Below are 115,343 nucleotides of genomic sequence, written 5' to 3' on the forward strand. Positions count from 1 at the left end.
CCCTGACTTTCACAGCCGGCGTGTTGTGGGGAAATCGGCGCAAATTGCCAGCAATAGCAGCGGATTCTGGAAACAATGCCGGAAACAATAGTTTTTCCGGCTCTGCATTGGCGTTGGACAATGAACTGCTGTTACACAATGACAACCATCACGTTAAGAATCAAGAGGCAGAAGTCAATAGTTTGAAGTAAACAATTGCGTGAAAATAGCAATTTAGTTTGCATAAGTATGTATTTATTAAATCCCAAATAATAAAATGTTCAGCACTATTCTTAGATGGGTAATAAACCGCCGCTGGCTAGTTGTTATCGCTACCATTATTGTTAGTCTTTGGACATTTTCTATCATCCCCCAAATGTCGCTTGATGTCTTCCCTCCTTTTGCACCCCCGCAAGTCGAAATTCAGACCGAAGCACCGGGGCTCGCGCCGGAAGAAATCGAGTCTTTGGTAACACTGCCGATCGAAAGTGCAATTAACGGAACTCCTGGGGTAACAGCAGTGCGATCGTCTTCGGCTGTCGGCCTTTCTGCGGTTAAGGTAATCTTTGATTGGGGAACTGAAATTTATCAAGCGCGCCAATTGATAACAGAACGGTTGCAGCAAGCGCAAAGCAAACTCCCTGCTGGGGTAGAAACACCGCAAATTTCTCCGACCACTTCTCCTGTGGGAACTGTTATTACTTATGCTTTTACATCAGAAACTACTCCTTTGATGGAAGTGCGCCGTCTGGTAGACTGGCAAGTCACAAATCGGCTTTTGGCAGTGACAGGCGTTGCTCAAGTCGTGGCTTACGGCGGCGAAGAAAGGCAGTATCAAGTATTAGTAAAACCTGCCAAGTTGAAAGCATTTAATGTATCTTTGCAGCAAGTAGCTGAAGCGGCTGCGGCTGCGAATGTTAACGCGCCGGGGGGGTATTTAATTACGCCGGATCGAGAAACTTTAATCCGGGGGGTGGGGCGGATTGAGTCTCTGGAAGATTTGCAGCAATCGGCGATCGACTCTCGCCACGGAACAGTCGTCAGAATTGCTGATGTCGCTGATGTCAAGGTTGGTGCTGCAATCAAGCGGGGCGACGGCAGTTTTAACGGCAAAAAAGCTGTGATTGTGATGGTAAATAGACAGCCAGTTGCTGATACTCCGACGGTAACAAAAGCGGTTGAGGCAGCAATGGCTGAGGTGCAGGAAGCTCTGCCAAAAGATATTAAAGTTACTGTGACTTTTCGACAGGAAGAATATATCAATTCCTCGGTAGAGAATGTGCGATCGGCTTTAGTTGAAGGCAGTATTATCGTCACCCTTATTCTCATCCCGTTTTTGATGAATTGGCGCACTCTGGCGGTTGTTTTGCTGGATTTCTTTCTGACTTGGCTGTTGGCGTTGCTGGCGATGTATTGGCTGGGGCTGGGGCTGAATACGATGACTTTGGGGGGTTTGTCGGTGGCAATCGGCACTGCGATCGACGATGCGATCGTCTATGCCGAAAATACCTACCGCAACTTGAGAGAAAATACGTCTTCGCTTCATCCTCGCCCGGTGATGGATGTGATTTTTGACGGCAGTCAGGAGGTGCGCGATTCGTTAATTGGAGCGACTGTTATTGGCATTGTGGTGTTTTCGCCAATTTTTACTTTGCCCGGTGTAGAAGGTCGAATTTTTACGCCGATGGGGATTACTTATCTGGTAGTTGTTGTGATTTCTAGTCTGGAATCGCTGTTAATATCTCCGGCCCTTTGCGCTATCTTGTTGCCTACCAAACGTATGAGTGCTGCGGAACCTTGGCTGCCGAGATTTTGCAAGCGCCTCTATCATTTTTTTATACAATTGTCAATGCGATTTTCGGGGATTATTTTAGCTTTAGCTGCTGCTAGCATGGTGGCTGCATTAATTATTTTGCCTTCCTTTGGACGGGTGTTTTTGCCGGAGTTTCAGGAGCAAACTTTGGTGAATACTATTATGCTCTATCCGGGGGTGTCTTTGGAGACAACAGATAGCGCGGCTTTTGCGATCGAAGATGCACTTAAGAGTGATACCAGGTTTGAATACGTACAAGTGCGATCGGGCAGAGCTCCGGGAGATGCTGATGCTGCGGGAGTCAATTTAGCTCACATTGATATCGGTTTGAGCGAGGCAGGGATGAAAAATCGGCCGAAAACTTTGGAGTCGCTGCGGCAGGAATTTGCTAGATTGCCGGGAGTTGCACCAAATATCGGCGGTTTTATTTCTCACCGGATGGATGAGGTTTTATCTGGTGTCAGAAGTCAGATTGCTGTCAAAATATTTGGCCCGGATTTGGATCAACTTCGCAGCATCGGTGCCAAAGTAGAAGAGCAAATGAAAACAGTTGAAGGTATTGTAGATTTGCAACTCGAACCGCAGGTGCCTGTGCAACAAATTCAAATTAAGTTTAACCGTCAAGCGGCGGGTAGATACGGTTTGAAAATCGGAGAGCTTTCTGAAATAATTGAGACAGCTTTGAACGGCAAAGTTGTTTCTCAAGTTTTGGAGGTGCAGCAAACTTTTGATTTAGTTGTGTGGTTGCAGCCTGAAGCTAGAAATAACTTAGAAACTATTCAGAATTTGTTGGTTGATACTCCAAGCGGCAACAAGATTCCCCTCGCCCAAGTTGCTACTGTCAAATACGGTACGGGCCCAAATACGATTAACCGCGAGAATGTTTCTCGCTTGATTGTGGCGGCGGCGAATGCTAAAGGTAGGGATTTGCGATCGGTTGTGAATGAAATTCAAGCTAAAGTTAAACGAGAGGTGGAGTTGCCTTTTGGCTATTTTATCCAGTACGGCGGTCAATTTGAAGCTGAGCAAAGAGCTTCGCAAAATATTATGATATTTAGTGCGATCGCCTTTTTGGTAATTACAGTATTGATGTACTTGTCCGTCAAGTCCCTTCCTTCAACTGCTATGATTATGATTAATTTGCCGATCGGATTAGTGGGAGGAGTAATTGCCGTAGCTTTGACGGGCGGCATCATCTCTGTAGCTTCTTTAGTTGGCTTTGTGACTTTATTTGGCGTTGCCACCCGCAACGGCTTGTTATTAGTAGACAACTACAACACTAAATTTGCCGATGGAATGCCTTTTAAGGAAGCAATTATTAAAGGCTCGATGGAACGGCTCAACGCCATCCTGATGACCGCTTTAACCTCAGCTTTGGGTTTAGCACCTTTAGTCTTAGAAGGCGGGGCGGGCAAGGAAATTTTGCAACCGCTTTCCGTAGTAGTTTTAGGCGGATTATTTACTTCTACTGCCTTGACTCTGTTAGTTTTGCCAGCTTTGTATGCTCAATTTGGTAATTTTTTACGACCTCAAAAACCTCAGCCCCCTGTTGAAGACGCTAAGGTAGTTAATGTGTGATAATTTATAATTATTGTCAGCAAGGAGCCAAACAAGTGAAATCGCTCAAGTCTAATTTAATTATTTTAGGCAGCGTCGGATTGTTATTTTTGGGAGCCTGTAATAAAGGCGACCAAGCAAGCGATCCAAATAGCACTCCAGCCTCCCCTCCTGTCGCCTCTCAACCTGCGTCTTCTACTCCCGCCACTGCTCCTGCAACAGCAACTAAAGGGGGGAAAGTTGTAAAGTCGGGAGCTTACTATTTAGAGTTTGTACCTGAAAAAGAAGCTACCGGAACTCATTTAGATGTTTTTTTGCAAAAAGGGGAGAAAAAGGAACCAGTTCCTAATGCCAAAGTGACGGCTCAAGTGCAGTTGCCGAATGGAAAGCAGCAAACCCTAGCTCTCAAGTATGATGCTGAGGGCAAACATTACGCTGTGGTGTTTCCCGGCAAAGATGCAGGAAGTTATCCCGTGAAAGTTACTGCGGATATTAACGGAGAAAAAGTTGACGGTCGTTTTACATTCAATCAATAGATAGCTGATTTCCTAATGCGCTCTAACTTAGGGGCGCATTAGTTATTAGCCACAAACAACTGCCTCCTGCATTTCGACTACAAAGCCGATCGCGTTTCGATCGCACTTTATTTCCTATTTACTTGCCTGGGTTTTTTTAAACGGGAAAAACACTCGACCTGCCAAACTTTGAAAATAAATCCCACCGACGGTAATTAAAAAGACTAAATAAGCGATCGCCTGCACGACATAGAGCTTATCCGTGTAGCCAAACAGCGCACTCAAAAACAAACCTGGAAACTTGTCTTCGGGAAGCAGTTGCGAGGTATTCCAGACCATCGGCCCGAGAATGCAAGAGTGGATTTTAGTAAATCTTTCGTAATAGAAACACAGTGCTGCTGATTCGCGGTTTGTTTGCGATAAAATATTCATCGCGCTGTCAAAAAGTCCCAAAGTAGATACCACTAAACCCGCTACAATGAAGAGCAATAAAATGCCCATATATTTGAAAAATAGGCGGATATTAATTTTGACTCCCCATTTAAACAGCAGGACACCAAGTCCGGTGGCTGAGAGAATGCCGCCTAAAGCGCCGAGGGCTGGAATAATGCCTTGTTGAAACTTGGCGACGACAAACAAAACAGTTTCAAACCCTTCGCGCAAAACAGCAATAAAAACTAAACTAAATACGCCCCAACCGGCATGAGAGTTTTGCGTTAAAGCAGCACTTACAGCGCCTTCAACTTCGGCTTTCATAAATCGCGCTTGCTTGGTCATCCAAATCAGCATCCAGCTCAGCATTGCGATCGCTATCAGCCCAAAGATTGCTTCTAGCAGCAATTCCATAATCGGTGCAAAAGGCTGATTGGATGCCGACAAAATTTGCATCGTCCAGACCAACAGTACACCTATCAAAGCACTGGCAATAAGTCCAACCCCAACACCCCCAAAAACCCAAGGGCTTAAATAGCTTTGTCCCGACTTTTTGAGGCAAGCGAGAACGATTCCGACAACTAAGGCGGCTTCGACTCCTTCGCGGAGGGTAATTACAAATGTGGGCAATGCTTCGCCAAAATTCATTTTTTTATGGTGGGAATGAGAGTGGTTAATGAGCGAGGTAATTGGCAGATTCTTTACCAATTACCGCTCTTGATGAGAGTGATGTTTTTAGGATGCTGGTTTGAGAACTTTTTGGCTGTCGCTTTCGATCGTTTTAACTAACTGGTTGACTTGTTCGGTGGTTTTTACGGGGGCGGGGGGTGCGATCGCCGTTGGCCAATTTGTTTTCAGTTCAGCCATGTTGGCAACAATTGCTTTGTCAATTTCAGGGCTGGTTTTAGCCACTTGTTCGGCGATATCTTTGTACAGCATTTCCGCGTACATCACAAAACCTCGCGAATCTTGATATTCAATAATTGCGGAAATTTTGCCGTTAGCAACTGCCGCTCCGTATTCGGAATTAGCTGTATCCAACAAGCCGTTAATCACTTGCAGCACGAATTTCGGATCTTTTCGCTGCGTTTCGGGAAGGGCGGCAATTGCTCCATCAACTGCTTGCATTGATGTGTCAAATTCTGCTTTCACTTGAGCCGGATCTTTTGCACCCGCTTTAACTAAATCCTGCAATTTAATTAAAGTAGCCTTAAATTCAGGAATTTTACGCTCGTTTAGCTGATCTTCCACATCGGCATAAATTTCTTCGACTGGATGCCCGATGTGCGGTTCTGCCTGGTCTGGTTTGCCTTGATCCAAGAGTTCTTGGGCTACGAAAAGATGCCCTTTCATCAAGCCAAGTTTAGTCATGTAGTCTACATCTTTGGGTTCGCCTGTCAGCACCACATTTTCAATAGTTACCAAGTCTTTGATTTGGTCGAATTGGGCTTGAGTAATGACATTTTTTGAGACCAATTCTTCGACTTTCCCGTAAGGGCGGCTGGCTTGAATTTTGTTAGAAAGTGCCGGTACTCCTAACTTGGCTTCGAGTTTATCTAACTCTGAAAGAATGGCAGTATTGATGTTGATGCCACCCTTGCCGCCGTGATTCCCGCTGTGACCGCTTGTGGATGCGGGACTGGCTGTAGCAGCGGGTGAGGGTGTGCTGTCAGTGTTGCTAGCTGTGGGGGTGGAAACGCAACCAGCCAGAGCAACGAGGATGGCTGTAGCGGTGGCGGTCGGTAATAAGCGAAAGGATGGTAACATGGCAGTTGCTAATTTTTACTTTATGTGGATTTGGACTCACAAGTTATTAAGAATAATTCTCAATTTGTGAGCTATTCATTCTACCTATTTGCGATCGAGCTTGTCAAATAATTTCATACTTTATTTGAATCGGCGCACCCTGGTAGCAGGATTGGGTTTAAGTGATGACTTCAAATACACCCATGCAGCCAGCTTCGGCGATCGCATCTTGATGGGGATGAAACATATATTTTCCAGGGTAGCCGTAGGTAAATTCTAATATATGTCTTTCAGCTACTCCCATGGTGATGACATCAGTTCTTTCACTGGGATTTAAAGTCATTCCCGTGCGATATACGTCAAAAAAGTTGGCGTGCAAGTGGAATGTTACTGCTGCTTCGTACTCGATCATGTTGAGTACGTAGAGCCGGATTAACTGATTTTTGTAAATAGGGATCGGGTTATTCATATAATAATTAGGCAACCCGTTAAAAGCGTATAGTTCGTTTTTTTCGTCCTCGTTTACGTCATATCCCCCCATGATTAACAATATTTCATCGGCGGGAGGGCGGGGTTTTGGCGGATCGATGATGAACATTCCATATAGTCCTTTACCTATATGGCGAGTTACGGGATCAATATGGCAGTGATATAGATGCAATCCGTAAGGATTGGCATCGAATTCATAAATAAATACCGAACCGTTTTTCACTGGTTTAACGCCATCCATTTCGCTGGTATGAACGCCGTGAAAGTGCAGCGAATGAGAATGTCCGGCTTTGTTATAAAAAATGACGCGGATACGATCGCCCTCAGTTGCCCTCAATGTCGGTCCCGGCACTCGATTGTTGACGTTCCAGGTGTTGAAAGTGACGGCGCTGTTAAGTTGGACGATCGAAGTATTAGCTTCCAGGCGAAATTCCCGAACCGTGCGCCCGTTTTCGCGCGTCACCGTGCCGTAATCAAAATCTCGCGCAATTTGCATCGGGTTGATATTGCTGACGGTGAGTGCATCTGCGGGGATGGGCGGTATTCTCGCGACTGATGTCGGTTTGCGAGTCAAGTTTTGAAGTGCGATCGCGCCGCCCGCTACCCCAGCCCCAGCAATTCCTAGCTGTAGCAGTTGGCGGCGACTCCAGCGCCCAGCCTTTTTAATGGCGGGACGATCGGATAAATCTGTCATACTTATTGAAAAATTTTCTCAAAAATTCACTCGTGGTTGATTATAAGACATTACTAGCTTGTTGTCAATTATTATCAACTGTTATCTTTTTCTGCCAATTCAGAAAATTTCATGCTGATTTCATCTTAGTATGTGAGCTTAAATGTTGGGGTAGATGCTGCCGCTCGCTAACAATGTATAAGGATTTACCGCTATAAATTAGAGTTATGAGAGTTTTGCTAGTTGAAGATGAGCCAGATTTAGGGAAAGCGATCGATCGCACTTTAAAGCAGGAAAAATATATAGTTGATTGGGCTTTGGATGGCAGTGAAGCTTGGGAATATTTAAACAGCCACTGGATGCAATATAACCTGGCTATTTTTGACTGGTTGCTACCAGGATTGTCAGGATTAGAATTGCTGCGGAGATTGCGTGCTAAAAATAGCGCCCTGCCCGTCTTGATGCTAACCGCCAAAGACCGAATGGAAGATAAAGTTGCGGGACTAGACGCCGGGGCTGACGATTATTTAGTTAAACCGTTTGGCATGGCGGAACTGTTAGCAAGATTGCGGGCTTTGCAAAGGCGAGCGCCCCAAATTCAACCGCAACAGCTACAGATAGGAAATCTGGTTTTGGACTGCGGAAATCGAACTGTGTGCCATCTCGATCGAAGTGGCAAAAGCCAGATAATTCCTCTAACAAACAAAGAGTTTCAACTGCTACAATACTTTATGAAACATCCCAACCAAATTATCACTACTGACCAAATTCGGAATCAGCTATGGGAGGCGAGTGCAGATACCTTTAGCAATGTGGTAGCAGCTCAAGTGCGCTTGCTGCGGCGCAAACTTGAGTCTGTTGGTGGCACGAATTTAATTGAAACCGTTCACGGCGTCGGATACCGCATGAGAAATTAAAGCTGTAGGGGCAACAGCGGGCGGATTATATCTCATTTCCAGTATCTGGCTATAATATAGAAAACTCGATCGTAAAAATGACTGCTATGAAAGATTTAATCCAACAAGAGTTAGAAAAGCTCGATCTAGAACAACTCAAACAAGTATTTTAATTTATTGCCTTCCTAAAATTCCGTACCCGATTAGCTACTATTCCAGCAATCGATGAAACTAACTTAGCTGCACTCTACGGCGAATTTGCCGAAGAAGACCGACAACTTGCGGAACTCGGAATAAGCGAATATGCAGAACTCCTAAAACATGAGGATTTGGCATGAAAGCCAAATATAAAAAATGTATTATTATTACCTGGAAATTTTTATTTTAATAGGACTTAGACACGGGTGTCATAAACCTGATTATTTAAGAGCTTATTCTCTCTTTTCTCCTCCTCTGCGTTCTCTGCGTCCTCTGTGGTAGGTAAAAAAATATCATCTTCAACTAATTACCAATTACCAATTACTAGCAAGATATGAAAGGTGAATCAAAATAAACTATTTAATCGAACTCGCTGGCAATTAGCCATTTCCTATGCGGCTGTAATGGGTTTGATTTTAAGCTTGTTGGGATTTGGCGTATACAAGGCGATCGCCCACGCTCACTGGGTAGCCATAGACAGGGAATTAGAATCGGTAGCGGGGACGCTACACGACAGCCTAGAACTCAAATTGCAGCAGCCCGGACGCTTGGAGCCAATAGTAAACGAACTTTTGCCCAACCTCCGCCTAATTGGAGTTAAAGGCATTAAAGAACAGTTGCCAAGCCGCCATATTTTAAGCGCTATAAACCAAGGCTATTACTATATTCGTTTATTTGATTCTTCGGGTAAATTAATTGCTACAGCAGGCGCTTATCCCGAAGACTTACCACCAGAATTTAACTCCCTATACTGGCAAACAATAACTGACGCCAAAGGCAATGTTTACCACCAAATTTCTGTAGCGCTACACACCCAAACACAGCAAGATTGGGGATATTTTCAAGTTGGGCGGAGCCTGCAAGACTTTAATGATTATCTCAGTACAGTGAAATGGGTTTTGAAATTAGGATTGCCTACAGCATTGATTTTGATAGGCTTTGCTAGTTGGTTGTTGGCAGGATTGGCAATGAAACCGATTTATTCTTCCTACCGACAAATCCAACAGTTTACAGCGGATGCAGCCCACGAATTGCGGACGCCTTTAGCGGCTTCGCAGGCGACTGTAGAATCGGCGCTGTTGACGCCTCAATTAGATGAAAAAGAGGCGCGGGAAATTTTGCGGACGGTAGAGCGCCAAAATCGACGACTGACTCAGTTAGTTGCTGATTTGCTGCTGCTGGCTCGCATGGATAATCAGGCGATACGCGATCGCCCTCAATTGTGTTGTTTGAATGACTTGGTGAGCGATTTAGTCGAGGAATTGGCAGCAATGGCGATCGCTTCTAAGGTAGCGTTAACATCCTCCGTGCGAGTGCAGCAGCAATTAAATGTTGTCGGCAATTCCGACCAACTTTATCGCTTAGTTGCTAATTTAATTGTTAATGCGATTCAATACACTCCGGCGGGCGGGAAAGTAACAGTTATTTTAGATTGCAGCCACCAAGAGGCGATCGTTCAGGTTCAAGATACCGGTATTGGGATAGCGGCGGCAGATTTAGAGCGAATATTCGATCGATTCTACCGAGTCAACAGCGATCGATCGCGCCATACCGGCGGTTCGGGACTGGGATTGGCGATCGCCCAAACCATAGCCCGGGCACACCGCGGCAGCCTCAGCGCCCGCAGCGAATTGGGTTCCGGCAGCACCTTTCTCCTGCAGTTGCCTTTGTGAGCTACTATGTGAGGGCAACTGACATCTTGCACCATGTTCGCTTAACAGGCTTTTCGGCCTGTTCCACAAAAATTGAAATATCTTGTGGGGAGTAGGGGTTGGACAGGAGAACCCGCCAGTGAAAGGCTAATTGAGAATTGTGCAAGATGTGGGGAAAACCGAATCATCTTTTTGTGGTAATCCCTTTTGCACAAGAGAGCACGATCGCCGAAAATCATTAAATAGCTATTTCTCAGCAATTAGCAGTCATCACAGAGAAAAATTATGACAGTTTTAGAACAGGGAACAATCTCAATCCATACCGAAAATATTTTCCCGATTATCAAGAAGTCGCTATACACTGACCACGAAGTCTTCTTGCGGGAACTAATTTCTAACGGCGTCGATGCCATTGCCAAACTCAAAATGGTTTCCCGTTCCGGCGAATACGGCGGTGACATGGGCGAACCGCAAATCAACATAGCGATCGACAAAGATAACAAAACCCTCTCAATTTCCGATAACGGCATCGGCATGACCGCCGATGAGGTAAAAAAATACATCAACCAAGTCGCTTTCTCCAGCGCAGAAGAATTTATTGAAAAATACCAAGGCAGCGGCGAGGACGCAATTATCGGTCACTTCGGTCTGGGTTTCTACTCTTCTTTCATGGTGGCGAAGAAAGTAGACATTGATACTCTTTCTTACCAGGAAGGCTCCCAAGCCGTACACTGGTCTTGCGACGGTTCCCCCGCTTTTGAACTATCAGAATCTTCCCGTACGGAACGCGGCACTACTATTACTCTTACCCTCCAAGATGAAGAACAAGAATATGTAGAACCCAGTCGCATTAAGCAGTTAATCAAAACTTACTGCGATTTCATGCCAGTTCCCATCAAATTTGAGGGAGAGGAACTCAACAAGCACAAAGCAATTTGGCGGGAATCAGCCAGCAATTTGCAAAAAGAAGATTACTTAGAACTGTACCGCTACCTTTATCCGTTCCAAGACGAGCCGCTGCTGTGGGTACACCTGAATACAGATTATCCTTTTATTGTCAACGGGATTCTTTACTTTCCAAAACTGCGCCCGGATGTCGATGTTACCCAAGGCAATATCAAGCTATTCTGCAACCAGGTTTTTGTCAGCGACCACTGCGAAGAAATTATCCCGAAATTCTTGATGCCGCTGCGGGGAGTCATTGACAGTACCGACATTCCCCTGAACGTTTCTCGCAGTTCTTTGCAAAGCAATCGCACGGTGCGGAGAATTGCTGATTATATTGCGAAAAAAGTGGGCGATCGCCTGAAAGAACTCTACCGCGACGACCGCAACGAATACATCCGCTGCTGGCAAGATATCGGCACTTTTGTCAAGTTCGGAACTCTCAACGATGACAAGTTCAAAAAGCAAGTCGAAGATATTTTAATCTACCGCAGCACCTACGAACCAACAGCGGACAAGCCAGAAACTGTAACGCCAGAAGTTCAGGTGCAAACTGAGGAAGGAGATTTGTGGCAAGATGTCACTCCGAAGTCGGAAAATTCTACTTCCACGCAGCCTTACACGACTCTAAAAGAGTATTTGGAACGCAATCAAAAACGCCAGGAAAATCGTGTGTTTTATTGTACCGATCCGGCGTCTCAAGCAACTTACGTGGCAATGCACAAAAGCCAAGGTTTAGAAGTGCTGTTTATGGATTCTTTCATCGACACGCACTTTATCAGCTTCTTGGAAAGAGAATACTCAGATGTCAAATTCTCGCGGGTTGATTCCGACATCGACGAAACGCTAATTGACAAAGAGAAAGAAGCGGAAATCGTCGATCCGGCGACGAATAAAACTCGCAGCGAACAAGTTAAAGAAATGTTCCAAAAAGCTCTCAATAAGCCGAAAGTGAACATTCGCACAGAAGCTTTGAAGTCGGACTCTGCGGAGGCGACGCCACCTGCGATCGTACTTTTGCCGGAAGCTTTGCGCCGGATGCGCGATATGACGGCGCTTTTGCAGCAGCAAGCCGCCGAATTCCCCGAAGAACACGTTTTGCTGGTGAATACCTCTCACCCGCTGATTCAAAATCTGGCGAGTTTGAGTCAGGGTGCGATTATTCAAGGCGGCGGGGAGTCTCCGTCAAGTCAGTTGGCGAGTATGATTTGTCACCACGTTTACGACTTGGCTTTGATGGCCCAGAAGGGTTTCGATGCTGAAGGGATGAAGGATTTTGTCGAGCGATCGAATCAAGTCTTGACAAAATTGACTGAACGTGCAATGTAATTAACCCCCCCAACCCCCCCTTGCTAAGGGGGGGAGTAAGAGTCTATTTCTATTGGTAAAGGGATAAGTCAAGCCTTCTTCCTTCTTCCTTCTTCCTTCGGGTATAATGAAATGCTGCACGCAAAAAACGGTAATCTGGAGGGAAGTATGTCACGGAAATGTCAGCTAACGGGAAAGAAGGCTAATAACGGTTTTGCAGTTTCTCACTCGCACCACCGCACTCACAAATTGCAAGACGCCAATTTGCAGTGGAAGCGGGTTTGGTGGCCGCAGGAGAAGCGCTGGGTAAGATTGCACCTTTCTACAAAGGCCATTAAAACCTTGCAACACAAGGGTTTGGAAATCATGGCGAAGGAAGCTGGAATTAATCTTTACAAGCTTTAAAAAACTTGGCTAAATTAAAATGAGGGCGATCGCACTATTCAATGTGCGATCGCCCTTACTTTTAGAGAAAAACCTTTACTAAAGCTATTTTCGGCATTTTAGTAAATAAGTAGTCATCTCGCCTTTGCCTTTAACTTCGATCGCGCCGCGACTTTCAAAGGAATACTTTTCTCGCAACTGCTGATAAGTTGTCTCTGTTACCTGAATACACCCCGGCAAGCCGTGAGATTCCATGCGGGAAGCGGTGTTAACGGTGTCTCCCCACAAATCGTAAATAAATTTTTTAATACCGATGACTCCGGCGACAACCGGGCCGCTGTTGATGCCGATTCTGATGCTGAAATCTTGATTGTGGATATTGCTGAAGTCAGTAATTGCCTGCTGCATATCGATGGCCATTTGGGCAATCGCCTCTGCATGATCCCTGCGGGGCATTGGCAATCCTCCTACTACCATGTAAGCGTCGCCAATGGTCTTAATTTTTTCCAATCCGTGCTTTTCTGCTAGGAGATCGAATGTGGAAAAAATGTCGTTAAGCAAGGAAACTAATTCGGGGGGAGAAATTTGGGAACTAATTTGGGTAAAACCGACTATATCTGCAAACAATACTGTTACTTCGGCAAATGTATCGGCGATGATGCTTTGGTCTTGTTTTAATCTATCGGCGATTGGTTGCGGTAAAACGTTGAGTAGGAGACGGTCGGATTTTTCTTGTTCTAAGCGCAAAGCTGCCTCAGCTTGTTTGCGAGTTGTGATATCTTGAACAGTACCTTCATAATAAAGCAAATTTCCGTAGGAATCGCGCACGGTATAAGTATTTTCCGAAATCCAAATTATGCTGCCATCTCGGCGGTAAATTTGAGATTCAAAATCCGATACTTTTCCTTGTTCTTCTATGAAGCGGACAACTTCGGCGCGGCGATCGGGGTCAACATAAAGTTGTTGGCTAATATCAGTTAGTGTGCCCACCAATTCCTCGCGTGAACTGTAACCGTAAATGCGAAGCAAAGCAGGATTGGCGCTGAGATATTGCCCATCTGGGGTAGTTTGAAAAATGCCGACGATCGCATTTTCAAAAATGCTGCGGTATTTTTCTTCAGCTTGCCGCAGCGCTTCTTCAGCCCGCTGGCGTTCTCGCGCTTCCATTGCGAAAGTTACAGAGTCTGCTAGAGAAACAGCGAAACTTTGTTCTTCAATCGTCCAAAAGCGGGGCATTCCTACGTGTTCTAAACAGAGAACTCCTGCTGTTTCTCCGCCTATTTGAATCGGCGTATCTAGCATAGAAGTGATGCCCAAAGGAATTAGGTAAGATTCCGCAAATTCTTTAGTTCTAAAATCGTTTTGCGCGTCAAAGGCAGCAATTGCGCGTTCTTCTCGCAGTGTTTGAAAATAGACAGGATAGTCTGCTGCTGTTAATTTCAAACCGTGTGAGTGCTGGTTGAGAGTGCGATCGAACACATCCAGGCACTCCATCTTGGATTTAGTGCGATCGTACAGCCAGACGCTCGATCGGACAACTTCCAGAGTACGGCTAGCAGTTTGAGTTATTTGTTGAAGCGCTTTTGTGAAGTCGCCTTGATTCAGCGCTTTATTTTTGGCTAAATCAATTAATGCCGATTTCTGTTTCTGTAGCTGAAGTTCGCTTTGTTTCAGGGCATTTGTCCGCTCTTCAACTCGGATTTCCAGCTTTTCATTGAGCTTTTGCAACGCTATTTCAGCTTTGCGGCGATCGGTGATATCTGTCCCGATGCAGAGGATGCCCAAAAGTTTGCCCGCTGAATCAACCAGCGGTTTATTTGCCCAAGATACCCAAACGCGATCGCCACTGCGCCGGATATTTTCATTTTCATAGCTGGTAAAGCGATCGGGATGTTGTAAAATTTGACTATAAACCAACTCTAAATTATTTCCTTCAATGTCCGTCGGTGGAATAATGGTTCCCAAGGCATTTTTTCCCAGAATTTCTTCCTCCTTGTAACCAAAGAATTTTTCGGCAAATTCGTTAAAAAAAGTAATATTGCCGTCAGCGTCCAGTTTCAGAATAATACTGTTAGCATTTTCCACCAATTCTCGATATTTAATTTCGCTCTCCCGCAGAGAATACTCGGCTGATGTGCGTTCAGCTACTGTCGCTGCTAATAACAGCGAGGTAATCGTAATTACACCCATAAAAGCTTGCAAAAATAAGATAGCCTGATTAATATTGTCGGCTTTTGCTGTGAAGGGTCCCCCTCCATGAGAACTGCCCAAAATTGCGATGATTGAGACAATAAACGATGCTATAACAGCAGCTCGCTGACCGAATTGAAGCGCCGCCCACATGAGCAAAGGAAACGGTAAATATTCCAGGGGATAACGAGAAATCGAAGCTTCTTGTTTCGACTCAAAGACCAGCCAGCTCACCCCGATCAATAATATTAACCATACTCCTCGCTCAATTAAATAAGTTTTCTTGGTTTCTGTTTTTATTTTTAAACGATTTGCGGTTGCTTGAGGACGAATAAATATTAAAATTAATGGAGTTATAATTAAAACTCCCATTGTGTCTCCCAACCACCAATTCCATCGAGCAGACCAATATTCGCTCCACTCTATTTTGCCAGCTAAATATAGAGAAAACGCGCCAATAGTGCAACTAATTTGAGTAGCAATTAGACCGCCAAACAAAATTAAATTAATTACATCTTTCAATCGCTCGATAGAGGGACGAAACCGGAACCAGCTCAGGGCGGTTACTGCAAAAACCGCTTGCAGAATTGCCCCGGCGTTTCCTCCCAGCCAAAGTGCAAATATCTGTTCAGTTGGGTTAACCAAATTGAGCAAAAATGTGCCCAAAACTATGGCAGGCCAGACTTTACTCCCAAACAATAAAAGTCCGGCTTGGGCAATTCCTGCAGGTGGCCACACCGAGGCAGCAAAAGGATTGACACCTTGAATTGAAATTGCTAGCCTCGCCCCCACGGCGTAAGCGACAGCAACGACAGTTACTTGAACTAAGTACCGCCCAATTCGGGATTGAGGGAATCGAAGAAACTGATTTAGGTTCAGATTCATACCGAGTTTTAAGTTTTAGGGAATTTCACATTTGGTCTTTAAAGTTCACAGCAGAAAGAAGGAAGAGGGATCAAGCAAGAAAGAAGCTAATGTAGGGTGCGCAGTGCGTACCTTACCCTATACGTTGCGCGTTAATGTAGGGCGATGCACTCCGCACCTTACCAATTATAAAGGCTTAGTTGATGGCGGCTTCAATCCACTGTTTCAAGGTAGGATTTACTTCATCAATGAGAATTTCATGTGATTTGTGAGTTGCTCTTTCTACGACTTCAACTTTGCCTGCTTTCAGCGAACGACCCGGAACAATCCGATAGGGAATGCCGATTAAATCGGCATCTTTGAATTTAACTCCGGCCCGTTCATCGCGATCGTCGAGTAGGGTTTCAATGCCAGATTGGTTTAGTTCTGCGTAGAGTTTTTCGGCGACTTCTACTTGTTGGGCGTCGGAAATATTGGGGATGCTAATGATGGCGTGATACGGGGCGATCGCCACTGGCCAAATTATCCCGTCTTTGTCGTAGGATTGTTCTACGGCCGATTGAGCTAGCCGCGACACGCCGACGCCGTAGCAGCCCATCATAAAGGGCATTTCTTCGCCTTGTTCGCTGGTGTAGGTAGCGCCCATTGCTTGGGAGTATTTTGTGCCTAATTGGAAGATGTGGCCGACTTCGATGCCTCTGGCGCTTTGCAAGGTTTGTTCGGGGTTGTGCACTGCCCGATCGCCTTTTTTGGCAGTCCTGACACCCACAACCGTTGCTGGTAGCGGAAATTCTTTGTTCCAATTGGCCCCGACAACGTGGTATCCTGATTCGTTTGAACCGGTGACAAAGTTTGTCAGGTCAACTGCTGTGCGATCGACTAAACGCAAAAATTTAGAGTTTACCTGCTTGCTTCCAGCGATATAATCATCAGCAAGATCGGGAGCAATATAACCGAGAGGTAAAGATTTAGCAGCCCATTTCCGCTGAGCTTCTGCATCGGGAACAGTCAAAAATAAAACTGTTTTAGCTTGATAATTGCCCGCTAACTTCGTCAATTCATTCAGCAACTTTACCTGATTAACATCTTGGTCGCCGCGAATGCTTACCAATACCAAGACTGTGATACCATTGTCGTAAATAGCTTGGTAAAGCACATTTTTGACAATTTGCGTCGGAGAACATTTCAAAAACTTGCAAAGTTTATCAATTGTTTCAGTTCCCGGCGTTTCCCGCTTTTCAAAAGTGGCAAAGGGCGACGCTTCGGCATCAGCAGGCATCGAGACAGCCTTTTCCACATTAGCTGCATACTGACCGTCTTCAGTATAGAGAACTTCATCTTCTCCCGCTTCTGCCAACACCATAAACTCTTGAGAACCAGAGCCGCCAATTGCTCCAGAATCAGCATCGACTGCTCGGAATTGCAAGCCCGATCGGCGCAGCATATTGCTATAAGCTTGAGCCATATCCTGATAAGTTTTTTTCAGGCTTTCTTCGTTAGTGTGGAAAGAATAGCCATCTTTCATAATAAATTCGCGACCGCGCATCAACCCAAAACGCGGGCGAATTTCATCGCGAAACTTAGTTTGAATTTGATAGAGATGTACGGGCAATTGCCGATAGGAACGAATCATATCTTTAGCAATTGTAGTAATCACTTCTTCGTGCGTTGGGCCCAGTCCCAATTCTCGCTGCTGCCTGTCTGTCATGGAAAACATAATACCTTCCGCTTGAGTATAGGTATCCCAGCGGCCGGATTCTCGCCACAAATCTGCCGGTTGCAATTGCGGGAGGAGACATTCTTGAGCGCCGGTAGCGTCCATTTCTTCGCGCACAATTTGAGAGACTTTTTTGAGAACTCGCCACATCAAAGGGAGATAAGCGTAAAGGCCGCTACCGATGCGCCGGATATATCCGGCACGGAGTAATAGTTTGTGGCTGGGAATTTCTGCTTCTGCGGGGTCTTCGCGCAGGGTGACAAAAAGCATTTGAGAGAGTCGCATAGCTGATTTCCTTAAAATACCGAATGATTGTAATCTCAGATTAACTTCTGATATTATCAGACGTGAGGCGAATTTGATTAAATATATGAATAAAATTTGGCAAAACTACGAAAAAGGTATGGCAGTATTTGATAATTGTCACTCTCCTACTGTGCAATCTCAGTGGCTTGCTTTAAAAGATGAAATAGGAGAATTTGTTCGAGAACCTAATTTAAGCGAAATTTGGGATATTGTTCATGCTGCTGGTCGATTGCTTTACAAACTAACCGGAATTCCTTTCAATTTACTGGCCTATCCTACTGTTCGCAAACACAGTCAACGTTTTGAGGAGTACGGCTGTATTCGCAGCATTCCCAACTGTGAGGGTAAATGCTGCGGCAAAAATTCGTAGCCTAGGCTGCGACGCACCCGATATCATGTTTGTTGAATTGCCGGCAATTAGATATAGAAACCCTCGATCGCAACCGACTGCTTATGCAGATCCCTCCCTCGGAATTACTAGATAGCTTTGAGCCTAAAAATCAAACGAAATCCTCAACCAGGTAGCGTACTATACGATATGTAGAGTGCATTACATCGCACTTTACTACTATTGATAATTGGTGGGGATTGCCCCCGCCTCAAACTTGCCACTTTTATGCGATCTCTGCTGCTACCAATCCCTTAAAAAGTAATTTCTGACTTTAGACGGATTTATTTTTTAGCTTCCAGAGCCATAATAAGCAGTAAGGATGAGATCACTATAGAACTGAGTTACCACTCATCCCAATGTCACTAAGAAGGGCTTCCGTAAGATAAAGCCGAACCCAAACAGAACCTCATCTAAAGATTACAAACACCCCTAGAAAAAAGTTGGGGGCATTTTTCGCTATGCCGAGTTAGGCATAAAAATTAAGGAGGTAAATTATGTTTCAAAGCGAGTTATTAATGTCGCTGTACACTCCAAAACTCGATAGGGGCCAAATGCCAGTAGAAATGCCTGTACAAATGCCTGTACAAATGCCAGTAGAAATAGATGTGCCATTTGACCACCCAGATATCGGAGGGCTGATGTTGTTAAGCCCTCAGTTTTTCGTGGCATTAATTGCCGGAGTCATCATGGCTTTCGGCTTCCAATTCCTGTTAACAAATTTCTCGATCGCCGCCAAAATATCAAATTGGGACGAGGCTTTACCCGACGATGACGATGATGATGAGTCCGAAAGTATAGGCCGTAAAGTTCGCAAAATCGAAGGTTTAGTCGGGGGTTGGATTTTAGTCACCGTTAACCTGGCTTTATTTTTGGCTTGTTTTCTGGCCGTCAAACTAACTTCAATTGCCTCAGTAGACGGAGCGGCAATTATTGGTGTGGTAATCTGGGCTGCGTACTTTTTAACCCTGGTGTGGCTCGGTTCTAGCGCCGTCGGTTCTATGATCGGTTCCTTGATAAAAACTGCTTTTTCAGGCGTTCAAGGCCTCATGGGTACTGCCGGTGCAGCGATCGGCGGCAAGATGGCTAGCGACCAAATGGTCAACACTGTAGAGGCCTCTGTGGCTGCTGTCCGCCGTGAATTGAGTTCGGCGGTAGACCCGGATAGCATTCGCGAAACACTGCAAGATTATGTGGGTTCTTTGCAGTTACCGAAATTAGATGTTAAGGAAATTCGCGGTCAATTTGAAAAGTTGCTGGGCGATGCAGATATCAAATCTCTTGCGGGAAGCGACGTTCTGAAGAATGTTAACCGCCAGACTTTTGTGGATTTAGTTAAGAGTCGCACAGACTTTTCTCAAGAGGAAATAACTCAAGTTGCTGACCAACTCGAAGGCGTTTGGAAGCAAACTTTTGGCAAGCAGCAAGAGCAGAAAGACCCGAATTTAGAGTTGGTTGATTTTCTCAAGTTTGCGGCTCCCGATTTGCTGAAGTCTGACGAACTCAACGCCAAGCTGTCTCAAATTCTGGAAAGTCGGGAAAACAAATCGGAATCCAGCAGCGGCATGAAGCGAGCGATGCAGTTGGGTGTCGAAGCTCTTGTGGGCACTGTTTTGTCGCGGACGGATTTGTCTGATTTGGATGTTGAAAAAATCTCTGGTCAGTTGCAGCAACTGACAGCCAAAGGGACGGAACAAGCTAAATCTTTGGCTTCTAAGGTGGGCGACAAAGTGCCTGCGCTGCCTTTCAATACAGGTAAGGCTGATGTGGAAAACTACTTGCTGAATACCCAACCTTGGCATCTCAACCGGGAGACAATCAAGCAGGAATTTAGGGATGTGATTTACGACCCGGAAGCTTCTCCGGGAGCCGTTTTGCGCCAGTTAGAGCAGTTTAATCCCGATTATTTTGTAGGGATTCTGGGCCGCCGCGAGGGGTTTGCTCCTGAACAGGTGACGGAAATTGCCGAACAGCTTGAAGGTGTCCGCCAAGAAGTGTTGGAAATCGTGCGAGATGCTGCTGGTGAAGAACAGTCTCAAGATTTACGCAGCCGGATTGAAAATTATTTGCGATCGACTGGCAAAGATGAGCTGAATCCTGAAGGTATCGAACGGGATTTCCAAGCGCTTTTGGAAGACCGGGATGCTGGTTTTGAGGCTTTGCGCGATCGCCTGTCGCAGTTTAACCGCGATACTTTGGTGCAGTTGCTGGGTCAGCGGGAAGATTTTAGTCCAGAGGAAGCCGATCAGTTAATCGGCCGACTGGAGAGTTCGCGCGATCGCGTGATTTCTAGAGCTCAAGAATTGCAAGAGCAAGCGCAATCGAAAGCCCAAGAATTGCGGCAAAAGGTAGAAGACTATCTCCGCAATACTAATAAGGAAGAACTCAATCCAGAAGCGATCGAACGCGAGTTTCAAACGCTGTTAAACGACCCGGAAGCGGGATTTAAAGCGCTGAGAGAACGCTTGTCTCAATTCGACCGCGATACGCTGGTGCAGTTGCTGTCACAGCGCCAAGACCTCAGCGAAGAACAGATCAATCAGGCGATCGACCGGATCGAATCTGTGCGCGACAACATTATCCACGCGCCGCAAATAGTGGCAGATAGAGCTAAGCAACAGTACGAGGAAGTTACTGCAAAAATTGGCGAGTACCTGCGGAATACAAACCTGGAAGAACTCGATCCAGAAGGCATCAGTCGGGATTTGACTAAATTGTTTGAAAATCCGAAAGAGGGTGCTTTGGCACTTCGGGAAAGACTTTCTCAGGTCGATCGCGAAACTTTAGTCAAGCTGCTGTCGCAGCGGGAAGATTTGAGCGAAGAACAGATCAATCGGACGATCGATCGCGTGCAAGATTCGATTCGCAGCATCGTGAAATCGCCGCGCCGCTTGGCCTCTCGCGCTCAAAAAACAGTCCGGGATTTCCAAGGCAGTTTGGAAAATTACTTGCGGAATACGGACAAGGAAGAACTCAATCCTGAAAGCATCAAACGCGATTTGCAGTTGCTGTTTAGCGAGCCGGGAATGGGGATGCAAAGTTTGGGCGATCGCCTGAAGCACTTCGATCGATCGACTCTGGTAGCATTGCTGTCGCAGCGGGAAGACATCTCGGAAGAGGAAGCTAACAGAATTGCCGACCAAATTGAATCTGTCCGCAACCAAATTGTCGAACAAGTTCAAATGGTTCAGGACAAGTTTCAGTCGGCAATGGACGGTATTTTCGGAAAAATCCGCGATTACCTCAATTCGCTCGATCGACCCGAACTCAACTACGAAGGCATCAAGCGGGACTTACGCAAAGTGTTTGACGACCCGCAGGCCGGATTTGACGCGATTAAAGAGCGTTTAGGTGAGTTCGATCGCGGTACTTTAGTTGCCCTGCTGAGTTCTCGTTCCGATATTTCCGAGACTGACGCGCACCGAATTGTTGACCAAATGGAAGGAGCCCGGGACAGCGTTTTATTGCGATCGGAACGCCTGCAATCTGAAGCCAAAAAACGCATCAAACAGCTCAAAAATAAGGCTAAGCAGCAAGCAGAAGATGCGCGCGAAGCCGCAGCAACTGCTGCTTGGTGGCTGTTCGGTACGGCTCTAACTTCTGTAGTTGTTTCTGCTTTGGCTGGAGCAATAGCAGTCGGTGGTATTTCTGGGTTGTTTAGCTAGATTTTCAACGAGTTTGAAATAAAATTCTCCTGATTCTAGGCTGGCTGTGTGCCAGCCTATTTTCTTTGGAATAATATCAGAGTCCTTTAGGATTCTATAGTTGGCGGAAACACTCTCGATAAATCGAGCGCCAAGTCGTGAAAATAAGGCAGATTAACAGAATCGTTGGGCAGAAAAATCAGCGTCCTGCGATAACCAAATTGACCAGGGGCATTCTGATACGGATCGCTGTAACATTCCAAGCAAGTTTGTGATAAATTAAATATCCAATAGTTAGAGATTCCGGCTTCAGCATAAAGGGGGAGCTTAACCTGTTTGTCGTAACTCAAAGAAGAATCTGCAATCTCAATCAGCAACAGTATATCCCCTGGACAGGGGTGAGAGGAGAGATAGTCGTCAGGGCGATTTTGTACGAGCGAAAAATCAGGTTCAGGTTCGCTGTTTGGCGGTAAAACGATGGGAGATTGACACTGTAAAGTTGCCCGCTCTGCTACTATGGCGCTTAATTCCCGCAATAATCTTCTCCGACAGGTTTCGTGAGCGGTACCTTTAGCTGCCATTTTCACAAGTTGTCCCTTGATTAACTCAACTCGATCGTCCTCAGCAAAAAATCCCAGTTCTGTCAAGCGGTGATATTCCGCTGTGGTGAAGCGTTTTGCAGTTGCGGACATAACAGCCACCTCAATACAGGTCTGTTGCGATTATAGGCGATCGTCGATCGGCTAAACCATGCTAATCATGAGCTCCGCTAACAACAATCTTGGCAAATTTCCCTCATCCTTTGGTTGCAATTTTTCCCAATTTTGGTAAATTTACTCCCCGAACTTATGTCCGGGATCATCTCTGTCTTAAGCAAGATTCTAGCATCACTATTTATTAGGTACTTTAACTTAAGTAGCAAACAAAAGTTTTCTCACAAATAAGAAAACTGAGCAATACATATTATTTTGGAGGCTTGAATGACCTTTACTACCAGTGCTTACGACCAAGGAAAAGCAGATATTAAGCAGTTGAGTGTAGACGACCAATTAGGTTTGCTGTGGTTTGTTTACACCCAAATGGGCAAGTCAATAACGCCAGCGGCTCCCGGTGCTTCCGGTTCCGACATCGCTCAGGGTTTGTTCGATCAAGTCAAGCCTCTGCCCCACGAAGAACAACTACAAGTAATGCGCGACATTGCCTCAAAAGCCAATACTGAAATCAGCCGGATGTACGGCTCGATGAGTCCTGAAACCAAGCTGGCTTTTTGGTATTTCCTCGCGGTAGGAATGGACGAAGGAACTATTATTCCTGTGCCTCCAGACTATCAACTTCCCGACGCAGGAAAAGCTTTATTAGGAAAGATTGAGGGCATGGATTTCCAGCAGCAAATTGATTTCCTTCGCGGTACAATTTTAGACATGGGTGCTGAAGCCGCTCCGGGGGCTGGCATTTAAAAATAGGGCTTACGAAAAAAAACCCGGTTTGTAGGGGAATATGGGGTGCCCCAACGAGGCATCTAAGAAGAAACCCGGTTTTTAGCCTTTTGATGCGTAAGTCCTCAAAAAGATTAGTAAGTAGATCAAACTAATACCCCGCGCCAGAAACCCGGCTTCTTCAAGAAACCGGGTTTCTGGCTGTTCGGTTTTTTTAGGTTTACGGCGAATACCCGCACTTTACAGCTAATAATTGAATTCAAGGGATTTGTTCGCCACAACTTCCGGCGCAGCGACTGTTAAACGCATATCTTCGGAGCCAAAAGTTAGCAAGGGCTGGCCTAAGTTTAAACTGGCAAAAGGACTTTCTTCTGCCACTTCTAATTCGCCTTTAATCAAACCGATGCGAGACTGTAATCCTCCTTTAAACAACAGCAAGTTTCTGCGGTCAGCGCTGAAAACATTTCCGCTAAAAGGCAGCGGTAAGGCTAAAGTTTGCTTGCTGTAATTGAGGCTGCACAGTTGACGGTTTTCTTGGCTAACTGTGACTCGGTAGCCTAGCGGTGCTGCCTTTACCGACTCGCTGCCTTCCCAGGTAAATTGAGCTAATTCTTTAGGAAGTCCCCAAATTTCGCGCCCGCCGGCTACCGAGTTAGGATTGTCTACATAAATATGGGAAATCCAAGCACCCCATTTTCCTGTATAATTGGCGATCGCGCTAACTACAATTAACTCATTGTACTCCATCACCGAACCCAACCCGTAGGAGGATATATAAATGCCACCTAGGGTTTTTCCTGGCCATAAAGAGACAATTTCTAACTCAGAGGGAACCAAGGGGCGCACTCGTGCCACATCTACCAATTGTAAAGTCTGAACAGCATAACCTTGCAGATTCCAAGGTGCAGGTGGATATACCATTTTCAGTCATGAAATGTATGAGATTTTATATTTATTTTAGCTTGCCACTTCAAAAAGCAACAATTTTTGGTGTTTCTTCACAAGTTGTTAGTAATTTACTTTATTTAAACAAATTAATAGGTGACGATAAATTTGATGAATAATTGACGTGGGTTCTCGGTTGTATGGGGGCGGGTTTAGTAATATTGTTAGTAGGAATTAGATATTATTCGTAAAACCCGCCCCTACAGATATTATCAGCGTTTATCTGCGGTTAAAAACCTCCAAATCTACTTACTCGCATAACCCGTGCTCACCAAAAACTCCCGCAACTTCCTAAAGAATTGAGTGCGATCGCGCCCTTGATAAACTCTCTCCAACAACTGCCAACCTTCCGCTTCCTGGCCCATGACATACTTGTTCGCCATGAAGGCCGCCAAAACCCCTTTCACCTCCCCATTTTCACTCAGACGCTTGTTAGATTCCAGCCAAAGCTCAGCAGAATTTGTGTATACTTCCACCGGATACTGTTTGCTAACATCTTGCATTTTACCTTGGCGGTATTGCCAAATTTGCAGCGGAAAGCGAGAATCAGCGTAATTTGTAAAAGCCTCGGAAAATCGGCCGTCCTGACTCTTAAACTCTAGGATATCATTTTTGCCAAAATCGACTATTTCGTAACTCACATTGCCCCAGAAATGCTTGATGTGACTGTATTTGTTAGCCCCCGATTCGTAGCGGTAAATAAACGAATAATTGCAGCAGCGGACGCCGCTTTTGATTGATACTAAATCTGCGAGCACTTCCGGTTCCTTGTCCCCGTCCAAATCACGGATTCGCAGCGATAAAAAACGTCCTTCTGATATTTCTTCGCTGGCTCTTTTGTCGGGATTATCTACTAGAGAGCGAGTCGGAATCAGCACGGGTTCTTCTAATAAAGTTTTACCGTCGCGGATAATTCTGATGCGTAGATTTTTAGCATTTTCTGCTTCTTTTACGAAAGAAACTTCCGCCCGAACTTTCCCCGCTTCCGAGATTTCTGTTGTTCTCGGCGGGCCGATATTCGGCGGAACTTGGGCGATATATTGGGCAGGAACTAAGGCAGTTTGACCGGGTTTGGCGATCGCCTGACAGAAAAAAGTTGCGACTTCGGCGCGAGTAGCATTGCGAGTAGGTTCTAGCTGTTTAACAGCCGGATAATTCACCACAAGTTGTTTTTCTGTGGCGGCGGCGATCGCACTTCTGGCCAGTTCGGGAATATCCCGCGCATCTTCAAACGTCGCATCCAAAATCTCAGCCGCCGACCCCGTAGGTGTATATTTCAAGCCGCTGGTTAAAGCTACCAAAGCCTGCCAGCGGGTAATATTCAAAGTGGGGTTAAAGATACTGCCACTGTATCCAGACATAAAACCCGTCTGATAAGCTTCTCGAATTGCTTTAAAACCCCAGTAATTTGTAGGAATATCTGCAAAGTCGATCGGAGCGCGGACGGTTTTGGCATCGGGAAAAGCCATGCGAACCATCGCCGCAAACTCAGCGCGGCTGACGGGGCGATTCGGGCGAAAAGTGCCGTCTTCGTAGTAGCCACTGATGATTTTTTTCTGCGCTAACTCCTCTATGCAAGCTTGCGCCCAATGGTCGTTAACATCCTTAAATTTGGCTTGAGCAAATGCCGGCGCTACATTCAGACCCGGAAACATTAAATTCCCGATGATTATCCCCAGGGCTACCACTAAAGCGATGATAGCTTGCCATCTGTGCGATCGAATCATAGAACAGACTCCTCTACTTACAAATTGGCGATCGAAATTTTCGGAAACTTTATATAATATCAGGTATATTAACCCGATTTAATACCCTTTATTATAAAATTACCGGCGACTAAGGACACGGCACTGCCGTGTCTTTACTTTTTAGAGTTGGTATAATAAAGCTTACTTCGACTCTAAAGTCATCTCCATCGCCATTTTTGTTGTGATTGTAGATTCTTCTGAGCTGCCCGCATTTTTAGCACTCATTTCGCTATTTGAACTAATAGACACAGTAGAGCGAAAAGGAATTAATCTATCCAAGCGCCCTGTAACTTTTCCCCGACCCTGAGAACTAAAAGATTTTAGGGTTAAGGTAGTTCCAGCAGGCAGTAGGGGAGAGGTAATATTTTGGGGGTTTGCTTGCTGCTCTATACTTACATTCATAGAGACAACTCCCTCTTGCCAGCTATCCAATTCATAGGTAGCAATGTCATTCACATTCATGCCACTGAAATCAGAGGAAGAAGAAACGCGCCATTTGGCTCCTTTTCCGACTGCTTCGGCAGGCAGCGGCGAGGCTAGTTGTTCTAGAGATTTAGACATTTGTCCAACCATTTGTTTGAGGTTGTTGTCAGCTCCTTCGGGCAAAATAATGTCACCTCCTTTATGAAAACCGCGATTGTCCATGATGAAAGAGCCTTTCACTCCCACCATGCTTTTGAGTGCGGAACGCATGGCATCTCGGACGGCTGGTGGCATATTTCCAGTATCGCCGACGATATCTGAGTTAGTATAAGCAAACTCGTAGTGAATATCGCCGTTGGGATCAATTTTAGTGACTTTTGTCTCGAAAGTCATCACCGATACTGGAATTTTAGCCCCAGGCGAAGACCGACCGGATGCGGATATTTCCATATCTGTTTTTACGGTCATAACAGTTGTTTCTTTGACATCGATAGCTGGTTTTAAACGCAGTTCCTGTCGTGGTTCCACTCCCGGATTTAGCAGTTCCACTTGCGGGGTTTTCGAGTTGGGGGCAGGCGCGGATACGCCAGGGGCTGGCTGCTGCACTACAAGTGGAGTTTCCGCGCTTAGGGAAGCAGGAGAAAGCTCGATCGCCCATCCGGCACTCGCCAAACAAAGAGATGTAATAAACAGTGTTTTTTTCATTAACTTAATTTCCTGTTATTTGAATGTTTTCTTGTTGCCACAGTCGATCGACAGTCACGAATTTGTAACCTTTATACAAAAGCAAGGGAATTATTTTTTCAGCCGAAGCTGCAACATCTTCGCCACCGCAATAGCCGTCGTGCAGTACAATAATTGATCCGTTTTCAGTTTGCTGCACTACGCGACTAATAACTTTCCTAACCCCCGGCCGCACCCAATCTTCCGGGACGACACTCCACATTACGGGGCGATATTCCCACTGTTGCAATAACTCTAATGTTCGTGGCGTAAAAATGCCGTTGGGCGGCCGCACATCCCGGATCAATTCTGGGTCTAAATCGCAAGCTTTGGCAATTGCTTTTTGCGTGTCTTCTAAACTTTGTTTTAGTTCATGAGTTTTGAGTTTGGCAAACGATATATGCTGATAGCCGTGGAGGCCGATCCAGTGTCCGCGCTCGCACACTTCTTTAGCCGTTTCTGGATGCCTGTCCACGCAAAAGCCTAGCCAGAAAAAACTAGCTTTGATGTCGTATTTATCTAAAATTTTTAACAGTTGAGGTGTGTGCTGACGGTGCGGCCCGTCGTCAAATGTGAGGGCAATTTCTCGGCTGTTGATATCTCCCGTCCACAGACATCTGGGAAAAGCCGATTTGAGAATGGGATGAACGACAGGAAACAGGGGTGCTAATGGCATTGATTAACCTTGATAAATGCGATCGGGTAGAAATGAAGCTGCGTTACAATAGAATAAAGTTAACTCAATCTAGGTAAATATGACAACTACCGTTGATATTGGAACGCTAATTGTCAGCAGGCCGGGAACTTGCGGCAGCCACCAGCGCCTCGCCAAAACCCGAATTACCGTAAAAAATATTGCTATTGATTTTAATGCTGCGCTCACTCCAGAACAAATCATGGATGAAAAACCGCACTTGACTTTATCGCCAATACAAATTTATGGTTTACTAGCCTACTCTTAGGCGAATCAAGACAAATTTGACGCGGATATAGCAGCAGAAAAGGCTGATTGTGAGTCCGATCAATCTGAACAAACAATAAAAGTTAAACCGTTACAATAAAATATAATGAGAATATTTGTAAGGTTATATGAGAGCTAAATAACTATCTGTAATAGATGAGTAATCCCTCCTTGAAAAATCCCTTAACTCTTTTGATAGAGCCTCAAACTATCTCCCATTCATCTACCTCTATCTCACGGTCGATGCGATCGCCCTCCAGCGTTCTCCTATACTGAAAACCAGCATAACTAATCGATAAACGATCAAGGAGGAACAATGACCGAGGAATATTTAGCCGAACGAACAGTTTCAGCCGTATTTAAGGAAGAAGAACAATTAGACGGTGTAATTCGGCGGTTGCTCGATCGCGGAGTTTCCCGCGACCACATCTCAGTAATGGGAAAAAACTTTCAATCTAAAACTAAAATTGCCGGCTTTATTACTAAAAAAGATGTGATATTAGGCGGTCTGCGAAGCGGGGCGATTTTTGGTTCCTTATTCGGTTCTTTTTTGGGCTTGCTAACAGGCGTCGGCGTGCTGTTTATTCCCTTTGTCGGTGCAGTAGTATCGGCGGGCCCGCTGGGTGCGGTACTGTTGGGTGCAGCTAGCGGCGCGATCGCAGGTTCGGCCGGTGCGGGCCTAGTTTCCGCTTTGGTCGCTTTGGGAATGCCGGAAGAGAAAGCAACTATCTATCAAACCCGCGTAGAAGCAGGCGAATTTCTGGTGATGGCAGAAGTTCCCGCAGATAAATCGGGCGAATTTCAACTCTTGCTAGAAAGTGCAGGTGGCGAAGAAGTTTCAGTTAGCGAAATGACCCTGCCGCGCGCCGTTAAAGGTCGCTGCAATAGTCCGGCAGATTTGTCTCCAGAAGTGCGATCGCACCTGTCGGAAGCAGCTCAAAAAACCTTTATCGAATCCTACAACGCCGCATTTGATGAAAGCAACGACTCGATACAAGCCGAACACACCGCTTGGAACGCCATTCACCAGCAGTATGAAGAAGATGAAAACGGCGTTTGGACTAAGCCTTTAGCAAAAGTCTAGTCTTCCAATCGCAGCAAACTAATAAAAAATACAATCAAGCCTCTAGAACTGCGGTTCTCGAGGCTTTGACGATTTTAGATTTTAGATTTGAAGATGGTGCAAAATTTAATTCGTAAAGACTTGGGAATTATCGAAAGTCTCATTACTGTTTGAAAGTGGTATTGCATTAGGTTGCGTTGTCAAGTACAATCTATAGGCTTACAATATAAAGTTGAGTTAAGCAAATGCAAAAATACGTTTGTACAGTTTGCAATTACATCTACGATCCAGCAGAAGGCGACCCCGACGGGGGAATACCTGCCGGTACTGCCTTTGAAGATATCCCCGACGATTGGGTTTGTCCGACTTGCGGGGCGGTAAAATCCGATTTTGAACCAGAATAAGCGAGAAAAAATTTGTCCGATCGAATGCTCAAAATTACAGTCATCGGCGGCGGTGCTGCTGGTTTTTTTAGTGCAATTACCTGTGCCAAAACCTACCCGCAGGCCCGCGTCACTTTATTAGAAGCTGGCCGGCAACTCCTGGCAAAAGTTCGCATCTCTGGCGGCGGGCGCTGCAACGTTACTCACGCTTGTTTTGACCCTGGTGTTTTAGTGCAGAATTACCCCAGAGGTGGGAAAGCTCTGCGCGGTGCTTTTACTCGATTTCAACCGCGCGATACTGTAGAATGGTTTGCCGGTCATGGCGTGAAGTTGAAAACAGAAGAAGACGGGCGAATGTTTCCGATTACAGACGATTCGGGGACAATTGTTAACTGTTTGATCCGCGCTGCTGAGGATGCAGGCGTAAAAATTCGCACTGGCGATGCAGTAGTTTCTGTAAAGAAATTAATAGGGAATACCTCAGAGGGCGAACACGGCGACACCGCCCCTAGTTTTGAAATTGAGTTGAAGTCGGGGGAGAGACTTAAGTGCGATCGCATTCTTCTCGCTACAGGCAGCAATCCGTCGGGTTATAAGTGGGCAAAAGAGTTAGGTAATACTGTAGAACTACCCGTTCCTTCTCTATTTACTTTTAATATTTCCGACAGCCGAATCAAAGATTTAGCCGGAATTTCTGTTCCTAATGCTAAGGTGAAATTGCCGGGAGCTAAATTAGAACAAAGCGGGCCTTTGCTAATTACTCACTGGGGTTTGAGCGGGCCTGCTGTCCTCAAACTTTCGGCTTGGGGTGCGAGATTTTTGCACGATCGCCATTATAAAACATCTGTGCTGATTAATTGGCTTCCCCAGTACAATGCGGAAGTTTTGCGGCAGCAACTGCTAGCAGTTAAGTCGCAGTTGTCGCACCGATTGATTGTCTCTAGCTGTCCGTTTCCGGTACCACGCCGCCTCTGGGAACGCTTGACAAGTTCGATCGGCATTGATGAGCAAAAACGCTGGGCAGACTTATCTAACAAAACCCTCGATCGCCTCCTGCAAGAAATCGTTCAAGGCGAATATGAGATTGCAGGAAAAGGCGCATTTAAAGAAGAGTTCGTCACCTGTGGCGGTGTCAACCTCAAAGAAGTCGATTTTAAGACAATGGAAAGCCGCCGCTGTCCCGGACTTTTCTTTGCCGGCGAAATCTTGGATATCGACGGCGTGACGGGCGGTTTCAACTTCCAAAGTGCTTGGACTACAGCGTGGTTGGCCGGGAACGCGATCGGCAAACCATCCGATTTTAGATTTTAGATTTTAGATTGGGGAATATTTGCTCTGTAAAGGTTTGGGAGTTACGATCGTGCGATCGGCTTGCCTGTATTAAATTTTGTGTTATTTTTGAATAAAGGCGCACTAAATGTGCGTTAACTTCGGCTTGCAGACAAAATTCGCAGTTTTGCGGAGTTAACATCGGGGAAGACAGATGAAAAACTTGAATCTACAAACCCTAAAGTTCGATCGCAACCTTGACAGCCATCTTGACTCACCTTTCATCGAAAAAAATGGCTTGCTGGAATTCAACCCCAAATTTATCACTCCCGAATTTTTAACAGCCTGGACATTTGAAACACACCTGTACGGCGAACAAGTTGCGATCGACCACTTTGTCATCACATTTCCCACCCGCAGCGCACTCGAAAAATACGCCAAATCTTTTCGCCCCTTCGGCGCCAAAACAGTTGAAGGCCCCGACTTATTCCCGATCAACTTTTGTTCGGAAAACATTAACGTTCCCTCCGATTTGTGGCTGCATTTAATGACCTTATTAATGCCAGCGGGCGGCTTAGTAGTATTAGATGCGCCCCACGCAGCCGGCGACCAAAAAAACCGCTTTCAGCAAGAAAGAGGATTAGCAGCAGTTCACCACGTTGCGATTCGAGTCGACAACGTGCAGAATGCTGCTACAATATGGCAAAATAAAAACTTCAAACCCCTGTCCGATCGGCCCTTAGATTACGGCTCATTAACCCAGTGGTTTCTGCAAAACCCCGCCGGACAAATTATCGAATTAATCGAGCGCCACCCCGGGAACAACGCCACTTTCGACTGCCAAAATATATCAGGTTTGCGCCTCAGTGAAGTCGCCAGTCAGTAGGACAGGCAAGATGCCTGCCCCACAATTAACAATTACCCATTTCCCATGACAAAATAAAATATATGGTCGCATTAAAAATCCCCAAAGTCACCATTCAACCGCCAACATTCAACTCAGTTGAAGAAGAACGCCGCCACCGCAAACAGCGTTTAGCCGCCGCATTTCGATTATTTGCCCGCTTCGGATTCAGCGAAGGAATTGCCGGACACATCACCGTCCGCGACCCCGAACACCTAGACCATTTCTGGGTCAATTCTTTTGGAATGCACTTTGGTTTAATTCGAGTCAGCGACCTAATTTTAGTCAACCACAAAGGCGAAGTTGTTGAAGGAAATAAACCCGTAAACGAAGCAGCATTTGCCATTCATTCCCAAGTACACAGCGCCCGCCCCGACGTAATCGCAGCAGCCCACGCTCATTCTCCCTACGGCAAAAGTTGGTCGAGTTTGGGCCGCCGGCTTGACCCGCTGACGCAAGATGCTTGTTCTTTTTATGAAGACCAAGCTTTATTTGACGATTACACCGGAGTTGTTTTGGAAATCGAAGAAGCTAAACGCATCGCCAAAACTTTAGGTGAGAAAAAAGCTATTATTTTACAAAATCACGGACTGTTAACAGTAGGTCAAACAGTAGATGAAGCGGCTTGGTGGTTTATTTCAATGGAACGTTCTTGTCAAGCGCAGTTAATGGCCGAAGCAGCGGGAAAACCAATTCTCATCAAGCCAGAATGTGCGCGTTTGACACAGCAACAAGTAGGGTCTCACCGTATGGGATGGTTTAGCTTTCAACCGCTTTATGACATGATTGTGCGCCGGGAACCCGACCTATTAGATTAGAAACTCGGCGGTTGAAACCGCTACTAAACAAACACAGCCCGCCTGCGGCAAATAAAGAATGAAGGGGGTATTAAAGCCGGATTTAGTATCAGGAGTGCAAAAGTTATAAATTCATGCTGAAGGCGAGTCAAGCCAAGCTATCAAATCCTCTTGACTGGTAAAATCTAACAAGATTTCTCCTAAATCCTCCAAGAGTTGGGGAGATAGCTGCTGGATGCGAGTTTGAATTTCTGGTGGGATTTCACCAGTGCGCCGCACGAGTAGACGCAGGATTAATGCTGTTTGCCCCTCAATTATGCCTTCTTTACGACCTTCTTGCATCCCCTTAATAACAGCACCGCGTTGGTCTTCAAAAAACATTTCCCGCTTTTCCAATTCCTCTAATTCCTTAAGGGTTAAATTAGTTCTGCTGGCGATGGAAAAAGCTGTTTGAATTTCGGGAATTGTTGCAAACTTTTCCGGAATTTCATCGAAGAGGGGAGCATTTTTGATAAAATAAATCCAGCTTTGAATTAGGTTTTCGACTTGTTCCAGTTCTTTATTAAACTTGGGAAGTTCGACAAACACTAATTCTATTTCTCTGTTATAATACTCGAAGTTTTCTTCGAGTTCTTTAAATACAAAATGAGTGAGAAATTTTTCTGTATTTTCAAAGAGAATAAAATCAGTAATTGTTAAAGCAATCAAAGGATTTAATTTAGAGTATCCTTCCCTGGGTCGGAGTTGAGTTGCGTAGGTTTTGGCGGCATTGTACACTACCCGTTTAGTAAAAGCTTCTACATTTATTACCTGCATTTCGATAATCACAGTTTTGTTGCCTGTAATTTTGGCTTTAACATCCAGGTAAGTGTCTTTTAATCCAGTAACGCTCGGCGCGGCGTAAGGGTCAATAATTTCTAAGTCTTCAATGGTTGGCTGTGCGTCATAGAGCATAGCATTGAGGAAGCTAATCAAAATGTCTTTGCTCTGGGGCGAACCAAAGATTTTTTTGAAACCAAAATCTGTTTTAGCACTGATGAAAGGCATAATTAGTAATGGGTAATTAGTAATTGGGGCGTTTAAATCACAAAAGTCCTTCCATTTCTAAATCTTCAATAATCTGCAATCCGCGCGGGTCGCCGACTCGCAAGAGCGAAGATTTAGCATCTTCCCGCACGCCCATATCTTCATCTTCTTCTAAAGCTTCAATTAGACCATCGATCGCCCCAGCGTACACTATATTATTCGGCAATTCGCGTGCCAGTTGCCCGATCGCCCAAGCGCAGTTGCTCCGCACAGCAGACACAGCATCTCCCCGCAGCGCTTCAATCAACGGCGGAATCGCCGCAATCACCACATAGTAACCAACTTTTGCCATTTGACCCAGAGAACTCGCCGCCCACAAACGCACCGCAGAAATATCAGTTTTCAGAGCATCAATTAAAGATGGCAAAGCGCGGTGGTCGCTGCAATTTCCCAAGGCCCAAACTACCCCTTTGCGAACGTAACCGTTCCAGTCGCGGTTAAGTTGAAGAATCAGCGGTTCCACAGCATCGGGACTCGGATTTCGCCCCAAAGCATAAGCCGCGCTTACCCGCACCAAGGGGCAACCGTCTCTCAATAAATTAATTAAATGCGAAATTGCTCGATCGTCCTGCAGTTCGCAAAAAGCCCGCGCCGCAATCATCCGGTGCTGAGGTTCCGGGGATTCCAGCAAAGGCAGCATTTCCTCGGGATCTGGCAGCGGGGGTTCGGATTCGTCAAAATGATCCAAAGGGCTTTCCAGTTCCGTGTCAGTATCAAGGGCGTTGGAGTAGTCGTTATTGTTCATAAAAAAACTTTACCGCACAGAGGATGCTCCTAAGCAACTCAGTCAGCACTCAGCAGTCCGCAGTCAATAATTCTAGGGTGCGCGCGCAGTACCTTACTACAAACAAATACCTCTGCTGTCACCTAAGTTAATAGCGAGGACTTCAGTCCTCATAATTGCTGTCACCTAAGTTTGTAGTGAGGACTTCAGTCCTCATAATTTGGATGAATCCGGACTAAAATCCTTACTACAAAGGAATATCTCTGCTGTTACTTAAGTTGGTAGTGAGGACAGAAGTCCTCATAATTGGAATGAATCAGGACTTTAGCCCTGATTCCAAACCAGTAGAATTTATATTTCAAAGGGATTTGAGCATCGAGAGGGAATGACTTTGATAGCCTAATTTTTGATAGAGATTCACCGCAGGCTGATTGCTCAGAAATACTTGCAAACCAATTTGCTTATCGCCCCTTTCCCGCGCCCAATTTTCAGCATGAATAACTAAAGCTGCACCGACTCCTAGACGGCGATGTTCCGGTGCTACGTACAGCAAAAAAATGTGAGCGTAGCGTTCTCCGGTGGTTTGGTCGATCGCATTTCCCAACCACAAACATCCGACAACCGATGTCAGATTTTGGGCTTGAGATTGGGGATTGAGATACTGCAAGGGAAGCGCCGGCAAAATTTCTGCCTCTTCCTGGCTGTTTTTCTGGCACTCTACCCACCAAACCGGCGTCTGGTTAGAAAAATACTGCTCGACAGTTTGAGCCAAATGCCCCAATTCCCCGTCCGGGTAAAGCTCTTGGTAAGTCCGGTGCATAAACTTTACCAGTTTTGCTCGATCGAGTCCCGATCCTGAGCGCAGCCAGTAGCCCGGTATTAGTTGAGCAGACATCAGCTCACCGGACACGGAAAGCGGAATAATTTAGCCCCAAGAAAATTGGATTCAATAGTGCCGCTTGCTTTTGGGGGATCGCTTCCTCAATCGGTGCCGGGGCCGCCATGTCACCAGGCAAAAAGATGCGAGCACTGACTGCTACCAGAGCCGCGAAAAATACTAATACCGCTATTAATGGAGCAATGTATTGACGAATGATACCCATAACCGCAAAAACTTAATTCTTGAGTTGATATTATCAAGTGTACCATACAAATCTTGTCAGCTATAATGGTTGATTGGACACTTAGCTCAAGCTTGAGCGATCGCAAATACCAACTAACAGAAAATCTAATATTATGAGTGCCTCGCCTGCTGTTTATGAAGCTCTGGCTAAGTCAATTGTTTTTTTGAATCAAAAACCTAACGCGCCAAATGAAGTTTCCAGTTTCCTAGATACTAATGGCTACTATATCGATCGCATATTCGACGACCCAGAAACAAACTTTTATGCCATCGGGTTCGGTTCATCCAATCCCGAAAACCCGCCCGCCCTCGTATTTAAAGGTACAGACTTCATCGACGGCGACGCTATTTTTTCCGACTCGCGGGACATTGGTTTACCGGAATTTGAAAAGAACAAAGATAATATCAAAAACTGGCTCACAGAAATCGGTCAAAATACTGGTAAAAACCCCAACCAATTATTGCCCGATGTCATCGGGCACAGTTGGGGCGGAGCAGTCGCTCAAATTGTAGCAACCGAATACACATCTCTGACCGGCGATATCTTTACTTTCAACTCTCCGGGAGTTTCAGCGAGTACATTCACCAGTTTTCGGAGAAATCTCAGCAGGGCCGGCAACAAAAATGTCACTCACTACATTGTCAGCGGAGATGTAGTCAGCTTGTTTGGGGAAGCATTTATTCCGGGTAAAGTATTTATCCAAAGTTTTACAGATCCGAGTATTAATCCCTTAACTGTTTTGGCAAAACATCGAACTGAAAATTTGTTAACTACTCCGCCCGTGGGTTTTTTGCAGAGGCAAATTTCCGTAGAACAATTAAACAGTCCCGAATTTGCTTATAACAACGACTCAGATTTTAACGAGTTTATCGCTGCGATGAATTTCGCCCTGCCCAATGTGTCAGTCGCCATCAGAACCAGAGGCGGTGCAGAGAGTTTGAGAACAGCACCAGAATTTTCTTTTGTGCAGTTAATCAGACAAATGCAGTACGGTTTAGCTCCCTTACAACCGAATTATTTATCAGGGGACGCTCGGAACAATACTGCTACCGGGGGCCCCGGAGAGGATACAGTTATCGGCAACGGCGGTAACGATACTCTCAGAGGCAATCGAGGTAATGACAGCATCACCGGTGGTGATGGCGACGATTTCTTGTACGGCGGCAGAGATAACGATTATTTGGAGGGTGGCGACGGAAACGATTTGGTTTCCGGCGAGTTGGGCAACGATTTTTTAATTGGTGGTGCGGAGCGCGATCGCTTTGTATTGGAATCCGGCGGCGGAGCAGATGTGATTTTAGATTTTCAAGATAGTGAAGATTTAATTACACTGTCGAGGGGTCTAACTTTTCCTCAAGTTAGAGTAACCCAAGGTGTTGACGGAGCTTTAATTACTATCCCGATTACTGGCGAAATTCTTGCTACTCTCCGAGGCGTAGTGGCAAGCGATATTACGCGGGTAGATTTTGTATAGCTTTAGGGTACTCAAAATTTGTATTTTTGGGGGCGCAAAACCTGCCTTGGTTTTGTATCGAGAGTGTTTTTTTGTATTAAAAAATCTCTATCAATTTGCACCTAAAAAGCCCATAAAAATGACCAATTAATATGGTCAATAAAGGAAGTTTATAGTAAACTAAGTTAAGTAGCTTAAAAACTAATTCGCTCTCAAACGACAGGAAATAAAAAAATATGCCCTCCTCCCCCGCCGCTTACGAAACTATAGCCAAGCAACTTGCTTACATAGATGACGATCCCGCGTTTCAAACTTTAGTTCAAACAGGCTTGAGTGCTGCTGGCTATCAAATCGATCGCACCTTTGACGATCCCGGAACTGGATTTCACGCGATCGGCTTAATTTCCACCACCCCAGACAAACCGCCCGTTTTAGTATTCCGCGGCACCGACTCGCCCGTAGACGATATTGCCAACGCAGACCCGCGCGGCACAGGTTTCAACCAATTTGAAGCCAACAAACAAGCGTTAGGAAATTGGTTGACCCAAATCAGTCAAGATACAACCAAAAACCCCAGCCGCTTGCCACCAGACCTTCTAGGACACAGCTTGGGCGGCGCCATAACGCAACTAGCCGCGACCGAATTTACATCTACTATTGGAGATGTTGTCACCTTCAATTCTCCCGGAGTTGCTCAGAGTACAGTCAATACATTCAAGCAGAAAGTCGGCGCCGGAAAAAATGTAACTCACTACATAGTTAGCGGCGATTTTGTGAGTTTGGGAGGAGAAGCTTTTATCCCCGGGAAAGTAGTTCTTCAAAAATTTACTGACCCGATTATCAACCCGCTACTGGTCTTGGACAAGCACACGCAAAGCGGTTTGTTAACTGATCCTCCTCCCGGCTTGACTCAGACAGAAATTTCTGTAGACCAGTTGAGCAGCCCTAATTTCACTTTCACAGATTCCGATTATTTAGAGCTGTTAGCTGGCTTAGACTTTACACTGCCCGCCTTGGGAACATCGCTGGAATCCCGCAGCAGTTTAGAGAAATTAAGAACCACTCCGGGAGCCTCATTTTTAACAAACGTTGTGGCAATGCAAACTGCTCTGGATGTCTCCCAAATTAATAATTTAGTAGGCGACGATGCTAACAATACCGCATCAGGTTTCGCAGGGGACGATATTATCACTGGCAATGGGGGAGACGACACCCTCAGTGGCAACAAAGGCAACGATATTATCAGCGGTGGCAGCGCCAACGATCTGCTATTAGGTGGCAAAGGGGATGACAATTTGAGCGGGGGAGAAGGAAACGATACACTCATTGGTGCAGCGGGTGCGGATCTCTTAATCAGTGGCGCTGGACGCGACGTACTTGTGTTAGGAGTAGGTGCCGGTACAGATACACTTATAGACTTTCAAAAGGGTCAAGATGTAATCGGTTTGAGCGGAGGTTTGAGCTTCAACCAACTGAGAGTTACTCCAGGCGATTTTATAACGACGATCGAAATTGCCAGTAACGGCGAAGTTCTTGCCAGTATTCCCGGCCTTTCAAGTAGTCCCCTAACAGCTAGTGACTTTATTTCAATTTAGTTGGTGGCTGGTAATACAGATATTTGGTAGGGACACAACAATGTTGTGTCCTTATTTTATCTTATGAAGGCACGCACAATTTATACCAGTTAATGATTAAAAACATCCATATTCCTGTAGGGGCAGGTTCGGCGGAATATCGAAAAAGTAGTGCAGATATTGGTAAACCCACCCCCGCCCGAATCTTATAGTTATAGCGATCGGACTTGATATTAATCGAAATCGTCTAGTCCAGGTCTGGGCATGGATGCTAATTTTTTCTCATCTTCTAGGGGCAGAAAGAAAATCGTCAGCATACCGGGAATCACAGCCAGCGCGCTCATCAAAAAATAATTTTGATAGCCGAGATTCTCCTGCAAGTAGCCGCTATAAACGCCCGGAATCAGCACTCCTGCGGCCATAAAAGCCGTTGTAATTGCATAGTGAGATGCTTCGTATTCAGGGCGGACAGTCCGCATCAAGAACACTGTATAGGCAGCTACGCCAAGTCCGTAAGTAAATTGCTCGATCGAATTTACAGCATAAGCCCATTCAATCCCCGGTTGATTGATTGCCAACAGCCAATACAGCACGTTAGTTGAATTTTGCAGAATTGCCGTCGGCCACATCCATTTTTTCAATCCTTGTTTTGCAATTAAATAGCCGCCCAGCAACCCTCCAATTAACAGAAAAATTACTCCGATCGTACCCGATAACAGACCCATGTCCGATGTAGAAACTGCTAATCCTCCTTCCTCCACTTTATCCATTAAAAATGGCGGAGCCATTTTAAACGTCAAGGCATCGCCTAACCTAAAAATCAAGACATAAGTAACAATCCAACCAATTTTATCTTGCTGAAAATAAGTTTTAAAGGCTTCGATAAAGCTTGTTCTTTGTTGGGGGGTGTCGGATTCCAGATCGTAATTTCGAGGATAGGGAAGATACCACCGCTGAAACAGATAAATCAGCACAAACATAATCGCACAAATGCCAAAGGCTGTCGCCCATCCGTAGTTAAGCGCAGACACGCTAAAATCCGAACCGAAAAGTGACAGTGGAATGTTTTGATATATTTTGGTGTCGCCTGTATTTCCAGTGACTAAATGCTGTTCGGCCAGTTTCCCGGCTAAAAAAACCAATAAACCGCTACCGGCAATGACAGCACCTCTATAAGCCGTGTTGCGAACCCCGACAAACAAGGCTTGCTGGTCTTTATTGAGAGTGTTTAAATAAAATCCGTCAATGGCGATGTCGTGAGTAGCTGACACAAAGGCGATCGCCGTAAATATAACAAGCGATATAATAATCGGTGCCGGCGTCAATACACCAAAAGCTAGGAAAGCAAACAGAAAAGCACAAATGATCTCGGTTGTTAAAATCCATTTGCGTTTGGTGGAATGCAAATCAACAACTGGGCCCCACAAACCTTTTAATACCCAGGGAAAAGACAACAGACTTGTCAATCCGATGATCTTGTTGGTGGTTCCCAGATCTTTCAAAAAAATCACCGACATTAAATTAACGACGGTGTAAGGGAGACCTTGAGCGAAATACAATACTGATACCCACAATCCAGCGTTCTGCTTTTTTTCCATTGCAAAGATATTTTGGCGAGTTACTTATCTAATTTACTGAGTGCGAGCGACAATTCCGGTCAATTAAACCGCTTGCATCACAGTATATGTCATTCCGATGCCAGCGGCAGCCATATAAATAGTGTATTTTAGCATCCTTCTGACTCACAAATATTTCTATTTTTGGGATAACCGTGCAATAATTTTTCTCCCTTAAAATGAACGAGGTAAGCGCGAATATTATTGTCCCAATGATAAGTGCCATAGGTTCGCAGCAGTTCCAAAGCACTTTCTTCTATTTGGTAGGCCGTTTTTGGACTATTCGCCGGACGTTCGGGACTGTCAGGATTAACAACAATTAAACCTGCATCTAGAAACTGATGCACAGTCTGGCGGCGCACAGTTTCCCGCGTATTTGGCGCATATTTTTTACTGTACTCCTCCTCCATAAATTCCATAATTGGTGTTATTCCCCGAAGTGGAGATTTTGCCAATCCCCAAGCATCCTTTGGCTTGAGGTCAAGCAAAGCCAGAAGGGTTAAGGCGGAACGTTCGTTAAGCTGACCTTTTGGAAAACCCAGCGCTGCAAGTATTTCTAGAGATTCATCAATACGGTTCTTGATTGTTATCGGACTATTTTCTAACGGATTGGTCGCCTTCAGCAGTTGTGTCTCGACAAGTCGATCGATCTCCCGCTGTGTAGGAAATATTTCTCCTATTTGAGCGCCAAGTAAAAGTAATTGCTCTACATTAGGATACTTCAAATTGCGTAAATCCGTAGCATTAACTTGAGTGTGTCCGTTGAACAGTCGGAAAAACGCATCTACCAAACTCGAATTTAGATAAACGGCCAATCCCCGCGCCAGGGTGAGGTCTAATCCGCGTCCCTGTTGGTGAAAGTAATTCAAATGGTTCTCAAAACCCACGCTAGAACTATTAATTTTATTGGCATCCCAGACAACTGCAACAATTCGCTTTTTCTCTTCCTTTGAGGAGAAGCGCTTGCTCAAAACATAATGTTCGTTAGGTACGAGGAGTGCAGCAGTTTTTTCCGTGACTGCTAAAGCTTGATGCTTTCTCGTTGCTGTGGGATATTCAACACCGCCAGCCGAGAAGTGGGCCGGATAAATCAGCGGAACTGTACCGTTCTCAGGTTTTAGCCGCAAGTCAGAGCGAACACGAAAATCTACAACTTTTCCGGTGGAAACTGTTAAGCCTAATTCCTCTAGGGTGCAAGTAAATTGAGTTATTTGCTCGACTACTTTCTGGCTGACAGAATCCGGTAAAATCCGAATAAATTGCTCGGAGTCTTGGGGATTAATTAGGGCGGTATAGGGCAGTTGGTGAGACAAAACCAGGTCGTCGCCCGCGCTGCTGCTTGAGGTAATTAGTACAGTATCTGGCTGTTCTATTTGTTTGGTGGCGCGCACAATAATAGTTTCTTGCAGCACCGCATCATCGCGAAATGGCAACTGTCGGGATTCAAAGATGTGTACTTGGCGTAAAGCCATCATTTGAAGGAATACTTTGCGGAAGTCTCGAAAGTATAAACCGTTGCAAAAGCTGCGGGGAGTAATCGATACTAATTCACCGTTTGGTTTGAGCAGGTGAGCTGCAGCAACTGTAAAGCCGGCGTAGAGATTGCTGGTTTCTAGTCCTATAGAACGCAGCAAGGTTCGGGCTTGGGATTTAGCGTCTATCTTGGCATAGGGAGGATTGATAATTGCATGGGTAAATTCCCGTTTTGCTTGTTGTGTAAATAGATTGGGCTGCAACATATCGGCGCTGTCTTGAATAAAATCAATTTCGCGAACCTCACAGGTAAAAGATATCCCAAAATGCTGACATTCAATACTGCATAATTCTAAGGTTTGCTTGAGGTATTCAATCAAAATAAGGTCAATTTCATAAGCTGTAACGTGCAGGCTGTGCGGTTTTTTTGGGCGCTGGCAAAGTTCGCAAACAACGGCTGCTAACAGCGAACCAATTCCTGCACCGGCATCTAAAAGCGATATATCGGGACAGTTAAATTCAAACATTCCCGCCATCAAACTTGCGACTGAGGAAGGTGTTAAAAATTGTCCTTTTTCTCCTCTCTGGCTTGGCTGCAACTTTCGGGTTGCTTCTTGGCGCCAGCTATCTACTCGATCGAGTAAATTGCTTGCAGTTGAGTAGCTGTTACCCGGAAGGGCTAGGGTTTGAAAGTGCGGTAGTATCATTTGTTCAAAAAGTGCGATCGCCTGTTCACTGTATTTTCGCCTAAAATTGCACCGATGTGCAAAAATGTCAACCGCACTATAAAATATATAACTTATCCAAAAGTATGTTGACTGTTCATATAGCTAGATCGGGAGGTAGCTAACGATGACACAAACTGAAACCAAGCGTTATGATTTTACTTAAGTCTCTAGGTCTAAGTTATGACAACTGTCAACTGGAATGAAGTTTTAGATAGTATTTCACAGAATGCAGAAGAGTCAGAAGTCGAAGATCGATTTGTCAAACGCCTTCTAAATGCACTGGGATTCACATCTGATGAGTGGGTACAAGAGTTTAAAACAGGGAAGGGTTCTGCTGATTTTGCTGCTCGCAAGAATCACGATGAGGATAAATTTTCATTTTCTAAGATTAACCCATACTTAATCATTGAAGTTAAAGGGAGAGTATCAGGAAAGGCAATCAATAACTTAGCAGAAGGTACTCCCACGTACAAAAAAACTAAAGAACAGATAACACGTTATCTTCTTGATGCTAAGTGCCAAACATCTCAATGGGGTATAATCACTAACTCAACAGATATCCAGCTATTCCGTAAACATGGTAAAATCGTATTGCCTGCTACTGACTGCATGAGGATAACCAAAGATAATATTATTAAAATTATTACTAAAATTAAGAACTTGCTGGAAAACCCACCCACAGCTTTAACAATTTGCATCTATAATGATAAGGGAGGTGTGGGAAAAACTACAACTACAATCAACTTGGCGGCGATTCTTCGACAACAGCAGAAAAAAGTGCTTGTTGTTGACTTCGATCCACAACAAGGAGATTTAACAGATTCATTAGGCTTACAGGAGGGAAAAATCAAACTATCTGATTGCCTGATTAAGACAGCACTTAATGTTAAAGAAACTCTTCAAGCATTTAATGTGAAGAATAAAGCAGGTCTATTAGTTAAGGTGTTTGATGTCATCCCATCTGATTCAGGATTATCGAAGTTCATGACTCATGAGTATGAATCACAAATTGACAAAGGTTCAGCAAGGCTGCGAGATTTGCTTGATATTTTTGTTCGTGATTATGATTACATCTTAATTGATGCACCTACGAACTGGACTTTTTTTAGTAAAAGCTGTGTGATAGCTTCCGATGTAATCCTCATGCCAACAGAACACAATAACTTTTCATCTTTAAAAAATGCTGCTAAAGTGATTAAAGTATTCTTACCCGAAGTTAAGAAGCTTAGGCAGGACGGTGGCCCTATTGCGTTGCCGATATTTTTCAATAGATATAAAGCAACAGAGGCTTCAATCAAAAGAGCAACTGCAGAAATTAAAGCAATTCTTACAGTTAAGAAAGGAGACACTTATCCTCTAGATCCTAATTTGTTACCCTATTATTGGCCTAAATCTACAAAAACGGTGATTGACACAACTATATTCACTGTTCCAGAATATGAAGTTGTTTCAAGTGCAGCTTTTTCTCGAAAACCAGCGGTTTTTCAAAACAAAAAAGCCGCTGAAGATTATTTTAAATTAGCTAGGGAGTATTTCTTGTATGAATAATTCAGAAAACATCGGTAAGTTAATGCACTTGGAGTTAACTAAAATTGAATCAGCAGAATCCTGCTCTGAGTCAGAGTTTATTATTGCCGGAGCAGCCGAAGCCATCTTACAATCGGGTAATCGAAATTGGATTCCGATTATCGTCAAAGAAACAGGCGATTATCAGTATGAAGTTGTGAGCAATAACTTTGTCTATGCTGTTGCTAAAAAAGCTCAATTAGAGCGAGCCTGGTGTATTGTCATTGACCCAAAACCATCAAATATTGAACAAGCGAAGATTCTAGCGCGAGAAGCAAATCCCACAGTCAATCTGAGTACAGCATCAAAAGATACTATTATAGCTGTACTTAAATACTTAGTTAAAGAGCATAATTGGAAGAATCTAAAACCAGTTGAAACTGCCAATAAAATTGTAGATTCTAACCGCGAGCAATGGTCAGATTTCACCCCCCTGACTAAGTTACAATGTGGTTTGACCAAGGCGAGATTAGATTTTATTGCTAAAGTATTTTCTATATCACCGCCACCGCCGCCGCCGCCTCCTCCTCAAGCAGTCAGTGTGAAACGTGCCTCAAAAGATGAAATTTTTGACCGTCTCAACTATTTATCAACCAATAAAATAGGAGGCTTTGAAAATATAGATGCCGAAAAAACAGCCGATGCTATCTTCACCGCGAATAAAGGCAAGTGGAAAACCCTAACTCCAATTTCCAAACTTGAAGGCGGCCTTGATACAGCCCAAATGAAAATCATTAAAACCCTATTTACCCTCTAAAACTATGTTAAGTGGTGTAGCGGATTCAATTTACTGGCTCAACCGCTATATTGAAATATCGGAAAATATCGCCCATTTTGCCGAGGTCAATTTTAATCTCATCCTCGACTCTCCCAGCGGTATTACTCAACTATTTACCGATCTGCCCACTTAATCTACCATTGTGCGAAAATGTCAAGCGGACGCTCAAACCAAAAGTCCGTAAAGGACTGTTAAACGCTCTCTCACACATTTCTGATGCGAAATACCAAAACATTCTTTTTGTCAAGCTTGTTCCTGATTGGCTTAACAATTAGTTTTCTGCTGACTCCTGGTTGGTTCTCAAACTTCCCATCCCGCGCGATCGCAACTATGCCCCCGCAAACCCAAACCTCAGAATTTCGCGCCTTCTGGGTGGACGCCTTCAACCCCGGCTTCAAAACGCCTCAAGAAGTCACAAAATTGATCGCAGACGCGCAGCGGGCAAATGCCAATGCCATCGTCGCCCAAGTCCGCCGCCGTGGCGATGCCTTTTACACCAGTGCGATCGAACCCCGCACCCTCGACCCCAACGTTCCTGCCGGTTTCGATCCCCTGCAAGATTTGATTGACAAAGCCCACGCCGCAGGCATTGAAGTACACGCTTGGATGGTGACGCTGCCTGTGGTTTCGGGTACCAAACTTCCCGTCGGTCACGTTTGGCAACAACACGGGCCTTCGGCCCCAGGAAACGACAATTGGGCGATGCTGACTTACGGGGGGGAAGCCCAAGGCTATCTCGATCCCGGTCATCCAGACGCCGTAGATTATACTGTTTCCGTCTATTTGGACTTGCTGAAGCGCTACGATGTGGACGGCGTACAGTTGGATTATGTGCGCTACGGCGGGCCGACTTGGGGCTACAATCCGACTGCGATCGCCCGTTTCAATCAGCAAACAGGTCGATCGGGCAAACCCGCACCCACCGATCTTGCGTGGATGCAGTGGCGGCGCGATCAGGTAACAAATTTAGTCCGGAAGCTTTATGTAGAAAGCCTTGCGATTAAACCGCGCGTTAAAATTACCGCCGCCACGATCGCCTGGGGAGACGGCCCGAAAAACGATGCAGGGTGGTATCAAACGCAGCCTTACAAAGAAGTATTGCAGGATTGGCGCGCTTGGCTGGAAGAAGGGATTGTAGACATGGCGATGCCGATGACTTACCAGCGCGAGTACAAACGGCAGCAAAAACTCGCTTATGACAACTGGATCGAGTACGCCAAAGACCACCAGTACAACCGCCAAATCGCGATCGGCCCCGGCAATTACCTCAACTACATCGAAGACACTCTAGGCCAGATTCGTCGCGCCGAACAGCCGTCTGCGAAAGGAAATCACGTCGCAGGTACGGTGCTCTATTCCTACGCTAGCAGCAACGTGTACACGAATGTGGAACTGCGATCGGGCGGCAGCGGAGATTTGCCCCGCCAGCCTTGGAAATACGTTCCCCAAAGCAACGATTTGTTTTACACCGCGCTGTCGCAGCCGAGTCAATACGTTGATGCTGCGACGGGCAAAACCTATGAAACTCAGCCTGTGTGGGCGACAGCAGCAGCGGTTCCCGATATGCCTTGGAAGTCGCGGCCGACTACAGGTGCGATCGCCGGAAATTTGCAGCAGTGCGATCGAACTTGCGACGGTGCGAGCTTGACATTGCAGTCGATCGATGATCCTGGCGCGGTGCGTCAACTGCGCGCCGATGGTAAAGGATGGTTTGGGGCGATCGAGCTTTCTCCGGGAACTTATCAGTTGAAAGTTGACGGAAGTCAAATTCAACAAACAGTTAATGTTGTCGCCGGTGAAGTTGCAAAAATCAATTTCGGAGCATCTTAATCACTTTTTAGGGTGCGCCGTGGTGGGCTATTGCGATCGACTTACAGCGTATCCCGGGTTTATAGAACCCATGTAGGATCTTTTTGTTGTCTCACAAGCCTTTGAGGTATCTAGGTTTTATCTGGTTTGATGCCTGTTAGCTTAAAGTCCTGACTCTGGTATTAAATTCTCTAGTAAAACGATGCCCTCAAAACCATATAGTTCGCTCAAGAAGATACCAAATGGGTTCTATAAAGTTTCTAAGATTTCTGACTTAGGGAATCTTACTTTTGCGAGTGAAGCATACTTATCTGCTTCAGAGCGATAGCCAGCCGCACAAGCTACGACGGTAGTAAAGCCTTTTGCAGAAAGACCCAACAGGCGATCGTAATTGACAGGTTCAATTCCTTCCATTGGACAGGTGTCAACACCAAGCAATGCAGCACAGGTCATAAAGTTGCCCAGTGCAATATAAGTTTGGCGCGTTGACCATTGATTGATATTAAAACTGCGGGCACCATCCACCAAGTCACTGACGATTAGATTCCGATATCCTGCCATTGCCTCTACGGTCCCGCCCCGCAGCTCGACAGTGCGAGCCATAAAGCGATCGACATCCTCGGCAGTGAGATTCTTTTTAATCGCGAACACGACATAATGAGAGCAATCAGTAACCTGTGACTGATTCCAGGAGTGGGGCTTGAGCTGTTCTTTAAGTTCCGAGCTGGTAATAATCAGAAATTTCCAAGGTTGAAGCCCATAAGAAGATGGTGTTAACACTAACGCATCTTCTAAAGCTGTCCAGATTTCTGGAGCAATTGTTTTGGCTGGATCGAACTGTTTGGTGGCATATCGCCATTTGAGATTTTCGAGTAAGTCTGTCGTAGTGATGTGATTCATTTCTTTTACTTAAGAGATTGCAATTAATCATGGTTGAAACGGATAATTACAGGCTGGTTGCAAATAATCCTGGTTCAAATGAAATGATAACGGTAGCGGTCTGCAAAAAGTAGCGAGCAGGTCGATTTGCTCCCCCGACAGACTAATTTTTAGCTAATTCCTAATCGCTTTCCAGAATGCTTGCCAGCAAAGCTTGCTGCGCGTGCATCCGATTTTCTGCTTGATCCCAAACGCGCGATTGACTGCCCTCAATCACGTCATCCGTAATCTCTTCATCCCGGTGTGCGGGCAAACAGTGCAATACAATTGCATTCTTATCTGCTAACTTCAGCAATTGTTCATTTACCTGATATGGCTTAAACAAAGGAATCCTGATTTTTGCTTCCTCTTCCTGTCCCATACTCGCCCAAACATCAGTATAAATCACTTGAGCATTCTTCACAGCAGCTTCTGCGTCCGCCGTCACAGTAACTTCTGTTTTTCCATTAGCAATATTCTTAGCTTTTTCCACTATCTCAGCATTCGGCTGGAAATCTTGAGGGCAAGCAATTCTGACATTCATTCCCGTCATTGCACAGCCCAACATCAGCGAATTTGCCATATTATTGCCATCGCCCAAATAAGTCAAAGTCACCCCTTCCAACTTGCCAAAACATTCTTTTACTGTCATTAAATCTGCCAGCACTTGACATGGGTGTTCGTCATCTGTCAGCGCATTAATCACAGGAATTTTGGCATAATTGGCAAAAGTTGCTAAGTCCTTTTGCTCGAACGTCCGAATCGCCAAAATGTCTAAATATCTGTCTAAAACCCTGGCTGTATCTACCAAAGGTTCACCGCGGCTGACTTGTGTAACGTTGGGATTGAGGTCAATCACTTGCCCTCCCAATTTATACATTGCCACCGTAAAACTTACCCGCGTTCGCGTTGAAGCTTTGGAAAATAACAAGCCGAGAACTTTATTGCGTTTCAGCTTGACCATTCCCGATTTTAAACTGCCTGCTAGATCCAGCAAATAATTTAATTCATCTATGCTTAAATCTGCCAGACTTAATAAATCTCGCCCTTTTAATGAATCCATGCTTTCCCCCACACACAAATTTTTAACTGTGTCTTAAATCTTAGCCCGCAGAGGTGGGTTTTGTTTCTGTAATCCCTAGTTGACATCTGCGGGTAAGGTTTATGCGGGCAATTGCTCGATCGCGCGATCGATCGAATCGCAACCTTGTTCAACCGTTTCTACCACAGCCAACACGCCCCGCAATTCCCCAGCGCCGGGGAAACCCTTAGCATACCAGGTTAAGTGCTTGCGCGCTTGGCAGACACCGCTTTCACCTTTATATTCCCACAAAGCCCGCAAATGTTCTTTAGCACATTCGAGGCGTTCAATTGGTGTCGGAGCTATCTTTTCCACACCAGTTTTCAAGAAATAATCAACTTCTCCCACCAAAAAAGGATAGCCCAAAGTTCCCCGCGAACACATCACTCCATCTGCACCTGTTTCTTCCAGACATCGCATCGCTGCTTCCACTGAAAAAATATCCCCGTTAGCAATAACAGGAATCGATAAAACTTCTTTCACTCGGCGAATCCACTCCCATTTTGCCGGGCCGGTGTAACCTTGCGATCGAGTGCGGCCGTGCACGGTAATCATTTTTGCTCCCGCATCTTCCATCCGCTTCGCAAATTCCAAAATATTAATTTCTTTGTCAGTCCAACCAATCCTAGTTTTAACCGTGACAGGAACATCTACCGCTTCCACAACAGCCCGCACAATTGCCTCGGCCGTTTCCGGGTCTCGCAGCAGGGAAGAACCACCGCCGTTTTTAGTAATTTTGTTAACCGGACAGCCCATATTAATATCAACAGTATCCGCTCCTTCTGCCACTGCTTTCTGCGCCGCTTCTGCCAAGAAATCCGGCCGGCAGTCAAACAATTGAATGCTAATCGGGCGCTCGTTCGGGTCAACTTCCATAATTCTCGGCAGTTGCTTCACGTAGTGCAAACCAGTAGCGTTTACCATTTCCGTGTACATCATCGAATCCGGCGCGTAGCGGCGCACCAGGCGGCGAAATACCAAATCGGTAACGCCGGATAAGGGCGATTGCAGGACGCGGCTTTTAACTTCAAAATCGCCGATTTTGAGCGGAGTTGCTAACCTTTCTTTTAATTCTGGAGATAGAGCAAGCATAGTCGATCGCACTTCAATTATAATATCTGTATATTATACTACACTTCAGATAGTTGACAGTTGTTAATTATATTTTTAGCCGATTATTGAGTGACAGGTAAAAGTATATTTAACCTGACCGCAATGCCTATTTTACACATCCCGATCGCCCTAATTTGAATATTGTGAAACCAGGGCCCAAACGCCAACGCCGACCACAGTTAAATCTCTGTGCCGCTTCGATCTATCTATGGGGTGTGACCATTAATGAGGGATCTACCTACTAAGAGTGTTGCCCAAGTCATATTTTTATTGTTTAATTTTGCCGAATGCTCTGCCTGCCTTCGGCTCCGGCTATCTTCACACGACTAATGCTTAAATTTATTGGGATTGTGCAAAAGCCGTACATCAGATCGTTTTAAACTACAATTGGTGGATTCCTGACGACGCCGATCGAACATTAAAAAAATTGTAGAGAATTCCTATGGACGCCGCAGCACTCTGGCAACGCTATCAAGACTGGCTTTACTATCACGAGGGATTGGGACTTTACCTCGATATCAGCCGCATGGGATTCGACGACGCTTTCGCAGCAGCACTGAAACCCAAATTTGACAAAGCTTTCAAAGACATGGCAGCTTTGGAAGCAGGTGCGATCGCCAATCCCGACGAAAACCGGATGGTGGGCCACTACTGGCTGCGAAACCCCGATTTAGCTCCCACTCCAGAATTAAAACAAGAAATAGTCGAAGGCATAGCACAAGTCGAAGCATTTGTCAAAAAAATTCAAAACCGCGATATTAAACCGCCCTTTGCTCCGCAATTTACCGACATAATTTCGATCGGCATCGGCGGTTCGGCCCTCGGCCCCCAATTTGTCTCCGAAGCTTTATCCCCAGACATTCCGCCCCTAGCAATTCATTTTATCGACAACACAGATCCCGCTGGGATCGATCGCATCCTTAACAAAATCAAAGACAAACTCGTCAGCACCCTAGTAATTACTATCTCCAAATCCGGCGGCACCCCCGAACCCCGCAACGGCATGATTGAAGTTCAAAAAGCCTTCGCCGCCCAAAAACTCGACTTCGCCAAACAGGCAGTTGCCATCACTGGAACAGACAGCAAACTAGACAAATTAGCCAAATCCGAAGGCTGGATTGGCAGCTTCCCGATGGCCGACTGGGTGGGAGGACGCACTTCGGAACTCTCAGCAGTAGGACTTTTGCCAGCAGCTTTGCAAGGCATCGACATTCGGGCGATGCTCGACGGCGCTAAAGTCATGGACGAAGCTACCAGAATTCCCGAAATTAAAAACAATCCCGCCGCCCTTTTAGCCATGAGTTGGTATTTTGCCTGCAACGGACGTGGCGAAAAAGACATGGTAGTTTTGCCTTACAAAGATTCCCTGCTATTGTTCAGCCGCTACTTGCAGCAATTAGTCATGGAATCGATCGGCAAACAGCAAGATTTAGACGGCAACACAGTTCATCAAGGAATCGCAGTTTACGGCAACAAAGGCAGCACGGACCAACACGCCTACGTCCAGCAACTGCGAGACGGCGTGCCGAATTTCTTCCTAACATTTATCGAAGTTTTGGAAGACAGGCAAGGCATTTCCCCAGAAGTAGAAACCGGGGTCACTTCGGGAGATTATTTGTCTGGTTTGTTGCAGGGAACTCGACAAGCTTTGTACGAAAATCACCGAGATTCCATTACTGTCACAATTCCCCAAGTCAACCCTCGGACAGTAGGAGCATTAATCGCCCTCTACGAAAGAGCCGTAGGTTTTTACGGTTCCTTGGTGAATGTCAATGCTTATCACCAACCGGGCGTCGAAGCAGGCAAAAAAGCGGCCGCTGCTGTATTGGACTTGCAGCAGCGGGTACTGCAAGTGCTCAAAGACGCCCAAAAACCTCTGTCTGTCGCAGAAATAGCCAAAAAAGCAGGAAAGCCAGAGCAAATCGAGACAATTTACAAAACTCTGCGGCATTTGGCAGCCAACGGGCGCGGCGTAGCTTTGGAGGGAACATTAGCACAACCTGCTACTTTAACAGCAAGTTATAAACAGAATTAAACAGTAGAATTAAAAATTAAAAGTGAAATTAGTCACTTTTAATTTTTAAGGTTTAATTTTTAAATTCCCCTCATGCCCTTGACGATTCTGGTTGCTGACGACGATTTCGGGACTCGCTTGTCGATTACCGATTATCTGGAAATTACCTGCGGATACTCTGTAATCGCTGCTGAGAACGGCAAAGAAGCTTTAGGTTTGGTAGAGGAATTTCAGCCCCACTTGATTGTTACCGACATTACAATGCCCGAGATGGATGGCTACGAATTCGTGCGGCGAGTTCGGACTCGTCCCGCTTTCCGCTTGCTGCCGGTGATTTTTTTGACGGAACGCAAGACCACGCAGGAACGGATTCGCGGCTATCAGATGGGGTGTGACAATTATCTCGCTAAGCCTTTTGAACTCGAAGAATTGGGGGCGGTAATTCGCTCTTTGCTCGATCGCTACGCTCTAATCGCTCAGGCCCCCTCTCGTTCCCCGGAACCCGAACCGACGCCAACAGAGGCAACCAGCAGAGGCAATGACAAGCCAGAAGCAGATTTTTTAACTCCAAAGTCAAACACAGGCGATTCCCTACGGGATAGCTCCGCTTCACGGGCATCTCCCAGCCAAAATGCTCCGACTTTGACTCAGCGAGAGCGACAAGTGCTAGATTTGCTGACAGAAGGTCTTTCTAATATTCAAATAGGTTCCCGGCTCCACCTCAGCCCTCGAACTATCGAAAAGCACGTCAGCAGCTTGTTCAGAAAAACTGAAAGCAACAACCGAGCAGAACTCGTTCGCTTTGCAATGGAACACCATTTAGTCAGATAACCGCCAACGCGATCGGGCAAGAAAATTACCTGCACTTACTTACCACACTGAATAAATAGCATCATGGTCAACAATTACTTAAAAAATCAGAAAATTTTATATGCAGCAGCATTAGCAGCTTCCATAATTTTCTGTATTGCGATGACATCAATGGGAATCACCAAGTATTACAGCGTTTTACAGGGTGGAGAAAACTATAACGATTTCCCTTCCAGCGGTTTCAGTCTCATTCGACTTATAATTAACGGTTCCTACTTGGTAGCAACGGTTACATATATTATCTGGTTAAGTCAAAAAAAGCAGACAAGTTCCAGCTTTCTAGACATTTGTAAGTATGCAATCCCCTTTCTGGCAATTGCCCTCATAGCTTATCCCCAAAGCAATGACATTTATATGTACTTGCATTACGGAGCGATGAGCTTACAAAAAATTAATCCTTATCTGAATAATCCCGATACCTTAATTTCTAACGTATCTCCTTTCCTCCACTGGGGGCAAACTTCTACCTACGGTCCCGTTTCTTTATTCTTTTTTGCCCTATCAGCACTTGCTGTACCAATTAGCCCGTTAGTGGGAATTTATTTTTTTAAAATAATATGTTTATGCGTACATACACTCAATGCTTACTTGATTTGGCGATTACTCAAAAATTCCGAGAACCGTAGCCTGATCGCAATGGCATATCTACTCAATCCAATGCTCTTGAACGAGCAAATAGTTAATGCTCATCTTGACGTTTTGCTGGCTAATACATTGATTGTTTTTATAGGATGTATTTATTACCAACGTTATGTTTTGGCAATTTTAGCAATTTGGGTGGGTTTTCTAGTAAAAACATTACCTCTAATTTGGTTTCCCTTAGTTTTTGCTTTCCTCTGCAAGCAGCGTCGGTGGAGAGATTTAGCAGCAGTATCCCTACTTTCTTTATTAATAATTACAGTCATAACTTATACATTTTTACCAACAGTTGCAGCTTGGAAAAGTTTGTTAAATCCAGGAGTATCCTCGGTTACAGCTCGCTCGTTTCACCACCTGATAAATTTATGTCTCAACTTCTTCCCAAATATAACTTTTGAAACCCGCCAAAGTATCCTATCCTTCTTTAAAGTTTTTTCCTATTGTATCTGGATAATTTACTACCTAGTGACGTTACTTAAATCATACTTCCGCAGCAACTATTCTGAAATCAATTTGGTATCAGATATTGGATGGATAACTCTTAGTTTGTTTTTGTTTGCTACACCTTGGCTAATGCCTTGGTATCCCTCTATTCTGCTGCCAATTGCTGCTTTGAGTATCAATGCTCCCCATTTTGTCTTGACAAGCTTAACTTTTGCTCTGTTTCCCAGTATCCTTTTAGGGGGAGGGGGTGGAAATAATCCGATCTCTATACTTACAATTTTGATCACCGTTATTCCTCCTACAGCCTTACTCGTACTAAGGCGAAGATTTGTCAGAAGTATTTAAGTTATAGTTCCAAAGAAGAGAGAAAATATAGTTTCCGATCACACCGAGAGTTTAGAGTAGCTGTCGATCGCAATTTTCTAACTTTCCTTCTGCCCACCAACCCTTAAGCCTTCCTGACTGACAACATACTCCAACAAACCCTCGCAGGCATCTAACAGTAAATCAATTACTCGATCGAATCCATCGGGCCCACCATAATAAGGATCTGGCACTTCTTTCAGGTCATATTTCTGACAAAAATCGCACATCAGCCGCACTTTATCTTTATACTTTCCCGTAGTATCCAGGGCAAGAATATTGCGATAATTGTCCCGATCCATCGCCAGAATCAAATCAAAATTTTCAAAATCTTTCCTGGCAAATTGGCGGGCTTCGCCTAGCAATTCAATGTCTCGCTTCCTCGCCGCCAATGCCATCCGCCTGTCCGGGGGGCTGCCAATGTGATAGCTAGCAGTTCCGGCAGAATCGCAGGTGATACGATCGCTCAAACCAGCTTGTTCAATTAAGTGATTCATAATATTTTCTGCTGAGGGCGATCGGCAGATGTTGCCGAGGCAGACAAACAATAATTTATAAGACATTTAATTGATAATTAGTATTTAGTAATTTTTAATGGGAAAGAAGAAAGAAAATTTTTCCTTTCCCCTTTTTCCCAACGTTTCGTGCTTCAGATAAATCAATCAGTCATTAGCTATAGATTCCTTTTTAAACACAGATAGCTAACAACTAATGACTGATGACTCATGATTAACCGAAACCGGGGAGATTTAGTCCACCGGTGAGTTCTTCCATTTTCTCCCGCATCGTCATCGTAGACTTAGCGTAAGCATCCTGCATCGCCACCGTGACGAGTTCAGAAACCACATCAGCACCTTCACCGAGGGCATCCGGTGAGATTTCCACGCGGCGGGGTTCTTGGTTGCCGCTGAGAAAAACCTTGACCAAGCCACCGCCGGCTGTTCCCTCAATTTCCATTACATCCAACTCTTCTTGGAGCTTTTTAGCTCCTTCTTGAACCTGCTGAGCTTTTTTGAAAGCTTCAGTCAGTTCTTTCATTTTTCCCAGGCCGAAGCCAAATCCTTGTCCTGATTTTGTCATAACTACTTTGTGATGGTGTGTGGGCTGGCAGTCTGCCGTTTCCGTATTACTTCAATGATGCCTTAGAAGGGAAACTCTCCCAGTATTCTAACTTCTGGCTCCAACAACAGCGACCACCGCTGCTCGACTTGCTGTTGAACGTGGCGGATCACTTGAAAAATATCATTGGCCGTTGCCGACCCGCAGTTAAGAATAAAATTAGCATGGCGCTGAGCCACTTGTGCGCCTCCGATCTGATATCCCTTCAGTCCCGCTTGTTCGATGAACCAACCTGCCGTCTTGGGGCCGGGGTTACGGAAGACTGAGCCACAGCTCGGTAAGTGGTAAGGTTGAGTTGTCCGCCGCTGGCTGAAATGGTCATTAGTTTCTGCCATTACTTGCGATCGGTCAAATCCCGGCTGCAACTGGAAAGTCGCTTCAGTCACCAGGCGATCGCCCCCTTGCAGCACCGAAGTCCGGTAGCGGTACTCCAACTCTTGGGGAGTCAGAATTTCCACCTTACCACCAGGGGATAAGACGCGAGCGTTGACCAGAATATCAGCAGTACAGCCTCTGTGAGCGCCTGCATTCATCACCACAGCCCCTCCCACGGTACCCGGTATGCCGACTGCCCATTCTAGACCTTTCCAGCCCCGTTTAGCCGCCAACCAAGCCAGGCGGGGAATTGACTCCCCCGCCCCCGCTGTAACTTGACCTGTTTCTGGATTAAAATTCACCTGTTTGAGGTAGCGAGTGCCGACGACCAAACCGGACAAACCCCGATCGCTCACCAACAAATTAGAACCCGCCCCCAGCAGAGTCACCGGCACTCCTTCATCGTGTGCCCAGGCAAAACTCGCTTGCAGAGCCTCCATACTGCGGGGAGCAACGTACCACTCGGCGGGGCCACCGACTCGGAAGGAAGTCAGGCCCGCCAGCGAAACTTGGGAGTTAATCTTGCAATCAGTTCCCCGCAAAGAAATAGGAGAATACACTCGCCGATTTTCCTTAACAGAGGAGTCATTCGAGATAGTCACCATCTTGAAAATCCTTAAAAATACCTTCGCTCGAAGACGTGGTTGAAAATCCATTTAGCTAACTTATGTTGCCCCTTTGAGCGAGCCGCCCGACAGAAGTTTCGGCACAACGTGCAACGCCATAATGTCGATCGACTCTACTCAGTTCGCGAGCTAATCGGGGCGATCGGCTTGTTGATAAAAAGCCATAACCTCTGGAATAATCTGATTTAGATTACCAGCACCCAAAAACAGAGCCAAATCCCCAGGTTGCAGATTTTGGGTTAAAAACTTACTGACTGACTCCAGGGAAGGCGCAAACTCAACCTCTCGGCCTTCTTTAGCAATCAAATCAGCAACCTGCTGCCCGCTAATCTCTCCTAAATTCGGTTCCCCAGCACTATAAATATCGCAAGCCACAACCAAATCAGCATCCCCAAAAGATTGAGCAAATTCTGGCAAAAATGTCAGAGTCCGGCTGTAACGGTGAGGTTGAAAAATTGCAACTACTCTTCGGGATTTGGGATTTTTTTCGCTACCTTCGATCCGCAAGCGAGCCGCCGCCAAGGTGACACGAATTTCGCTAGGATGGTGGGCGTAGTCGTCCACAAACAGGATGTCATTGTGAAAACCCCGCACCTCAAAACGGCGGCGAGCTCCTTCAAAGCCAGCAATCGCTTTGGCAATCGCCGAAAACTCTAACCCCAACAATCGGCCCACTGCTACCGCAGCTAGTGCATTGCTGAGATTGTGTGTGCCCAGCAACTTCAACTCGATTTCCCCTAGGAAAATTCCTCGCTCCCAAATCCGTGCCTTGGTGCTTTCTGCTCCGTACTCCACGCCCGAAACCGTGTAGTCAGCACCGCTGTCCGGCTGCAAACTATAACTGACATGAGGCTGAAGGCAGTCTTTGACGATTTGGTCGTCAATGCAGCCCACCAAGGTTTGACAGTTTTGGGCAAACACCTTAAATGTGTCTATTACCTGGTCAAGGGTATCGTAATGGTCTGGATGATCCAGTTCCACATTCGTCACTATGCCAATTTTGGCAACCAGCTTGACGAGAGAACCGTCGGATTCATCAGCCTCGGCAACTAAGTAGGGGCCTTCTCCCAAACGGGCATTGCCTTCCCAAGCATTTACCTCGCCTCCTACCACGATTGTCGGGTCTAGACCCGCAGCCATCAGCATGAAGCCGATTAAGCTGCTAGTAGTAGTTTTGCCGTGAGTCCCCGCTACGGCTATGCTTTGGTAATCTTGAATTAACGCTGCCAACACATCCGATCGATGAAAAATCGGACAGCCCAAATCTAAAGCAGCTCTATATTCGGCATTTGCTGGGTGAATAGCCGTCGAACATACTACTTGAGGCAATCCCGGAATTGCTTGGGCGCTTGAACCGTTGCCGTTCAATTGGAGAGCTTTGGCTGTCGCGACAGAAGTCCCTACCGTACCCGCGACTGCCGAGGATACGGTCCTTTCCTGTTGCCCGCGGTCGGGACTGCTACCGTTGAGGGCCGTTTGAAATAGTTCAAAATTGCTGGCGTCTTGACTCCAAAAAATATGAGCTCCCATTCCTTGCAAGCGCTCGGTTATGTGACTCGATTTAATGTCGGAGCCGTACACAGGCAACTTGCGTTTAGCTAGAATGTAGGCTAGGGCTGACATCCCAATCCCACCAATGCCGATGAAATGAAATGGTCTACCGCTGAAATCAACAGAACTCGGCATCTTCGCTCCTCACACACCACACCACGCCAATAACACGCGATATCATATCAAGAATTGTTTTTTCAGGATACAGTTCGCTAGAGATTTTGTACAAAATTCTCTGCGCGTCCCTAGATTTGCGGGACTTGTAGAGATGTTTGTCTTGTATCCTATATGACTTAGTACCGAGTAGTTTTCCGGAACAGTCACAGCTCGAAAATAGCAGGTAACAGAAAACGGGGTCTGGGGTCTGGCCCAACAGACTAATTTTGGGTGCTTGCATACTCCTGCATTCTTTCTATTTCTATCCGCCTGCTGTGCTCGGATACGGCAGCAAAAGCCCCACAACCTTTCTACCAAGATTGAGGGTAAAACCCATAAGGATTTACAAACACTACCACGTATGACCAAATTTCGCTCTTTTTATAGTCATAAATCTACCTTTACGGTCATTTTCTCGCCCAAGTCAGAGATTGACACGATCGCAGCTATAGTATATATTATTACTTTATTGTATATATACAAGTTATGCAGTTAGTCGGAATAGTCGCAAAGCCATAGATCAAACCAAATCATTGGTGTTGATCGAGAAGCCGATCGACTCTCTTGGCAGCCATTAAAATTTTTACCACTGCGATAAATATATCTACCGTCAAAACTTTTTCGGTCGCCCACAAACGAATGCTCAGACAGTCGATCGCGCACTCAAAACAAGTTGGGATTAATATTGGCAAGGTTAATCATCCAGTCCCGCACCCACTCTGACGCTCAGAACCGGGTTTTTTAAGTCTTATTGAAGGTTGGAACGAATTAAGGGGGTTGAAAAAACCGGTTTTAGCGTCCGGGACGATCGTCGAAACTAGGGTCGTCCAGGGGTTTGTCCCCAATGAAAACCGAGGGTTTTCTAATAAACCAGCTTATGGTTAAAAGCGTAGAAACATAAAAGTGGCGCGATGTCTGTATTAATCCTGATTTGGGGGAAATATGGCGAAAATAGCGATTTTGGGGGGGACTTTTGATCCGGTTCACTGGGGTCACGTGTTGGTAGCCGAGACGGCTGCGAGTCAATTTGCTCTCGATCGAGTCATTTGGGTACCGGATCGCTCTCCTCCTCACAAAGAGCGCCCGGATTTGGCAAGTTTTGAGCAGCGGCGGGAAATGCTCGCTCTGGCGATCGCCGATCGCCCCGACTTCCTAATTTCGCCGCGGTCGGCAAATCCCTCCGACAGTTCTTTTGCGATCGACACCCTGCTGTATTTGCAAAAATTGTATCCAGGCGATCATCGCTGGTACTGGATTATTGGTAGTGACGCACTCCTTACTCTCCCCAAATGGCACCGGTGCGGCGAAATTGCCGGGTTGTGCGACTGGTTGGTAGCCCCACGTCCGAGTCAGGAAGATCGAGAAACAGCAGAAAGCGGGGAGATTGGGGGACTGTCCGAGTGGGGAGATTGTCCGAGTGGAAAACCCATCGATTCCGCGAGGGACAGGATGCAGGTTCAGGCAAATGCTGTGGGCCGACGAGTTGCCGAACAAATGGCTCTTTTGGACGTGGAAATTCGCTGGGAGGTGCTTTCCATGGCTGCGATCGAGATTTCGTCGAGCCACATCCGCCGCTGCTGCGCCGAAAGAATCAACCTCCGCTACTTAGTCCCGGAAGTTGTCGGGACTTATATTGCAGCCCATCAGCTTTACCAGTAACCAGCGACAGAAAGCCTAATGCCTTCGGCCTTGCAATTTCAGCCTTCTAGAAAAGTTCAAGCTTTTTTGATCGACACAAAAAGTTAGAAAGGATCGACCTTTGCGATATGATCTTGTCTCATAAGTCAATTCTTAAATTTTTCCAAAATTTAAGCCTGAGCTAGAGGCTGCCATCGTTAGGAGGTACTAAAGTGATTCGAGTCGCGATCAATGGTTTTGGACGTATCGGGCGCAGTTTTGCGCGCTGCTGGCTGGGCAGAGAAAACAGCCAGCTAGAGTTGGTAGCTATTAATGACACTTCCGATCCCAGAAGTAATGCTCACTTGCTCAGATACGATTCCATGATGGGAACGTTGAAGAATGTGGACATCAGTGCGGATGAAAATTCCATTACTCTCAACGGCAAGACAGTTAAATGCGTGAGCGATCGCAACCCGCTAAACTTGCCTTGGAAAGATTGGGGTATTGATCTGATTATTGAATCGACCGGCGTCTTCGTTGACCAAGCTGGTGCATCGAAGCATATCACTGCCGGCGCTAAAAAAGTGCTAATTACCGCTCCCGGCAAGGGTTCTGAAGTTGGCACTTATGTGATGGGAGTCAACCACCACAACTACAAGCACAGTGACTACACAGTCATCAGCAATGCTAGCTGTACTACCAACTGTCTGGCTCCTGTACTGAAAGTGCTGCACGAAAATTTTGGCATCGTCAAAGGCATGATGACCACTACCCACAGCTATACTGGCGACCAGCGCTTGCTGGATGCCAGCCACCGCGACTTGCGGCGGGCCCGGGCTGCTGCAATGAATATTGTGCCGACTTCTACCGGAGCAGCCCAAGCTGTGGCTTTGGTGATTCCGGAATTGAAAGGCAAGTTAAATGGTATTGCCATGCGGGTGCCGACTCCCAATGTGTCGGTAGTTGATTTTGTGGCTCAGGTAGAGAAAAAGACTTTTACCGAGCAAGTAAATCAAGTGTTCAAAGAAGCTGCCTCCGGTTCCATGAAAGGGATTTTGGAGTACAACGATTTGCCTTTAGTTTCATGCGACTATCGCGGAAGTGATGCTTCTTCGATTCTGGATTCCAGCTTGACGCTGGTGATGGATGGCGACATGGTGAAGCTGTTGGCTTGGTACGACAATGAGTGGGGCTACAGTCAGCGGGTGGTTGACTTGGCTGAATTGGTCGCCGAACGTTGGGAAGCCTAGTATCCGAAGGCAGAAGGCTTTAGTCATTCGGCAGAAGGTAAAAAAGGCTAATATTTTGTACTTTTGAGTCGATTTCTAGCTGACTGGTTATTTCTGTTTTCGAGCGGTAGAGACTTTTGCCAGTCGATAGTTGGCGAGTACAAAATGAAATATGGCGCAGGATACGGCAGTGTCCACAGGTGTCAACTTAAGCCTGAAAGCCTTGGTATCTCTTGTTCATAGCCAAGTCTATATCCCCCTAAATCCCCCTTAAGAAGGGGGACTTTGATAAGACTCTTGTCCCCCCCTTATTAAGGGGGGCTAGGGGGGATCTAGGGTTAATAGTCAAACAGAAGTCTGTGACAGGGTTTGACGTTAAGTTGACACCAATGGGCAGTGCTGTCTCTCTACGATATCTGTATGCTGTTACTCCCAGCTATCGATCAAACTTTTTGCAATAATACTTCGATCGGGCTTTCGGGTGTGCTTGATGATAATTTTGTTGTTGGTAGTAAGCGCTTAAAATTGCTTTGATTAAGTTCTCGGAAAATCCCAAATATTAAAAAAATAAAAATTCCGACTATTAAAGTTAAACAACTGGAAAAATAGCAACAGCTACGGTGTAGTTTTGCCAAAAAAATCTGATATGAAAAAAGCGCTAATTTGTGGTGTATCAGGTCAAGACGGAACTTATTTAGCTAAACTTTTGCTCGATCGAGGTTATGAAGTTTGTGGCACCTCTAGGGACGCCCAAATGTCGAGTTTCGGCAACCTGGCTCGTTTGGGCATACGAGACAGAGTAAAACTAGAATCCATGTCTCTCAACGATTTTCGCAGCGTCTTGCAAGTGCTTGCCAAAATAGAGCCAGATGAGGTGTACAATCTAGCAGGTCAAAGTTCCGTCAGTCTGTCTTTTGAACAGCCCGTAGAAACCCTCGAAAGCATTGCCACAGGCACATTGAATTTGTTAGAAGCAATTCGGTTTACAGGCGGAAAAATTAAACTTTACAATGCCAGTTCTAGCGAATGTTTTGGGGATACCGGAGGCAGTGCAGCCGATGAAAATACGCCTTTTCGCCCCAGAAGTCCTTACGCGGTAGCGAAAGCAACGGCATTTTGGGAAGTAGCGAATTATCGGGAAGCGTACAATTTGTTTGCGTGTTCTGGTATTCTGTTCAATCACGAGTCGCCGCTGCGGCCGGAGAGGTTTGTCACCCAAAAAATTGTATCTGTGGTGTGCCGAATTGCTGGGGGTAGTTCCGAAAAACTGCATTTGGGAAATATTTCAGTGCAGCGGGACTGGGGTTGGGCGCCGGAATATGTGGAGGCTATGTATTTGATGTTACAGCAGGAAGAACCGGACGATTATGTAATTGGTACGGGTGTAAGTTATCGTTTAGAAGAATTTGTGAAAACAGCGTTTGTTGCTGCTGGTTTGGATTGGCAGGAACATTTAGTAACCGATGCGAGTCTTTACAGACCGACGGAGATTGCAGTTGGGAGGGGAAATCCGGCTAAGGCAAAAAAAAAATTGGGATGGGAGGCGAAGTATAAGATGCAGGATGTGGTGAGGATGATGGTGGAGGCAAGGCAGATTGGAGGGGAAATTATGGGGTGGAAATATGGAAGGAGAATATACGACAGCTAAGGAGTGGTATAAGGCCAATCGCCGTGAGTGGAAAAAATATCGGGGTCAGTGGATCGCTTATACTAACCAAGGTGTGATTAGTTGCGATCGCGATTATCGAAAGATGAACGACGGGATGACGGCTGATATACCTAAAATTGGGTTATTTACTCGATCGTATATTTGAAAGTGAATTTGTGGAACCAGTTAGGTTTTATTCTGTCAGGATGAGGTCTTTGAAATCTCACGATTGGCAGCCAAGATATGTTAATCTCTAAACACTGCAAAAAAAAGCTGGTTCAGAGAGACTGTAGTTTTGTGTAAAAAAATGTATAGGAGTAATTGATATGGGTTTGGGAGATTGCAAACAGCTAATGTTGGTGCTTAAAAATGAATATAATCTGCCAACATTTGTAGAGACGGGGACTTGGAAAGGTGGCACCTCTGTGTGGGCGGCACAGCATTTCCAACAAGTATTTACAATAGAATTTGCCAAGCATATATATGAATCAACATCTAGTACGTATAGCCATATAAAAAATATAGAATTTTTGTGGGGTCATACAAAAGAACAACTTAAATTCGTTGTTCCTCAACTTAATGAGCCTGCTCTGTTTTGGTTAGATGCTCATTGGATGGGTGGCGGTACAGCAGGAGAAGATGATGAGTGTCCGCTGCTTGAAGAATTGGAAATAATCAATAATTCTGAATGCGAACATTTTATCCTGATTGACGATGCTCGATTGTTTTTGTCTCCCCCACCAAGTCCTCACCGTATAGAACAGTGGCCGAGCCTTAATGAAATAATTGCTACACTATCGGCGAAAACAAGCAGATATACAGTTATTTTTGAAGATGCCATAGTTTCTGTGCCTGAACGAGCGAAATCAGTTTTAGCTCAGTTTTGTCAAGATGCTAATACTAAGGCATGGGAAGAGTTTTCGCGAACAGGTGAACTGCGGGTAGCTACTGCTTTGCCCAAGCACCCAGAAGAAAAGAAAGAAACAGAAAAAATAATAAATACCACCTTTCAAAGTAGTGGTGAAAGCCAAGTTGTCGCGAGATTTATTAAGGCAAACAATGTAGTTTTTGATGTAGGTGCTAATGCTGGGGATTGGACAGCGGAAGTGGTGAGCCAAGGAAATGATGTAGAAATTCACCTGTTTGAACCAATTCCTCATGTCTACAAAAAGCTGATTCAGAACTTAGATAAAAAAGTAATTTCAAACAATCTAGCTGTAGGGCAGAAGGAAGAAGTTAAGACATTTTATTATTACGAAGCCAATCCACTGTTGAGTACCTTTTACCGCCGATTCGATGTTGAAAAAGAAGGGTGGCTGAATCCGCCTAAAGAAATACCAGTTTTGACGACAACTATCGACAATTACTGTCAGCGCCACGGGATTAAAAGAATTAATTTTATCAAAATAGATGTTGAGGGGGGCGAATTAGATGTTCTCTATGGAGCTAAATATTTTCTAGAAACAGGTAGAGTAGATTATCTGCAATTTGAATATGGTGGAACTTATGTCGATTCAAAAATAACGTTAAAAGAAGCATTTGAGTATTTGCAAAAATTCCGGTATTCAATTTTTAAGATTTTGCCGGGTCGGTTAGAATACAAGCCGACCTTTTTGCCTGAGGATGAAAACTTTGAGTTCAGCAATTTCTTGGCTGTTAATGAGCGATTCCACTCGAATGTTTTGGGTGAAGTAACCGACGGAAAGCTGAACATACAGGAACTTTGTCGGCAGTATTCCATAGCGCCGCGTGGCGTGATTCATGTTGGGGCTCATGAAGGCACAGAAATCACGGTATATCAACAAATGGGCGCGCAAAAAGTGCTGTTCGTAGAAGCCAACCCAGCGGTATTTGAACGCTTGCAAGCCAATCTAACGGGGATGCCGGATGTTCTATCGGTCAACTGTGCGATCGGCGATCGCAATGGTACTGTGGATTTGCACGTTACTTCCTTCGATCAAAGCAGTTCTATTCTGCCCTTGAAGCACCATCAAGAGGTTTATCCCCACATCACGGAAACTCATCAAATAACTGTACAGTCGAAAACACTCGATACTCTACTGCAAGAACAGGAACTCAATCCTTCAGACTTTAATATCTTAAATATAGATATCCAAGGTGCAGAACTCTTGGCTTTGCAAGGAGCAACCAATTGGTTGAAATCTGTTGAGTTAATCAACACAGAAGTTAATTACGAAGAACTGTATGAAGGCTGCGCGTTAATTGACCAGTTAGACGAATTTCTCGAAGGACACGGTTTTCAGCGGGTAGCAACCACAACCCCAATTCACCCATCTTGGGGAGATGCAATCTATGTGAAAAAACCAGCGATTACCTCATCCGTACTCGGCATGGAGAATATGGGTCGGTTGGGAAATCAAATATTTTTGTATGCGTTTTTGAGAACTTACGCAAGGGAACACAATCTTAGGGTAGAAACACCAGCTTGGATCGGTCAGTATCTATTCGGTCACCATGATGCGCCTATTTCTAAGCCTTTACCTCTAGTTGGAGAACAAGCGCAGCCTTACAAACTTTCCGAGTCGGCAATTTTCAATGCACGGGAACCGTTGAAAAATGTAGACTTTCAGGGCTATTTTCAGTTTCACACTCAATATCACGCCCAACATAAAGAATATTTCCAATCTTTATTCAAACCTCTGCCAGAAGTCGCAGCGAAGGTGATAGAAGCTCTCGATCTGTTGCGTTCCAAAGGTAAAACAGTTGTTGGATTGCATTTGCGGCGCGGTGATTACAGAAGCGTTCATACTGTTGTGCCGTATCTAACCGTTGCTCCGAGTGGATGGTACAAGGAATGGCTGGAGGGTCTGTGGGAAACTCTAGATGAACCCGTTTTGTTTATTGCTAGCGATGAAATCGAAACGGTTGTGGGAGATTTTGCAGATTATCATCCGATAACAGTTAAAGATTTGGGTGTAGAAATGGCAGAAGCACCTTTCTATCCTGATTTTTACATTTTGAGCCAATGTGATGTCTTGGCAATTTCCAATAGCACATTTTCATTTGCCGCATCGATGCTAAATGAACGGTGCAAATTTTTCTTCCGTCCCCACTTGCAAAAACAAAAACTGATTCCCTACGATCCCTGGAACAGCGAACCCTTGTTGCGCGACAATCCTAATGATTTGCCAGCAACAGGATCTCAAAAACCCATAAAAATTTTGAATATTCAAGAGGTGTCATTAATCTCTCCTGAAGATCCCGAGTTGCTGTGGGGATTTAATATAGAGGCTCCGACGAGGGGAACCACGGTAAATCCCAGTAATATTTTGATTGGGGGTTGGGTGATAGGTAAAAAGTCCCCGGCTGTTAAAGTTGAGTTGATTCGCGACGGTGAAGTTATCCGCGAAATGCCTGTAAATCAGCGCCGCCCAGATGTAGCCGCAGTTTTTACGGGAGTACCGTTAGCAGAAAATAGCGGTTACGCGACCGAATGGGAACTAACAGGAACGTTGCCTGAATGCGAAATATTTATCCAAGCTGTATTAGCAGATGATACTCGTGTCAATATTGGATTAGTTCGACTGCAAGAAATTATCTATTCGGCTCCCAAAGACAGCCTCAGAGAAAAGTGCAAACTCAGCGTGTGTGCAATTATGAAAGATGAGGCTCCATACCTTATAGAGTGGTTGGAGTTTCATAAAATAGTGGGTGTTGAAAGGTTTTACTTATACAACAATAACAGTAGTGATAATACTGTAGATATTGTTCAGCCCTACATTCAATCCGGTGAAGTTGTTTTGCACGACTGGCCATTTAGCCCTAAACAACAAGCCTCGGCCTATGAACATTGTCTGGAAGAATACAAAAAAGAATCTGAGTGGATAGCTTTTCTCGATTTAGATGAGTTTTTGTTCCCCACAGAAAAGGAAAAGTTAACCGAAGTATTAGAGGAGTTTGATTCCGTACCAGCCGTGGGAGTCAATACGTTAACTTTTGGCTCTTCAGGTCATGAAGCTAGACCGGCAGGCTTACAAATTGAAAATTTCACTAAACGCTCCACAGACAATTTTGAAGTCAATAGGTATGTAAAAAGTATTGTTCGTCCTGAACAAATACTTCGCCCAAACTGTCCGCATTTTTTCATCCCAATTAATAATGATTTTTGTTCTGTTACAGAAAATAAAGAACCGTTAGGAGGCTCTATATCTGAAAGACTTTCAGTGCAAAAGCTGCGGATAAATCATTACTATACTCGGTCTAAACAGGAAATGAAAGAAAAAGTTATGCGGGGGGATGCTTTTTTTCCTTGGCAAAAAGCTTTGTCTGTTCTAGAAGCTAGAGATCGCAATGAGGTAGAAGATTTAACGATTCAACGTTTTGTTCCTCAGTTGAGGCAAGCTGTTGATTCAGTTAGAGATAAATCTCGAATAGCGCAGATTTTAACGGAACAGTGGCGCTTGCAATCTAAGCTTTACCAGATGCAACAGGAATTAGAAAAAGGTCAGACAAAACCATACCAAACTTCTGGGGAATTTGAGCAATCTACAACTCAACTGCAACAAGTTAAAGATGAACTTCAACCAATTAAAGAGGAACTAGAATGCTGGCAGGTTAAGGATCGTCTAACTCAGGAAGAACTGGAAAAAACTAAGTGTCAGCTAATGGCAATTCAGACTAAAATGCAAGAGATTGAGAGCGCAGCGGTTCCGTTAAGTCAACTGGCAGAATTGTATTTGGCTCAAGGGAAGTTAGAAGATGCGATCGCAGTTTGCGAGCAAGTATTAAAGATTCAACCCAAATTTGCTCCGGCCTATAAGACTTTGGGGAATGCCTTGCAAGCTCAGGGTAAACTGGATGAGGCCAAGAGTTGGTACCTTCGCGCTCTGGAAATTCAGCCTGATTTTGCTCCCGCTTTAGCAAACCTGGGGACTATTCACGCACAGCAGCAACATTGGCAAGAGGCGATCGCCTGTTACCAAAAAGCGATCGCGATTCAACCGAATTTTGCTGGTGTTTACCGCAACTTGGCTAGGGTATTTTCGCAAATTGGCAAGGCAGATGAAGCTGTCGAGTGTTCTTATGCAGCCGTGATTTTGGCACCGGAAACAACGGCAGAGGAATACTTTAACCTTGGCAATACTCTGTTACAGCAAGGTAAGCAGGAGCGGGCGATGGTATGTTACCGCAGGGCTGTTTATTTAAACCCAAATTTGTCTGAGGCCCATGACAAGTTAAGTGAAGTTATGTCTGTTGTTGGGGAGTAGGATGAAGCGATCGCTTATTATCAAAAAGCGATCGAACTTCCAGCACCAATCTAGAACTCACCGCCTCATCGCTACTAAAGCAAAGCACGGCCCGTGAGGAGTGTGAGGCTGATCGAAGTTGATGCGGATGTCGGTTAAGCCAAAATAGGTCAAACATGACAGGATATCTTCACGGCTCATCCAGTTACTAAATCGACTGCTGCCGCCACAGAAACCAGTAGCTTTTACTTCACCTTTGTATTCTCCATATTCCTGACGGTAAAGCATATGTTTAAAGCTTTGATACTCAGCAGCAGTCTTCTCGGCAAACCTTGCGGAAAGGGAAGGAGTGCTGCGGACTATATTCTCGTCATAGTAGTGAGTCCATATAAAAACTCGGTCTGAAACTTTAGCAATCAAGCCGATCAGCTCAGCAGGGTTTGTCATGTGGTACAGTATGCCGCTGGCGAAGCAAGTATCAAACTTGCCGGGATTTAACCGCAGATATTCTACACAATCACCGCAAAGAAAGCGAGCCTTGCGAAGTCCTACAGCTTCTTTAACAATTAGGCATTTTAGATAAGCGCGAGTGCTGGCCTCAACTGCCGTAATCGATGCTGCTCCCAGTTTCTCGAGCATATAGGTATGTCCCGCTTCCAGCGGCCCGAGTTCGAGGATTGTTTGACCTGTAACTCCTCCTAATTGCTCAATAGCCCAAGTGATGCGAGCATCTTCAAACAGTCCGCTTTGTCCTGCATTTAGTAATGACAAATCCCCTGGCAACTTAGATGCCCATTCACCTGGAAAAATATCCAGCGTATTCTGTACGCTAGGGGCGGACTTAACATAATAATCTGGGATTTCCATACTGTTATGACGATGGGGTTGTTTATGCGAAAAATAATTTGTTGCTGGCTTTTGGATTCTCTAACTACGAGAGAGATAGAGAAAACTTTCTAATCAATATAAATCACCCCCGCTCTTTTTTAAGAAGGAGATGAAAACCAATTGATGGCCTGGAGTAACTCATTTTCATCGGTCACTTTTGAATAAGCTGGTAGCTGGTATCGCTGAGCAAGCCGATTAGTAGTAAAGGTACGCTTAGGGTATACAGTTGGCTCTTGATAGTCATGGCGGACTTCGATTATAACTGCAAATTCACTCACAATACCTTGATAATGCTTGAGAGCAAAGTCAATCTGAATTTTGTTTCTGTAGAGTTCTATTAAAGTCCTCGGATCTACAACATACACAAATTCCTTAAGCAGCCATCTGGCACCGAGAGCTTGTCCCCAGAAGTCTCCAAACCATACACAAAGGTGCATATAGTGATCTTCATTCCAGTAACTCGTATGTCCAAAAACAAAAGCTGAGTTTGTCCAGAGATAGGGTGTCCAAAACTCTAGCTGTGCTCTATCAATACAAACACGACTAATTTCGCAGAAGAGCGGTATCACTGTATTTGGGCTCAGATGTTCTAAAAAATGAGAAGAGTGAATATATTCAACGCTCCGACTTGCAAATGGCAACTTCTCAGTCTGCAAATCTATTACATAGTCAACACCAGGTTGTTGAACATAATCCAATCCAAGAGTTCCTGGTTTTTTGTTGCCACCACAGCCTATATCAAGTTTAAGATATTGCACAAGCTACTCCTTTGTTCTTTTTCTGAGAATACAAATAAGTTCTCCAAAATTTTCTTGGCAAAGTTTAATATCAAAACCAAAAAATAGATTTTTTTGACAGTATTCGAGAAATTCTGGGAAAGTCTCTGCTGTCCAGACGTGAAAATGAATGCTGTAATCTATGTCAAGTAAATACTGCATCCGCTCAGCCACCTGTGCTTCAGGAAATTTGTCAACTAGCCTGACATACTCTTCATAATGAGGCAGTCTTGACCATTCCGGCCCTTCTTTGTAGTCCCTAATTAGGTGGTCGAGGGAAGTCAGGGGGCGATCGCGATCGAATGTATAACGTTTGTCCGGCACACCCATGTACACAATTCCTTCGGGTTTGACAACTCTCAAAAAGTTTACCAAAGCGCCGATAGGGTTTTGACAGTGTTCTATCATGTGATTGGCAATGACAAAATCCCAGGAGTTATCTTGTATGGATGAAAGAGTTTCACCGTCATCTATGATATCAACATCTGCTAGATTGACCTCAGCTAGTTCTGGGTACTGTTGCCTTAATTCTTCTACCGACATCCGATCTATGTAATGAACTTTAACGCCTGCTGGAACTTCGAGGGGAGCATTTAGCGGGCCCACCTCAATTCCCTCACCTTTTAAGTATTGAGAAGCTATTTGTCTTCTTTTTGCGTACAGATCCATAATTTATTGTCTTGTTTTGCGATTTGGGATTTGACTCCTCAGTACAGGGTGGAACCCGATCGACCTTTCTAGTTTACCCGATCGCGCGTGTTGGTGGATCGCTTGAGTGCGATCCTCTTGGTGTGTTGATTTTTGGGGTAATATCTCTTGTTAAGCTCGATGGCTTAGAGCTTGGGGGCTATCGCCCATCTATAATACCTGGTGCGTGCGGGAACATCCTCAGATGGCTGAAGTCTGATATCCTTGGGAAAGCAACGGCTTGAGTTCATTGGGAGTTCATTGGGGGCGACCGGGCAAAACTTTCCCTAAATTGTGATAAATTTCTAAGCAACCATTAGACATCGACCAAATTTTAATTTCCGCCTACACAGGAAAATGCTTGCAGACTCATTCTCTGAGAAGTATCTTCTAGGAATATCTTGTCTCAGACTGAAGAAAACTAAAAAAACACTATTGGGCTATATTTTTCTTTATAGAGACGGGAGTACACTGGAATACAAGTGGTAAAATGTTTCCTTGGTATCTAGTAAAATCAGCATGAATAAAGAAAGACTAGAAAATATTAAAGGTGATTTGGAGCGTTCGCAATTAAAGCTAAAGCAAATTCGAGATGAACTAGAACAATCGTCTGATACTAATCTTCAAAAAGCAGTCAACAAAAGTGACCCAATTATCAACACTACAACAGAAAATAATTCATCTAATCGATTATTGTTATCCAGCGAAAAACCTAACGCAGGTTTGCATAGAGAGTCTGTTGGAGGAATGTGGGACGAAATAGGTAAATTACAGTTTGATTTTATTTTAAACCAGGGATTAAAACCCGATATGAAGTTTGTTGATATAGGGTGTGGATGTTTTAGGGGAGGAGTTCATTTCCTTCGTTATCTCAATAGTGGGAATTACTACGGTATAGACATGAACTCTTCCCTTATAGATGCTGGATATCAACAAGAACTAGATGTTACAAACAGAAACAAGCTGCCTAAAAAAAATTTGTTAGTTAACGAGCACTTTGAATTATATTTATTAGGAGTAGAATTTGAATTTGCTCTAGCACAATCAGTGTTCACTCATCTTCCGCTGAATCATATTCGACGCTGCTTGTTTGAACTCGCTAAATGTGTTAAACAAGGAGGTAAGTTTTATGCAACGTTTTTTGAGTGCTCATCAGAGTCACTCTATACGTTGACAACACACCAACCAGGTGGAATAATCACCTATATGGATTCAGATCCTTATCACTATCAGTTACAAGACTTTGTTTGGTTAATCAAAGGACTACCGTGGACACTAAGTTACATAGGTGATTGGAAGCATCCAAGAGGTCAAAAAATGTTATCTTTTACTAAAATGTAAGCAATGTTTGATGAAAGTAAACTTATCGACGAGCCAAATATCTTTCATTCTTATATTGCCTACACTCATTGTTCAGGAGTTTGTTGAAAAGTCTCTTGAATTAGAAAAATAAAGCTTACATAATAGGAGTTTAGACAACCGATGAACAATCATAGCACAGCAAAATCCGAGATCTTGGTGATAATCAGTATGCACCGTTCTGGTAGTTCCTTGACAGCATCCTTGCTTCAAAGTGCTGGCTTGCACATTGGTCGCAAGTTACTCGGAGCAGATAGTGTCAACATCAAAGGTCATTTTGAAAATATTGATTTTTATGAATTTCACAGGGGGGTGCTGCGTTCGCAAGCAATTATGGAGGATGGTTGGACTTTACAGGGAAAAATAAATGTTGAAGATCGTTTTGTAGAACAAGCTAAAGAAATAGTAGCCAAAAACTCTGTGAGTAGAGTATGGGGATGGAAAGAACCGCGCACAACTTTATTCTTGGATTTCTGGTCTGACTTGTTGCCAGAAGCGAAATTTTTGCTGATTTATCGTTCTCCTTGGGAAGTAGTAGATTCTCTTTATCGTAGGGGCGATCCTACTTTTCAAGAGCACCCTGAATTAGCCTTGAAAGTATGGCATCAATACAATCAAATAATCCGTGATTTTTACGATCACTTTTCTAATCGTTGCCTTCTCGCCAATATTAACACCATAGTCAATTTTAAAGAATCATATATTAAAGCAATAAACCAGAAATTCAAGACTAACTTAACTGCTCCTGAATCAACGGTTTATGACCCATCCTTATTTCACGCTCAACCATTAGACAGCTATCGGCCTAGCTTGGTTAATCATTACTGCCCAGAAGCAGTAGAGATGTATCAAGAACTCGATGCTAGGGCATGGTGGCCGGATGAAAAACCGAATTTTTCTTGGCGGGAACTAATAAAACCAGTTTACAAGGCTGAGGCTTTTCAGGAGTGGGTGAATACTAGCAACCAGGAAAGAGAAAATAAAGCACTGCGAGTCCAATTGCAAAACTTCCAGTCTCAACTGCATCAAACTCAGGGGGAATTGGAACACTCCCAAACTCAACTGCATCAAATTCAGGGGGAATTAGAAAGGTCCCAAACTCAACTGCATCAAACTCAGGAAAAATTCGCATACTCGAAATCTCAACTGCATCAAACTCAGGGGGAATTGCATCAAACTCAGGGGGAATTGCATCAGACTCAGGTGGAATTTAAAAGATCGCAGTCTCAATTGCATCAGACTCAAAGGGAATTGGAACACTCCCAAAATCAACTGCATCAGACTCAGGAGGAATTGGAAAACTCCCAAACTCAACTCCATCAAACTCAGGAAGAATTCGCATACTTGAAATCTCAACTGCATCAAACTCAGGGGGAATTGCATCAGACTCAAGTGGAATTTAAAAGATCGCAGTCTCAACTGCATCAGACTCAAAGGGAATTGGAAAACTCCCAAACTCAACTCCATCAGACTCAAGCGGAATTGGAAAACTCCCAAACTCAACTGCATCAGACTCAAGCGGAATTGGAAAACTCCCAAACTCAACTGCATCAGACTCAAACGGAATTAAAGAGATCGCAGTCTCAACTCGATCAGACGCAGGAAGAATTGGCGCAATCGCACTCTCAAGTTTACCAAAGCCAGAGAGAATTAGAACAGTCACAGATACAACTGCATCAAAGCGAGGCTTTATTAGAACAGTCACAGGCTCAACTGCATCAAAGCGAGGCTTTATTAGAACAGTCGCAGGCTCAACTGCATCAGAAGCAAGAGGAATGGAACCGATTGCAGACGCAACTTTATCAAATTCAGGAAAAATTAGAACAATCTCAGACGCAACAGCATCAAATCCAGGCAAAAGTGCAACAATTTCAGATGCAACTTCATCAAACTGAAGAGCAATTGAAACAGTCTCAGACTCAACTTCATCAAACTCAAGAGCAATTACAACAGTCTCAGACTCAACTTCATCAAACTCAAGAGCAATTGCAACAGTCCGAAATACAACTGCATCAGACTCAAGGAGAATTAGAACTATCCCAGTTTCAGCAAGCTTTAGGCAACGATAAAGATGGACAAGACCAGATGCAGTACAAACTTTTAGTTTGGGAGGCGTGTCGCGCTTATCACAATAAGGCTTTGACTAAGATGCAGGAGTGCTTGCAGCAATCTTTAAAATATACGCCTTTTTCAGGAACCCAAACCGTTAATGACTGGTTAGAGAGTTTTGCTAAGTTTTCTTCAGAAAAAGGTTGTGAACTTGATACCTATTCGCTGACTAACTCAGAAGAGTGGAAACAATTAATGGGTCGAGCCGTTAGAGTTAAGCCAATACTAGGCACAAGTCGATTTGTGGGACAGACATAGAATAAAAATTCAGGTGAATCGAACCTTAGTCACCCAGTAGAGCCTTCTCTAATCTTTGGTAATACTGGGTAAAAAAACTAGGATCGAGTTCTATAGCCTTCAAGTAAGAAGCAACAGCTTCACGATTCCGAGCTTGTTTGGCTAGAACTCTGGCTAAATTGTGGTGAGACCAAGCAAAATTAGAATCAACCTCAATAGCTTGGCGGTATGAACTAATAGCTTCTTCAAGATTTCCCTTGGCGGCCAGGGCATCCCCTAAGTTGTGGTGAGACCATACAAAGTTTGGGTTCAGCTCAATAGCTTGATTGTAGGCAGTGATAGCTTTGTCAAGAAAACTTTTTTGTTGAAGGACATCCCCTAAATTATGGTGAGAGCCAAAGTAGTTTGGCTCGATATAGATAGCTCTTTGGTAGGCGACAATAGCCTGATCTAGATTACCTTGTTTTTGCAGAGCTTCACCTAACTTGTGATGAATTTGAGCATCCTCTGGGTTAAGCTCAACAGCTTGGCGATACCAGGCGATCGCATCTTCTAAAGCATTGTTTATTAAAAAAGCTTCCCCTAACTTCTGGTGGATTTCAATGTCATCGGATTTGATTGCAAGTGCCTTTTGATAACAAGCAATGGCCTCATCCACACGATTTTGCTCTAACAAAATATTGCCTAATGGTTTGTATAATTCATACTCGTCTGGCTTAATCTCCAGCATCTTTTGGTAAATTTCGACATTCCTTGGGTTAAGTTCAATCGCCTTGCGATAACACTTTATCGCCTCATCTAAATCCGACTGAACTTTTTGTTGAAGAGAAGGGATACAAGATCGCTGTTGTAGAGCATCTCCTAAATGGTGATAAACCACATCCGAGTCGGGGGCTAGCTCAATAGCTTTGCGATAGGAGCCGATCGCTTCATCCCAGCGCTGAAGTTGAGCCAGAGCAAATCCTAAATGGTCTTGAGATTCAAGAGAGTTTGGTTCAATCTCGACAGACTTCCGGTACTCAGCTACAGCTTCGTGCCACCTTTGCTGTGTCGCTAAGGCATCGCCTAAATGAAAGTATACGGTAGCAACGTTGGGGGCAAGAGCGATCGCTTTCCGATAACAAGCGATCGCCTCCTCCCACCGCTGCATGAGCGACAAAGTATGCCCCAAATAGTGGTGAACGATCGCCGAATCCGGTTCCAACTCAGTCGCCTTCGTGTAAGCCGCGATCGCCTCCTCCCATTTACCTTGTGCCACTAAAGCCGTTCCCATTTTATAGTAAGACCAATGCACATCAGGCTTCAACTCAATCGCCTTTCGGTAATAACCCACGGCTTCGGCTAATTCATTCTTACCCTGCAAAGCCTCTGCCAACTTCAGGTACAAATCTCCCTCGCCCGGATTCAGCTCGATCGCATGACGCAAGCAATCAATCCCTTCATCAACCCGTCCCAATCTTGCCAAAGCCTCCCACAAATTTTGGTAAGGCAAAGCTGATTCCGAGTCAAGTTCGATCGCTTTCCGCAAACAACTTACAGATTCATCCAGTTGACCTTGCAAGCACAAAGCCTTACCCAAACTATTATAAAACTCATAAAAATCTGGATATATCTCCACAGCTTTGCGGTACGCAGCCACTGCCTCATCGAGATTCCCCTGCTGTTCCACAACCTCCCCTAAATTGTGCCAATACCAGGCAGAATTCGGGTTGAGTTCGCAGGCCCTGCGGTAGCTTTTCTCAGCGCCCTCCCACTGCCCCAATTTCGCCAAAACTTCACCCAAATTGTGGTAATACCAGGAAAAGTCCGGGTTGAGTTCCGTACAGCGCTGGTAGGCGGCTGCTGCTTCCTCAAATTTACCCGATTGTTTCAGGATGTTGCCTTGATGAAAATAATTAGAAGCAGTTTCTTCGTGTACTTGTAAGGAGTTATTCATAATTTCCTACCGGAGATTTAATTTTTTTTAGCTTGGTTGAGGCTGGGTTTATAACTACCTTGTATCTGAGAACTTGCACCAATGTCAATCTTCAGGATTCTCGCGCGGGGTGGGAGCGGTTTTTTTAGTATTTGGGTATTCCTTGAAGCTATAGGTGAACCCGCCTCTACAGGTTTTTGACATTGGTGCCGTCCGGTGAATTGTATCGGTTTTGTGTCTGAGTCACAATCCTCTCGAGCCCCCCTAGCCCCCCTTAGCAAGGGGGAAGAGCGTTCAACGTCCCTCTTCTTGAGTCTGAGTCACAATCCTCTCGATTCCCCCTTGCGACCCTTAACAAGGGGAAAGAGCCTTCAAAGTCCCCCTTTTCAAGGGGGATTTAGGGAGATCGAGACTTGGGTACAAACCAGAAATAGAGAAGGCTGGAGGCTTAAGTTCACACCCTAAACTCATGGAGATGTTCTTAATTCGTCGGCCGCCAATTCTCGTCCTCCAATCTGATACCGCTGTCTTGACAAGCTCTGGTTAAATGGGGGCTGTAGTAAGGGTCATTGTCAATATATTTTTGCCACCTGCTTTCCATCAGCTTCGATTCCTTCCTCAGCCGCTCTTTCTTTTCAGGCGAGTCCTCGTAACCCCGGCTTTTAGATTCGTGGTGGTAGAGAACTACATGAGGCAGGTAAATATTGCGGTACCCTTTCTCTAGCATTTTCAAACACAAATCCACATCATTGTAAGCCACTGTTAGTTCTTCGTCAAATCCCCCAACACTTTCAAATACTTCCCGGCGACACATTAAACAGGCAGCAGTTACCGCTGAAACATTGTTCATGCCTACCACATTCCCGAAATACCCTGGTATTGATCGTGGCATATGGTAATAACTGTGACCGGCAACTCCGCCGCCGAGTCCCATCACCACTCCCGCGTGCTGGATTTTGTTGTCTGAATATATCAACAAATTGCCCACAGCCCCGATCGAGCTTCTCTGAGCTTGTTCAACCATCCCGTCAATCCAATCGGGAGTAATTACCTCTGTATCGTTATTCAAAAACAGCAAGTAATCTCCCTCCGCCTTGCTAGCAGCGTAATTGTTAATCTTAGAGAAATTGAACGGAATATCTAGGCGATAACTTTTAAACCTCGCTGATTCCTTAGCCCTCCATTTAGCCAGAATTTCCGCCGTGTGTTGCTCTTGACTGCCGTTATCGATGACGATAACTTCGTAGTTGGGGTAGACACTCTTAGTAAAGATAGACTCCAAGCAATTGTCCAAAACATCGCCTAAATCCCGCGTCGGAATAATGATGCTGACCCGCTTGTAATCCGCTATTTTGTAGCGTGCAATAAAGTGTCCCAAAAAGTAGGGAACACCTTCAATTTTCCCCTGTTCGCCCCGGCGTTCGATCGCCTCTTGCAAAGCTTTTTGCCCTGCATCATAGGCATAGGGTTTAGCCTCTACACCGCCAGCAGCCGAACCCGCGTGCATTCTCCAGTGGTAAAGAATTTTAGGGATGTGAAATATTTTGTCAGTTTTTTCTGTAAACCTCAAAACCAAATCATAATCCTGAGCTCCTTCAAAACCCGGTCTAAAACCGCCGATTTCATTGATTAGCGATCTCCTGTAAGTTCCCAAATGGCAAGTGTACATCCGAGATAAAAATGAATCCGGACTCCATTCTGGCTTAAAGAAAGGATTTATCAGTTCTTGATCCTGATAAATCTTGTCTTCATCTGAATAAATCATGTCCGCTTCCGGATGCCGATTCAGCAACAGCACCACTTCATACAACGCCTCTGGTGTCAGTGTATCGTCGTGGTCTAATAAAGATACAAATTCACCCGTCGCCAACTCCAAAGCAGAATTAGAACAGTGAGAAATGTGACCGTTTTTTGTTCTGTAAGCTACTTTTATCCGGCTATCTTTAGCTGCATATTCTTGCAAAACTTGCTTGACATGAGGCGCGGTTGATGCGTCATCCGCAATGCACAATTCCCAATAAGGATATATCTGATTGATAACTGATTCTATTGCTTCCTGCAAATAATTTTCTGGCGTATTGTAAGCCGGCATGACGATGCTAATAAGCGGCTTGTAGTTAAAGATTTCTAATGTTTCAGCCATTTTCCGCAAGTCAGCTTCTCTGGGGCTGTTCTTAGCGCGCCACTTCGTGTAAGCTGGGTCTTGACCGAGGAATAGCGAATCTCGTAAGTTTTGATAATCCAAACCAAAAAGTTTCGGATCGAGTTTGCTCGCCGTCTGATAAGCTTCCAGAGCTTCCGAAAGCTTGTCTTGTTTAGCTAAAGTTTTTGCTAAATTGTGGTACGACCAGCCAAAGTCAGGAGCAACCTCGATCGCTTTCCGATAAGCAGCAACAGCTTCATCAAGGCGACCTTCTTGTTGATATACATCCGCTAAGTTGTGGTGGGACCAAACAAAATTTGGATTCAGTTCTGCCGCTTTCTGATAGCTTTTAATAGACTCATCAACTTTACCGATCCATTTCAAGACATCGCCTAAATTGTGGTGAGTTCCAAAGTAATTGGGATTAATTGCAATTGCTTTGCGGTAGGCGGCCACAGCCTCGGCAAATTTACCTTCTTCTTGCAGAGACGCCCCTAATTCGTGGTACTCGGTAGCTACCCCAGGGGTGTGTTCGATCGCATTTCCAGAGTGTTCGTGAACCGCGCGATCGCTCTTTTTCGCCCCCCTACTTACACCCTTTTTTTTTAACACCTCTTCTAACCGCTCAGAAATAGCCTTGTCATCAGGCCGAATCTGCAACGCCATCTGATAAAAGACGATCGCCCCATCCGGCCAACTGTGCCGCACCAAAGCATCGGCCAACTCAACATAAAGGTCAGCATCATTCGGCGCAATCTCCAGCGCCTTGTGATACAACTGCACGTCATCACGATTCTCCTGAATCGCCCGCCGGTACAAACGCATCGCCTCTTTCAAATCCCACTGCGATCGCATCCTCAAAGCATCAGCCAACTTTTGCGAAAGCCACGGCAAATCCGCCTGAATTTCGGCAGCGCGGCGGTAAGCGGCGATCGACTCATCCCACCGTTCCAGCTTCTCAAAAGCCGTTGCCATGTTGTAATAAGTCCACGGAAAATCAGGATTTAACTCGGCCGCGCGCCGGTAAACATCGATCGCTTCCTCCCACCTTTCCATTTCTAGCAGCGCGTCGCCCAATTTGCTCTGCGACCAGAAGAAATTCGGATTAACTTCGTTAGCACGCCGGTAGGCAACAACCGCCTCATCCCACCGTTCCAAATTCACCAGCGCTTCTGCTAAATTGTTGTGTGCCCAAAAATGGTCGGGATTGAGTTCGATCGACCTTTGATAAGCCGAAATAGCCTCATCCCACCTTCCCAGTTTAATCAGGGCGTCTGCTAAATAGTTGTGCGACCAACTGAAATCTGGATTTAATTCTGTTGCTTTGCGGTAAGACTCTACAGCTTCTTCCCACCGTTCCAACTTCAGCAGCACATCTGCTAAATTGTTGTGAGACCAGCTAAAATCTGGATTTAATTCGATCGCCTTGCGGTAAGCATTTACCGATTCCTCCCACCGTTCCAACTTAACCAGCGACTCAGCTAAATTGTTGTGCGACCAAGAAAGATCTGGATTGTTTCTAATAGCATTAGTGTAAGCATCTACCGCCGCTTCCCACTGTTCTTGACCCTTAAGAATTTCGCCCAATTCGTGATAAGCTGCGCCAGCATTTGGGTTCAACTCAACCGCGCGCCGGTAACACTCAATTCCCTTATCTACCTTACCTTGCTCGATCAAAGTTTTGGCTAAATTCTCGTGTTCCTCAGCGGTGCCGGATTTGGGGTCGATCGCAAATGCTCGATACCAAGCCTCAGCCGCCTCCTCGGACTTGCCTAACTGACTTAACAGTTTCGCAAAATTGCGGAAAGCACCTGCAAAATCAGGTTTCAGGGCGATCGCCTTTTCGTAAGCAGAAACCGCTTGCTGCCACTGTTCTTGCTGCGCGCAAATGCTGCCGTAATTAGCATAAGCTTCGGCAAAATTTGGGTTAATTTCTATTGCTTTGACATAGCAACTTTTAGCTTCATCAATTTTTCCGCCAGCTTGTAGGGCGTTACCCAGCATTTTGTAAAGCGGCGCTTCCGGCTTAATTTGCAGTGCCTTCTTGCAAGCTGCAATCGCCTGTTCTAATTTGCCCTGAGCAAAATAGCCTTCTGCCAATATTTTGTATGCTTCTGGATCTTCTATATTAATTGTAGAATTAACTGGCTGCTGCACTGGCTGCTGCACTGGCTGCTGCACTGGCTGCTTAACTGCGGTTGCTGCCGGCTGCTGCTTAACTGCACCGTTTTTCGCAGTTGCACCCGCCAAAGTTTGCTGTCCCTCACTGCCGTTTCTCGCATGAGCTGCGTTCAGTTCAATAGCTTTGCGATAATATGCTGTCGCTTCCTCTAACTTGCCTTGTTTTTTGAGCGCTTCTCCCAAGTTTTGGTAAGCTGTCGCCACATTAGGATTTAATTTTATGGCGCGATCGTAACAGGCGATCGCTTCGGGGTATTTTTCCTGCCGAAAAAAAGCGTCGCCCATATTCAAGTGTTCCCCCGGCGCTACTTTTTCCGGTTCTAAACTAAATGCTTGATACCAGCACTGCTGCGCTTCTTCCGGTTTGCTAATTTGTCCAAATACTTTTGCTAAATTCCGGTATACTCCCGCGAAATTCGGTTTAATCGCGATCGCCTTTTGATAAAATCCGATCGCCTCCTGCCATTTTTGCTGCTGCGCGCCAAGACTACCTAAATTCGCGTATACTTCCGCAAAATTCGGTTCTATTTCAATCGCTTTTGCGTACCAGTGCCGCGCCTCTTCCATCCTGCCTTGAGCTTGCAGCGCGTTGCCCAAAGTCTTGTAAGCCGGTGCAAAATTGGGGTGAATTTTCAAAGCTTGTTCGCAGGATGCGATCGCTTCTTCTATTTTTCCTTGGGATAAGTATGTTTCTCCCTGTTGGTTAAATTGAACCGCTGTTGATTCTGTATTCACTGTTGATGGCATATGGGCGGCGGCTCCAGAGGCAGGAATTAAATAAGGTAGTCTAAACGTTTCACAATTATACTCGCGTTTGACACTAAGAGTAGCGGGCTTGTTCCCCTAATTCTTAATTTTTTTGATTCCCGCTGCTGGCGAGGAACCGGGATTATCGGCTAATTTTTTGATTTTACGGCTAAATATGTAAGAATCAGTACGGTTTCTGGCAGATTTGCGCGCCCGTCGCGACTTTTGTAGCTTCTGGTCGATCGCCCGTTTTGTAAAGCAAAGTAAACACGGCCGGTTCTTGCTTGTGGGAGGCTTTCTTGTGGACTGGGCAAGGGAGATTGCACCCTTTTGTATAGGCTTTTTACCGGCGGGCTAGAAGCCGACCCCACAAGAAAGAAATTCACTCTTTGTGGAACACGCATCTTGCCTGTTTTTGAGAAGGGTGCAAGATGTGCGCTCTAGCCCAAATTAGAATAGCCTTTTTAGCAAAAAACGATCGCCCTTTTGCGAGAAAGCGATCGCCCTTTTTTTTCTACAATTAGTTAACAACTATTAGCAATTACTAATTAAGCTGCTGCGGCTGCGTCTTCTTCTGCGTCTTCGGCTTCAGAACCTGCTTGAATTCCCAGCACGGTAACAACCACCTGATCTGGTTCGCCGAGAGCTACCACTCCCGCGGGCAAAACTAATTCGTGAATGTGCAGCGCATCCCCAACCTTTAAATTAGAAATATCTACTTCAATTGCTTCAGGAATGCTGTCAGGTTTGCACTTAACTGCTAGTTGCGTCAGCACGGTATCCAAGATGCCGCCTTCTAACTTGACGCCGACAGCTTCGCCGACAAAATTCAGGGAAACTTCAACTTCCAGACTGTCTTGAGTTGCCACGGAGAAAAAGCTCAGGTGGTAAGGATAGCCCTTCCAAGGATGAACTTGAACTTCACGCAGCAAGGTTTTTCCGCTCCAAGAGAGGTCGGGAATGCTGAGGTCAATTAGGGTATTGTTGACTACGTGCTTTTTGAGCAGGTGTTCAACTGTTTTGGCTTTGATGGTAAGGGAAATGGATTCAGAGCCTTTGTGGCCGTAGAGGACGGCGGGAATCAATCCAGAGCGGCGGAGGGCGTTAGGTTTGCTGCCTTCTGCCCGCTTTTGACATTCTACTGCGAGTTCCATTTTATGACTTTCTGTTGATTGTTTTTACATTTTATCAAATTTATGCTACAGCGATCGAAGTTAATTAAATTCGCTGAATATTTGATAATAATTGGGAATTGGGAATTTGGCTATTCTCCGAATCTCGGTCTCTTCAACTCACCCAATCTCCCCATCAATATTTCCCAATCTAAAATCTCAAGCCTAAAATGGTTGGGCGGGATGGCCGTCTGCAGAAAGCAAAGCGCGTTTCGGGCCGTGAATCGGGTCTTCTACAATAATAGTTTGGTCGCGGCTGGCACCGAGAGAAACGATCGCGATCGGCACTTCCATCAAATCTGCCAAAAACTTTAGATAATCCAATGCTTGCGGCGGTAAATCTTCCAAATTCCGGCACTCTTCCGTAGACTGTTTCCAACCGGGAAGGGTTTCGTAAATAGGTTGGCACCGAGCAAAGATTCGGGAACTTTTCGGGAAATCAACACATCTTTCGCCGTCAATTTCGTAAGCAACGCAAACTTTTATTTCTTCTAATTCATCCAAAACATCTAGTTTGGTAATTGCCAGACAGTCAAGGCCGTTGATGCGGACTGCGTAGCGGCCGATTACCGCGTCGAACCAACCGCAGCGGCGTTTTCTGCCCGTTGTCGTGCCGAATTCTGCACCTCTCTCGCCCAAAACTGCTCCTATTCCATCTACCATTTCGGTAGGGAAGGGGCCTTCTCCGACACGGGTTGTATAAGCTTTTGCTACGCCAATTACGCGATCGATCGCTGTCGGGCCGACTCCGGTTCCCACACAAGCCCCACCAGCGATGGGATTGCTCGAAGTAACGTAAGGATAAGTACCGTGATCTAAGTCTAATAAAGTGCCTTGCGCGCCTTCAAACAGAATATTTTTCCGCTTGTGAATTCCCTCATAAATCTTCAGGGAACTATCAACTACGTGCGGCCGCAAACGTTCCGCATAAACTCGATATTCATCAATTACGTCTTGCGGATTTAGAGGTGGCAAATTGTAGAGTTTTTCTAGAAGGACATTTTTACAATTAATCGTCCATTCCAATTGTTCTTGCAACCCGTCCAAGTCCATTAAATCGAGCATCCGAATGCCAGTGCGTTCCGACTTGTCGGCGTAAGTAGGGCCAATGCCGCGTCCCGTCGTCCCGATTTTATAATTTCCCCGCTGCGTTTCCGATGCTACATCAATTAATCGATGATAGGGCATCGTTACGTGAGCAGTTTCCGAAATCATCAGCGAGGCCGTCGAAATATTCAGTGCCTCTAGCTGGTCTAACTCTGCAATTAAAACTTTGGGGTCAATGACCGTGCCGCAGCCGATGATACACTCTTTATCAGGGTAGAGAATCCCGGACGGAATTAAGTGCAGCTTGAAAGTCTGACCGTTTACTACCACGGTGTGACCCGCGTTGACGCCCCCTTGGTAGCGGACAACGATATCTGCGGATTTGCTGAGCAAATCGGTAATTTTGCCTTTTCCTTCATCGCCCCACTGGGCGCCGATCACAACTACGTTAGCCAAGGGTTTCTCGCGTTCAGTTCAGGTTGACACAATCTCCGATTATGTACGAACGTGTCCCGGATGTCAAATAAATTTTTGTTACAATTGAAAGACTTGAGGCTGTATTGCTCTCATCAACCCGCTTCCAGCACTATCGGGGGACTTGGGAAGGGAGAGCCCGAGAGGGGGAGAATGGGAGAGGGGAGAATGAGACAGGATTTGATGAGTTTTTATGGGAATCCAATGTGCAGCTTAAATGTGGAACAGTTTACCTGCTGGAGGTTGTTGGCTGGTATGGCGGAAAACCCGGTTTCTGGCCACTGATGCGTATAGGACTAAATTACAAATTCTTCAATCCTTCAATTCTTCAATCCTTCAATTCTTTCAATCTAAAATCTAAAATCTAAAATCTAAAATCGCATGACTTTACACGCTGAGTTGCACCGCCATCTGGGTGGTTCTGTCGTTCCTAGGGTGCTGTGGCGGTATTTCGATCGCCACAATGCTGAGATGGTTAATCGATTTCAAAAATACTCGGAGTTTGAGGAGTTTTACACTCGTCCGCGCAATACTCTCAATGAGTATTTGGAACTGCACACACTGGTAGAAAGCGTTCAAACTGTTGAGACGTTGCCTTATTTCATCTATCGATTGATGCGGGGCGCTTACGTGTTTGAAAATCTGGCTTATTTGGAGTTGCGCTATACGCCTTATTTGCGGACTCCAGAACATTTGGATCAGTCAGAACGCATTGATTTGATGGCAGAAATTGTACAAGTTGTGGGCAAGGCAAGTCAAATTAGCGATTGTCCGATTGTTACTAGCCAAATTTTGTGTATGCACTCGCGTTTACCCTATGAGGTGAATCGAGCGATCGTAGACTTGGCCGCACAAATGGGAGAATACGTTTGCGCGATCGATATAGCTGGGGGCGATGATTGTATTGGCGAGCGTTTGGAGGAGTTTGTCGGATTGTACCAGTATGCGAGGTCGATCGGCATCAAAACTACTGGCCACCTGTACGAAACTACCTCTGGCTGTTATCCCGAACTTCTGCCCTATCTGATGCGTATCGGCCACGGGATTCAAATTCCGTTAAAATATCCCGAACTGCTGCCAGAAGTCGCGCGCAGGGGTCAATGCTTGGAAGTTTGCCCGACTACCTATCTCAAAACGGGGACGTTGCAGGATATGCGCGAATTGAAGGTTGTGTTCGATCGATGTTTTGAAGCTGGCGTCGATATTGCCATTTGCACCGACAACGCGGGATTGCACAACGTGCGATTGCCTTTCGAGTACGAGAATTTATTGACTCTGGATATCATTGATTTTCGGCAATTGCAAGCGTGTCAAGAAGCTGCTTTCCGCCATGCTTTCGCGTGGCCCTACGGGGAGAGGCCTGTGAAAATGCTAACTGGTTTGTTGCAGCATGAGTCTGTGGAGGCGATCGTTAATTAAAGAATATCCATTTAATGAACCGCGAAGGCGCGAAGGAAGAGAAAGAGGAAGATAGGTAGATGTTTTTAGGTAAAGACTCTACTTGAAAATGAGAAAAAGCTCTTTGTTCTCTTCCTTCGCCCTCTTTGCGTCTTCGCGGTTCGTTTAAAAGAGATATTTGTAAAATTATAATAAGTGTCTGGCGATCGGCAATCGGTAGCAAGTTATAGTTTGGAGGCAGAATCATCAATATAAAAAAATAAAAAAACGATGACAAATATGGACGCTTACTGGATGCCTTTCACTGCCAACCGACAGTTTAAAGCGAATCCGCGAATATTGGTTTCGGCAAAAGATATGCACTTTACAAGCGATGATAACCGCTCAATTTTAGATGGTACTGCGGGGCTGTGGTGTGTGAATGCAGGGCACGCCCGCGAGACAATTGCCGAAGCGGTTAAACAGCAGGTTTTGCGTTTGGATTACTCTCCGGCTTTTCAGATGGGACATCCAGGTGCTTTTGAATTGGCGGAACGTTTGGTAAAGATGATTCCGGGCAATTTCGATCGCGTTTTCTTTACTAATTCGGGTTCGGAATCTGTAGAAACTGCTTTAAAAATTGCAATTGCTTATCACCGGGTGAAAGGTGAAGGAACTCGCCAAAGATTAATCGGTAGGGAACGCGGCTATCACGGCGTTGGTTTTGGGGGAATTTCTGTCGGCGGTATCGGTACAAACCGCAAGTTTTTTGGCAGTTTGCTCACGGGAGTCGATCATTTGCCTCACACTCACAATCTCGAACACAATGCTTTCAGCCGCAAACAACCGGAATGGGGCGCGCATTTGGCGGATGAATTGGAGCGGATTGTCGCTTTGCACGATGCGTCTAATATTGCAGCGGTAATTGTCGAGCCAGTGGCTGGTTCTACAGGGGTTTTGATTCCACCGAAAGGTTATTTGGAGCGGCTGCGGGCGATTTGCGACAAATACGGAATTCTGCTGATTTTTGATGAGGTAATTACCGGATTCGGGCGACTAGGCTCTAGTTTTGCAACGGAATATTTTGGGGTGGTTCCCGATATTGTGACGGCGGCTAAAGGTATAACTAACGGTACGGTGCCGATGGGCGCGGTGTTTGTGAAAGAAGGCATTTATGATGCTTTTATGAATGCTCCTGAAAATGCGATCGAGCTTTTTCACGGTTATACTTATTCGGGTCATCCTGTGGCTTGTGCGGCTGCTTTGGCGACGTTGGATATTTATGAGGAAGAAAGGTTATTTGAACGAGCCGATAAGATGGCTGGTTACTGGGAAAATGCGCTTCATTCTTTGAAGGGGGTGCGGCACGTAATTGATGTCCGCAATCTGGGACTGGTGGCGGGTATTGAGTTGGAATCTATTGCTGGGAAACCGGGGAAACGGGCTTTTGATTGTTTCTTGCAGTGCTATGAAAAAGGGTTGCTGATTCGCAGTACGGGTGATATTATTGTTTTGTCGCCACCGCTGATTATTGAAAAAGAACATATCGATAAAATTGTGGAAATTTTGACAGGGGTTTTGCAGGAGATGGAGTAAAATTTAACGAACCGCGAAAGCGCGTTAGGCGAAGCCGCGCGTAAGCGCTAGGACGCGAAGGAGGAGAAAGAAGAAGATGCAGTTCTTCCTTCGCGCTGTTTGCGTATTCGCGGTTCGTTCAAATAATTAAAAAGCGCTATAATAATTAACAACTAATGACGAATGACGAATAACTATGGTGCAATTAACGGCAAAAATTTCTGCTAACGAGTTAGCAAATTTGGCTGTAGATTTGATTCGTAAAACAGGTTGCGAGTACGGTGATGTGCGTTTTTGCACTTACCGAAAGCAGAATCTTTACGCGCGCGATCGATCTTTAAGTCAACTGTCAGATAATGTAAGTTCGGGTTTTGGCGTGCGGGTGCTTCTAGACGGCGCTTGGGGGTTTGCCGCCAGTCACAGCAAAACACCCGCAGAGGTTGCAAGAATAGTCGCTTTGGCTGTAGAAATCGCTAAAGGCAGCCGCTTAACTCAGAAGGAACCGGTGCGGTTAGTACCAGTCGAAAAATATGTCGATACCTATGTAACTCCCATCGCCATTGACCCTTTTTCTGTACCAGTTGCTGAAAAAGCTGAACTGCTGCTAACTATCAACGAGAAGCTGCTAGCACACGGCGCACAAGGCATCAAAAAAGCTGATTCTTTTTTGCAGTCAAGCCGCGAAGACAAGGTTTTTGCTTCTACAGAAGGCTCGCTAATCGAACAAACAATCTACCGCAGCTATCCGGGCTTTGACTGTACGGCAATTGCGGGCGGCGATGCCCAAAGTCGCAGTTACGAACGCCCGCCCCTGAATATCGGTTACGAACATATTAATCCCGATGATTTGTTGAGTCAAGTTGAAAGAGTTGCTGCCGAAGCTATTGAGAAAGTCCGCGCTCCTAAAATCCCTGCTGGTATTTGCAAATCCCTGATTCTTAAGCCGACAAATTTGTTTTTGACAATCCACGAATCAGTAGGACATCCAACTGAATTAGACCGGGTTTACGGCTACGAATCTAATTTTGCTGGCACGAGTTTTGCTACTACTGATAAGTTAAATAAACTGCAATACGCTGCACCTTGGGTGAATTTTAAGTGCGATCGCACTCAACCGGGCGGCCGCGGTACAATGGGTTACGATGATGAGGGCGTAAAATCACAAGATTGGTACGTTGTCAAGGATGGAATTTTAGTTGATTATCTCACTGACAGAGAGACGGCTTATCGCCTCGGACGCGGTAGCAGCAACGGTTCTGCTTACGCTGACAGTTGGTCGAGCGTGCCGATGGTGAGAATTCCCAATTTGGGATTGGAGCCGGGCCCGGATGGCGGCAGCCATACTGCTACTTTGGCAGAGATGATTGCGGATACGGAAGACGGGATTTTAATCGACGGTATGGGTAGTTATTCGATCGACCAGCAGCGGCGCAATTTTCAATTCGGCGGCGATGCTTTTTGGAAGGTGGAAAAAGGTAAAGTGGTCGGTATGTTGAAGGATGTAACTTATCAGGCGATGACTACTGATTTCTGGAATCAAATAGATGCGATCGGGCCAGCTTCGGAGCTGGTTCAATGCGGTACTCATATATGCGGAAAGGGCGAGCCGATGCAGGTTGCTCAAATGACTCACGCTTGTGTGCCGGTGCGAGTGAGGGATATTCAAATTGGGTAATAGGGCATGGGGCATGGGGCATCGGTTCTTAGTTATTAGTTAATTGCTAACAATGCCCAATTCCCAATGTCCAATTTGCAATGCCCAATTCGCAATGCCCAATTCGCAATGCCTAATTACTAATCATGATTGTAACAACATCGCCCGCAAGTTTAAGTGAAGAGCAAGCCTTATCTGTAGTAGAAAAAGCAGTCAAATTATCCAAAGCAGAGGAAGTATTTGTAAGTCTCTCTACTGGCGAAGAATCTCTTTCGAGATTCTCGGAAAACCAAATCAGCCAAAATATCAGCAAAACTGTATTTAACCTGAGCATTACTAGCTATTTTGGCAACAAAAGCGCCTCTGCTGCTGTTACAGAATTTTATGAAGATGCGATCGCCTCCGCCGTCAAGCGATCGGAAGAATTGGCCCGAATTGCGCCGGCAGACCCCGAATGGATGCCGCTGCTGCCACCTCAAACCTACGATTTGCGATCGCCCGCATTCGACGCAGCAACCGCAACTGTATCGCCTCTAGCGCGGGCAGAAATGGTGCAGCAAGCCTGCGCGAGATCCTCCCAGGGGGGCGCTCATGGTTCGGGCACTTTGAGCACTGAGGCGTCGCTGTACGCGATAGCCTCGTCAACTGGACTCCGCGCCTGCAACCAGTCTACACAGGCAGATTTCAGCTTGACTGCTCGCGTTGAAGACGGTTCTAGCTGGGCGAGGAGCACTGCTTGGAGTATCAACGAATTGCCCATCGCCGAATTAGCAGAACAAGTGCTCGATCGGGCGATCGCATCTCGCAACCCGCGCCCCATCACTCCCGGCGTTTATCCGGTAATCCTTGACGGCGCTGCTTTTGCTGGCTTGCTACCGTGGGTGATTTGGGGGCTGGATGCGAGGGCGGCGGATGAGGGACGATCATTTATGTCGATCGCCGATGCAGAGGGAAAACCAGCGGGAAACCGCGCGGGGGAACAACTTTTTAGCCCGTTAGTCCAAGTGCAGCGCGATCCGGCTCATCCTTTGCTGCGATCGAATACTTTTTTCGGCGACGGATTGAGCAATAACTATTTGGAAATCATCAAAGATGGCGTCCCTCAAAGTTTGTCTTATTCCCGCTACTGGGCCGCACAAAAAGGCAAAGAGGCAAAAGGTGCTTATTACCCGATCGTGATGACAGGTTCCGACCAAAGTTTAGCAGATTTAGTTGCTCAAACCGAGCGAGGAATTTTCGTCAGTCGAGCTTGGTACGTGCGCTACGTTAATCCGAAAACATTGGAAGTAACGGGGATGACTCGCGACGGTACTTTTTGGATTGAGGATGGCAAAATTGCTTACCCGATTAAAAACCTGCGTTTCAATCAAGTTTTACCTGATATGTTGCGCGATGTGGATGCAGTTAGTGCGGTGAAGCGTTACGGCGGTAGTGTCGTGCCCGGAGTGCGCGTGAAAGCTTTTAATTTCACGAGTATTACTGACAGTTTGTGACTTGCAAGGGTGAGGTGCGCGGAAACTCACCCGGAGGAGGTGGGTTTTTGTGTCGGTAAGGTCGATCGGGTGCGGGTTCGGGCGATCGCCTGTTAACAAAGCTGTTCGGAAAATTAGTATTTTTTTTACCGAGGCATCTAGCTTAAGGTAGAGTATTGTTTGTGAGAGTTAGGATTTAAACCAGCTACTATCTAATTTAGAGCGATCGAGAAAAAGCAATTACCAATTACCAATAATCAATGAATCAATATTTTGCTACAGTTGCGCGCGGTTTAGAAACTATTGCCGCTCAAGAATTAGAACGTTTAGGGGCCCAGGATGTCAAGCCAGATTTTACAGGGGTTTATTTTGCGGGCGATCGCGCTTTATTGTACCGCGTCAATCTGTGGTCGAGAACTATTTTTCGAGTGCTAATGCCGATCGCCGAATTCCGGTGTTACAACTCGGATATGCTCTACCGCGAAGTGCAAAAAATCCCTTGGGACGAATACTTATATCCCGACAATACTTTAGCAGTAAACTGCACCGGCGGCAACGAAAAGTTGAACCACACTCACTTTACAGCTTTGCAGGTCAAAAATGCGATCGCCGACCAACAGCGCCTTCAATTTAACAAGCGTTCTAATGTTGATGTAGAGCATCCCGATTTGCAAATTAACCTTCACATTCATCAAGATAGAGCTATTTTAAGTTTAGACAGTTCTGGCGGTAGTTTGCACCGCCGGGGATATCGACCGGCGATGGGGCTTGCTCCCCTCAAAGAAACCCTAGCTGCGGCTTTGTTGGAGATGGCAGAATGGACGCCAGATTTGCCGTTTTTAGACCCAATGTGCGGTTCTGGAACTTTGCCTTTGGAAGCGACGTTAAAGGGCTTGAATATTGCACCGGGATTGTTTCGAGAAAAGTTTGGATTTATGAGTTGGCGGGATTTTGACGAACCTTTGTGGGATAAATTGTGGGCCGAAGCTGAAAATAGTGAGTTACCGGAGCTTAAAGAGGTGATTGCAGGGTGCGATCGCGATTCCGATATGTTAACTCAAGCTCGCACTAACGCGCAGCAAGCTGGTATTTCCGGTAAAATTCAGTTTGCTCAAACCGAGCTATCTCAGTTGGAAGCACCTGCAGACAGAGGCGTTCTGATTTGCAATCCTCCCTACGGAGAAAGGCTGGGAGATGCTAGCGAATTAGGAGATTTGTACAAAATGTTGGGGGATATTTTCAAGCATCGTTTTAAAGGTTGGAATGCGTTTATTTTGACGGGAAATAAGGAGTTGGGGAAAAAGGTGGGACTCAGGACATCGCGGCGAATTCCAGTTTTTAATGGCTCGATTCCGTGTACTTTGCTCAAATATGAACTGTATTAGAGGATCGGAGCCGGGAAAATAGCGGTAATGAGGAAGCTACTGCAAAAGTGGAGAACCAAGAAAGCAGAAGATAGGTGACAAGGCAGAGAGAGGCACTAATAGTAAAGGAAAAAAAGAATATCTGCGGAATTAAATGGCTCAACAATAATCAAATTCACATACCGACAGGGGAAATTATTTCACCTTGATCGGAGGTGTATCACCGCTCATCCCTCCATCGGCAAAAAAGAAACGTGAGCCGAAACAATCTTCCACCCTTGAGGAAACTTGCGCCACATCTGACTCTGCCGCCCCAGCCGCACCACTCCATCCATCGCACGGCGAAATTCCAGCGTCACAGCCGCCGTGTCTGCATCGAAAGTCACGACTTTGAGGTTGAACATTTCTCGATCGACATTTACAGGCGATCGCCCTTTGCGAAAAGCCCTCACCTCATCGCTCCCGTACAGGTTCTCCGTCACCCCAAACCGCACGACTTCCGGCGCATCCCAGAACAAATTATCGAGAGTTTCAATATCGTTCGTACAAAGAGCTTTTTCGTATTTTAAATATAGTTCAGTTAACTCAGCCACCACAGCAGAATCATTGATAACAGTCATAAATTATAGATTTTAAAACTATTAATTTTCCCAACTTTTGTTGGCAATAAGGACTTTATTCCTTATTGCCAACAAAACTAATTACTGGAAATTAATGCTCAATTTTCAGAGATATAATCTTGTCACCTTGGCGGATAGCATTGACGACAGACATATCCTCAGTTTTGCCAAAAGTTGTGTGAACTCCATCTAGATGAGACTGGGGAGAATGGCAAATAAAGAATTGGCTGCCACCCGTATCGCGGCCTGCGTGAGCCATCGATAAAGTTCCTGCCAAATGTTTGTTGGAGTTAATTTCGCACTTGATTTTGTAGCCGGGGCCGCCCGTTCCATTGCCTTTTGGACAGCCACCTTGAATCATAAAGTTAGGAATGACTCGGTGAAAGGACAATCCATCGTAAAAACCTTTTTCCGCCAAGTCAACAAAATTCTTCACTGTGTTAGGCGCATCCGCATCGAACAATTCCAAATTGATTGTGCCTTTGTCGGTTTCCATAATAGCGCGGGTCATGATTTCTCCTGGCTTCCTAAAATGAGTGTGTTGCCTGCGTTTTAATTGCGGACTTCGCTTTGATAACGACAGGTTTCAAACTGTCGTTATATTGTGGCTTTCAGAAGTGTAGCATATTCCCGCAACTCTCATAGGACTTATGTGCACTTTCTGAGGAAACTCGGTTTATTGCGAGATTTCTGGTTAGCAAAGCCAATATTTTCCGAGACACCGAGTTTGTTACCCTCAGTCATATTTTAATTGTTGGTCACTTGCGGGCGATCGGGTTCTTCCTGAATATCGTTCATATTAAAAATGAAAGGAACCCGACTCGAACCTGCGCCCATAACCAGCACTTTTGGCATCTGAGCCCCGCCGCTTCTCCAAGCTTCGATAGCCTCTTTTTGCAGAACTAAATTGCCGCCCTGAGCCTTCAAAGTTTCCGCCAAAAGTCTTTGAGCTTCCGCCCTACCTTGAGCGCGGTTAATGTCAGCTTGAGCCTGTTGTTCTGCTTCCTGAGCCACATAAACAGCCCTTTGCGCCCGCTGTTCAGCAACCTGTTTCTCCTCAACCGCTTTCGCAAAATCTGTGGAGAATCGAATGTTAACAACGCTCGTATCGAGTACGATTACATCATACTTTGATAGCCTTTCCTTCAGCGCAGTATCAAAGTCTCTCTTCAGTTCACTTCTTTGAGTAATAGATTGTTCGGCGGTTCTCAGTGCAGCCGCTGTTTTAAATGCTTCTTGAGTCTGAGGAGCAATAATTTTTGAGACTATATTCTCCAAAGTTCCTTGAGTTCTTCTGATCTCAACTATTCTCTCAGCATCAAGGCGAAAATTGATCGCAAAACTAGCATTTAAATCCTGAAGGTCTTTAGTAGCACTCTGGGCGGGAACTTCAAATTTTTGCACTGTTACATCGTACACATCTACCTTAGATATCAGCGGGGGTCTGAGGTGAAACCCCTCTAACAATGCTCCATCTGTGGCTTTTCCTAAAACGCTGACTACTCCTGCTTCGCCTGGATTGATGACGACAAAAGAGTTTAATGCGATGAGTAGCGCGCCTACTAATAGAATCCCAGCGATTGCTGAGGATATGCTCTGAAAACTTTGATTTTTCAACTTACACGCTCCTTTGTGCTCATTCCATTATAATGGTTAAATAGATTCCGTCGCCTCTCAAGTCTAAAATCTAAAATTACAATCTAAAATAGATGGGGTTGCCTCTGAAATCTCAAATCTAAAATGGATGGGCTGATGCTCAAAATTGTTAAATATCCTAGAACTTATCACATCGAAGGTTCGCGTTTCCAACCAGGCGATGAAGACCTCGACAGCGTGCCATTTAGCGCCCTGATCGATCGCCCTCTAATTATAGAAGAAAAGGTAGACGGCGCTAATACAGGCATCAGCTTCGCATCAGATGGACAAATGCTGCTGCAAAGTCGCGGCCACTATCTCACCGGCGGGCCGAGGGAAAAACATTTTAACTTATTCAAACAGTGGGCTTTCAGTCTCAGCGGTGTGCTGGGAGAAGTGCTGGGAACTCGCTACATTCTTTACGGCGAATGGCTTTATGCCAAACACACTGTTTTTTATGATTTTTTGCCGCACTATTTTATGGAGTACGACGTGCTGGACTTAGAAACCAGTCAATTTCTGAGTACAGAATCCCGCCAGAAGTTGTTAAGCGGACTGCCGTTAGTGTCAGTTCCCGTGCTGTTTTCGGGAGTGCTGAAATCGCACAAGCAAATGATGCAGTTTATGGAAAAATCTAATTTTATTCAACCGGGACATTTGGATCGGTTGCGTTTGTCCAGTCGGGAATTGGGGTTAGATGAAGAACGGTGTTTGAAAGAGACTGACAAGAGTGAGATTATGGAGGGTCTGTACATTAAAATTGAAGAAGATGGCATAGTAAAGGCGCGTTACAAATACGTGCGCGCCAGCTTTTTGACTGCTATTAAGAATGCCGAAGGACATTGGCTAAATCGCCCAATTATACCCAATATTCTGCGTCCCGATGTGAATTTATTTAATTTTAGTTAACCAGCAGGTGAATTTATGAATGCACTGTTATCGCCATCGGCAACTTGGACTTTTCCCTTTTGTCCCGAACCGCCCGATTGGTTTCTGGATTGGGACAGCATTCAAAATCATTTCGATTGGATTCAAAACTTAAAAGGATGTCAGCAAGACCCGATTTATCACGCCGAAGGAGACGTTTTAATTCATACCCAAATGGTCTGCGAAGCATTAATCTCATCCCCGAATTGGCGGCAATTACCCGAAAAAGAACGATCGATACTTTTTGCCACCGCTTTGCTGCACGATGTCGCCAAACCAGCCTTTACAAAAATAGAAGCCGACGGCAGAATTAGCTCAAAAGGTCACGCCCGCCAAGGTGCCAGGATGGTCAGACAAATTTTATCTCAATTCGAGCCGCCTGTGCAGTTTGAGATTCGCGAAACAGTGGTGGCGATCGTCCAATTCGGCAGTTTACCCATCTGGCTGATCGACAAACCCAACCCGCAGCAGTCTGTAATTAAAGTCAGTCAAGTTGTCCGCTGCGATTTCCTCGCACTTTTAGCCGAAGCAGACGTGCGCGGCCGTCAGTGTAGCGACAGACAAGAACTGCTCGATAAAATAGAACTATTTCGGGAGTTTTGTCAAGAAAATAATTGTTGGGATTCTCCCCGACAATTCCCATCACCACACAGCCGATTTATCTACTTCCGCAAAGAGAACGGCAACCCGGATTACGAAGCATTTGACGACACTAAATGCGAAGTAATTTTGATGTCTGGCTTGCCAGGAAGCGGTAAAGATTATTGGATTCGGAAAAATCTCCCAGATTTGCCAGTAATCTCGCTGGATGCACTGCGAAAAGAGATGAATGTGCCTCCCGACGAAACACCTGGAAATGTGGTGACAGCAGCCAAACAAAGAGCGCGCGAATACATAAATGAGGGGCGTTCTTTTGTGTGGAATGCCACGAATACAACTAAACAAATGCGGCAGCAATTAATTAATTTTTTTGCTGCTTATCAAGCGCGAATTCGCATTGTTTATCTGGAAGTACCTCTAGAAGAAATATTGCAGCGGAATCGATCGCGCACAGCAACTGTACCGGAAGCAGTCATTCGCAAATTAGCTGCGCGGCTGGATATTCCAGATATCACAGAAGCGCATCAAGTTGAGTGGATAGTACCCGATCCGGCTACTTTAGCGGCTATTCCCCATAGTTAGCCATATTACTTCAACGCGCTACCAATTCCTTTTTCCCTAAAATAGAATCGTCATAATGCGCCAACAAATCAGCAGGGTGATCGTAAATTGCCGCAGCATTTGCCAGCGAAGCATCATCGAAACCTCCGCACCTAAAAGCAATTACTGGCACCCCGCACTTGCCCGCAGCTTCGATATCGTAAGGAGTATCAGCTAACATCACCGTCTGACTTGCTTCCATCTGCAATTTGCTCAAAGCAGCTTCCACAATATCCGGTTCCGGTTTAGAAGCTTCCGCATCACTCGATGTCGCCGCTTGCGCTTGATCCAATAAATCGTCAACTTGCGCAGCTTTCAGCAAACCGGAAAGTTCTTCGGTGGTAGCAGAAGTAGCAATAATTAGCCGCAATCCTTCTTTCTGCATTTTTAACAGCAAATCCCGCGAACCGGGGGTTGGAGAAAGTTCGGGAGCACGGTTAATAATTAGTTCTTTGCGTCGCTGTGCAATCTTTTTCCCGTCGCCTGCTTCGTCGGAAAGTCCTGATACCATTTTGGGTATAACTTTATCGCCTCCCATACCAATTAGCGGGCGAACTTTCTCGAACGGCACCTCGTAGCCGTAAGCCGCAAATGACTCTACCCAAGCTTGAGCGTGGGCGTCATTGCTGAGCGTCAGAGTACCGTCAATATCGAGAATTACTGCTTGCAATTTCATAACTTATTTGTTGTTAGTTATTAGACTTATTGTCAAAACCTGGTTTGTAGTAAGGACTGAAGTCCTTAACTAATTAATTAGCAAATCAGCGATGAAAGTTCTTACTACTAACCTTTGGTTAGTAGTAAGAACTTTCGTTTGTGTTAGGTTAGGAGTAAGCACTTTAGTCCTTAATTACTTAAGTCAATCGGGGACTGGCAAGCTTACTATTAACTTTTTGATTGGCTATTTCATGCCGGTGCCGTGCAATTTGGGATCGGGCTGCGGCGGTACTATTTCTGGCCCTAACGGTTGGGGATTGGCGACATATTCAAACTCGCCTTTGCCGTCCATTGATTTGCCTTTCGCCCAGCGTCCCTGGCTACTTTCGGAACCTTCAGAATGATTCCAAAACTGATAAGCAAATTCTGACTTTTCCAACTCCTGCGGGAAGGAACTCGGAACGGGTGTTGTTTCCATTCCCGAACTTTCTAAATCTTCGATCGCCGCCAGCCACAAATTTTGGTGCATCGTGTCGCGGGCGATCATAAAACTCAGGGTGTCTTTCACGCCCGGATCGTCTGACATTTCATACATCCGCACAGCCTGCAATCTTCCTTGCGATTCGGCGTGCAAATTCGAGCGAAAATCGGCTAAAAGATTGCCGCTAGCAACGATATAACGGCCGTTCCAGGGATACCCTACGCTGTCGCTAGGAAGTGCGCCCAAACCCGATACAATTGCGTGCTGCGGATTCATGCTGGCGGCGATCGCATCGCGCGGGCTGTTTCCTCCCATCACAGCACCCACCACAGCATCTTTGAAACCTTCTTCTTGCATAGATACAGGAGCTTTATCTAACAAGTGAGCAATCATAGTTGCTAGCATCTCGATATGCCCGATTTCTTCTGTACCGACATCAAGCAACATATCGCGATATTTGGCTGGACCTCGGCAGTTCCAACCTTGAAATAAATACTGCATCATCACGGTCATTTCGCCAAATGTACCGCCAATTAGTTCTTGTATTTTCTTGGCGTAAACGGCATCTGGCTTTTCTGGTCTTTTGTAATACTGTAGTGGCTTCTTATGGTAAAACATGGGGAATTCCTCCCTGGGTGTTTTGAACAAGTTTCATTATTTGTAACGCTGCCAACGAGCGAGGGGAATCATCTTTTAGTCATAAAGAAATTAAATCAAGCCCGGTTATCTTTATCACTTTAGTTTAATGCGGTTTCTCGCGATCGCGAACTAAGACTCTCTTAAATTTGGTCGATCGTACATTCTATTTAAACAAACACAGCGCTGTGTCCTCCATGTCTCAAAAAACACGTCAAAACCGCCCTCCGGCAGGGGTATTAACCCCTATTGGAGAGCGGTTTTTCGGGTTTAGCGGACACTTATGTGCTGTGTCCATCCCCCTAGCTTCGAGTCCCCCTCTTGTTAAGCGGGATGGGGAGAATTAGTGGAATCAATGAGTTTGATAATTTTCCTCAGTCCAACAGCGCGGCAGAGCTTCACCGGAAGGAAAGACTAAATTACTTTTTGGAAAAGTTGCTTTCTCTTGCTCTTCTTGACCAGCTTGATTTTTTCCCGTCACTTCATTTTTTGTAGGGCTAATTAAAGCATCTACATCCAGGATTTCTATCAAGTCGCCTGATTCTTTTTCTTGTAAAAGCATAGTTTTTCCGTGAAGGGTAAATCCGAGTTAGGGTTTGAGGACAATTTTGATGCAGTTGTCTTTTTTGTTGAGGAAAATATCGTAGCCGTGGGGCGCTTCATCCAATTTCATTCGGTGCGTAATTACGAATGATGGGTCAATTTCGCCTTTTTGAACGCGATCGAGCAAAAGCCGCAAATAGCGCTGAACGTGCGTCTGTCCCATTTTCATGGTCAAGGCTTTGTTGAAAGCTGCACCTAATGGCACTTTGTCAACGAAGCCGCCGTAAACGCCGGGAATTGACACTGTACCACCCTTGCGACACGCGAGGATCACTTGTCGCAGGGCCGTAGGTCGATCGCTCTCCAACCGCACAGCTTGCTTGGCTTTGTCGTACAAAGCGTCGAGACCGGTGCCGTGGGCTTCCATCCCTACCGCGTCGATGCAAGAGTCGGGTCCGCGTCCCCCCGTCATTTCGGTGACTGCTTCCCCGGCGTCTATTTCTTCGTAATTGATGATTTCAGCTTTCGCCGCGGCCGCCATTTGCAAGCGTTCCGGTATGCGGTCGATCGCAATTACTCGCTCGGCCCCCAGCATAAACGCGCTTCTGATTGCAAATTGTCCGACCGGCCCACATCCCCAAACAGCTACAGTATCCCCCGGCTGAATGTCGCAGTTTTCGGCCGCCATGTAACCGGTAGGAAAGATATCGGTGAGGAACAATACTTGCTCGTCAGAAAGTCCGTCGGGAATTTTTAAAGGGCCGACATCTGCAAACGGAACCCGCGCGTATTCTGCTTGACCTCCTGCATAGCCGCCCGTTAAATGCGAGTAGCCAAACAGTCCTGCAGGCGAATGACCGAACATTTTTTCAGCCAGCCCAGCATTGGGGTTGGAGTTGTCGCACAGCGACCACAAATCGCGGTTGCAAAAAAAGCAACTGCCGCAAGAAATAGTAAAAGGAACGATGACGCGATCGCCCTTTTTTAAGTTCTTGACTTCGCTACCGAGTTCGACTACTTCCCCCATGAATTCGTGACCCAGAATGTCGCCGGATTGCATTGTCGGGATGAAGCCATTGTAGAGGTGCAAATCTGAGCCGCAGATTGCTGTAGACGTGATTTTAACTATCGCATCGCGCGGATTGATAATTGTTGGGTCTGGTACATTATCAACGCGCACATCCTTTGCTCCGTGCCAGCAAAGAGCTTTCATTATTTTTTTCCTCTAGTTAACTACTAGCGAGCAAATTTTTGATTCTAAATCATACCTTTACTAAGCCGATAAATTACTCGCTTGGATGTTGCTAATCTTAAGCATATAAAATATTTCTTCTCTCTATCCGAGGTATAATATATAAATCTATCTTCCGGATGTTTTCAATAACGAAAATGTAAAGTTTCTTCTCCAACTAAAGTGCGGGGGATTTCACATTCTTCTGTTAAGCCCCAACAGTTATAGCAACCGCACCCGACGGTTAGAACGTTCTTAATTGCTGAAACCGTTGCGGAAGATTGCTTCTTCCTTCTCTCCTAGATAACTAAAGCCTTCTTCCTTCTCTTCTAGATAACTAAAGCCTTTTTCCTTTTTCATTTTTCCTTCTTCTTTCTTCCTTCAACATCTGCTATAACAGCTAACAACTACATAGCTGAGATTGTTTTTGTCGATCGCCGAGCGCTCTCCTCTCACAATGGATAAAATTTCCGCATTTTGCCTCACTATAGCCGATATTTTGCCTCACTTTAGATAAACAGCGACCGAAAACTTCTCACGTAAAAGCGGGTTTATCAATTATTAAGCAGGGTGCGTGACTTTTGTATAGCTCAACACCTCATCCCAATTAGGAGAATCCTGCACCCTGCTTAAGGAGGATTAATCGTCAAATATTGTATATTAGTTAGAGCTAAAAGCCGAGCTTGCGCTAAAGTTGTTAAAGATTAAAATTTATCGATCGCCTTTTATGCCTTACACTGCATCTACCCCAACAGACCCCAATCAACCCAACATCCGCAATGCCGACCACCGCTTACTAGAATTCACCAAGCTAACTCCGATGATGCAGCGGTATGTGGAAGTGAAAGAACAGTATCCCCACGCACTTTTATTGTTTCGAGTCGGAGATTTTTTTGAGTGTTTTTTCCAAGATGCAGTTACTATTTCGCAGGAATTAGAACTTGTTTGTACTAGCAAAGAAAGTGGCAAGGAAATCGGCAGAGTGCCGATGACAGGAGTGCCGCACCACGCCCTAGATCGCTACACTTCAATGTTAGTAGAAAAAGGCTATGCTGTGGTAGTTTGCGACCAAGTAGAAGATGCCTCGATTGCTGCGAAAGAAGGCCGTCAAGTCAAGCGAGAAATTACCCGCATTCTCACTCCCGGAACTTTGACTGATGACGGAATGCTCAAACCGAGACAAAATAATTTTTTAGCAGCAGTCGTCATCGCTGGGGAACATTGGGGATTGGCTTATACAGATATTTCTACGGGAGAATTCGTAACTACCCAAGCAGACAGTTTAGAACAATTAACCCTAGAATTGCTGCGCTTGCAGCCTTCGGAAGTCTTGGTACCGACTAATGCGCCGGATTTGGTGACTATGTTGAGGCCCGGAGAGAAATCAGAGCATTTACCCGATTGTTTGCCGAATTCGTTTTGCTATTCTTTGCGATCGCAAATTCCGTTTAGTTTGTCCGAAGCAAAACAGAGAATCCTGCAAAAGTTCAAAGTGCGATCGCTCGAAGGTATGGGATGCGGCCACCTTTCCCTCGCAGTGCGCGCCGCCGGAGGTTTGTTGCAATATCTCGAAGAAACTCAAAAGGAAAAAGCAGTTTCTTTGCAAAGATTGCACACTTACACTCTCACCGATTTTCTCATCCTCGACTACCAAACCCGCCGCAATCTTGAAATTACTCAAACAGTGAGAGATGGGGTTTTTCACGGTTCGCTGCTGTGGGCTATAGACAAAACCAGCACTGCAATGGGAGGCCGCGCTTTGCGCCGCTGGGTGCTGCAACCTTTGCTCAGCATTAAAGGCATTTGCGCCCGACACGACACGATTCAAGAATTAGTAGAAAATAACGCCCTGCGCCAAGATTTGCAGCAGTTGCTGCGCCAAATTTACGACATCGAAAGACTGACAGGCCGCGCCGGTTCAGGAACAGCTAGCGCTCGGGATTTGGTCGCTTTAGCTGATTCTCTCGGAAAACTCCCGGCATTAGCCTCGATCGCAGCCCAAGGGCGCTCGCCCTATTTGAAAGCGCTGCAAAATGTACCGCCAATTCTAGAAGAATTAGCAAGTAAAATTCACGCTCATTTAGTTGATGAACCGCCGATTCATTTAAAAGAAGGAGGTTTGATTCGACCGGGAATCAATGCCATCCTAGATGAGATGCGCCACACTGCATCAGCCGACCAAGAATGGATTGCAAATTTAGAAGCAACAGAGAGAAAACGGACGGGAATTTCTAATTTAAAAGTAGGCTACAATAAAGCTTTTGGCTATTACATCAGCATTACCAAATCGAAAGTAGACCAAGTGCCGAAGGACTACACCCGCAAGCAAACTCTCACCAATGAAGAACGCTACAGCACTGAAGAATTAAAAGAAAGGGAAGTGCGAATTCTGACAGCGCGGGAAGATTTAAATCAATTGGAATACGATATTTTTGCTCAAGTGCGATCGGAGGTAGGAGAACACGCCGAAATTATTCGCAACGTTTCCCGCGCCGTGGCGGCGGTCGATGTTTTGTGCGGTTTGTCCGAAGTAGCAGTTTACCAAAATTACTGCCGCCCGACTATGACAGAAAGCCGGGAAATTAAAATTATTGAAGGTTGTCATCCTGTGGTGGAAAAGTCTTTGCCGCCGGGATTTTTTGTACCTAATTCTGCTTTTTTGGGTCGGGAAGACTCGCTAAACCGCCCAGATTTAATTATTTTAACCGGGCCGAATGCTAGCGGGAAAAGCTGCTACTTGCGGCAGGTGGGTTTGATCCAGTTAATGGCGCAGATGGGCAGTTATGTGCCTGCGAAAGCGGCGAGTTTGGGAATTTGCGATCGCATTTTTACCCGCGTCGGTGCAGTAGACGATTTGGCAACGGGTCAATCTACGTTTATGGTGGAAATGAACGAAACTGCAAATATTCTCAATCACGCCACGCCGCAATCATTGGTGTTGTTAGACGAAATTGGCAGGGGAACGGCGACTTTTGACGGACTTTCTATTGCTTGGTCTGTGGCAGAATATTTAGCAACTGAGATTCGGGCGCGGACAATTTTTGCGACTCACTATCACGAGTTAAATGAGTTAGCTTCTATTTTGGATAATGTCGCTAATTATCAGGTGACAGTCAAAGAATTGCCGGATCAAATCGTATTTTTGCACCAAGTTCAGCCGGGAGGTGCTGACAAATCTTACGGAATTGAAGCGGGCAGATTAGCTGGTTTACCGCCGTCGGTGATTGACAGGGCGAGACAGGTGATGAAGCAGATTGAGAAACATAGCAAAATTGCGATCGGGCTGCGGAAAGGTGTTAAAAAAAATGGCAAAAAAGAGTGTGAGGGCGAACAGTTGGATATTTTTGAGGATTGAAATGATTAAATTGCGCTCCGAATCCACGACTTAGCTATCAACTCTATTTTAAGGTCAGTAATGCCCAGCTTACTGACCTTAAAATGACGAAATTGTGATACTATTCTTTAAGATATCAAAAGCTTTAAATAGGAGGATGAGATGCAAGGCAAAAGATTTATCCGAACTCTTCGCTTAAAAAACTTTCTATCCTACGGAAGTGAAGGAGAGGAAATAGAACTTCAACCCCTCAATGTGTTAATTGGCCCCAACGCATCTGGGAAGTCCAACTTGATTGATGCCGTGGGGATTTTACAGTCTACACCCAATGATATAAATACTCCATTTCGGCAAGGAGGCGGTATTGGCGAGTGGCTTTGGAAAGGTGATGAAAAAAATTCCAACCATATTCCAACAGCTACAATCGAGGCAACCGTAGATTACCCTGAAGAACCTATCCCCTTACGCTATCAAATCTCTTTCACGATGGTAGGTCAAAAACTAGAAATTGTAGATGAAGCTGTAGAAAATGAAGAAAAATTTGACCCAAGTTATAAAGATGTATATTTTTTCTACCGCTATCAAAATGGCAATCCAGTCTTAAATATTAGAAAGGTCTCAGAAGATGGAACAAGTACATACACTAATAGGGGCGAACGCCATCTTCGACGTGACGAGATAAATCCTTCTCAATCAGTTTTGTCCCAAAAACAAGACAAAGATTTTTACCCTGAATTAGCCTACTTAAACAATCAGTTTTCCAATATCCGTATTTATCGGGAATGGAATTTAGGCAGGTACACGCCACCAAGAAAGCCCCAACCATCTGATTTACCAAATGACTTTCTTGAAGAAGATGCAAGTAACCTTGCTCATGTTTTGCTCGATTTAGATTTCCAAGGTATTAAACCTTTACTAATCGAGCAGTTGCAAAAGTTCTACGAGGCAGTAGGTGACATCACAGCTAGACTTGAAGGCAGTACAATACAAACATTTCTCAGGGATAAAAAATTCAAGAGAGCAATTCCTGCTACCCGTTTATCAGATGGTACCCTTCGTTATTTGTGCTTGCTGACTTTACTTTGCCACCCAAGTCCACCGCCCCTGATTTGTATTGAAGAACCAGAATTAGGGTTGCATCCCGATATCTTATCGACTGTTGCTGAATTGCTAATTGCCGCATCTAAAAGAACTCAAATAATTGTTACTACTCATTCTGATGCTTTAGTTTCTGGTTTGAGTGAAGTTCCCGAATCCGTCTTAGTTTGCGAACAGAATAACACAGGCAGTCACTTGCGCCGTCTAGAGCCTCAGCAACTTAAAAAGTGGCTGGAAAAGTACACTCTAGGAGATTTATGGCGGATGGGACACATCGGAGGAAACCGATGGTAAGGGAGATTCGTATTTATATTGAAGGCATTGGAGATGAAAGTGAAGATGAAAGTACAACAGAAAATCTACCTCAAAAACGTCAGGGATTTAGGAGTAAAATTCCGGCAGGAAAAGAGACAACGGCGGGGCTGCGAGCGGGTTTTGTTCATCTCTTCAAAGAACTCTACGATCTCGCAGAGAGCAAAGGCATAAAAATCCTGTCAATCATGTCTGGATCTCGCCGCGATGCTTGCGAAGATTTCCTAATGAGTGTGGAATCTTATCCAGATGCTTTTAATGTTTTGCTTGTTGATTCTGAATCTCCTGTTTCTGAAACTCACACACCTTGGGAGCATTTAAGGAGCAGAAAAGAAGACCAACCTTGGATTTTGGCGACCCAGGGGCTTGATGATGACTGTTGCCACTTAATGGTACAAACTATGGAGGCTTGGTTTATTGCTAATATTGATGCTTTAAGCAAGTTTTATAATGGCGGATTTAAAGAAGATTATCTTCACAAAAGGCTGGGAAATCAAAGCGTGGAGAAAGTTTCCAAATACAACCTGAGTAAGTGGCTGATATCAGCCACTAATAAAACCTCTAAAGGTAAATATCACAAAACACGACACGCTCCCAAACTGTTAGAACTTTTAGATGTTGACAAGGTACGCAAGGCTTCTCCTAGTTGCGATCGCCTTTTCACAACAATAATTACCAAAATCCAAGAAGAGACATAAATACATTGCGTGTATGTAAGCCCTATTTACTTGCCATTTTGTAACTTTCTTACCTCTTTGTGCACGCTCATTCCAATTTCCAAAGCCTCATTCAGCAACCGCCCGTATTCAGTCGCCCGATCGCTCACATCCACCGCCATCAAAGCAGCTAAATTACTTTCAATATTAGCAAATAGCTCGTAACGGCGACCGATAAATTGCTGATTTTCCCTGAGAATCCTTTCTGTTTTCAAAGCACAGACTAAACTTTCTCTAGTAATTTTTAATGCTTCAATTGCATCTCCTCGGTTAATTAAATTGGCTTGTAAATTGCCAGCATCCGTTAGGCGATCGATAATATATAAAGCCTGAATTACCTCATGATACTTCTCAACTTCATCCAGCAGACCCGCCAGCGTTGCCAGAGGCTTTGCCTTAACCCATTTATAGATATTCCAAGCAACAGTAATCGCCAGCGATAAACCCAAAGTTATTTGTAAAACCCTGACAAATATCTCAGCATCGCTAAATGAACCAACATTATGTTTATTAGCCAGTAAAGCAACAGGCAGTGAAACAACTAATGTCACGCAAAATATTAGCAACTCATTCAACAAAAGAGAGAACAGCTTTTTCCCGTCCCGGAGTACAGCAGGTCGGTAAAAATCCGCTGCAAAACCGTCGCTCAAAGCTATTCCACTCAAATCCTCCAACTCCTTCTCAGAAATTTTTAACTGTTCCAAATCCGCTTGTATCACTCTTCAAAATCTCCTTTAATTGGGATTAATTACGATCCTCCCAGAGACATAATTGATTGCCACAGACTCATATAAAAATTGCTTTCTCGGTCTCGGAACAGTTGAAAAGCCATTCCCGGCGACCCCAAAAACGGTCTCAGCGTCCATCCCAACTGAGTCCCAACAAACGCATAAAGTCCCAACCAAAAGCGCAAAATATTTAGCCTGATGTCTTTGCCTTCCGCATCTTGTTCTGAAAGAAAGTGCATTCCTTGATAAATGAAACTTACTCCCAAAAATCCTGTGATTGCCATGATAGCAACATTCAGCAACAGATAAAAATTGTAATTGGTACTGCTTATGAGGAAAAACAAACTAACAGGTGCAAATCCAAACAGCAAAACGCTAATCATCGCCATCGCTGTCATCAACAATGTCAAATACTGTTCAAAAGTTCGTTTAGAACCAAACATGACATTAAAAAAGTACAGTGTGGGAAAGCAGATAATCAGCGTCAGCAAGTAAAGTGCTGGCAACTTAATTGCTGAAACTAGACATTGCATCCACGTACTAGAGGCACCTAATATCGCTCCGTAAATGCTAAAAAATACGGTACTAGAAATCAACAAACCGAAAATTTTAGATTTGAGCTTGACACCTTGGCGAATTTCTTCGAGAAACTGTTGCCGTTCCCGCAGCAAATACATTACTACTGAAAAATATTTCACGGGATCTCCTTGTGACTGATGCGACTCCGAATCAGTCATAACTCAAGCTGAGTTCGATCGGCAATCTTGCCAAACCAGGGCACTCTATGTTAACTAATGATTCTTGTACCCAGCTCACCGCAAGCTGAGAGGTGGAGGCGTTTTGAGAGATACTTGCCCAGCTAAACGGCTCAAACTGAATACAGTTATGCTTTGTATTCAATTTGTATTCATTTGTCTCCAAATTGTCTCCAAAAAGGGCGATCGGGTAGTCATTTGATACTCAGTTGATACTCAGTTTGCTCGTTCCGTAGTCAAATCGTAGTCATTTTGTATCCAATTTCTAGTCAATTTCTAGTCAATCCGACCCCTCGACAACCGAAAAAATCAGCAATAAAAAACCTCAAACCGTTGATTTATCATTGGTTTGAGGTTTTTGTAGGCGCAAGCGGGCAGCGGGAATCGAACCCGCATAGTTAGCTTGGAAGGCTAAAGTTTTACCACTAAACTATGCCCGCGCACAGAAACTAAACATACCACAAGCCTCTGGGAATTGCAAGAGATCTGTTCAAAAATTTTGAAGACCTCCCTCACACAGGCGGAATCGGGGCTGAATCGGGACTTGCGCGCCGATCGCCCCCTCGCCCCAAAAATCCCCGTCTCCCATGCTGCGTAAGACTTTACGGATGGAAATAATCGTAAATTTGCTGCGCCAGACGCGGGCCAATCCCAGAAACTTCTGCCAACTGTTCGGGAGTCGCTAAACGGAGATAGTCGATCGACCGAAAATGTGCCAACAATTGTTTTTGCCGGTGGTGTCCCAATCCCGGAATTTCATCAAGACGCGATCGCTTCATTCTCTCGCTTCTTCGATCGCGGTGAAAACTCACAGCAAATCTGTGGGCCTCATCCCGCACCCGGCGCAATAATTGTACCCCAGGCTGCTCAGAATTAGTTTGCAGTGGCAAAGATTCCCCCGGCAAAAATATCTCCTCTCGCTGCTTTGCCAAACTGACAACGCGCAACTCTTCTAGCAAATTCATTTCCCGCAAAACAGCCACAACTGCTGACAGTTGACCTTTGCCGCCATCTATCATAATTAAGTCTGGTTTGTCGGAAATAGTATGAGAAACCGAGGATAAATTGCTGATTTCTGCAGGTTCTTCTAAATCGCTAAATCCATCTTCCATCTTGGCCGTTTCTTCTTCCTTCAATCCTCGGAATCGGCGACCGATAACTTCTGCTAAACTAGCAAAATCATCAGAATGACCCGATTTAATTTCAGGATTTTTAATTTTGTAATGGCGGTAGTGTTGATTTGCCGGCAAACCGTCAATAAATACGACGCGGGAAGCTACGGCGTCAGAACCTTGAATGTGAGAAATATCGTAACCTTCAATGCGGCGAGGAACTTCTGGCAAATCGAGAATTTCTGCTAAATCTTGCATTGCTTGAGAATTGCGATCGCTCAATCTTTGCATTCTCGCCAATTCATACTCAGCATTGCGTTCCACCATCTCAATCAACTCAGCCTTAGTTTGCCGCTGCGGCGTCAAAATCGTAACTTTGCGCCCCTTACGGTTGCTCAACCAATCGGCTAATATTTCCGCTTCTGGCAATTCGTACTGCACAGAAATTTCGCTGGGAATTTCTACGGATTCGACATTTTGATAGTGTTCTTCCAACACCCGCTGTAAAATCGCTCCGGCCTCTATCCCTTTTGGTTCCTCCCCAAGGCTTGGGGGGGAGGAAAGAGAAAGTTGAGATAACTCTTGCTCCCCCTTTGCAAGGGGGGGTTGGGGAGGTATTTCCGCCATAAATCCCAATCTTCCGACCAATTGACCGGCCCGAATTTGGAACAATTGAACGCAAGCGTGCTGGGTGTCGGCTGCAAGTGCGATCGCATCTCTAGAAACCGTATCGTCGGGCAAAGACACTTTTTGACCCGCACTCAAAGACTGCAAACCCTTAATTTGGTCCCGAATGCGCGCCGCCGTTTCAAAGTTTAAATCTTCGGCTGCCTCTTCCATTTGGGGCTGCAAAATATCGAGCAATTCCTCAGTCCTTCCCTGGAAAATCATCGCTACTTTTTGGATGATTTTTCGATATTCTTCCGGCGAAGTTAACCCTTGACAAACGCCAACGCAGCGCCCGATGTCGTAATTCAAACAGGGACGGTCTTTAAACAGCGGTTGAGGGCGCTGCCGCAGCGGGAAAATTCGCTTAATTAAATGTAGCGTACTCCGCAGTGCCCCTGTATCGACGTAAGGGCCGTAATAGCGGTCTTTGGCACTACCTGCGCGGCGCTTGCGGGTGATAAAAATGCGCGGGTATTCCTCAGACCAAGTTATGCACAAATAAGGATATTTTTTATCATCTTTGAGGAGGACATTAAAGTAAGGTTGGTGCTGTTTTACGAGGTTTGCTTCTAACGCTAAAGCTTCTGCTTCGGTGTCGGTGGCGATGAATTCAATTTCGCGCACTTGCTGCACCATCATCGCGATGCGGGGACTAAGATTTTGGCTTTCGCGGAAGTAGGAACGGACGCGGTTTCGGAGTTTTTTGGATTTGCCGATGTAAAGGATGCGATCGCTCTCGTCTCGCATTAAATATACACCAGGAACCGCCGGAATTTCTTTGAGGCGACTTTCTAGGCGTTCCGAGTCTTTAACTAACGGCAGAGTTTTTGTGGATGGCATTGCAAGCTATCTCAGCAAAATAGAGACTGATTGTACACTCTTTTATTTTACCTTAATTAGGTCGATTTTGACTGCTGCTACCGCCGCCAAACCCACCGATTAAACTGGAAAATCACTTACAGTATCTGAGATAAAAACTTGCGGGTGCGTTCTTCCTTCGGGTTCTGAAAAAACTCTTCTGGTTGGGCTTCTTCCACTAAAACACCGCCATCCATCAACACAATGCGATCGGCAACTTCGCGCGCAAACCCGACTTCGTGAGTCACCACTACCATTGTAATTCCAGTTTGAGCCAAATTTCGCATTACATCTAACACTTCGCGCACCATCTCCGGGTCTAATGCTGATGTCGGTTCATCAAACAGCATGATTTTAGGCTGCATGGCTAGAGAACGTGCAATAGCGACCCGCTGCTGCTGTCCTCCAGACAACTGTCCGGGATATTTTTTTGCTTGTTCCAAAATTCCCACTCTTTCTAACAGTTGCATTGCCACTTCTTCGGCTTTTTTCTTGGGCCAGCGGCGCACCCATACTGGCGCTAGCATGACGTTTTGCAAAACTGATAAGTGGGGAAACAGGTTAAATTGCTGAAACACCATTCCTACTTCGCGGCGAATTGTCTCGATGTTGCGTAAGTCGTGGGAAAGTTCGATTCCGTCGATCGTAATTTTACCTTTTTGGTATTCTTCTAATGCGTTGAATGTGCGAATAAACGTCGATTTTCCCGAACCAGAAGGCCCCATCACGACAACGACTTCACCTCGGTTTACGGTCATGCTGACACCTCGCAGTACGTGAAATTGTCCGTACCATTTGTGGACGTTTTCTGCTACGATTACTTGTTCTGGGGCTGTTAGTTGAGTTTCCATAATATTTTTTTATTTTTTAACTGCAGATGAACGCAGATGAACGCTGATGAAAGTTGATGATTTTTTAGCGCTGGCCTACTCCTAATGTTCGCTCTATTTTGCGGCTGGCTAGGGACATTGAGTAGCAAAATATCCAATAAATGATGCCTACGAATATGTAAACTTCGGCGTACCTGCCGATATAGGATGGATTTGCTAAAACTGCGCGGGATATTCCGATTAATTCTAACATTCCGAATAGAGATAGCAGGGATGTATCCATGAATAATCCGATGAATTGACCGCCGATCGCCGGAATGACTATTCGCAGTGCTTGAGGCAGTACAATGAGAATTGTGAGTAGGGGTGTATTGAGTCCGATCGACCTCGCTGCTTCTATTTGTCCCCTGGGCACGGCCTGCAAGCCACCGCGCACGTTTTCCGCCAAGTATGCCGCACTAAATAACGTTAATCCAGCAATGGCTCTAATTACTCTATCCAATTTCGGATATTCTGGTGGCAAAAAGAGTTGCAGCATCACTTGACCTAAAAACAAAATGCCAATTAAGGGTAAACCGCGAATAATTTCAATGTATAGTGTTGATAACAGTCTTACAACTGGCAAAGAACTTTGTCTGCCCAGTGCTAGCAATACTCCCAAAGGAAAGGAAAGCACAATACTAATAACTGCTAAAAACAGAGTCAATACTAAACCGCCCCAATCATTTGTTGACACTTCGGCCAAACCCAACCCGCCTTTAATTAGCCACAAAACTATTGGGAAAGAAAGAACCCAAATTGCTGGCATCCAGCCCATGATTTTGGGGTGAATTTGCCTGCCGATGACATAGCTGGCGGCGGCTGCGATAATAATTCCTAAGAGGTAGAGGCGAGAGGTTAGGTCGATCGGCGAAATGACCGCACCTACAACCGCAGCACCGAGTATAATTAGTAAAGGCGGATTCCAAAGACGTTCTTGCCGCTGAATGTTTCCCCAAGTTAATCCTCCCAACAAGGCAATTATGGCCGTTACTATCCACAGCCGCCAGTAGGATTCGCGGGGAAATCTGCCGGCGAAAAATAGTGGCAAGTTAGCTTCTAAAACGCGCCACTGAGCTTTTGTTGTTGCCCAAACGATAATTCCTTTAATAGTTTGGAAGGCTAGAATTAGGCAAACTACCGTCAGAATGCTGTTGTACCAGGTACTAAATAAATTTTTGCGCGCCCAATTCCAAGGGGTAGGCGATTCGGTGGCTGGGGGCGGTAATATGGGGACAGTTTCCATATAGCGGTTTTCAATCCTATGACGTAGAGTAACAACCAGTTATTTTATTAACCCGCGTAGGCGGATTTTGTTTGTCTAGACGCGATTTCCAATCGCCACAGCTAAAAAAAATCCTACTTATTTTCGCCGATTTATCCAATCTTCTCCACCTGGTAACTGACTTAAATGCTGGGCTAACACTGCGGGTAAATCTTTGGCGGAATGGATATAAGTCAAGTTCAATAACCTCACAGCAGTTTGAATAATCAGGTTTCTATCCACCATCTCTGCAAGTTGAAATTGAGTATAAACACCATTCAATACTTCCTCCGCAGCCTCGGCAATCGCATCCTCAATCACCTCCTCCTCTATAAAACTCTCCCATTCATCAGAATTGATGTAATAAGATGTTTTATTATCTTTAATATTTACCTTTTTAATTTCTCTAATTGCATTGCGAATCGAACTTGCCCAAGAACCAGTTAATCGATGTTCAACTTGATTTTTAATCAAGTGAATAAGCAAAATATTTAAAAAAGATTGGATTTGTCGCAAAATAGCCTGTTTGCTCATTCCATCTAACTCATCGACTATTGCCAAAGCATCCGTATACCTTCCTTCCAATATGCTCTTTCTAAGAGCAATTAATTCTTGTGTCATTTGATCCACCTCCAATTTGATACTAGCAAGCCAAAGATAGTTGTGAGTTATTTATTATTGCTTAATCCTCAACTCACAAGTTTTAGTTACTCGGTCTAAGCTAAAGTCACTGTATGCCATTTAACGCACTCTCATTTTATTCCAATTAAAATAGATTAAATATAAACTATTTACCTCTCCTTGATTTGTACGGTTTTATTGTACCAATTCATGAACAGAGAAACTATCAAACTAATTGTTAGGTATGTTACCATGATAATTAACATTGCTTCGATCGCGCGACCGGTCTGATTCAACGTCGGAGAACCCACCACAAAATAAACGTCGGGATAAGCAACCGCAACCGCTAAACTCGAATTCTTAGCTAAATTCAGATACTGACTGGTTAAAGGCGGCACAATCACCCGCAAAGCTTGTGGCAAAATTACCATCCGCATCATTGTTCCAGACTTCAGCCCCAAAGACTTTCCCGCCTCCCACTGACCTCTCGATACTGACTGAATTCCGGCCCGCACAATTTCTGCAATGTAACTGCCAGTATACAAGCTGAGTCCTGTCACCAGGGCGGCAAATTCAGGAGTTAATTTTAATCCTCCTTCGAGTTGCAATTCTGGTGTCAGGCGGGGGAAATCTAGCCGAAAAGGCAGATTTTTGGTGATAATAAAAGCTAAGATTGCACTTAGCCCGATCGCACCTAGAGCCCAAAACAAATGTCTTCCCGGCTTAGCTTCTTCCCACATCACCCGCGCCCGCCACATCCACAGCGCCACCGCCGCCAAAACTCCGACAGTTAGCAAAATCAACCAAATCTCAAAACCCGGCAAAGCCACCGGTGTTGGTACAGCAATGCCACGATTTGTCAAGTAAATCGGCCCGCGTAACTGCGGGTTGTCTTCCAGTTTGGGCAGGGAAATGAAAACTGCAAAATACCAGAAAAATAATTGCAGCAATAACGGCGTATTTCGCAAAATTTCCACATACAAACCAGCCAAACTCCGCAGCAGCCAATTGTCGGAAAGGCGCGCAATTCCTACCGTCAAACCCGCAACTGTTGCAAAAATAATGCCGATACCCATCACCCGCAGCGAGTTGATTAAACCGACAAAATAAGCTTGCCTGTAACTGTTGGCGGGACTGTAGGGGATTACACTTTCACCGATGTCAAAAGATGCTTGGGAATTGAGAAAATCAAATCCAAACGCAATCCCCAGTTGCGAGTAATTGGCACTGAGATTATCCCAGAGAATGGCAACAACAACTATTACTAAAATTAGGGCGATCGCCTGTCCGGCTATTTTCCAGAAGCGATCGTCCCGCAGCAGTTTTGATATATCTTTAAATTTGGGCAATTTCTGCGATTTGCCCGGTTGAGGTTCTGGGTTCATAACTGTTTAATGTATAGCGCACTATACCTAACTTTAGCCGGCCTAAAATATCTTCTAGGGTAGACCTAGAAAGCACCTTAAAAGTCGTGTAAGCGCGGATTACCTTGCTGTCTAAAATATTTTGTTGGTTAACTGTTAACAGTTAACAGTTAACTGTCAACTGTTAACTAAAATTAACGGAACGGCGGCGAGTAAAGCAAACCGCCATCTTTCCAGAGTCTGTTTTGACCCCGTTCTAACTTGAGTGTACTTTTCGGGCCGAGGTTGCGATCGTACATTTCCCCGTAATTCCCGACTTTCTTCACAACGCGGACTGCGTAGTCGTTCGGGAGTCCCAAACCTTTACCTAAATCTCCTTCTGTTCCTAGCAAACGTTTGACGTTCGGGTCTGTAGTGCTTGCCACAATTTGGTCTACATTTCCCGAATTAATTCCTAAATCTTCAGCTTCAATGGCCGCAAAAATAACCCATTTCACCGCGTCCGACCATTTAGGATCGCCGCTTTTCACCGCTGGGGCTAACGGTTCTTTTGACATCACGATGGGCAAAACAACATTATTTTCGGAATTCGGCAGAGTTGTCCGCTTAGAAACAAGTTGCGATCGATCGGCAGTAACACCTTGACAGCGACCTTCTTGATAGGTAGCAAAGACAGCATTCACGTCTTCAAATACCACAGGAGTGTATTTAACTCCTAATTTTCGCATTTGGTCGGACAAATTTTGTTCGGTGCTCGTACCTGTCTGCACGCAGATAGATTTGCCCGCAAAATCTTTTAAACTTTTGATGCCGCTGTCTTTTTTGACCATGATGCTTTGAGAGTCATAAAAGATCACCGGGGCAAATTCCAGTCCGGTAGTGCTGTCGCGACTCGCCGTGTAGGTGGTATTTCGGCTGAGAATGTCGATTTCTCCCGCCTGCAAAACTGTAAATCTATCTTTAGCGTTGAGCTTTCGGTACTCGACTTTTTCGGGATCGTCAAATATTGCCGCCGCTACCGCCCTGCACACATCCACATCCAGTCCCGAATATTTGCCCTTTTCGTCTACAAAGCTAAAACCCGGCAGTTCGCCACTGACGCCACAAATCAGTTTGCCGCGGCTGACAATTGTATCTATCCGGCTGGAACCTTGTTGCGAGTTGCCACCTGCAGTAGTTGTTGCTGTTGTTTGTCCGATTTGTGCCGATCGATCCCTACAAGATGCCAACGGTGCCACAAATAACACGCTTGCTAGTAGCAGAAATCCCCATTTACGCATAGATTTTAGTAGAACGCTTTCCTGACAATCCTACCTTGTAGCTGTCGAGAACTGTGGCGATGATCTGCGAACTACAACAGCCTCCGGCTTCAAATTAGCCATTCTGCATCCGGTGCTGCACTGCGGCCACTGCACCGACTACCCGCCTGTTTTTTTTTAGCAAACTGGGAGCCCAGAGTTGGAAACCCGGTTTCCGGCTGGAGGTCTGGTCGTCAAACCTAAGATTTATCCTTGAAACCCGGTTTCTTTTCTGCTATTTCTGCCCAGCGCGAGGGCTCATCGCCCTTCCCTGGAACATTTATACGATTTTGATTGAATGGGCTCACAGTAGCTCTGGTGCTAGCCGCTGCTCAGCTAAATCGCGGATTAGGGAAAGCCGAGACTGGATGTATTCGTCCAACACATCTGCTTCTTTGCCATTAAGCGCAGAGTTCGTCTTTAACTGCTTTAGCAGCCACTGTACCAAGGTCGCATCGTCCAAATTGACTAACAAAGTAGCTTGGGTGGTCTCAATTAATGACCAGAGTTGGCGTAACATGACTGGAGTCATAAAACCTCGTTGAGCGTAAATACGCACTTAATGGGCGGGCCTAGCGAAAAGCTAGTCTTGGTGTCTCAAGCCGGTAGACGAAAAGTAGCCTCAAAGCTATCGGCTTAATGATTATTTTATATTTGACCACAATAACTTAATACAGTAGTGTCATAAGTTACAACACACAAGATGTTATAAGAGTTCCCAATTCCTTCACATTGAGATAAATATCTTGATAAAAAATTAAAAATCTTTACACGCGCTCGCTCGCGGGGGCTGCCAAGAGCTGTCGGGGATCGGGCTGGAGAGCCCGGTTCAAAACAAAATTGATTAGTCACTAGCCACCAACTTTTCAACCCCCCCCAGAATTACTTCTAATTCAGCGACGATTTTTGTAGCCCCCTCCAAATCATTTGATTCGGCCCGACTTTGAAGCTGATCTGCCATATCGGGCATTAACCGCACCGCCGCCGTAGCGCTGACACCTTTAATTTGATGAGCGTGGCGGGCCAGTGTCTCCATATCTCCCGAGGCGATCGCCTCCTTAGCAGCTTCTAAATAACTAGCACTATCCACCACAAAAGCTAGCAGTATTTCCCGCTCAAACTCTAAATCAGCGCCCGAAATTTCGTGCAAACGTGCCATATCGACTACCGATTCGATATCTGGCTCAGAATTTTGAAGTTCCTCGCCCTTAAACTTGGGAGTTTCAATTTTTAGCTTGGCGGACCAATTTTCTAGTACCGATTTTAACTTTTCAATCGCAATAGGTTTGCTAATATAATCGTCCATGCCCGCGGCCAGACACTTTTCGCGATCGCCCTTCAAAGCATTCGCCGTCATCGCAATCACCACCGTCTTTTGATGCGGCTGCATCTTCCCAGCAGCAACATCTGCCGCTTCTAGGCGGCGCAATTGCAGCGTTGCTTCGTAACCGTCCAAAACCGGCATCTGACAGTCCATCAACACAATGTCATATTTTTTTAGAGCAACCATAGATACCGCCTCTGCACCGTTATTGGCCACATCCGCCGCGCATCCCAAAACTCTGAGTTGATTCAGACCAACTTTTTGATTGATTGGAGTATCTTCAACTAACAAAATCTTTAAACTTGCTAAGTCCCGGTTGTCAATAGCTGAGGCTCGATTGGACGTTGGATTTGCTCGCGGCTCATCAATCAGCGTCATCGGGGCGATCGCATTCGCCAAGCAATCAAATAGTCGGTGAGCTTTCACAGGTTTAGTTAAATAGCCACTAAAACCGCTATCTACCAAGCGTTTCGCCTCTCCAAGCTGAGTCATTGAAGTCAGCACCACCCACTTTGTCTGCTGCATTGCCGGCTCAGAAATCCTCAAGCGTTCGAGACTTCCCGCCACCATTTCCGGCAACTGAATATCAACCAAAACGATATCGTAAGGGGAATTAAGGCTGACAGCTTTGTACAGAGATGCGATCGTCATCCAACCGTTCT

The 115,343-nt window shown here is 45.3% G+C and carries 89 protein-coding genes and 1 tRNA gene (1 of these 90 running past the window's edge); 42 read left to right on the forward strand and 48 right to left on the reverse strand.

Annotated elements, in window-relative coordinates; genetic code table 11:
• The 3 genes from QUA23_RS02200 to QUA23_RS02210 form a co-directional block, all read left to right on the forward strand.
• Positions 1-191: hypothetical protein (locus QUA23_RS02200; RefSeq protein ID WP_333110289.1), on the forward strand; the 191-nt coding region annotated here is incomplete at its 5' end.
• Positions 192-256: 65 nt separating this feature from the next.
• Positions 257-3,370: an efflux RND transporter permease subunit gene (locus QUA23_RS02205; RefSeq protein ID WP_333072953.1), complete on the forward strand. Its 3,114-nt coding sequence runs from the start codon at positions 257-259 to the stop codon at positions 3,368-3,370.
• Complete coding sequence (locus tag QUA23_RS02210; protein WP_445243465.1) at positions 3,367-3,885, forward strand: hypothetical protein; 519 nt, start codon at positions 3,367-3,369, stop codon at positions 3,883-3,885. Before QUA23_RS02205 ends, QUA23_RS02210 begins: the two co-directional genes overlap by 4 nt.
• A 114-nt stretch (positions 3,886-3,999) precedes the next feature.
• Here QUA23_RS02210 and QUA23_RS02215 read toward each other — a convergent pair whose 3' ends face one another.
• The 3 genes from QUA23_RS02215 to QUA23_RS02225 form a co-directional block, all read right to left on the reverse strand.
• Positions 4,000-4,944: an FTR1 family protein gene (locus tag QUA23_RS02215; RefSeq protein ID WP_333072954.1), complete on the reverse strand. Its 945-nt coding sequence runs from the start codon at positions 4,942-4,944 to the stop codon at positions 4,000-4,002.
• An 87-nt stretch (positions 4,945-5,031) separates the two neighbouring features.
• A complete protein-coding gene (locus tag QUA23_RS02220) occupies positions 5,032-6,063 on the reverse strand; it encodes a helix-hairpin-helix domain-containing protein (RefSeq protein WP_333072955.1) in 1,032 nt (343 codons plus the stop codon).
• 157 nt (positions 6,064-6,220) lie between these two features.
• Complete coding sequence (locus tag QUA23_RS02225; RefSeq protein WP_333072956.1) at positions 6,221-7,225, reverse strand: multicopper oxidase domain-containing protein; 1,005 nt, start codon at positions 7,223-7,225, stop codon at positions 6,221-6,223.
• Positions 7,226-7,431: 206 nt separating this feature from the next.
• On the opposite strand from QUA23_RS02225, the gene rppA reads away from it, so the two are divergent.
• The 4 genes from rppA to rpmB all read left to right on the forward strand — a co-directional run bounded on the left by rppA (position 7,432) and on the right by rpmB (position 12,608).
• Positions 7,432-8,121 carry a two-component system response regulator RppA gene (gene rppA / locus QUA23_RS02230; protein WP_333072958.1) on the forward strand — a complete coding sequence of 230 codons (690 nt, stop codon included), beginning with the start codon at positions 7,432-7,434 and terminating at the stop codon, positions 8,119-8,121.
• Between the two features lie 518 nt (positions 8,122-8,639).
• Positions 8,640-9,971: a two-component system sensor histidine kinase RppB gene (gene rppB / locus QUA23_RS02235; protein WP_333072959.1), complete on the forward strand. Its 1,332-nt coding sequence runs from the start codon at positions 8,640-8,642 to the stop codon at positions 9,969-9,971.
• Positions 9,972-10,235: 264 nt separating this feature from the next.
• Positions 10,236-12,224, forward strand: coding sequence for a molecular chaperone HtpG (htpG, locus tag QUA23_RS02240; RefSeq protein WP_333072960.1), 1,989 nt, complete (start codon positions 10,236-10,238; stop codon positions 12,222-12,224).
• A gap of 147 nt (positions 12,225-12,371) precedes the next feature.
• Complete coding sequence (rpmB, locus tag QUA23_RS02245; RefSeq protein ID WP_006634309.1) at positions 12,372-12,608, forward strand: 50S ribosomal protein L28; 237 nt, start codon at positions 12,372-12,374, stop codon at positions 12,606-12,608.
• A gap of 84 nt (positions 12,609-12,692) precedes the next feature.
• Here the strand turns inward: rpmB and QUA23_RS02250 are convergent, their stop codons facing one another.
• A complete protein-coding gene (locus tag QUA23_RS02250; RefSeq protein WP_333072961.1) occupies positions 12,693-15,662 on the reverse strand; it encodes an adenylate/guanylate cyclase domain-containing protein in 2,970 nt (989 codons plus the stop codon).
• 175 nt (positions 15,663-15,837) lie between these two features.
• Positions 15,838-17,643 (reverse strand): proline--tRNA ligase, encoded by a 1,806-nt coding sequence (proS, locus tag QUA23_RS02255; protein WP_333072962.1) that lies wholly within the window; start codon positions 17,641-17,643, stop codon positions 15,838-15,840.
• A gap of 85 nt (positions 17,644-17,728) precedes the next feature.
• On the opposite strand from proS, the gene QUA23_RS02260 reads away from it, so the two are divergent.
• Together QUA23_RS02260 and QUA23_RS02265 are read left to right on the forward strand one after the other, a co-directional pair.
• Positions 17,729-18,034: a hypothetical protein gene (locus QUA23_RS02260; RefSeq protein WP_333072963.1), complete on the forward strand. Its 306-nt coding sequence runs from the start codon at positions 17,729-17,731 to the stop codon at positions 18,032-18,034.
• A gap of 515 nt (positions 18,035-18,549) precedes the next feature.
• The gene (locus QUA23_RS02265) at positions 18,550-21,717 is read left to right on the forward strand and encodes an MFS transporter (protein ID WP_333072964.1); all 3,168 of its coding nucleotides are present in this window, start codon (positions 18,550-18,552) and stop codon (positions 21,715-21,717) included.
• 86 nt (positions 21,718-21,803) lie between these two features.
• On the opposite strand, the gene QUA23_RS02270 is transcribed toward QUA23_RS02265, so the two are convergent.
• Positions 21,804-22,388, reverse strand: coding sequence for a Uma2 family endonuclease (locus QUA23_RS02270; RefSeq protein WP_333072965.1), 585 nt, complete (start codon positions 22,386-22,388; stop codon positions 21,804-21,806).
• 288 nt (positions 22,389-22,676) lie between these two features.
• Between QUA23_RS02270 and QUA23_RS02275 the strand changes: the two genes are divergently transcribed.
• A complete protein-coding gene (locus tag QUA23_RS02275) occupies positions 22,677-23,153 on the forward strand; it encodes an orange carotenoid protein N-terminal domain-containing protein (protein WP_333072966.1) in 477 nt (158 codons plus the stop codon).
• 225 nt (positions 23,154-23,378) lie between these two features.
• Here QUA23_RS02275 and QUA23_RS02280 read toward each other — a convergent pair whose 3' ends face one another.
• The 4 genes from QUA23_RS02280 to QUA23_RS02295 all read right to left on the reverse strand — a co-directional run bounded on the left by QUA23_RS02280 (position 23,379) and on the right by QUA23_RS02295 (position 27,647).
• Entirely contained in the window at positions 23,379-24,053 is a 675-nt protein-coding gene (locus QUA23_RS02280) for an acetoacetate decarboxylase family protein (protein ID WP_333072967.1), read from the reverse strand.
• Positions 24,054-24,322: 269 nt separating this feature from the next.
• Positions 24,323-25,804, reverse strand: coding sequence for an S-layer homology domain-containing protein (locus QUA23_RS02285; RefSeq protein ID WP_333072968.1), 1,482 nt, complete (start codon positions 25,802-25,804; stop codon positions 24,323-24,325).
• A gap of 162 nt (positions 25,805-25,966) precedes the next feature.
• A complete protein-coding gene (locus QUA23_RS02290; RefSeq protein ID WP_333072969.1) occupies positions 25,967-26,953 on the reverse strand; it encodes a DUF6263 family protein in 987 nt (328 codons plus the stop codon).
• Positions 26,954-26,957: 4 nt separating this feature from the next.
• Positions 26,958-27,647, reverse strand: coding sequence for a polysaccharide deacetylase family protein (locus tag QUA23_RS02295; protein WP_333072970.1), 690 nt, complete (start codon positions 27,645-27,647; stop codon positions 26,958-26,960).
• Positions 27,648-27,726: 79 nt separating this feature from the next.
• On the opposite strand from QUA23_RS02295, the gene QUA23_RS02300 reads away from it, so the two are divergent.
• The 6 genes from QUA23_RS02300 (at position 27,727) to QUA23_RS02325 (ending at position 32,369) form a co-directional block, all read left to right on the forward strand.
• Positions 27,727-27,933, forward strand: a complete 207-nt coding sequence (locus tag QUA23_RS02300) for a DUF433 domain-containing protein (protein ID WP_333072971.1) — start codon at positions 27,727-27,729, stop codon at positions 27,931-27,933.
• Positions 27,934-28,248: 315 nt separating this feature from the next.
• Positions 28,249-29,016: a ChaB family protein gene (locus QUA23_RS02305; protein ID WP_333072972.1), complete on the forward strand. Its 768-nt coding sequence runs from the start codon at positions 28,249-28,251 to the stop codon at positions 29,014-29,016.
• A 224-nt stretch (positions 29,017-29,240) separates the two neighbouring features.
• The gene (gene rd / locus QUA23_RS02310) at positions 29,241-29,399 is read left to right on the forward strand and encodes a rubredoxin (protein ID WP_333072973.1); all 159 of its coding nucleotides are present in this window, start codon (positions 29,241-29,243) and stop codon (positions 29,397-29,399) included.
• A gap of 24 nt (positions 29,400-29,423) precedes the next feature.
• A complete protein-coding gene (locus QUA23_RS02315) occupies positions 29,424-30,689 on the forward strand; it encodes an NAD(P)/FAD-dependent oxidoreductase (protein ID WP_333072974.1) in 1,266 nt (421 codons plus the stop codon).
• A 172-nt stretch (positions 30,690-30,861) separates the two neighbouring features.
• Positions 30,862-31,533, forward strand: a complete 672-nt coding sequence (locus QUA23_RS02320; RefSeq protein WP_333072975.1) for a hypothetical protein — start codon at positions 30,862-30,864, stop codon at positions 31,531-31,533.
• Between the two features lie 62 nt (positions 31,534-31,595).
• The gene (locus QUA23_RS02325; RefSeq protein WP_333072976.1) at positions 31,596-32,369 is read left to right on the forward strand and encodes a class II aldolase/adducin family protein; all 774 of its coding nucleotides are present in this window, start codon (positions 31,596-31,598) and stop codon (positions 32,367-32,369) included.
• A 111-nt stretch (positions 32,370-32,480) separates the two neighbouring features.
• On the opposite strand, the gene QUA23_RS02330 is transcribed toward QUA23_RS02325, so the two are convergent.
• The 3 genes from QUA23_RS02330 to QUA23_RS02340 form a co-directional block, all read right to left on the reverse strand.
• On the reverse strand, positions 32,481-33,395 hold the full coding sequence (locus QUA23_RS02330) for an Rpn family recombination-promoting nuclease/putative transposase (protein WP_333072977.1): 915 nt from the start codon (positions 33,393-33,395) through the stop codon (positions 32,481-32,483).
• Positions 33,396-33,432: 37 nt separating this feature from the next.
• Positions 33,433-34,179: a HEAT repeat domain-containing protein gene (locus tag QUA23_RS02335; RefSeq protein WP_333072978.1), complete on the reverse strand. Its 747-nt coding sequence runs from the start codon at positions 34,177-34,179 to the stop codon at positions 33,433-33,435.
• 337 nt (positions 34,180-34,516) lie between these two features.
• The gene (locus QUA23_RS02340) at positions 34,517-35,053 is read right to left on the reverse strand and encodes a GNAT family N-acetyltransferase (RefSeq protein WP_333072979.1); all 537 of its coding nucleotides are present in this window, start codon (positions 35,051-35,053) and stop codon (positions 34,517-34,519) included.
• Between the two features lie 341 nt (positions 35,054-35,394).
• Between QUA23_RS02340 and QUA23_RS02350 the strand changes: the two genes are divergently transcribed.
• Complete coding sequence (locus tag QUA23_RS02350; protein WP_333072981.1) at positions 35,395-36,756, forward strand: calcium-binding protein; 1,362 nt, start codon at positions 35,395-35,397, stop codon at positions 36,754-36,756.
• Positions 36,757-36,971: 215 nt separating this feature from the next.
• Positions 36,972-38,330 carry a calcium-binding protein gene (locus QUA23_RS02355; RefSeq protein WP_333072982.1) on the forward strand — a complete coding sequence of 453 codons (1,359 nt, stop codon included), beginning with the start codon at positions 36,972-36,974 and terminating at the stop codon, positions 38,328-38,330.
• A gap of 212 nt (positions 38,331-38,542) precedes the next feature.
• Here the strand turns inward: QUA23_RS02355 and QUA23_RS02360 are convergent, their stop codons facing one another.
• Positions 38,543-39,907 (reverse strand): MFS transporter, encoded by a 1,365-nt coding sequence (locus tag QUA23_RS02360; RefSeq protein ID WP_333072983.1) that lies wholly within the window; start codon positions 39,905-39,907, stop codon positions 38,543-38,545.
• Between the two features lie 128 nt (positions 39,908-40,035).
• Positions 40,036-42,105: an Eco57I restriction-modification methylase domain-containing protein gene (locus tag QUA23_RS02365; protein WP_333072984.1), complete on the reverse strand. Its 2,070-nt coding sequence runs from the start codon at positions 42,103-42,105 to the stop codon at positions 40,036-40,038.
• Positions 42,106-42,306: 201 nt separating this feature from the next.
• Here QUA23_RS02365 and QUA23_RS02370 point away from each other — a divergent pair, with 201 nt between their 5' ends.
• From QUA23_RS02370 to QUA23_RS02385, 4 genes are all read left to right on the forward strand, one after another.
• A complete protein-coding gene (locus QUA23_RS02370) occupies positions 42,307-43,674 on the forward strand; it encodes an AAA family ATPase (protein ID WP_333072985.1) in 1,368 nt (455 codons plus the stop codon).
• Positions 43,667-44,449 (forward strand): hypothetical protein, encoded by a 783-nt coding sequence (locus QUA23_RS02375; protein ID WP_333072986.1) that lies wholly within the window; start codon positions 43,667-43,669, stop codon positions 44,447-44,449. Before QUA23_RS02370 ends, QUA23_RS02375 begins: the two co-directional genes overlap by 8 nt.
• 4 nt (positions 44,450-44,453) lie before the next feature.
• A complete protein-coding gene (locus tag QUA23_RS02380) occupies positions 44,454-44,603 on the forward strand; it encodes an alpha-E domain-containing protein (RefSeq protein ID WP_445243466.1) in 150 nt (49 codons plus the stop codon).
• A gap of 83 nt (positions 44,604-44,686) precedes the next feature.
• Positions 44,687-46,300 (forward strand): family 10 glycosylhydrolase, encoded by a 1,614-nt coding sequence (locus QUA23_RS02385; RefSeq protein WP_333072988.1) that lies wholly within the window; start codon positions 44,687-44,689, stop codon positions 46,298-46,300.
• Positions 46,301-46,528: 228 nt separating this feature from the next.
• Here the strand turns inward: QUA23_RS02385 and QUA23_RS02390 are convergent, their stop codons facing one another.
• The 3 genes from QUA23_RS02390 to dusB all read right to left on the reverse strand — a co-directional run bounded on the left by QUA23_RS02390 (position 46,529) and on the right by dusB (position 49,370).
• Positions 46,529-47,179 (reverse strand): NAD(P)H-dependent oxidoreductase, encoded by a 651-nt coding sequence (locus QUA23_RS02390; RefSeq protein ID WP_333072989.1) that lies wholly within the window; start codon positions 47,177-47,179, stop codon positions 46,529-46,531.
• Between the two features lie 160 nt (positions 47,180-47,339).
• Entirely contained in the window at positions 47,340-48,260 is a 921-nt protein-coding gene (gene argF / locus QUA23_RS02395; protein WP_333072990.1) for an ornithine carbamoyltransferase, read from the reverse strand.
• 99 nt (positions 48,261-48,359) lie between these two features.
• Positions 48,360-49,370 (reverse strand): tRNA dihydrouridine synthase DusB, encoded by a 1,011-nt coding sequence (gene dusB / locus QUA23_RS02400; RefSeq protein ID WP_242724764.1) that lies wholly within the window; start codon positions 49,368-49,370, stop codon positions 48,360-48,362.
• 463 nt (positions 49,371-49,833) lie between these two features.
• Here dusB and QUA23_RS02405 point away from each other — a divergent pair, with 463 nt between their 5' ends.
• From QUA23_RS02405 to QUA23_RS02415, 3 genes are all read left to right on the forward strand, one after another.
• The gene (locus tag QUA23_RS02405; RefSeq protein ID WP_333072991.1) at positions 49,834-51,426 is read left to right on the forward strand and encodes a glucose-6-phosphate isomerase; all 1,593 of its coding nucleotides are present in this window, start codon (positions 49,834-49,836) and stop codon (positions 51,424-51,426) included.
• 72 nt (positions 51,427-51,498) lie between these two features.
• A complete protein-coding gene (locus QUA23_RS02410; RefSeq protein WP_333072992.1) occupies positions 51,499-52,236 on the forward strand; it encodes a response regulator transcription factor in 738 nt (245 codons plus the stop codon).
• Positions 52,237-52,299: 63 nt separating this feature from the next.
• The gene (locus QUA23_RS02415) at positions 52,300-53,703 is read left to right on the forward strand and encodes a hypothetical protein (RefSeq protein WP_333072993.1); all 1,404 of its coding nucleotides are present in this window, start codon (positions 52,300-52,302) and stop codon (positions 53,701-53,703) included.
• Between the two features lie 77 nt (positions 53,704-53,780).
• On the opposite strand, the gene QUA23_RS02420 is transcribed toward QUA23_RS02415, so the two are convergent.
• The 5 genes from QUA23_RS02420 to QUA23_RS02440 all read right to left on the reverse strand — a co-directional run bounded on the left by QUA23_RS02420 (position 53,781) and on the right by QUA23_RS02440 (position 58,240).
• Positions 53,781-54,284: a low molecular weight protein-tyrosine-phosphatase gene (locus tag QUA23_RS02420; protein WP_333072994.1), complete on the reverse strand. Its 504-nt coding sequence runs from the start codon at positions 54,282-54,284 to the stop codon at positions 53,781-53,783.
• 166 nt (positions 54,285-54,450) lie between these two features.
• Positions 54,451-54,801, reverse strand: a complete 351-nt coding sequence (locus QUA23_RS02425; RefSeq protein ID WP_006634273.1) for a YbaB/EbfC family nucleoid-associated protein — start codon at positions 54,799-54,801, stop codon at positions 54,451-54,453.
• 62 nt (positions 54,802-54,863) lie between these two features.
• Positions 54,864-55,820 carry a UDP-N-acetylmuramate dehydrogenase gene (gene murB / locus QUA23_RS02430; RefSeq protein WP_333072996.1) on the reverse strand — a complete coding sequence of 319 codons (957 nt, stop codon included), beginning with the start codon at positions 55,818-55,820 and terminating at the stop codon, positions 54,864-54,866.
• Positions 55,821-55,970: 150 nt separating this feature from the next.
• Positions 55,971-57,527, reverse strand: a complete 1,557-nt coding sequence (murC, locus tag QUA23_RS02435; RefSeq protein WP_333072997.1) for a UDP-N-acetylmuramate--L-alanine ligase — start codon at positions 57,525-57,527, stop codon at positions 55,971-55,973.
• Between the two features lie 551 nt (positions 57,528-58,078).
• On the reverse strand, positions 58,079-58,240 hold the full coding sequence (locus tag QUA23_RS02440) for a hypothetical protein (RefSeq protein WP_333072998.1): 162 nt from the start codon (positions 58,238-58,240) through the stop codon (positions 58,079-58,081).
• A gap of 250 nt (positions 58,241-58,490) precedes the next feature.
• Here QUA23_RS02440 and nadD point away from each other — a divergent pair, with 250 nt between their 5' ends.
• The 5 genes from nadD (at position 58,491) to QUA23_RS02465 (ending at position 67,273) form a co-directional block, all read left to right on the forward strand.
• Positions 58,491-59,207, forward strand: a complete 717-nt coding sequence (gene nadD, locus QUA23_RS02445; RefSeq protein ID WP_333072999.1) for a nicotinate (nicotinamide) nucleotide adenylyltransferase — start codon at positions 58,491-58,493, stop codon at positions 59,205-59,207.
• Between the two features lie 191 nt (positions 59,208-59,398).
• Entirely contained in the window at positions 59,399-60,418 is a 1,020-nt protein-coding gene (locus QUA23_RS02450) for a type I glyceraldehyde-3-phosphate dehydrogenase (RefSeq protein ID WP_190656404.1), read from the forward strand.
• A gap of 625 nt (positions 60,419-61,043) precedes the next feature.
• On the forward strand, positions 61,044-62,045 hold the full coding sequence (locus QUA23_RS02455) for a GDP-mannose 4,6-dehydratase (RefSeq protein ID WP_333073000.1): 1,002 nt from the start codon (positions 61,044-61,046) through the stop codon (positions 62,043-62,045).
• Positions 62,020-62,211, forward strand: a complete 192-nt coding sequence (locus QUA23_RS02460; protein ID WP_333073001.1) for a DUF5678 domain-containing protein — start codon at positions 62,020-62,022, stop codon at positions 62,209-62,211. The genes QUA23_RS02455 and QUA23_RS02460 overlap by 26 nt, the downstream gene beginning before the upstream one ends.
• Before the next feature lie 160 nt (positions 62,212-62,371).
• The gene (locus QUA23_RS02465; RefSeq protein WP_333073002.1) at positions 62,372-67,273 is read left to right on the forward strand and encodes an FkbM family methyltransferase; all 4,902 of its coding nucleotides are present in this window, start codon (positions 62,372-62,374) and stop codon (positions 67,271-67,273) included.
• A 57-nt stretch (positions 67,274-67,330) separates the two neighbouring features.
• On the opposite strand, the gene QUA23_RS02470 is transcribed toward QUA23_RS02465, so the two are convergent.
• The 3 genes from QUA23_RS02470 to QUA23_RS02480 all read right to left on the reverse strand — a co-directional run bounded on the left by QUA23_RS02470 (position 67,331) and on the right by QUA23_RS02480 (position 69,585).
• On the reverse strand, positions 67,331-68,119 hold the full coding sequence (locus tag QUA23_RS02470) for a class I SAM-dependent methyltransferase (protein WP_333073004.1): 789 nt from the start codon (positions 68,117-68,119) through the stop codon (positions 67,331-67,333).
• Positions 68,120-68,238: 119 nt separating this feature from the next.
• Entirely contained in the window at positions 68,239-68,898 is a 660-nt protein-coding gene (locus tag QUA23_RS02475; protein ID WP_333073005.1) for a hypothetical protein, read from the reverse strand.
• Between the two features lie 3 nt (positions 68,899-68,901).
• Complete coding sequence (locus QUA23_RS02480) at positions 68,902-69,585, reverse strand: methyltransferase domain-containing protein (protein ID WP_333073006.1); 684 nt, start codon at positions 69,583-69,585, stop codon at positions 68,902-68,904.
• Positions 69,586-70,122: 537 nt separating this feature from the next.
• Between QUA23_RS02480 and QUA23_RS02485 the strand changes: the two genes are divergently transcribed.
• Both QUA23_RS02485 and QUA23_RS02490 read left to right on the forward strand, forming a co-directional pair.
• Positions 70,123-70,944, forward strand: a complete 822-nt coding sequence (locus tag QUA23_RS02485; RefSeq protein ID WP_333073007.1) for a class I SAM-dependent methyltransferase — start codon at positions 70,123-70,125, stop codon at positions 70,942-70,944.
• 189 nt (positions 70,945-71,133) lie between these two features.
• Positions 71,134-73,329, forward strand: a complete 2,196-nt coding sequence (locus QUA23_RS02490) for a chromosome partitioning protein ParA (RefSeq protein ID WP_333110291.1) — start codon at positions 71,134-71,136, stop codon at positions 73,327-73,329.
• A 25-nt stretch (positions 73,330-73,354) separates the two neighbouring features.
• On the opposite strand, the gene QUA23_RS02495 is transcribed toward QUA23_RS02490, so the two are convergent.
• The 4 genes from QUA23_RS02495 to QUA23_RS02510 all read right to left on the reverse strand — a co-directional run bounded on the left by QUA23_RS02495 (position 73,355) and on the right by QUA23_RS02510 (position 82,969).
• Positions 73,355-75,244 carry a tetratricopeptide repeat protein gene (locus tag QUA23_RS02495; protein WP_333073008.1) on the reverse strand — a complete coding sequence of 630 codons (1,890 nt, stop codon included), beginning with the start codon at positions 75,242-75,244 and terminating at the stop codon, positions 73,355-73,357.
• A 460-nt stretch (positions 75,245-75,704) separates the two neighbouring features.
• Positions 75,705-80,294, reverse strand: coding sequence for a tetratricopeptide repeat protein (locus QUA23_RS02500; RefSeq protein ID WP_333073009.1), 4,590 nt, complete (start codon positions 80,292-80,294; stop codon positions 75,705-75,707).
• Between the two features lie 548 nt (positions 80,295-80,842).
• Positions 80,843-81,448, reverse strand: coding sequence for a 50S ribosomal protein L25/general stress protein Ctc (locus QUA23_RS02505; protein ID WP_333073010.1), 606 nt, complete (start codon positions 81,446-81,448; stop codon positions 80,843-80,845).
• A 183-nt stretch (positions 81,449-81,631) separates the two neighbouring features.
• The gene (locus tag QUA23_RS02510; RefSeq protein ID WP_333073012.1) at positions 81,632-82,969 is read right to left on the reverse strand and encodes an adenylosuccinate synthase; all 1,338 of its coding nucleotides are present in this window, start codon (positions 82,967-82,969) and stop codon (positions 81,632-81,634) included.
• 399 nt (positions 82,970-83,368) lie between these two features.
• Here QUA23_RS02510 and QUA23_RS02515 point away from each other — a divergent pair, with 399 nt between their 5' ends.
• The 5 genes from QUA23_RS02515 (at position 83,369) to QUA23_RS02535 (ending at position 90,450) form a co-directional block, all read left to right on the forward strand.
• Entirely contained in the window at positions 83,369-84,406 is a 1,038-nt protein-coding gene (locus QUA23_RS02515) for an adenosine deaminase (RefSeq protein ID WP_333073013.1), read from the forward strand.
• 249 nt (positions 84,407-84,655) lie between these two features.
• On the forward strand, positions 84,656-85,960 hold the full coding sequence (locus QUA23_RS02520) for an aspartate aminotransferase family protein (RefSeq protein WP_333073014.1): 1,305 nt from the start codon (positions 84,656-84,658) through the stop codon (positions 85,958-85,960).
• Positions 85,961-86,135: 175 nt separating this feature from the next.
• Complete coding sequence (locus tag QUA23_RS02525; protein ID WP_333073015.1) at positions 86,136-87,614, forward strand: TldD/PmbA family protein; 1,479 nt, start codon at positions 86,136-86,138, stop codon at positions 87,612-87,614.
• A gap of 125 nt (positions 87,615-87,739) precedes the next feature.
• Positions 87,740-89,086 carry a TldD/PmbA family protein gene (locus QUA23_RS02530; protein WP_333073016.1) on the forward strand — a complete coding sequence of 449 codons (1,347 nt, stop codon included), beginning with the start codon at positions 87,740-87,742 and terminating at the stop codon, positions 89,084-89,086.
• A gap of 239 nt (positions 89,087-89,325) precedes the next feature.
• Positions 89,326-90,450 (forward strand): THUMP domain-containing protein, encoded by a 1,125-nt coding sequence (locus QUA23_RS02535; RefSeq protein WP_333073017.1) that lies wholly within the window; start codon positions 89,326-89,328, stop codon positions 90,448-90,450.
• A 206-nt stretch (positions 90,451-90,656) separates the two neighbouring features.
• Here QUA23_RS02535 and hpxZ read toward each other — a convergent pair whose 3' ends face one another.
• The 3 genes from hpxZ to QUA23_RS02550 all read right to left on the reverse strand — a co-directional run bounded on the left by hpxZ (position 90,657) and on the right by QUA23_RS02550 (position 92,666).
• On the reverse strand, positions 90,657-91,049 hold the full coding sequence (gene hpxZ / locus QUA23_RS02540) for an oxalurate catabolism protein HpxZ (protein ID WP_333073018.1): 393 nt from the start codon (positions 91,047-91,049) through the stop codon (positions 90,657-90,659).
• 91 nt (positions 91,050-91,140) lie between these two features.
• Positions 91,141-91,560, reverse strand: coding sequence for a peptidylprolyl isomerase (locus tag QUA23_RS02545; protein WP_190732048.1), 420 nt, complete (start codon positions 91,558-91,560; stop codon positions 91,141-91,143).
• A gap of 236 nt (positions 91,561-91,796) precedes the next feature.
• On the reverse strand, positions 91,797-92,666 hold the full coding sequence (locus QUA23_RS02550; protein WP_333073019.1) for a prohibitin family protein: 870 nt from the start codon (positions 92,664-92,666) through the stop codon (positions 91,797-91,799).
• A gap of 135 nt (positions 92,667-92,801) precedes the next feature.
• On the opposite strand from QUA23_RS02550, the gene QUA23_RS02555 reads away from it, so the two are divergent.
• Together QUA23_RS02555 and QUA23_RS02560 are read left to right on the forward strand one after the other, a co-directional pair.
• Positions 92,802-93,593, forward strand: a complete 792-nt coding sequence (locus QUA23_RS02555) for an RNA ligase family protein (RefSeq protein WP_333073020.1) — start codon at positions 92,802-92,804, stop codon at positions 93,591-93,593.
• Between the two features lie 15 nt (positions 93,594-93,608).
• On the forward strand, positions 93,609-94,793 hold the full coding sequence (locus tag QUA23_RS02560; RefSeq protein ID WP_333073021.1) for an AAA family ATPase: 1,185 nt from the start codon (positions 93,609-93,611) through the stop codon (positions 94,791-94,793).
• 10 nt (positions 94,794-94,803) lie between these two features.
• Here the strand turns inward: QUA23_RS02560 and QUA23_RS02565 are convergent, their stop codons facing one another.
• The 4 genes from QUA23_RS02565 to QUA23_RS02580 all read right to left on the reverse strand — a co-directional run bounded on the left by QUA23_RS02565 (position 94,804) and on the right by QUA23_RS02580 (position 98,341).
• Positions 94,804-95,487 carry an HAD family hydrolase gene (locus QUA23_RS02565; protein WP_333073022.1) on the reverse strand — a complete coding sequence of 228 codons (684 nt, stop codon included), beginning with the start codon at positions 95,485-95,487 and terminating at the stop codon, positions 94,804-94,806.
• 225 nt (positions 95,488-95,712) lie between these two features.
• On the reverse strand, positions 95,713-96,567 hold the full coding sequence (locus QUA23_RS02570; RefSeq protein ID WP_333073023.1) for a manganese catalase family protein: 855 nt from the start codon (positions 96,565-96,567) through the stop codon (positions 95,713-95,715).
• A gap of 370 nt (positions 96,568-96,937) precedes the next feature.
• On the reverse strand, positions 96,938-97,147 hold the full coding sequence (locus tag QUA23_RS02575) for an acetyltransferase (protein WP_333073024.1): 210 nt from the start codon (positions 97,145-97,147) through the stop codon (positions 96,938-96,940).
• A 27-nt stretch (positions 97,148-97,174) separates the two neighbouring features.
• Complete coding sequence (locus QUA23_RS02580; RefSeq protein ID WP_333073025.1) at positions 97,175-98,341, reverse strand: zinc-dependent alcohol dehydrogenase; 1,167 nt, start codon at positions 98,339-98,341, stop codon at positions 97,175-97,177.
• Between the two features lie 745 nt (positions 98,342-99,086).
• Here QUA23_RS02580 and mutS point away from each other — a divergent pair.
• The 3 genes from mutS (at position 99,087) to QUA23_RS02595 (ending at position 103,801) form a co-directional block, all read left to right on the forward strand.
• The gene (gene mutS / locus QUA23_RS02585; RefSeq protein ID WP_333073026.1) at positions 99,087-101,714 is read left to right on the forward strand and encodes a DNA mismatch repair protein MutS; all 2,628 of its coding nucleotides are present in this window, start codon (positions 99,087-99,089) and stop codon (positions 101,712-101,714) included.
• Positions 101,715-101,855: 141 nt separating this feature from the next.
• Entirely contained in the window at positions 101,856-103,085 is a 1,230-nt protein-coding gene (locus tag QUA23_RS02590; protein ID WP_333073028.1) for an AAA family ATPase, read from the forward strand.
• Positions 103,079-103,801, forward strand: coding sequence for a DUF4276 family protein (locus tag QUA23_RS02595; RefSeq protein WP_333073029.1), 723 nt, complete (start codon positions 103,079-103,081; stop codon positions 103,799-103,801). Before QUA23_RS02590 ends, QUA23_RS02595 begins: the two co-directional genes overlap by 7 nt.
• A gap of 26 nt (positions 103,802-103,827) precedes the next feature.
• On the opposite strand, the gene QUA23_RS02600 is transcribed toward QUA23_RS02595, so the two are convergent.
• From QUA23_RS02600 to QUA23_RS02650, 11 genes are all read right to left on the reverse strand, one after another.
• Positions 103,828-104,538 carry a hypothetical protein gene (locus QUA23_RS02600; protein WP_333073030.1) on the reverse strand — a complete coding sequence of 237 codons (711 nt, stop codon included), beginning with the start codon at positions 104,536-104,538 and terminating at the stop codon, positions 103,828-103,830.
• A 29-nt stretch (positions 104,539-104,567) separates the two neighbouring features.
• The gene (locus tag QUA23_RS02605) at positions 104,568-105,245 is read right to left on the reverse strand and encodes an actin-binding WH2 domain-containing protein (RefSeq protein WP_333073031.1); all 678 of its coding nucleotides are present in this window, start codon (positions 105,243-105,245) and stop codon (positions 104,568-104,570) included.
• Between the two features lie 426 nt (positions 105,246-105,671).
• Positions 105,672-105,742 (reverse strand) — tRNA-Gly (locus tag QUA23_RS02610).
• A gap of 162 nt (positions 105,743-105,904) precedes the next feature.
• A complete protein-coding gene (gene uvrC / locus QUA23_RS02615; protein WP_333073032.1) occupies positions 105,905-107,923 on the reverse strand; it encodes an excinuclease ABC subunit UvrC in 2,019 nt (672 codons plus the stop codon).
• A gap of 116 nt (positions 107,924-108,039) precedes the next feature.
• Positions 108,040-108,792: an amino acid ABC transporter ATP-binding protein gene (locus QUA23_RS02620; protein ID WP_333073033.1), complete on the reverse strand. Its 753-nt coding sequence runs from the start codon at positions 108,790-108,792 to the stop codon at positions 108,040-108,042.
• A gap of 64 nt (positions 108,793-108,856) precedes the next feature.
• Positions 108,857-110,056 carry an amino acid ABC transporter permease gene (locus QUA23_RS02625; RefSeq protein WP_333073034.1) on the reverse strand — a complete coding sequence of 400 codons (1,200 nt, stop codon included), beginning with the start codon at positions 110,054-110,056 and terminating at the stop codon, positions 108,857-108,859.
• A gap of 117 nt (positions 110,057-110,173) precedes the next feature.
• The gene (locus QUA23_RS02630) at positions 110,174-110,695 is read right to left on the reverse strand and encodes a DUF29 family protein (RefSeq protein WP_333073036.1); all 522 of its coding nucleotides are present in this window, start codon (positions 110,693-110,695) and stop codon (positions 110,174-110,176) included.
• A 170-nt stretch (positions 110,696-110,865) separates the two neighbouring features.
• Positions 110,866-112,080, reverse strand: a complete 1,215-nt coding sequence (locus QUA23_RS02635; protein WP_333073037.1) for an ABC transporter permease subunit — start codon at positions 112,078-112,080, stop codon at positions 110,866-110,868.
• 173 nt (positions 112,081-112,253) lie between these two features.
• The gene (locus QUA23_RS02640; RefSeq protein WP_333073039.1) at positions 112,254-113,339 is read right to left on the reverse strand and encodes an amino acid ABC transporter substrate-binding protein; all 1,086 of its coding nucleotides are present in this window, start codon (positions 113,337-113,339) and stop codon (positions 112,254-112,256) included.
• 322 nt (positions 113,340-113,661) lie between these two features.
• Positions 113,662-113,889, reverse strand: a complete 228-nt coding sequence (locus tag QUA23_RS02645; protein WP_190656515.1) for a hypothetical protein — start codon at positions 113,887-113,889, stop codon at positions 113,662-113,664.
• A gap of 312 nt (positions 113,890-114,201) precedes the next feature.
• Positions 114,202-115,343: the 3' end of a PAS domain S-box protein gene (locus QUA23_RS02650; RefSeq protein ID WP_333073158.1), read on the reverse strand. 3,973 nt of this gene lie beyond the right edge of the window; the window shows 1,142 of its 5,115 coding nt (coding positions 3,974-5,115); its start codon lies beyond the right edge, outside the window; it ends in the stop codon at positions 114,202-114,204.

The organism is Microcoleus sp. Pol1C5, assembly GCF_036701115.1.
In the GTDB taxonomy this organism is placed as follows: domain Bacteria; phylum Cyanobacteriota; class Cyanobacteriia; order Cyanobacteriales; family Microcoleaceae; genus Microcoleus.

Excerpts from the sequence above, each read along its gene's own strand:
- QUA23_RS02410 (WP_333072992.1), top strand. The coding sequence starts at position 51,499 with ATGCCCTTGACGATTCTGGTTGCTGACGACGATTTCGGGACTCGCTTG.
- QUA23_RS02470 (WP_333073004.1), bottom strand. The coding sequence starts at position 68,119 with ATGGAAATCCCAGATTATTATGTTAAGTCCGCCCCTAGCGTACAGAAT.
- QUA23_RS02250 (WP_333072961.1), bottom strand. The coding sequence starts at position 15,662 with ATGAATCTGAACCTAAATCAGTTTCTTCGATTCCCTCAATCCCGAATT.
- QUA23_RS02285 (WP_333072968.1), bottom strand. The coding sequence starts at position 25,804 with ATGATTCGATCGCACAGATGGCAAGCTATCATCGCTTTAGTGGTAGCC.
- QUA23_RS02300 (WP_333072971.1), top strand. The coding sequence starts at position 27,727 with ATGACAACTACCGTTGATATTGGAACGCTAATTGTCAGCAGGCCGGGA.
- nadD (WP_333072999.1), top strand. The coding sequence starts at position 58,491 with ATGGCGAAAATAGCGATTTTGGGGGGGACTTTTGATCCGGTTCACTGG.
- QUA23_RS02460 (WP_333073001.1), top strand. The coding sequence starts at position 62,020 with ATGGAAGGAGAATATACGACAGCTAAGGAGTGGTATAAGGCCAATCGC.
- QUA23_RS02565 (WP_333073022.1), bottom strand. The coding sequence starts at position 95,487 with ATGAAATTGCAAGCAGTAATTCTCGATATTGACGGTACTCTGACGCTC.
- QUA23_RS02330 (WP_333072977.1), bottom strand. The coding sequence starts at position 33,395 with ATGCCTTTCATCAGTGCTAAAACAGATTTTGGTTTCAAAAAAATCTTT.
- QUA23_RS02530 (WP_333073016.1), top strand. The coding sequence starts at position 87,740 with ATGATTGTAACAACATCGCCCGCAAGTTTAAGTGAAGAGCAAGCCTTA.
- QUA23_RS02220 (WP_333072955.1), bottom strand. The coding sequence starts at position 6,063 with ATGTTACCATCCTTTCGCTTATTACCGACCGCCACCGCTACAGCCATC.
- QUA23_RS02205 (WP_333072953.1), top strand. The coding sequence starts at position 257 with ATGTTCAGCACTATTCTTAGATGGGTAATAAACCGCCGCTGGCTAGTT.
- QUA23_RS02630 (WP_333073036.1), bottom strand. The coding sequence starts at position 110,695 with ATGACACAAGAATTAATTGCTCTTAGAAAGAGCATATTGGAAGGAAGG.
- rppA (WP_333072958.1), top strand. The coding sequence starts at position 7,432 with ATGAGAGTTTTGCTAGTTGAAGATGAGCCAGATTTAGGGAAAGCGATC.
- QUA23_RS02380 (WP_445243466.1), top strand. The coding sequence starts at position 44,454 with ATGTTAAGTGGTGTAGCGGATTCAATTTACTGGCTCAACCGCTATATT.
- uvrC (WP_333073032.1), bottom strand. The coding sequence starts at position 107,923 with ATGCCATCCACAAAAACTCTGCCGTTAGTTAAAGACTCGGAACGCCTA.
- QUA23_RS02305 (WP_333072972.1), top strand. The coding sequence starts at position 28,249 with ATGACCGAGGAATATTTAGCCGAACGAACAGTTTCAGCCGTATTTAAG.
- QUA23_RS02465 (WP_333073002.1), top strand. The coding sequence starts at position 62,372 with ATGGGTTTGGGAGATTGCAAACAGCTAATGTTGGTGCTTAAAAATGAA.
- QUA23_RS02370 (WP_333072985.1), top strand. The coding sequence starts at position 42,307 with ATGACAACTGTCAACTGGAATGAAGTTTTAGATAGTATTTCACAGAAT.
- QUA23_RS02555 (WP_333073020.1), top strand. The coding sequence starts at position 92,802 with ATGCTCAAAATTGTTAAATATCCTAGAACTTATCACATCGAAGGTTCG.
- QUA23_RS02490 (WP_333110291.1), top strand. The coding sequence starts at position 71,134 with ATGCACCGTTCTGGTAGTTCCTTGACAGCATCCTTGCTTCAAAGTGCT.
- proS (WP_333072962.1), bottom strand. The coding sequence starts at position 17,643 with ATGCGACTCTCTCAAATGCTTTTTGTCACCCTGCGCGAAGACCCCGCA.
- QUA23_RS02350 (WP_333072981.1), top strand. The coding sequence starts at position 35,395 with ATGAGTGCCTCGCCTGCTGTTTATGAAGCTCTGGCTAAGTCAATTGTT.
- mutS (WP_333073026.1), top strand. The coding sequence starts at position 99,087 with ATGCCTTACACTGCATCTACCCCAACAGACCCCAATCAACCCAACATC.
- QUA23_RS02295 (WP_333072970.1), bottom strand. The coding sequence starts at position 27,647 with ATGCCATTAGCACCCCTGTTTCCTGTCGTTCATCCCATTCTCAAATCG.
- QUA23_RS02515 (WP_333073013.1), top strand. The coding sequence starts at position 83,369 with ATGACTTTACACGCTGAGTTGCACCGCCATCTGGGTGGTTCTGTCGTT.
- QUA23_RS02315 (WP_333072974.1), top strand. The coding sequence starts at position 29,424 with ATGCTCAAAATTACAGTCATCGGCGGCGGTGCTGCTGGTTTTTTTAGT.
- QUA23_RS02415 (WP_333072993.1), top strand. The coding sequence starts at position 52,300 with ATGGTCAACAATTACTTAAAAAATCAGAAAATTTTATATGCAGCAGCA.
- QUA23_RS02455 (WP_333073000.1), top strand. The coding sequence starts at position 61,044 with ATGAAAAAAGCGCTAATTTGTGGTGTATCAGGTCAAGACGGAACTTAT.
- QUA23_RS02425 (WP_006634273.1), bottom strand. The coding sequence starts at position 54,801 with ATGACAAAATCAGGACAAGGATTTGGCTTCGGCCTGGGAAAAATGAAA.
- QUA23_RS02495 (WP_333073008.1), bottom strand. The coding sequence starts at position 75,244 with ATGAATAACTCCTTACAAGTACACGAAGAAACTGCTTCTAATTATTTT.
- QUA23_RS02580 (WP_333073025.1), bottom strand. The coding sequence starts at position 98,341 with ATGAAAGCTCTTTGCTGGCACGGAGCAAAGGATGTGCGCGTTGATAAT.
- QUA23_RS02360 (WP_333072983.1), bottom strand. The coding sequence starts at position 39,907 with ATGGAAAAAAAGCAGAACGCTGGATTGTGGGTATCAGTATTGTATTTC.
- murC (WP_333072997.1), bottom strand. The coding sequence starts at position 57,527 with ATGCCGAGTTCTGTTGATTTCAGCGGTAGACCATTTCATTTCATCGGC.
- murB (WP_333072996.1), bottom strand. The coding sequence starts at position 55,820 with ATGGTGACTATCTCGAATGACTCCTCTGTTAAGGAAAATCGGCGAGTG.
- hpxZ (WP_333073018.1), bottom strand. The coding sequence starts at position 91,049 with ATGACTGTTATCAATGATTCTGCTGTGGTGGCTGAGTTAACTGAACTA.
- rpmB (WP_006634309.1), top strand. The coding sequence starts at position 12,372 with ATGTCACGGAAATGTCAGCTAACGGGAAAGAAGGCTAATAACGGTTTT.
- htpG (WP_333072960.1), top strand. The coding sequence starts at position 10,236 with ATGACAGTTTTAGAACAGGGAACAATCTCAATCCATACCGAAAATATT.
- rd (WP_333072973.1), top strand. The coding sequence starts at position 29,241 with ATGCAAAAATACGTTTGTACAGTTTGCAATTACATCTACGATCCAGCA.
- QUA23_RS02560 (WP_333073021.1), top strand. The coding sequence starts at position 93,609 with ATGAATGCACTGTTATCGCCATCGGCAACTTGGACTTTTCCCTTTTGT.
- QUA23_RS02365 (WP_333072984.1), bottom strand. The coding sequence starts at position 42,105 with ATGATACTACCGCACTTTCAAACCCTAGCCCTTCCGGGTAACAGCTAC.
- QUA23_RS02280 (WP_333072967.1), bottom strand. The coding sequence starts at position 24,053 with ATGGTATATCCACCTGCACCTTGGAATCTGCAAGGTTATGCTGTTCAG.
- QUA23_RS02340 (WP_333072979.1), bottom strand. The coding sequence starts at position 35,053 with ATGTCTGCTCAACTAATACCGGGCTACTGGCTGCGCTCAGGATCGGGA.
- QUA23_RS02545 (WP_190732048.1), bottom strand. The coding sequence starts at position 91,560 with ATGACCCGCGCTATTATGGAAACCGACAAAGGCACAATCAATTTGGAA.
- QUA23_RS02570 (WP_333073023.1), bottom strand. The coding sequence starts at position 96,567 with ATGTTTTACCATAAGAAGCCACTACAGTATTACAAAAGACCAGAAAAG.
- QUA23_RS02290 (WP_333072969.1), bottom strand. The coding sequence starts at position 26,953 with ATGAAAAAAACACTGTTTATTACATCTCTTTGTTTGGCGAGTGCCGGA.
- argF (WP_333072990.1), bottom strand. The coding sequence starts at position 48,260 with ATGGATTCATTAAAAGGGCGAGATTTATTAAGTCTGGCAGATTTAAGC.
- QUA23_RS02485 (WP_333073007.1), top strand. The coding sequence starts at position 70,123 with ATGAATAAAGAAAGACTAGAAAATATTAAAGGTGATTTGGAGCGTTCG.
- QUA23_RS02355 (WP_333072982.1), top strand. The coding sequence starts at position 36,972 with ATGCCCTCCTCCCCCGCCGCTTACGAAACTATAGCCAAGCAACTTGCT.
- QUA23_RS02335 (WP_333072978.1), bottom strand. The coding sequence starts at position 34,179 with ATGAACAATAACGACTACTCCAACGCCCTTGATACTGACACGGAACTG.
- QUA23_RS02405 (WP_333072991.1), top strand. The coding sequence starts at position 49,834 with ATGGACGCCGCAGCACTCTGGCAACGCTATCAAGACTGGCTTTACTAT.
- QUA23_RS02575 (WP_333073024.1), bottom strand. The coding sequence starts at position 97,147 with ATGCTTTTACAAGAAAAAGAATCAGGCGACTTGATAGAAATCCTGGAT.
- QUA23_RS02505 (WP_333073010.1), bottom strand. The coding sequence starts at position 81,448 with ATGGAACTCGCAGTAGAATGTCAAAAGCGGGCAGAAGGCAGCAAACCT.
- QUA23_RS02480 (WP_333073006.1), bottom strand. The coding sequence starts at position 69,585 with ATGGATCTGTACGCAAAAAGAAGACAAATAGCTTCTCAATACTTAAAA.
- QUA23_RS02535 (WP_333073017.1), top strand. The coding sequence starts at position 89,326 with ATGAATCAATATTTTGCTACAGTTGCGCGCGGTTTAGAAACTATTGCC.
- QUA23_RS02260 (WP_333072963.1), top strand. The coding sequence starts at position 17,729 with ATGAATAAAATTTGGCAAAACTACGAAAAAGGTATGGCAGTATTTGAT.
- dusB (WP_242724764.1), bottom strand. The coding sequence starts at position 49,370 with ATGCTTGCTCTATCTCCAGAATTAAAAGAAAGGTTAGCAACTCCGCTC.
- QUA23_RS02640 (WP_333073039.1), bottom strand. The coding sequence starts at position 113,339 with ATGCGTAAATGGGGATTTCTGCTACTAGCAAGCGTGTTATTTGTGGCA.
- QUA23_RS02270 (WP_333072965.1), bottom strand. The coding sequence starts at position 22,388 with ATGTCCGCAACTGCAAAACGCTTCACCACAGCGGAATATCACCGCTTG.
- QUA23_RS02325 (WP_333072976.1), top strand. The coding sequence starts at position 31,596 with ATGGTCGCATTAAAAATCCCCAAAGTCACCATTCAACCGCCAACATTC.
- QUA23_RS02525 (WP_333073015.1), top strand. The coding sequence starts at position 86,136 with ATGGTGCAATTAACGGCAAAAATTTCTGCTAACGAGTTAGCAAATTTG.
- QUA23_RS02215 (WP_333072954.1), bottom strand. The coding sequence starts at position 4,944 with ATGAATTTTGGCGAAGCATTGCCCACATTTGTAATTACCCTCCGCGAA.
- QUA23_RS02420 (WP_333072994.1), bottom strand. The coding sequence starts at position 54,284 with ATGTCTTATAAATTATTGTTTGTCTGCCTCGGCAACATCTGCCGATCG.
- QUA23_RS02265 (WP_333072964.1), top strand. The coding sequence starts at position 18,550 with ATGTTTCAAAGCGAGTTATTAATGTCGCTGTACACTCCAAAACTCGAT.
- QUA23_RS02390 (WP_333072989.1), bottom strand. The coding sequence starts at position 47,179 with ATGAATCACATCACTACGACAGACTTACTCGAAAATCTCAAATGGCGA.
- QUA23_RS02225 (WP_333072956.1), bottom strand. The coding sequence starts at position 7,225 with ATGACAGATTTATCCGATCGTCCCGCCATTAAAAAGGCTGGGCGCTGG.
- QUA23_RS02645 (WP_190656515.1), bottom strand. The coding sequence starts at position 113,889 with ATGACTCCAGTCATGTTACGCCAACTCTGGTCATTAATTGAGACCACC.
- QUA23_RS02625 (WP_333073034.1), bottom strand. The coding sequence starts at position 110,056 with ATGGAAACTGTCCCCATATTACCGCCCCCAGCCACCGAATCGCCTACC.
- QUA23_RS02275 (WP_333072966.1), top strand. The coding sequence starts at position 22,677 with ATGACCTTTACTACCAGTGCTTACGACCAAGGAAAAGCAGATATTAAG.
- QUA23_RS02375 (WP_333072986.1), top strand. The coding sequence starts at position 43,667 with ATGAATAATTCAGAAAACATCGGTAAGTTAATGCACTTGGAGTTAACT.
- QUA23_RS02635 (WP_333073037.1), bottom strand. The coding sequence starts at position 112,080 with ATGAACCCAGAACCTCAACCGGGCAAATCGCAGAAATTGCCCAAATTT.
- QUA23_RS02500 (WP_333073009.1), bottom strand. The coding sequence starts at position 80,294 with ATGCCATCAACAGTGAATACAGAATCAACAGCGGTTCAATTTAACCAA.
- QUA23_RS02595 (WP_333073029.1), top strand. The coding sequence starts at position 103,079 with ATGGTAAGGGAGATTCGTATTTATATTGAAGGCATTGGAGATGAAAGT.
- QUA23_RS02385 (WP_333072988.1), top strand. The coding sequence starts at position 44,687 with ATGCGAAATACCAAAACATTCTTTTTGTCAAGCTTGTTCCTGATTGGC.
- QUA23_RS02590 (WP_333073028.1), top strand. The coding sequence starts at position 101,856 with ATGCAAGGCAAAAGATTTATCCGAACTCTTCGCTTAAAAAACTTTCTA.
- QUA23_RS02620 (WP_333073033.1), bottom strand. The coding sequence starts at position 108,792 with ATGGAAACTCAACTAACAGCCCCAGAACAAGTAATCGTAGCAGAAAAC.
- QUA23_RS02320 (WP_333072975.1), top strand. The coding sequence starts at position 30,862 with ATGAAAAACTTGAATCTACAAACCCTAAAGTTCGATCGCAACCTTGAC.
- QUA23_RS02520 (WP_333073014.1), top strand. The coding sequence starts at position 84,656 with ATGACAAATATGGACGCTTACTGGATGCCTTTCACTGCCAACCGACAG.